Origin of the sequence: Paenarthrobacter sp. TAF1 (assembly GCF_052113825.1) — a bacterium.
Taxonomy (GTDB): domain Bacteria; phylum Actinomycetota; class Actinomycetes; order Actinomycetales; family Micrococcaceae; genus Arthrobacter; species Arthrobacter nicotinovorans.
Genome location: NZ_JBFRDO010000004.1, coordinates 230687 through 346029, shown reverse-complemented (window position 1 = coordinate 346029; position 115343 = coordinate 230687). Strand labels below are relative to the sequence as shown.

The window sequence follows — 115343 nt, the reverse complement described above, 5'->3', positions numbered from 1 at the left end:
GGCCTTGGCAGGTTGGTCCGCAACCACGGAGACCTGCTGAAGGGTGACTTCGCCATCCTTTTGGAGCCAACCCACGGCACGGTGGAAGGCGGCTGCAATGGAACCAGCCGTTTCGAGGCCACCACGCTCGGTGAGACGGCCCATTCCGCACGGGCCTGGATGGGAGTCAACGCCATCCACGCTGCAGCCCCGATTCTTGAACGCCTGGCTGCCTACGAGCCCAGGACCATCAACGTGGACGGCCTGGACTACCGTGAGAGCCTCAACGCGGTGAAGATCAACGGTGGAACCGCCGGCAACGTGATCCCGGACCGTTGCGTGGTGGAAATCAACTACCGCTTCGCCCCGGACAAGACCCCGGATGAGGCCGAGGCCCATGTCCGCGAACTCCTGGAAGGCTTCGACGTAGTCCGCACGGACGCTGCTGCCGGCGCGCGACCGGGACTGAACCACCCAGCGGCTGCTTCCTTTGTTGCCGCGGTGGGCGCCGAGCCGAAACCCAAATACGGATGGACCGACGTCGCGCGGTTCAGCGAGCTGGGAATCCCGGCGGTGAATTTCGGCCCCGGCGATCCGCTGCTGGCGCATAAGGACAACGAACACGTCGACGCCGACGCCATCCGTGAGTGCCTCCGTGCACTGAGGACGTGGTTGGCGCCGTCGGCATAACCTGCCCATGACGCGAAGGAGGCCCGCAGCCAGTTTGGCTGCGGGCCTTCTTCGCAGGGGAGTGCAAGACTTCCCAGCTGCCGCCGTGGGACCTCGTTGCATTGGCGTTCAAGCCACCGCTTGCGCCGATGAATGGTGCAGGGACATATTGCGGTCAGATCAATATCTACGTGTCCAGTGGGCTCGGTCCTGAAAGCATAAGCTCGAGGCCGTGCGTAACTATCTGATATCCGATTCATCAGCGTGAAAAACCCGGGATGCCGATTCTGGAAAGAATCGGCATCCCGGGTTTTTCGTTCTTGAGAGAGTTCGAGGTGCGTGAGACTACTTCTTGTCCGTGCCCGCTGCGTTGACTTGGAGATCCACCGTCTTGATGGCGGAGGCCATGCCGCCGGCTGCCTTCCTGGATCCGCGGCGTTCGATCCAAATGGCCAAGCGCGAAACGGAGAGGTTTATCAGGATGTAGATGGCTGCTCCGACAAAGAAGGCGGAGAACAGGAGGCTGGGCTCGAGGTCCGAAATGAGCTTCACCTTACGCAGGAGTTCCTCGTAGGCCACGATGTACCCGAGGGAAGTGTCCTTAAGGAGAACTACCAGCTGTGCCACCAACGAGGGCAGCATGCGCCGGATAGCCTGCGGAAACTCGATGCTCATTCGCGATTGAAAGCTGCGAAGACCAATCGCCAGGCCCGCTTCACGTTGCCCCTTCGGGAGGGACTGAATGCCGGCTCGCAGGATCTCAGCGAATATGGCTGCGTTATACAACACGAGGCCGCTGACAACGGCCACGAACGGGCTCGTGGCAAACACCAGCAGTACGAACAAGATCATGAGAACCACCGGCATGCCGCGGAGGAACTCGAGAACCACTTGTGTGGGAATACGTATCCACGGAATCAGTGATATTCGGAGCAGGCACAAGGCGACGCCCAACGGAAAAGCGATCACCGCGGCGACACCTGCGGCCTGCAGGGTGGCCAGCAGACCCAAGCCCAGCTGCGTCCAGACGTCCTTGGCGGATTCGTTGACGAAGACCTCCCATCGCGAGGCATTGAAGATGCCCTGCGAGGACAGGATGACGATGGCGCCGATCACTCCACCGAGGATAATGAGCGCGCCAATTACCGAGGCGACGAGGGACATGCGCCTGGCCTTGGGGCCGGGTACGTCATAGAGAACGGAAGTCATCGGGCAATCGCCACCTTTTTCTCGACGAAGTGGGCAAGAAGTCCGAGCGGCACAGTGATCAGGAGGTAGAAGAAGGCCACACCGATCAGGATCCACATGACTGCGTCGCCCCGGCTATTGGACAGCTGAAGGCCATAGCCGAAAAGTTCGAGTACGAAGAACGCGCCGGCAACGGATGAGTTCTTGACCAACGCGATCATGATGTTGATCAAGGGGGGTACAACGGTGCGGAGCGCCTGGGGCAGGACAACCAGCCCCAGGACCTGGGTGAACGTCATCCCGACGCTGCGTGCGGCTTCCGCCTGGCCCACGGGAACACTGTTGACGCCCGAGCGCACGGCTTCTGCGACAAATGCGGCGGTGTAGCTGCTGAGAGCAATGATTGCCGCGACTTCGAACTGTTCAAATTTGACGCCGAGACGGGGCAGCACAATGGCGGAAAAGAAGAAAATAATAGTGAGGGGAGTGTTCCTGGCGACTTCAACGTAGAACGTGCTGAAACCGCGCAGGGCGGCAACGGGCGACACGCGCATTGCTGCCAGGAGGGTGCCAATGATTAGGGCAATGACGCCCGAAACAACAGCTAGGAACAGGGTTCGGAGAAATCCGTCCCAATATTGGGGAAGGCTCTCGAAGATGGCGTCCATGGCTTCCTTCGTCTGTGGCGGAAAAAGGACTGAATCCTAAAGATGAAAGGCTGTCGCCGCCCCGGCAGGGGACGGCGACAGCCACCGGTTCTTTTAGTAGCGGTCGATCTTCGGCAGGTCGGGGACTGTCTTGATGACCTTGCCCGCGGTTGCTTCCCAGGCCTTCTTGTACGTGTCGTCCTTGGCGAATTCCTCCAGCTGGTCGTTGATCCAGTTGCGGAAGACAGTGTCGTCCTTCTTCAGGCCGATGCCGTAGGGCTCTTTTGTGAAGGTTTCTTCGGATGCCAGTTTGAAGGCATCCGGTTCCTTGTCGACGTAGCCCGCAAGGATCACATTGTCCGTTGTAACAGCGACAACCTGCTTATTGCGGAGCGGTTCCAGGCAAGCAGTGTAGTTGGCTGCCGGAACGAGTTCGGCGCCGTACTTGTCGACGATGGTTTTGGCAGGGGTGGAGCCCGTGACGGAGCAGACCTTCTTGCCCTTGACGTCCTCTGGCTTGGTAATGGAGTTGTCGTCCTTGTTTACCAGGAGAGCCTGGCCGGCTTCGTAGTACGGGCCCGCGAAGGAAACCTTTTCCTTGCGGGAGTCATTGATGGTGTAAGTCGCTATGACAAGGTCTACGCGGCCTTGTTCGATGAATGGTTCGCGGTTGGCCGACACGGTCTCCACCCATTCGATCTTGTCAGCGGCGATGCCCAGCTTGGCGGCGATTGCCTTGCCCATTTCAACGTCGAAACCGACAGGCTTGCCGTCCAGGCCCTTCTGGCCGAAGAGCGGCTGGTCGAACTTGGTGCCGATGGTGATCTTCTGTGCCTTGTTCAGCTTGTCCATGGTGGTACCGGCTTCGAAGCTCGCCGAGGCGACAGGGGGAGTGGTGGTGCTGCTGCCGCCACACGCGCTCAGCGTGAGGGCAAGAGCAGCAGAAGCGGCCACCAGGAGCGACTTCCTCCGGGTAATAAGAGACTTCATGGTGTTCCTTTCATTGGATGGCCGCCTTACGGCCGGGGGTGCGGGCTGTAAGGAGCTAGTGGGTCAGTAGCTTGGACAGGAAGTCCTTGGCGCGGTCGCTCTTCGGGTTGGTGAAGAACTCCTCAGGGGTTGCGTCTTCCACGATCTGGCCGTCGGCCATGAACACCACACGGTCGGCAGCCTTGCGGGCAAAGCCCATCTCGTGGGTCACCACGATCATGGTCATGCCTTCCTTGGCCAGTTGGATCATGACGTCCAGGACTTCATTGATCATTTCGGGGTCCAACGCGGACGTCGGCTCGTCGAACAGCATCACCTTGGGCTTCATGGCAAGGGCGCGGGCTATGGCCACACGCTGCTGCTGTCCGCCCGAAAGCTGTGCCGGCAGCTTCGGAGCCTGATGCCCGACACCTACACGCTCAAGGAGGGCCATGGCTTCCTTGTCCGCGGTGCCCTTGGCGACCTTCTTGACCTTGATCGGCCCAAGAGTGACGTTCTCAAGAATCGTCTTGTGGGCGAACAGGTTGAAGGACTGGAAAACCATTCCGACGTCGGCCCGCAGGTGGGCGAGGTCCTTGCCTTCTTCGGGAAGCTTCTTCCCGTCGATGGCGATATCGCCGTCGTCGATCGTTTCCAAACGGTTGATCGCACGGCACAGCGTGGACTTACCCGACCCGGAAGGTCCGATAACAACCACGACCTCGCCCTTCCGGACCTGGAGGTTGATGTCTTTCAGGACGTGCAATTGACCGTAGTGCTTGTTGACGCCGTTCAGGGAGACGAGGGCATCGCCGGACGCTTGAGTAGTCATACGAAGAATCTAGCGAACAAAGAAGCAAATATGACCACGGTCACGGCAAGTTCCTGAAGATCGTGACTGAACAGAAACCTCCTCCCCAGCCATATACCAGACTGCAATGCAAGCCGCGGGTCGCTGCGATGGAGCTGGCGTCCATAAGCGCTAGCCTTGGGCAATGAGCATCAGCCAGCACTCAATTCCCAACCCGGATGCCAACGGCCACGACAGGACCACCCACGTGCCCCTGCCTTCGGAGATTGCGCCCGCCAAGCACAAAGGCTCTTTGGAGCTTCGGCGCAAACAGGCGGATACGGGAATGTCGGACCAGCATTTGCTGGATACGAGCGGTGCCGGACAGTTCATCCATACCGATCCCTGGCGCGTTCTCCGGATCCAAAGCGAGTTCGTGGAAGGTTTCGGTGCCCTGGCCGACCTGGGCCCCGCAGTAAGTGTTTTTGGTTCCGCACGCACCAAGCCCGGGACCGAGTACTACGAGATGGCAGTGGATGTCGGGCGCAAACTTGCAGAGTCCGGGGTCGCAGTCATCACCGGCGGCGGTCCCGGTTCCATGGAGGCTGCGAACAAGGGCGCTGTCGAGGGCAACGGAGTCTCCGTAGGCCTGGGTATCGAGCTGCCGTTCGAACAGGGACTCAACCAGTGGGTGGACCTGGGGATCAACTTCAGGTACTTCTTCGCCCGGAAGACGATGTTCGTCAAATATGCGCAGGGCTTTGTGGTGCTGCCCGGCGGACTCGGAACCCTCGATGAACTCTTTGAAGCCATGGTCCTCGTCCAGACCCGCAAAGTGACCTCGTTCCCGATTGTCCTCCTGGGTGTTCGGTTCTGGGGACCCATGATCGAATGGATCCGGGAGACCTTGGTGGCAGAGGGCATGGTGTCCGAAAAGGACCTCGACCTGATCCAGTTGGTCGACGACCCGGCCGATGCCGTTCACCGGGTGCTTCACGGTGCCCCGCTTCCCACACCTACGGGCGAGCAGCGCCCCGAGTAGCAGCGTGTTTCTGGCACGATGGACACTGTGAGCTTTTTCCTGGTGTTTCTCGCGATTGTCCTGGTTGGTGCGGCGCTGTACCTCGGCGCCGGAATCGTCCGTGGGCGCACGATCGGTACGGGCCTCGATGATCCCGTTCCCAACCTGCCCCCGGTGCTGTTACCGGCCGAGGCGCGGCCGTCCGACGTCGACTCCCTGCGGTTCGCGTTGGGATTGCGCGGCTACCGGATGGACCAGGTGGACCAGGTCCTCGATGACCTTCGCGACCAGCTGCGGGCCAAGGACCTCGAAATCGAGAGGCTCAGCGCGCTCGTACGGGAGCGGCCCGGGGACGGCGATTCCGGCCGTACCGGGCAGTGACCGTCCAGACGCCGGCCCGGCACGGCGAAGGACCCGCTGCGAGGCTCTCCAGGGCCGCGGCGGATGCTGGGGCAAGGATGTCCGGTTGGCCCTGGTGGTTGCAGGTATCGCTGATCTTTGTGGCTGCCCGCCTGGTCAGTGCCTGCATCTTCATGGCGGCCGCGCTCCAGCAGGGAACCAACCCGTGGTTCCCACCGGCCCCCGACTACTGGAACTTCATCACGATCTGGGACGGACGCTGGTACCAACGGGCTGCCGATGACGGCTATCCCTCGGTCCTGCCGGTAGATGCCAACGGGGTAGTCAAGGAGAACGCCTGGGCGTTCTACGCTCTTTTCCCGCTCCTGGGACGAGGCCTCTCCGCCATGACCGGCCTTGGCACGCTCCAGGCCCTGACGGTTATCGCGATGGCTTCGGGGCTGGGCGCTGCCCTGGTGATCTTCAAGCTCTTCCGTGAATTCGCAGGGAAGCGCACGGCTTTGTGGGGCGTTGTTTTCGTCTCTACCTTCCCGGTGTCGCCTATTCTGCAAGTGCCCTATGCGGAATCGTTGAATCTGCTGCTGCTAGCGGCTTCATTGTTGCTGGTGGTCAGGCGCCGCTATCTGACAGCGATTCCCGTGGTCCTTCTGATGTGCCTGTCCAGGCCTACGGGCGTGCCCTTTGCCGCCATGGTGGGGTTGCTCCTGCTGTGGCGTTTGTGGGAGCGGTTCAGGCGGCCATCGACGGACACTGCTTCCTCCACGCGCAGCCTGGTTTCCCTGGCAGCGTTGGTGGTGGCAACGGGGATAGGCGCCCTCGCGTGGCCGGCCATAGCCTGGGCGGCGACCGGCGACCCGGCAGCCTATACGCGGACGGAAACGGCATGGCGGGGACACGATCTTGTGCCTTTCAAGCCGTGGTTCGACACCGGCCGGATGCTGTTCGGTCCCGTGCTTGGGGTCCTGGCGCCCTTTGTTTTCGCCGGTCTGTTCGTGCTGGTCATGATGTCCGCTCCGGTCCGGGCGTTGGGGACGGAACTACGGCTATGGTGTGCCTGCTACATGGGCTACCTCCTGGTCTTCCTGCACCCACAGACCAGCACCTTCCGGATGCTCCTGCCATTGTTCCCCCTGGCCCTGGCGGCAGCTGCGCTGTCAAAGTCGAAGGCATACCGGGGGACGGCAGTGGTGATGTTCGTCCTCCTCCAAATTGTCTGGGTGGTGTGGCTGTGGGCTTGGGCCCCGCTGCCCGGAGGAGGCGACTATCCGCCCTGACGTGGACCTTTGCCCGCGAACGCGAATATGTACAAAGCCCGGACAAATAGGCCGTTGATTTCGCTACGGGCGGGTAAGTACGGGATAATGGACCAAGAGCAAGGACAAAGCACCTAACAGTGCCCGGCCATGGCGGCCTCCCAAGCGGTGCCGCCGGCTGCAATTGCGACGCGGATCCAGCCCGGCCGGGTTGGGCGTGACTTGGGACAAATGGAGGGGATTTTCCTAATGGCGGCTATGAAACCACGGACTGGCGACGGCCCTATGGAAGTTACCAAAGAGGGACGCAGCCTCATCATGCGTGTGCCGCTCGAAGGTGGCGGACGGCTTGTGGTTGAGCTCAATGCCGCCGAAGCGGAAAACCTCAAGGAATGCCTCGTAGGTGTGACCGAATAGAGTTGCGAAGCAGGGCCCGGCGTGAGCTGGAGCCCTGCTTTTTGTTTAACCTGTGGGCGGGCCGGTCACCTTGCGGGGTGCCGGCGCCTCACAAGCGTCTACTTCTTGACGGCCACCAGAAGGCCATCGCCGGTGGGYAGCATCGCCGAAGCCAGCCGTTCGTCGTCGCGGATTGCCTTGCCGATCTGGCGCAGGACCACGGTAGTGGCGTCCCGCGCAGCCGGATTGGAGACGCGGTCTTTATCCAGGGCGTCGTTGATGACAAGCGTGCCACCGGATTTGAGCAAGCGGATCGCCTGCTCCACATATTTGGGAAAGTTCGGCTTGTCGGCGTCGATGAACACGAGGTCGTACGCTGAGTCGGTCAACCTCGGCAGGACATCCGCGGCACGTCCTGAGATGGTACGGGTGCGGTTGGCCGGGCTGCCGGACTCAAGGAACGCTTCCCTGGCGGCCTTGAGGTGTTCGACGTCAACGTCGATGGTGGTCAGGACGGCCTGGGGGCTCAGGCCACGCAGCAGGCAGACGCCGGACACTCCGGCTCCCGAGCCGACCTCCACCACTGTCTGCGCCTTGGAGGCCGCAGCGAGCACCGTCAGTACGGCGCCGACACCGGGACTGACGGGAGTTACCCCCAACTCGAAGGAACGCTCACGGGCGCGCAACATGACGTCATCCTCAGCCGGCAGATCTTCTGCGTAGGACCAGCTGCTTGACTTGTCGGCACTCATGAAGGGATTCGCTTTCCGCGGGTAGGGGTGTTTGTACCAGACTACTGTGTCTGCCCCCGCTGGACCGCCGTTGCCAAGCGCCCCGGCGCTGTGTCCGCCCATGTTTTCAGCCTTGCGGGAAAAACTATGTCCAGTCAGGAAATTCCCAGACAAACTTGGGATGATATTGCTCCGGTCATCCAAGAGGTGGGCGGCACCGAATAATCGGTGAACCACAGTTTGAGGGGAGTGGACGATGCCGGCATCCAATGCTGCGCCAGTCCTGACATCGGAGGGCCTCGAGGCAGCCACTGACTGGGTCATGCCCAGCTGGGAGGAAGTGGTTTCCAACCACTCCGCCAAAGTGTACCGCCTTGCCTACCGCCTGACAGGCAACAAGTTCGACGCCGAAGACCTCACCCAGGAGGTCTTCGTGAGGGTCTTCCGCTCGCTCGAAAACTTCAAGCCCGGAACACTGGATGGTTGGCTGCACCGCATCACCACCAACCTGTTCCTTGACCAGGCCCGCCGCAAGAGCCGGATCCGCTTCGACGCGCTTGCCGAGGACGCGGAATCACGGCTGCCCGGACGAGAGCCGGGCCCCGAACAGAGCTTCGAACACAACAACCTCGACCTCGACGTCCAGCGGGCACTGGAGGAACTCCCGCCCGACTTCCGCGCCGCCGTCGTGCTGTGCGATCTTGAAGGTCTTTCCTATGACGAGGTCGCAGAAGCCTTGGGTGTGAAGCTTGGCACCGTGAGGTCCCGTATCCACCGTGGCCGCACCATGCTTCGGGAGAAACTGGCCCACCGGGACCCCCGTCCGGCCGAGGCCCGGAAGCCGCGCCTTAAGATGCCCCGCATCGCAAGTATCCTCTAGGTTGTCGATGCCCCGACGTCCTCATCGCCCGGGAGCCTCGTACCGGCGAAAGTTGGCTTCGCTGCGCCATTCCCGGAGCCCGGAGCATGTGCAGGAATGTGCGAAATGCCGTGCCATGCAGCGCCAGGAGCGGCAGTACATTGAACGCCTCCGTGATGCTGCTGTGCCCGAGGCCAGCCATGACCTCGCAGCGAGGTTGATCCAGCACACCGAACGGCTCGCAAACCATCCCGGGCAGACCTTGGACTCAACCCCGCCGGTGAATGGAATCCGTCGGGGTCTCAGGATCACGGCCATTGCTGCCGGCACCTTGACGGTCTCCGCTGCAGCCCTGGCCGCCTCGGCCTTTGTCGTGGCCGGGGACGAGCAGCCGCAGGCGTTCGTGGAAACCAACGACGCCGGCGTACTCGCCGGGGCGTGGACGGGTGGGCAAATGGAGTCCGCCGTAGCGCCGGCATTCCGGGCCGGGAGCACAGTTACCCTCAGTTCCGCCCAACTGGATGCCCTCAGGGAGGAAGGTTGGGCATGCCCTGAGCTGGCCGGAATGGGCTTCAGCGTCGTGTCCGCGCAGGCCACCATGGTCAACGGCCATCCGGCCGTGGAGATCAGGCTGGAGCACAACGGTCATTTCGCCACGATTGTGGAGGAGCACCGGCCCGCGGGGCAGGATCCGCAGGAACAGTCGACGACGGCGCAGCTCTCGGTCACGCAAGGAACCCCATGGAAAGCCGTCTACTCCACGCAGGCAGCTGTGATCAGCTATGCTTCCGACCTTCCGGCAGAGAGTGCTGATGACGCTGTCCCGGAGATAGTCCGGGCCGGTGATTCCGTATCGGAGGCTCCCCGCGTACGGGGCTCGGAGACTTGGTACCCCAGGCTGCTTCGCGGTCTTCAGACCCTTCTTCGCCCCGCTGGTTTATGAGCGGCACCACAGACAAGGTAATCTTCGTAGCGTGCTTGGAATCAACGGCCCGGAGTTCATACTCCTTCTGATTATCGGCGTACTCGTCATCGGTCCCAGCCGTTTGCCCGAATACACTCAAAAGCTGGCCAATCTGGTCAAAGAAGTGCGGCGGATGGCTTCCGGCGCCCGCGAGCAGATCAAAGAAGAAGTCGGCATCGACATCGATGAAGTCGACTGGAAGAAATACGATCCCCGTCAGTACGATCCCCGGCGCATCATCAAGGATGCCCTGCTGGACGATGACACCAAACCGGTCAGCGCAGGAGGACCGGCAGCCGCGGCCACCGCTGCTTCCGCTATTGCCGAAGAGGCCAAGCCCAAGGCTCCTGTAAGGGTCATCGAGAGGCTCGCCGAAGGCGAAGCCGCTCCTTTCGACACTGAGGCAACCTAAGGCAATAGCCTGCACGGCTTCCCGTGGACCACCGTGGTGGTGCCTGCTGCCCACAGATGCTAGCGGGGCTCGATTCCCAACGACATGCCCGACAACCCGCGTGGCCGGGAGGCCAGGGCCGCGGCAACTCCTTCCATGGCCTTGGCAGCGGCAGTATCGGGCGCTGCCAGGACGACGGGCTTCCCTGCGTCCCCACCCTCGCGCAAACGGATATCCAACGGTATCTGCCCCAGCAAGGGAACGTCGTGGCCTACGGCTGCGCTCAATCTCTCAGCTAGGATGGCGCCTCCGCCGCTTCCAAACAGTTCCATACGACCGCCGTCGGGCATTTCCAGGAACGACATGTTCTCGATCACGCCGGCCACTTTCTGCCCGGTCTGCGTGGCGATGGTTCCGGCGCGTTCGGCGACATCGGCTGCCGCTGCCTGGGGCGTGGTGACCACCAGGATCTCCGCGTTCGGCAGCAGCTGTGCCACAGAGATTGCGATATCGCCCGTGCCCGGAGGCAAATCGAGGAAGAGTGCATCGAGATCACCGAAGTACACGTCGGTGAGGAACTGTTCCAGGGCGCGGTGCAGCATGGGACCACGCCAGGCCACAGGCTGGTTGCCTTCGACGAACATGCCGATCGAGATGACCTTCACGCCGTAGGCCACGGGAGGCAGGATCATGTCATCCACCTGTGTGGGCTTCTGGGTGATACCCATCAGGGCCGGCACGGAGAAGCCATGGACGTCCGCGTCCACAACTCCCACCCGGAGGCCCTGGGCCGCCAGGGCACAGGCAAGATTGACGGTGACGGAGGACTTGCCCACCCCGCCTTTTCCACTTGCCACGGCGTACACCTTGGTCAACGAACCCGGTTTGGCGAACGGAATGCCGCGCTGGCCACCCGGGCCGCGGAGCTTTTCCTTGAGGGCTTCACGCTGGGCCGGAGTCATGACTTTCAGTTCCACGTCTACGCCGGTAACACCATCCACCCCCATCAGGGCGTCGGTCGCGTCCTGGGTGATGGTTTCGCGCAGCGGGCATCCGGCAATCGTCAGCAGGACGGCAACATGGACCATCCCGTCGTCGTCGGAAGAGACTGATTCCAGCATTCCCAGTTCCGTGATGGGGCGCCGGAGCTCGGGATCAATAACCGTTGCCAGGGCAGCGTGCAGCGCCTCGGCAGTTGCGGTGCTCATAACGTTCAGGCCCGGCTTTCAGGGGTGTCTGGGGATGGCTTGGCGGTGGAATGCTGGGGTCCGGCGGCCCGCGGAGGCCGTACCTTGGGGATCTGCTGGGTGCGGGGTCCACGGGACTTGTCCCGCTTCTCCTTCAGCTTCTCCTTGACCTTCTCCCCGGGTGACTCCGTGCCGTCGGCGGAGGCTTCGCTTTCGCGGAGTTCTTCCTGGGCGTCGATGATGTCCTCAAGCAAGCTGCGGAGCTCGGCCCGGACGTAGTCGCGGGTGGCTACCTCGCGCAAGGCGATGCGGAGTGAGGCAAGTTCCCTCGTGAGGTACTCGGTGTCGGAGAGGTTCCGTTCAGCGCGCTGGCGGTCCTGCTGGAGCGAGACACGGTCGCGGTCATCCTGCCGGTTCTGGGCAAGCAGGAGCAGTGGTGCGGCATAGGAAGCCTGCAGCGACAACATCAGGGTCAGCAGGGTGAAGCCCAACTCCATGCGGTCGAATTGCCACTCCGTGGGCGCAAACGAGTTCCAAGCGAGCCAGAACACACAAAACACGGTCATGTACACCAGGAACGTTGGCGTACCCATGAATCGGGCAAAACCCTCTGTTGCATTGCCGAAAGCGTCAGGATTGGGGGAGAACTTGGGGAGGATCCGTTGACGGCCACTCAGTGGCGTATCCAGGCTGCTGCCCGGGCGTGCCGTGCCACGGGGGGATCGGGTGCCGTTGTTGTCAGCCAATGCGGCCTCCAAGTTTCCTTATCGGGGCATCGTCCTCGTGGGCGCGCCAATCATCCGGTAACAAGTGATCCAGCACGTCATCAACAGTCACCGCCCCCACGAGGCGGCCGTCGTCGTCTACGACTGGAAGCGAATTCAGGTTGTACGTTGCCAGTGTCCGGGCGACCTCGCTGATGTGGGCCTGGTCCGAAAGAGGTTCCAGGTTCTTGTCCACGAGGTTGCCCAGGGGCTCCGGCGGGGGGAACCGCAGCAGTTGCTGTATATGCACCACACCGAGGAACCGTCCGGTGGGCGTCTCCAGGGGCGGGCGTGCAATGAAAATGGAGGAGGCCAGCGCCGGCGACAGTTCCTCGCGGCGGACGTGCGCAAGGGCTTCGGCCACGGTGGCTTCCGGGGGGAGGATGACCGGAACAGGAGTCATCAAACCACCGGCGGTGTCTTCGTCGTATTCCAGGAGGCGGCGCACGTCTTCGGCTTCCTGGGGTTCCATCAGCTGCAGCAGCTCTTCTGCTTGGGCGGAAGGGAGCTCGGCAAGGAGGTCGGCGGCGTCGTCCGGGTCCATCTCTTCAAGGACGTCGGCCGCCCGCTCCACGTCCAGCGCAGAGAGGATGGTGACCTGGTCGTCTTCCGGGAGCTCCTGGAGGACGTCGGCGAGCCGCTCGTCCTGGAGTTCACTGGCGACTTCAAAACGCCGCTTATCACTCATCTCCTGCAGGGCTTCGGCGAAGTCAGCAGGTTTGAGGTCTTCGTGCGTGGCAACGAACTGGGTGGCGGCCTGGGGTTCGTTGTGGCCCCCGGTTTGGGCGTCGGCCCAATCGATGATCAGGGTCTCGTTCCGGCGGAGCCTGCTCAGGGGGGAGAGCGAGTGACCACGGCGTACGAACAGCTTGCTCACGAACCAGTCCTTGGAGCGGTGCTGGTCCATGGCGATGTCTTCAATGGTGGCGTCGCCACTGCCATCGGCCAGCGTCACCCTGCGGTCGAACATCTCGGCCACCACGAGTGTTTCGGCACCACGCTGCTCGAAGCGCCGCAGGTTCACCAGCCCGGTGCAGATGATCTGGGTCTGGTCGATGGAGGTAATGCGCGTCATGGGGACGAAGACCCGCTTCTTGCCGGGAACCTCGACGACGATGCCGACGACGTGGGGTGCGCCGCGGGTCCCGCGGGAGAGCACCACGACGTCCCGCAACCGGCCCAGACGATCGCCCAGGGGGTCGAAGACGTCCAAGCCCAGAAGGCGCGCCACGAAGACGCGAGAAGGATGTGTGCTCATGTTTACAGGCTACCGAGTCTGCTCTCTTTTAGCTGAATTCCAGCCGCTTCACATGTCCATGGGACACAATGGGGCTATGTCTAACATTTTTGGTGCCCCCAAAGCCATTGAGGAATCCCGCAGCGTCCCCCAAGGCGACACCGTGGGTTCATATACCTCTTATTTGGATGCCCAGAAGGCGGTGGACTACCTTGCGGACCAGCAGTTCCCGGTTCAGCTGGTGTCGATCGTGGGCAACGACCTCAAAATGGTGGAGCGGGTGACCGGTCGCCTGAGCTACCCGAGGGTGGCGTTGTCCGGTGCGCTGAGCGGAATGTGGTTCGGCCTGTTCGTTGGCGTCATGCTCTCCTTCTTCACTCCTGCCGGTGGTCCGTTCTCCATCATTACCTCAGTGCTGATGGGTGCGGCCTTCTTCATGTTGTTCGGCATCGTCACCTATGCCATGCAGCGCGGCAAGCGGGACTTCACCTCCACCAGCCAGGTGGTGGCCACGAACTATGACGTCATTGTGGCCCAGGAGGCAGCCCACGAGGCACGCCGCTTGCTTCAGCAGCTCCCCATGAATCCGTCACAGGCCGCCACCGCCCAGACCAGCAACTACACCCCGCAGAATCCTCCGTTCCAGCAGCCGGGCCAAGCCCCGGAGCGCCCCTCCACGTGGAACGACCCCTACGGCCAGCGCGGTCCCGACGCAGCTCAGCCTGCAGCCCAGGGTCAGCCCGGGAACCCGGAAGGGACCCCCGCAGGTCCTGCCCCTGCTGCGCAGAACCCGAAGCCGGCAGCTGTCCGTTATCCGGATCTGCCCGATGGCCGTCCGCAGTACGGAGTCAGGGTCACCGAGGGACAGAACAATGCACCCCGGGACGACTCGCAGCAGTCGGGCCACGAAGGCTCCACCAAGGAGTAGTCACTGACAGGGCACTGAACAACAGGGCACCTACAAACAGGGAAGGCCACCGGATCACCGGTGGCCTTCCCTGTTTGTTTCGTCTTGGAAGGGCTTTAGCCCTGCGCGTCCTGATAGATGCCCGCCATCCAGGATTCGACGTCGTCAGCCTTGCGCGGCAGTGCGGCGCTGAGGTTGACGGGGCCGTCGGCGGTCATCAGGATGTCGTCTTCGATCCGGACACCGATCCCGCGGTATTCCTCCGGGATGGCCAGGTCCTCTTCCTTGAAGTAAAGGCCCGGTTCGATGGTGAAGACCATTCCCTCAGTGAGGACGCCATCGAGGTAGAGCTCCCTTTTTGCCTGGGCGCAGTCGTGGACGTCCAGGCCCAGGTGGTGGCTGGTGCCGTGCGGCATCCAGCGTCGGTGCTGCTGGCCTTCGGGGCTGATGGCTTCCTCGACGGATACGGGCAGCAGGCCCCATTCGGCCAGGCGCTCGGCCAGGACGGTGGTGGCCGCGGTGTGGATGTCGCGGAACTTCACGCCGGGCTGCGCGGCTGCGAAGCCGGCGTCGGCGGCATCGAGCACTGCTTCGTAGACTTTGCGCTGGACATCGGTGAAGGTGCCGGTGGCCGGCATCGTCCGGGTGACATCAGCGGTGTACAGCGAATCAGCTTCCACGCCTGCGTCGAGGAGAAGGAGCTCGCCGGCGTTCACGGTCCCCGAATTGCGGGTCCAGTGCAGCACCGTGGCGTTGTTGCCGGACGCTGCAATGGTGTCGTAACCGAGTTCGTTGCCTTCTTCGCGGGCACGGGCGAAGAAAGCACCTTCAACAACGCGCTCGCCGCGCTTGTGCGTGAGGGCGCGGGGAAGTGCGCGGACGACGTCGGCGAAGCCTTCGACGGTGGCTGCCACCGCGATCTTCATCTGCTCGATTTCCCATTCGTCCTTGATGAGGCGCAGCTCGGAGAGGGCTTCGCTGAGCTTCTCGTCCAAGGCATCCAGTTCGCCGAGGTCCAGGTTTTCGGGATCCTTCGCCGTGTTGTAACGGGCAGTATCCACCAGGGCGTCGATGTTCTCGTCCACCTTGCGGACGAGGCGGATGGAGATACCGCCGATTTCCGGGGCGCCCACGTTCTTGGTGATGGCCATTTCGAGTTCGGCGATGTGTGCCGTGGGAAGGCCCAGGCGTGCTTCGAACTCGGCAAGCGTCGGGCGGGCACCGATCCAGAACTCACCGGCTCGGGAGTCGGCGTAGAACTGTTCGGTGTCGCGGCCCGCCAACGGACGGAAGTAGAGCGTGGCAGTGTGGTGACCGCCGTCGTCGCCCTTTCCTTCGGCTACCGGCTCAAGGATGAGGACGGCGTCCGGCTCGTGGTCCACGCCCAGGCCGGTCAGGTGCGCGAAACCGGAGTGGGGGCGGAAGCGGTAGTCGCAGTCATTCGAGCGGACCTTCAGCGGTCCGGCCGGGATGACAAGCCGTTCGCCTTTGAACAGTTCGGAGATGGTACGACGGCGGCGTGCAGCGTGGTCTGCAACGGCGTCCCGCGCAGGGGTCACCTGCGGGGCCGGCGCCCAGTTGCTGGCCATGAATGCTTTGAAGGCATCGGACGTGGGCCTCTGTGAGCGGTTGTTGACGCGCTCCTGCAGCGGCTGGGAAGTTGTGGAGTCCATGTTTTGGGTGTTTTCGGCATCGTTCACCGTTACATCGTCCCACCAGTTCCTTGAGGAGGCCAACGGCGCAACACTCCAAGCGGCCCCGCATCCCATAGGCTGGGAAAGTGAGGATAGACCTGCATGCGCACTCCAATGTTTCCGACGGAACCGAGACACCGGCCGGCGTGATCGTTTCCGCCGTGGCCGCCGGTCTCGACGCCGTAGCCCTGACGGACCACGACTCAACGGACGGGTGGGAATCTGCGTCGGCCGCTGCCAGGGAACATGGCGTTGCGTTCGTTCCCGGCATGGAGATTTCCTGCCGGACCGAGGAAGGGATCAGCGTCCACCTCCTCAGCTACCTTCACGACCCCGCGCACGAGGGACTGCTCGAGGAAATTACGAAGTCCAAGGATGCCCGGCTGACCCGGGCCGAACATATGGTGACGTTGTTGTCCGAGGATTACCCGCTGACGTGGGACGACGTCATCCACCACGTGGCGCCGGGCGCGACTGTCGGTCGCCCGCACATCGCTGATGCCCTGGTGGCGGCGGGAGTTGTTGCGGATCGGACGGAGGCCTTCACCTCCATCCTCACGTCTCATTCGCGCTACTTCGTGCAGCACTATGCACCCAACCCGGCCCTCGCCGTCGAGCTTGTCCGGGCGGCAGGCGGTGTTCCTGTCTTCGCGCATCCCGTGGCCTCGTCGAGGGGGCGCATCGTGGGGGAGCGGACCTACCGGGACATGATCGACGCCGGATTGCTGGGACTTGAAGTGGAGCATCGGGACAACCCTGAGGAGGGTAGGGCGTTCCTGCGCGGCCTCGCCGCAGAGCACGGGCTGTTGATGACCGGATCCTCGGACTACCACGGAGCGGGCAAACCGAACTTGCTGGGGGAGAATACGACGTCGCCGGAGGTCTTGGCACGGATAGAGGAGTTGGCATCAGGCAGCACGGTGGTTCGGTGAAGGGGGCCCGCTGATGGACCTGCAGTTGCTCGCCTCCGTGATCGTCACCCTGTTCGTGATCATGGATCCGCCGGGAACCGTGCCGATTTTCATGTCGTTGACGGCCCGGCTTTCCGCGAAGGACCGCAATCGTTCGGCATTCCAAGCCCTTCTGGTAGCCACCGGCGTGATCGTGGTGTTCGCGATCTTCGGCCAGTCCATCCTGAACTACATGCACATCTCACTGGCAGCACTACAGGGCGCCGGTGGCCTGCTCCTGGTGCTGATAGCCCTGCAGTTGCTGACAGGCTCCACCAGCGGGGAAGAGAATGCTGCCAAATACAAGAACGTGGCTTTCGTGCCGCTGGGAACGCCGCTCATGGCCGGCCCGGGCGCGATTGTCGCCGTGATGGTGTTCGTTCAGCAGTCCAGCCAGCTGGCGGAGTATCTGGCTGTTGGGCTGGGCATCGCGGTGGTTTTGGCCTCCCTGTACCTGGCCATGCGGTTCGCGGGCGTGGTGCAGCGGGTGCTGGGCGAGAACGGGGTTGAGCTGGTGACCAGGATCGCCGGTCTGTTGCTTTCAGCCATCGCTGTGCAGATGATCGCCGACTCCGTGACGGCATTCGTGAAAGGTGTGGCCTGAGAATCGCTCAGGACAACCAGCCACTAAGCCGGGCCTAGAGGCCGGTTGGCAGCAGCTCGTGGAATCCGGCTTTGCTGCCCAGGCGTTTCCGCATGACCTCGATGGCCTGTTCGTTCTGGTCCACGCACACAAAGTTGCGGCCCAGCTTCGCAGCTACTGCACCCAGGGTCCCGGAACCTGCGAAGAAATCAAGGCACCAGTCGCCTTCGCGGCTCGATGCGGAGACGATCCTGCGCACCAGCCCTTCGGGCTTCTGGGTGGGGTAGCCGGTCTTTTCGCGGCCGGTGGGGGAGACAATGGTGTGCCACCACACGTCCGTCGGCAATTTGCCGCGTTCGCGTTTGGCGGGAGTGACCAGACCCGGTGCCATGTACGGTTCCCGGTCCACTTCTGCGTTGTCGAAGTGGTACTTGGCGGGGTTCTTCACGTACACCAGGATGTTGTCGTGCTTGGTGGGCCAACGGTTCTTGGCGCGGGCACCGTAATCGTAGGCCCAGATGATCTCGTTGAGGAAGCATTCCCGGCCGAAGATGGCGTCGAGCATCACCTTGGCGTAGTGCACTTCCCGGTAGTCCAAATGCAGGTACAAAGTGCCGTCATCGGCCAGGAGACGCCAGGCTTCCACGAGTTTGGGTTCCAGGAAGGACCAGTAATCGCTGAACGCGTCGTCGTAGCTGTGGAGGGCGCCCTTGATGGTGTCATACGAACGGCCCTTGAAGCCGACGCGGTCGCCGTCGCCGTCGGCGTTGCGGACCATGCGGGTTTCCTGCCGCCGCTGGACCCGGCCCGTGTTGAAGGGCGGATCCACGTAAATGAGTGTGAAGGCGCCGTCCGGCAGCGTTGGAAGGAATTCCGCGTTGTCCGCGTGCACCACCATGTTGCCGCCGTCCGGCGCCCAAACAGTTTCAGTCATCGACGGTTTTAGGCCTCGGTGTTGCCTGGCTGGGCAGCAGCCGTCTCGCCGGACACCACTTCGCCGTTGCGGCGGCGCGTGCGGGTGCGGCGAGTGCGGGCAGGCTTATCGGCGTTGTCTGCGGGGGCGTTGCGCGAGTCTGCCGCGCCGGAGGCCGGAGCTGCGTCGCCTTCAGAGGTACGACGACGACGGGTGCGGTTGCTTCCGCCCTCGCCACGGGATTCGCTGGAGCCACGGGATTCGCTGGAGCCGCCGGACTTACCGGAGCGGCCGCGGCCGCCGTCGCGCTTTCCGTCACGTCCGCCGTCGCGGCCGGAACCGCCCGAACGTGCGTTCTTCTTGCCGGTCTCGCCCAGGTCTTCAAGGACCTCGGCGTCAACGCCTGCCAGGACGCGCTTGTTGCGGGGCAAACGGCCCTTGGTGCCCTCGGGGATGTCGAGGTCACTGTAGAGGTGCGGTGAGGACGAGTAGGTCTCAACGGGCTCCGGAACACTGAGTCCCAGGGCCTTGTTGATCAGGCCCCAGCGCGGCATGTCGTCCCAGTCGACGAACGTGACGGCGGTGCCCTTGTTGCCGGCGCGGCCGGTACGGCCCACGCGGTGCAGGTAGATCTTTTCGTCTTCGACGCACTGGTAGTTGATCACGTGCGTTACGTCGTCGACGTCGATGCCGCGGGCCGCGACGTCGGTGGCGACGAGGACGTCCACCTTGTTGTTGCGGAACGCACGCAGAGCCTGCTCGCGTGCACCTTGGCCGAGGTCGCCGTGGATGGCGGCGGCAGCGAAGCCGCGGTCAACCAGTTCCTCGGCAACCTTCGCTGCCGTGCGCTTGGTCTTGGTGAAGATGATGGTCCTGCCGCGGCCGCGTGCCTGCAGGATGCGTGCCACTACCTCGGTTTTGTCCATGGCGTGAGCACGGTAGATGAGCTGGCGGATATCGCGCTTGGTCAAGCCCTCATCGTTCGGGTCGGCTGCCCGGATGTGGGTGGGCTGCGTCATGTACCGGCGGGCCATGGCGATAACCGGGCCGGGCATGGTGGCGGAGAAGAGCAGCGTCTGACGGACTGCGGGGGTGCCGGCGATCAGGGTCTCGACGTCCGGTAGGAAGCCCAGGTCCAGCATTTCGTCGGCTTCGTCGAGAATGACCATCTTGACGTTCTTGAGGCTCAGGTGCTTTTGCTTGTAGAGGTCGATCAGGCGCCCGGGCGTGCCCACGACGATTTCGACGCCCTTCTGCAGCGCATCGACCTGCGGCTCGTAGGCGCGTCCACCGTAAATGGTGGCGATACGGGCGTTCCGCTTGCGCGAGGCTGCCTGGAGGTCGTTGGCAACCTGTACGGCGAGTTCACGCGTGGGAACGATCACCAGGGCCTGGGGAGCGCCTGGAACAGCGAGCTTCTCAAAGCCTGCGTCGTCCCGGCCGACAACGCGCTGCAGGGCGGGGATACCGAAGCCCAGCGTCTTGCCGGTGCCGGTCTTTGCCTGGCCGATGATGTCGTGGCCGCTCAATGCGACCGGGAGGGTCATGGCCTGGATGGGGAAGGGGTGCGTGATACCGGCGTCGGCCAAGGACTCGACGATGTCGGCGCGGACGTTGAAGTCCGCAAACGACTTTTCCTCGATCTCATGGGGCGTCTCATCCGAGATGATCGTTTCCTCGGGTTCGATGGATTCAGTTCCGGTGGAGTCCGTCAGGACTTCATGGGTGTGCAATTCACTCACAGGGAGTTTCCTTATTCATTTGGGCATTGGCGCTGCATGCTCAACGGGGGCGGCGGAGCCGTACCGGAGCAGAACGGGCGCGCAAGCAAGTCCAGTGGAAGCCGATCGCGGGCTATCTAAGTACTGGCACTGGTGACCAGTTGGTACATCTCAAGATCGCGTAGGGGCGGGCTTGTTGAGTTCAAAAATTAACTGAATCAACGACCGGGCATCCATTACTACAGGGCCAGTCTATCCTCTGGGAGCCATAAAGCCCGGATCGTCGCGTGATGCGCGTCAGTTCAGAAGCTCGAACCTGATTTCACGGCTGGCGATTTCCGCCCTGACGAGACGCACCCTGACCTTGGTGCCGGACTCAAGTTCGCCGTCACACCTTGCGGTGACGGCAGGTTCTGCGATCTGGACGATACCGGACGGTCCACTGCCGTTTCCGTTGCCCTTGCCGGTGCCATTGCCGTTGTTGCTGTTTCCGTTGCCGTTCTGCGGCTTGGAACCGGAAATCACTACGGCGTCGAACTCCTGGCCTACGTGGTTGGCCACCAGTGCTGCTTCCACCGTGTCCAAGGCAGCGCGTTCAAGCCTGCCTGCCAATTGGTCGGAGGCTCCCATGATCTCGGGCAAGGAAGGCAACGCCTCGCGGACCCAGCGCGGAATTTCCTTGTTGTTGCACAGGGCATCGCAGATCACCAGGACGAAGCGGTCGATGAGCCGCCGCAGCGGAGCCGTGGTGTGGGCATAGGGCGCGCCGATGGCTGCCTGGATCACCGTCTCCGGCACTTCGCCGTCGAACGGGGTGTATCCGGCACCCCTGAACAACATCCCGGCGGAGTGCAGGATGGCGAGCTGCTTGGGATCGGAGGCGTCCAGGGTCCGCAGGTACTCTCCGTAGGTGACCTGGCCGTCCCACGGTTTGCCCAAGGCCACGGTTTGCCGCTTGAAGTGTTGCAAGGACCTCTCATCGGGGGCGGGCATGGTCCGCAGGATGCCGACTTTTCCGTCCAGCATGAGCCGGGCCGCGGCCATGCCCGTCATGAGGGAGATCTGCGCGTTCCAGTCCTCCACCGGTAGTGACGGTGCTGCAACGATCCTGTACCCGCCGCCGTCGGTCGCCTGGACGATTTCCTGCTCGGGCATGTTGAGGCTTGCCCCACCACGGAGCCTCTCAAGTTCGACCCGTTTCAGTCCGACTTCCTTGAGGAGCTGCAGTACGGGCGGTGCCGAGCCGTCGTCGATCTGTTGCTGGGCTCCTTTATAGCTGAGTTTGGCGCGGCTGCGGACCGTGGCACGGGCGACGGAAACATTGACCACTTCCGCGTTGGCATCGAGGTCGAAATCCCAGACGAACGCACCACAGTCCTGATCGGCGAGCAGGCTGCCTGCGTTTTCGCTGATGATCTCCGGGTGCAAGGGGATGCGGCCGTCCGGAGCGTAGAACGTCTGGCCGCGGTGCCGGGTTTCGGCATCCAGCGCCCCGCCGGGAGCCACGAAAGACGGCACGTCGGCGATCGCGTAGAGAACCTTGTACCCCTCGCCGGCGCGATCAATGAACAGGGCTTGGTCAAGGTCCGTTGACGTTGCGGGGTCGATGGTCAGGAAAGGGACGTGCTTGAGGTCGCGATCGGGCAGGCGGAGGGATTCGACGGCGTCCCGTGCCTCCCGGACGGCATCAACCGGATAGTCGCCGGGCAGCTCCAGCTCCGTCCGGAGGGCCGCGAAAGCCGCTGCGAGCTGGTCCGATGAGTCGTCGACGTTGGGCGCTATCCGATGATGTGACACGAAAATCAGGGTAGCCCGAAACCGGCAGATAGTCTTGGACGCTTCCGGCTCCAAGCGACGCTGTCAGTGCGGCGGATGGCCAGCTGTTGCTGGCCATTAGCTTCTTGGCGGCCCGGGGAGGCAGGCGGTGGGGCGGTCGACGGCAGCCATCAACACCCCCGTAGCCCATTTGGGCCTGTTACCGTCTAAGGTATAAAGACGGTAACAAGGAAGGGGCAAGCTATGAGCGATTGGTCGCTACCCGAGCGGTTCGACGTCGGCGACGGTACGGTGCGATGGAACTCGGTCGGCGAGGGCCCGGCTCTCGTTCTGATGCACGGCACACCCTTCTCGTCGTACATCTGGCGAGACATCGCCCCGGTGCTTGCTCGTGATCACCGGGTCTACGTCTGGGACATGCTCGGATTCGGACAGTCGACCCGCACCGCGCCGGATGTGAGCCTCCGGCAGCAGGCGACGATCTTCGTCGAACTCCTCGAGCACTGGGGGGTCTCAGCGCCTCGGGTCGTGGCGCACGACGTCGGCGGCGCGGTCGCGCTGCGGGCGACGCTCCTGCACGACGTGAACTTCGAGTCGCTCACGCTCATCGATGCCGCGACGGTGAGTGGTTGGGGCGCCGGCGGGTTCTTCCAAACCGTCCACCAGCACCCCGAGGCCTTCGAGGCGCTCCCCGACTGGGCTAGCGCTGCCCTGATCGACGCCAAGATCCGGTCCGGCAGTCACGTGGGTCTGCGTGCAGACGCCCTGGCTTCGTACACGGGCCAGTGGGCGGGTGCGGAAGGGGCACGGGCGTTCTACCGGCAGTACACCCAAGGCGGCGAGGAGAACACCGACGAGCTACAGGATCGACTCCGGCTGTTGGACATCCCGATCCACGTGGTCTGGGGCTCGGAAGATGCGTGGCTGGGTGTCGACTACGCCCATCGGCTCGTCACGGCACTTCCGGATCACGCGCGGTTCTCGATCATCGAGGGAGCCGGGCACATGGTGCCGGAGGATCGGCCCGGCGAACTCCTCAGTCTGCTGAGCGCGTGAACGCCGTGCAGTCCGCCGTGCCCGAGGAGCTGCGTGTCGTCGTGGAGTTTTGCAACAGCGCCACACTGCTGCACGGCACCGACGCGCTGGCGACCATCCGTGACGGGCGGGAGTGGCTGGTCCGGCATGGATGGGGCGGCGAGCCCACGCTCGAGCATCTCATCTCGTTGCGCGACGCCCGCGAGGTCATGCGCGCGTTCCTGGCCGACCGTACCGACACGGCAGCGCGATCCGCCCTGAACCAGCTCGCTCAGGAGCACTGGGCAGGCCCCCACGTCGACGACGACGGGCGGCTCGCGCTGACCCCGTCGGCCGGCCTGCCGGTCTCGCCGGCGGGAGCAGCGGTCGGGGCGCTCCTGCTCCACGGCTTGACCGGCTCGGGGCAGCGGCTCAGGACCTGCGCGTCGGAAGCGTGCAGGTGGGTGTTCTACGACAGTTCACGGTCCAGGACCCGGACCTGGTGCGACATGAACACGTGCGGGGCGCGGAGCAAGATGCGCCAGTACCGYGATCGGCTCACCTGAATCTGATCCGATCCGGTGGGTGGGCTGCGGCATCTGCAAGCCCCGACTCACCCCTGTCGCCACAACCTGCCGATACCCCGACGGTCTGCGTGCCTGGGACTGTTGTGTGGAGAACCGTTACGCGGCGGCGTCCAGGGCTTCGAGCAGCGACTTGGCTGCCGCCGTCGGATCTTCCGCCTCGGTAATGGCGCGAACGACGACGATACGGCTGGCGCCCGCAGCGAGCACCTGCTCGACGTTGCCGAGATCGATTCCGCCGATCGCAAACCACGGCACCTCCACGGCGCCGCCGGTGGTCTCCTCCGCGCGCCTGATCGCTTCCGCGGCATATGTGACCAGGCCGGTTCCCACCGCTTCGCGGCCGGGTTTGGTGGGGGTCGCCCAGACGGGACCAACGCAGAAATAGTCCAGCCCAGGCTCGCCCGGCGAAGCCGTGATCGCGGCATTTACCTGCTCAGGCGTATGGGTGGAGAGACCAATCGAAGCGGGGCGGGGAAGGAACGTGCGGGCAATCTCCAGCGGGAGGTCCTTCTGGCCCACATGGAACACCGGAGCCCCGGAAACACTGGCAATATCGGCCCGGTCGTTGACCGCCCAGAGCCGCCCGTGCCGTTCTGCGACGCCACGCAGGATCGCCAGCAATTCCAATTCCTCGGCGGCTTCGATCGTCTTGTCACGGAGTTGGATGATGTCCACCCCGCCCTGGAACGCGGCGTCGGCAAAGTCTTCAAAATCGCCTTGGCGCTTGCGCGCATCAGTGCACAGGTAGAGGCGGGCGCTGGCGAGGGCAGAGTGCTGGGTCATGGAATCCACAGTAGTTCCTCTAAACTGGGCACGTACTGCGGGAGCCGTGACGTACGTCTTTATGACCGTCCGGCTGAGAGGGCTTCAGAGCCGACCGCTTGACCTGATCCGGCTAGTACCGGCGTAGGGAAGGAAACAGATGGAAGAAGCCATTCACGCGGATGTTGCCGTTATCGGCGGAGGCGTCATCGGACTGGGCATCGCCCACCAGGCCCGGAAGCTGGGCCGCTCCGTAGCACTCATCGATCCGGCGCCCGCCACCGGTGCGACATTTGCTGCTGCCGGAATGTTGGCGCCCGTGAGCGAGCTGCACTACCAGGAAGAAGACCTCCTGGAGCTCATGCTCGAGTCATCCCGGTTGTGGCCCTCGTTTGCCGGCGGCCCTCACCGGCCTGTGGAAGCTACCGGATACCGCACGACGCCGACCCTCGCCGTGGGTGCCGATGCCGCCGACCGCCGCGCGCTCGCAGACCTTCGCACTGTCCAGCTCGCGGCGGGCCTGGGGGTCGAACCGTTGCCGTTGCGGACCGCCAGGGAACGCGAACCGCTCCTTAGCCCGCAAATTTCCTGTGCCTTTGATATCCCCGCCGATCACCAGGTGGATCCCCGGAAGCTGGCGGAGTGCCTCATGGCAGGGCTGGCCGCGCATTCATCCGGCGATGGCACGTGGGTAGGCGGCGCCAGGGAAGGATTTGCCGTTGCAGAGTCCGCGCACGGCCTGTTGTGGGACGGGGACCAGGTAGCCGGAGTGGAGCTCGAATCCGGCAAATCCGTCATGGCCGGCGAAACCGTGGTGGCCAACGGGCTGGGCGCCCCCGCGCTCGCCGGCCTTCCTGAGGGTCTTGAACTTCCGGTCAGGCCGGTCTACGGGGACATCCTCAGGCTTCGGGTCCCCGCGCACCTCCAACCGCTGCTCACTGCCACTGTCCGTGGCATGGTCCGCGGGGTGCCCGTTTACATCGTTCCCAGGGACGACGGAACCGTAGTCATCGGAGCTACCCAACGGGAGGACGGCTTGTCGGCGGCCTCCAACGCAGTCTCTGCCGGCGGGGTTTACCAGCTCCTTCGGGACGCCCAGGTACTGGTTCCCGCGGTGGCCGAACTTGAACTCCTGGAAGCAACTGCGCGCGCCAGGCCAGGGACTCCGGATAACGCTCCGTTGCTGGGCCGCGTAGCCGGTTCAAGCGGGGACATCGCAGGCCTGGTGGTGGCCACCGGGTTCTTCCGGCATGGCGTCCTCCTGACCCCCGTGGCCGCCATGATCGTGGGGGAGCTGCTCACCGGTTCCCCTGATCCCCGCTGGTCCATCTTCCGGCCCGACCGTTTCAGTGCAACCGCGCGTCGCTCTCAACTCCACAGCAAGGAAACAGTATGAACATCAAACTCAACGGCGCCGTCCACCAGGTGCCCGCCGACGCCTCCGTCAGCACGCTCGTCACGGCCGTCACCGGCCGCGTACTCGACCACCGTGGACAGGCGGCCGACGGCGGGAAGCTGGGTGTCGCCGTCGCCCGCAATTCCGAGGTGGTGCCGCGCAGCCAGTGGGCAGCTACTCCGCTGGCCGACGGCGATGAACTCGAACTCGTTACCGCAGTACAGGGAGGCTGAACCATGACCACAGCAAGCACCGAAATCCGTACTGACGCCTTGGTGATCGACGGCGTCGAATTCGGGTCCCGCCTGATCATGGGAACGGGAGGTGCGCCGAGCCTGGACGGGCTCGGAGCCGCGCTCCTGGCATCCGGAACCGAGCTCACCACCGTGGCCATGCGACGCTATTCGCCGGCCGAAACCGGTTCGCTGTTCCAGCTGCTGGTGGACAACAACATCCGGGTCCTCCCGAACACCGCAGGCTGTTTCACGGCGAAGGACGCCGTGATGACGGCGGAACTGGCACGCGAGGCGCTGGAGACCGACTGGGTCAAGCTGGAAGTCATCGCTGACGAGCACACGCTGCTCCCTGACGCTGTTGAACTGGTGGACGCCACCGAGCAATTGGTGAACCGCGGCTTCAAAGTGTTCGCCTACACCAACGACGATCCCGTGCTTGCCCTCCGCCTCGAGAACCTCGGCGCCACGGCAGTCATGCCGCTGGGCTCGCCCATCGGGACCGGCCTGGGCATCCTGAACCCGCACAACATCGAACTCATCGTGTCCCGGGCCTCCGTGCCGGTGGTGCTGGACGCCGGGATCGGAACAGCTTCCGACGCCGCACTTGCCATGGAACTGGGCTGTGACGCGGTCCTGCTGGCGACCGCCGTGACCCGCGCGCAGAACCCTGTGCAGATGGGCCAAGCCTTCAAACACGCCGTCATCGCCGGTAGGCTGGCCAGACAGGCAGGCCGGATTCCGCGTCGTGAGCACGCCTTGGCGTCCTCGGCCATGGAAGGCCGGGCGGAGTTCCTCTGAAGCCGGGTTCCTCCCGGGCCGGGTTCCCCGCAACGAAGGAGCAACCATGGTTAACAGGAAAGAACCGGTGCCCCCGGCAGCGGTCGAAGCCGCGCTCAAGGACCTCCCGGGTTGGAAGCTCCAAAACGGCCTCGTAACCGTTTACAAGACGTCGACGGCGGTCGAGGCTTTGGCCCTCATCGCGGCCATTGGACAGGTCGCCGAAGAGCAGAATCACCATCCGGATCTTGACTGGCGGTACAACAGGGTCTTCCTGCGTTACGTGTCCCATGACGCCGGCGGACAGGTAACCCAACGCGACCTTGCTGCTGCCGCCTCCGTAAGTGAGGCAGCATCGGCCACGGGTGCCCCCGCTGAGCCGGGTCGCTATCCGGGCGCCGAGGGCCCTTAAACAGCAGTGACCATCACCCGTGGGTGATGGTCACTGCTGTTTTTCGAGCCTAGAGCCGCAAGGCCTTGGTCAGCGCCTCAGTATCATGCTTGGTGCGGGTCCGTCCCAGATAGACCACAATGCCCGCTGCCGCTGCACTTCCGAGCACGATTGGCAGGACCCAGGGGATCCACGTCGCCCCCGGCTGGTAGCCCAGTCCGGCACTGATGAAAGCAATCCAGCTCAGGGTGCCAACAGCGGCCGCAATGCCTGCGGGCAATGCAATCCCGTACCTGCTGTGCCGCTTATCGGTGGCCCACACGATGAAACCGGCAGCAACGGTGGCCAGAACCACGATGACAAGTGAAAGCATGAGACTCCTTAGCGGACGAAGGCGGGACGGTGAACGCTAGAGGGCGCCGAAGCCGACCCGGCGGACTTCCTCGGCGCCGATTTCCACGTATCCCAGCACGTTGCCCGGAACGATGACCTGGCGGCCCTTCTCATCGGTCAGCCGCAGTTCCGAGCCCTTGGACACGGCCTCGGCCACGATCTTGGCTACGGCGTCAGCGTCCAGGGCGGATTCGAGCACAATTTCACGGCCAACGTTCTGAATGCCGATCTTTACTTCCACAGCAAGGCCTCCAAGCCAATCAAGTGTTAAGTCAGTCCTCTATTTGTAGCCTAGGACTCTTTGGGGAATCGACTGATTCCGCGCCAAGCTAAACGATAGATCAGATCGCTGGCGACATCGAGGTCCAGGTTTCCGTCCGTTTCAAGCCAATAACGGGCGCTGACCTGGGCCATTCCTGCCAGGCCGCGGCCCAGGAGCTGGGCTTCGAGGGGCGGGAGTTTGGTGTCCTCGGCAATGACATGGGCGACGGCGTCGGCGAACGTCTTGTTGAACGTCTCCAGACGGGAGCTGACATCGGGATCGTTGATGAGGTCGGACTCAAACACAAGGCGGTGCGCTTGGTCGTCGTCCGCAATGAACCTGTAATAGGCGCGCATGACGGCCTTGACGCGCTCCTTGTTGTCCGTGGTGGAGTTCAGTGCACCGAGCATCAAATCCGTCAGGGTTGCCAGATGGCTGTCCAGGAGCGCCATGTACAGCTCGCGTTTGGACGGGAAGTGCTGGTAGAGCACCGGCTTGCTGACGTGCGCAGTTTCTGCGATCTCGTCCATTGCCGCGCCGTGGAAGCCGTTGGAGACGAAGACTTCCAAGGCGGCGTTCAGCAACTGTGCCCGGCGTTCGTCACGCGGCAACCTTGGTGAACGAGGTGAACCGGTCCGTTCCTGCTTTGCGGGTGCCCCATCGTTTGCCCGTGTGCCGTCAGCCACAGTCTGCCGCCTTTCCTTTGCAGTTATGACCACTCTACCGGTGGGTAATATGACCGGGCGGCATCGGCAGGCATACATTGGGGTATGGCCTCAATTGTTGCTGCCCACTCCGCTGCGCCCACCGTCCTGCCGCCCCTTGTCGAACCGGCCGCCGAGCTCTCGCCGGCCGAGGTTGAGCGGTACTCACGGCATCTCATCATTCCGGAAATCGGAGCCGTGGGCCAACGCAGGCTCAAGAATGCGAAGGTTCTTGTCATTGGCGCAGGAGGCCTTGGCTCGCCCGCCCTGCTTTACCTGGCCGCCGCCGGCGTGGGAACGCTGGGGATCGTCGACGACGACGACGTCGACCTCAGCAACCTCCAGCGCCAGGTCATCCACGGAGTCAAGGATGTAGGCACCCCCAAGATCGAATCAGCCCGCCGTGCAATCGCGGAGCTGAACCCCCTGGTCAACGTGGTCCTTCACAACATCCGTCTGGACTCCTCCAACGCATTGGACCTCTTCGCGCAGTACGACCTCATCCTTGACGGCGCGGACAACTTCGCAACCCGGTACCTGGTCAATGACGCTGCTGCGATCCTTGGCAAGCCCTACGTGTGGGGTTCCATCTTCCGTTTCGATGGCCAGGTCAGCGTTTTCTGGGCCCAGCACGGACCCAGCTACAGGGATCTTTACCCCGAGGCGCCTCCGGCAGGCTCCGTGCCGTCCTGCGGCGAGGGCGGCGTGTTCGGCATGCTGTGCGCGGCGGTCGGCTCGCTCATGGTGACAGAAGCCGTGAAGCTGATTACCGGCGTCGGACGTTCCTTGCTTGGCAGGGTGGCGCTGTTCGACGCCCTTGGCGGCAGCTGGCGCGAGATCAAGGTGTCCAAGGACCCGGAAGCCGAGCCCATCACGGAACTGACCGACTACGAGGCATTCTGTGGTGTGACACCCGCTGCCGCCACGGACCAGGACCACACCGTGACCGCGACCGAACTTGCCCGGATGCTGGCCGAGCGCGAAGCGGGGGAGCGGGACTTTGAGCTCGTCGACGTCCGTGAATCCGGAGAGCACAGCATTGTGAGCATCGACGGTTCGGTGCTCATTCCGCAGGGCCGGATCCTGTCCGGCGAGGCGTGGGTGGAACTTCCGCAGGACAAGGACATCGTTTTCCACTGCAAGGCGGGCACGCGCTCGGCAACGGTGCTGGAAGCCGCACAGAAGGCCGGCTACAGCCGCGTCAAGCACCTCGACGGCGGAATTCTCGCCTGGGTGCGGCAGGTGGAGCCCGCCAAGCCCGTGTACTGACCACTGCCCGTATCCCGGCTTCTCTGGGAAGCTCAAGCATGAGCGAAGAACGGACACAAACAGAACAGCGGCCCCTCGGCTCCGGGTTTGGACACGGAACCACGGCCATGGAGGTCATCGACGGGATCAACCTGCGCGGCAAGTCCGCCATCGTCACGGGTGGCTATTCCGGGCTTGGGCTGGAGACTGTGCGTGCCTTGGTCGCGGCAGGGGCAGAGGTGACAGTACCCGCCAGACGCCTGGAGCACGCCCGTTCTGTCCTGGCGGACGCCGGCCTGTCCGCGGACGTCCAGGTGGAGCACATGGACCTTGCTGACCAGGACAGCGTCAAGGAGTTCGCCGCGCGATACCTGGCTGACCACAACAAGCTGGACATCCTGATCAACAACGCTGCCATCATGGCCAGCCCGGAACAACGGGTCGGGCCGGGATGGGAAGCCCAGTTCGCGACGAACCACCTGGGGCACTACACGCTGGTGAATTTGTTGTGGCCGGCGTTGGTGGCCTCAGGCGATGCGCGCGTCGTGTCGTTGTCGTCCACAGGCCACAAGCTCTCACCCGTCCGGTTCGACGACTTCAACTTCAGCACTTCCTATGACAAGTGGCAGGCCTATGGCCAGGCCAAGACTGCCAATTCCTTGTTGGCGGTGGAACTCGACCACCTCGGCCGAGGCTCTGGCGTGCGGGCCTTCGCGGTCCACCCCGGTGGCATCATGACCGAGTTGCAGCGGCACCTGCCCAAGGAAGAAATGGTGGCAGCGGGCTGGATGGATGCAGAAGGCAACGTCCGCGAAGGATTCAAGACCCCTGAACAAGGTGCGGCGACGTCCGTGTGGGCTGCCACCTCGGAGGCCCTCAACGGCAAGGGTGGCGTCTACTGCGAAGACTGCGATATTGCCAAACCCACTGACAAGGAGTCTCCCTTGGCCCGCTACCAGGGAGTGGACGCCCACGCCGTAGACAAGGCGGACGCAAAGAAGCTTTGGGCGTTGTCGGCAGAGCTGACGGGGATAAACGCTTTCGCGTAGGCCGGGTGTGGCTCAGGCGCTTTCAGAACGGAGCTGGTCGTGGTCTACGGGGCATTCCGTGGCCGCGGCCGCTGCCTGCGGTTGCTCCACCTGGATGCCGTAGAGGGCCTCAAGGGCTGCGACGTAATCGTCTTGCTGGCCGTTGGCCGCGAGCTCGCGGGCTCGGACCGTGGGGATGTGGAGGAGCTGCTTGACCATGCGGCGAAGGGCGAACTCCACCTCCTCGGCGGCAGCGGTGCAGCCGTGCCGGGCGCGTACCTTCTCCATCTCGGCGTCCAGGACGTTCATGGTGTGGCGGCGCAACGCGACAATGGCTGTGTCGACGGAACGGGCTTCGCGTTCGGACTCGAAGGAGGCGGCAGCGCCTGTGACGATTGCGCTGGCCTGGGACAGCGACTCCGCCTGCTCCTGTGGAGCGGCGAGCCGAACCGACTCAAGGGTCAGCAATTCGACGCCTTCCAGTTCACCAACTGCGGGATCAAAATCGTGGGTGAGGGCAAGGTCGATGGCAATCAACGGCTTGCCCGAGTTGGCGCGGACACGTTCAAGGTCCGCGGCTTCGACCCGGTTGTCAGAGCCACTGCAGCCGATCATGACGTCGGCGGCGGCCACAGCAGCGGGGAGCGTGTCGGCGTCGAGCGCGTTGCCGCCGCGGGTGGCGACGAAAGCTTCGGCGCGGCCGGAAGAAGAATAGACGGAGATGTCCGTACAGCCGCGTTCCCGCAGGAGGGACATGGTGGCACCGGCATAGGCGCCCGTTCCGAAGACCACGACTTTCTTGGTGGACCAGTCGTCATTCTCGGCAAGGTCCGTCGCGAGGTCCAAGGCCACGGAGACGATGGACAGGCCGCGAGAACCGAGGGCGGTCTGTGCGCCAACGTCCTTGGCTGTCTTGGATGCAGCCTGGAAGAGCCGAACAAGCCCGGAGCTCGCTGTCCCTTCCTGCTGGGCTGTGATGAGTGCCCGGCGTACTTGGCCGGCGATTTCACGCTCGCCCACCACGGCAGAGTCCAACCCGGCGCTTACAGCGAAGAGGTGGCGGGTGACCTCGGGACCTGTGTGGGTAGCGAAGGAGCGCGAGACGAGTTGCTCGTTGAGTCCGCTGAGCTCGCTGATCTGGGAAACGAGGGCGGAACGGGCTGCTTCGAGGTCAGCCCCGTTGGCCGTTTCGCCGTAAACCTCATAGCGGTTGCAGGTGGCGAGTACCACCGCTCCGGACACCACGGGGGAATCAGTCAGGGCTGCCGAGGCAAGCCCAGAGGAACCGTTGCTCAACTGAGCGACGGTTTCGAGGTCGATGTCGGCGTGTGTAGCCACCAATGAGAAAAGAACCACAGCACCCCAATCATAGCTTTTTCGTAGCCCGGTAGAACAATATGGCGCCGTGGGGATCCCCACGGAGGCCAGTGATCCGCGACACAACTGCCTTCTCCGGGCTGACGTGACAGTTTGTCGTTATCTTTTGTCCCGGATTTTCGGCACAATCAAAGGCATGACTTCTAGCACGGCAGCATCCAAGAGTACGGCCTCCAACTCCCCGGCGGGTAGCCTCGACGCCAACCACCCGCTGAAGGACGGCCGGACCTCGGACTCGCCGTTGATCACGGCCTACCGTGGCGGCAAGCCCTCACGCAGGCCGGTGTGGTTCATGCGCCAGGCGGGCCGTTCGCTGCCCGAATACCTCAAGGTCCGCGAGGGCGTTGCAATGCTTGATTCGTGCTTGAGGCCGGAGCTGGCATCCGAAATCACGCTTCAGCCCGTTCGTCGCCACGACGTCGATGCCGCCATTTTCTTTTCGGACATCGTCATCCCCTTGAAGCTGGCAGGGGTCGGCGTGGACATCGTTCCGGGCGTTGGTCCGGTCCTGGACAAGCCGGTGCGAACCGCGGAGGATGTCGCTGCTCTTCCCAAGCTGACGTGGGAAGCCCTGGAGCCCATCCGCGAAGCCGTGCGCCTTACTGTTGCCGAGCTCGGCGCGACGCCGCTCATCGGATTTGCCGGCGCCCCGTTCACGCTTGCCGCCTACATGGTTGAGGGCAAGCCTTCCCGCGACCACCTGGGCCCGCGGACCATGATGCACGCCGACCCTGAGACCTGGACCGCGCTGGCCAACTGGGCTGCCGACGCGTCCGGACTGTTCCTCCAGGCACAGCTCGAAGCGGGTGCTTCCGCAGGCCAGCTCTTCGACTCCTGGGCCGGTTCCTTGGGTCTGGCCGACTACACCAAGTACGTTGCGCCGGCTTCGACCCGTGCGCTGGACCACGTCCGCGGGCTTGGTGCGCCGTTGATCCACTTCGGAACCGGAACCTCCGAGCTCCTGGTCGCCATGCGCGATGTCGGCGTGGATGTTGTCGGCGTCGATTACCGACTGCCCCTGGATGAAGCCAACCGGCGCCTGGGCGGGACGGTTCCGTTGCAGGGCAACATCGATCCCGCGCTGCTTTCGGCACCCTGGGAAGTGCTGGAGGCGCACGTCCGGGAAGTCATCGCTGCCGGCGCCGGCGCCCCTGGGCACGTGCTCAACCTTGGCCATGGAGTACCGCCGGAAACCGATCCCACCGTGCTTACCCGCGTTGTGGAGCTCATCCACTCGATCCCCGCCAAGTAGGGCACGTGCGCGGCGGACACTCAACGCCCAAACAACTCCCGCCGGAAGCCAGGGCAGTGGTGGTGGGCGGCGGAATCTCGGGGCTCCTCGCAGCGCGGGAACTGGCCATGGCCGGCACTTCCGTCACCGTGCTGGAAGCGACCGGAGCGTGGGGAGGCTGCGTCGGGGGCCACGTAGTCGCCGGTCTGCACCTGGACAGCGGAGCGGAGTCCTTCGCCACGCGGTCTCCGGCGGTGGCCGACCTCGCGCGTGAACTCGGCCTGGCGGAACAGATCGTGGCTCCCCACCCGGGAGGGGCCTGGGTACAGCTGCCTGACGGTCCGCAGGAACTGCCCAAAACAGGTGTGCTGGGAATTCCCGCGAATCCGTGGGACCCGGAAGTCCGGCGTTCACTGGGATTCGTGGGAGCAGTGCGAGCTTCCCTTGACCGTTGGCTGCCGGCATCGGTGGGGACATCCTCCGAGGTCACCAGCGTCGCTTCGCTGGTCGCCGCCCGGATGGGCAAAAAAGTACTTGACCGGCTTGTCTCGCCCGTGGTGGGCGGTGTCCATTCGGCCGATCCTGCTCTCCTGGACGTTGATATGGTCGCGCCGGGACTTCGGGCGGGCCTGCGCAAACACGGTTCGCTTGCCGCAGCGGTAGCCGCGCAGCGGAAATCCGGCATCGCGAAAACCGGCAGCGGCCGGTCCGGTAGCGGTCCGGCGAAGGCGGGCTCCGCCGTCGCCGGCCTTATAGGTGGCATGAACACCCTGGTGACCGCGCTGGTAGCCGACCTCCGGGAACGGGATGTGGACCTGGTGCTCGACAAGCGCGCCGAGGACGTGATGAAAACCCGCGCCGGCTGGCGGGTCACCGCCGGAGGTTCGACGTACGACGCCGATCGCCTGGTCGTTGCGCTGGACGGTCCGGCCGCCGTTGGGCTTTTGGAGAAGTCCTTGCCTGAGTTGGCCGCCTTGCGTCCCGCTCCCGGACCGCTGGTGAGCCTGGTGACCCTGGTTGTGGATCTGCCTGAGCTTGATAGTCGTCCGCGCGGGACCGGCATCCTCGTGGCGCCGCAAACCCCCGGGATCAAGGCCAAAGCGCTGACCCACGCCACGGCAAAGTGGGATTGGCTGGCCGAAGAAGCAGGGCCGGGCACGCATGTCCTGCGTCTTTCCTATGGCCGGCGCGAGGAAGCCGGCGGGGGAGCGGACCTTGTTCTGGATGACGAATCCCTCCTGGCTGCAGCCTTGGCGGACGCCTCGGCCCTGCTGACGGTGCCGGTGACCAGTGCAGACGTCGTTGATTGGGATGTCGTGCGGTGGGCTGGGGCGTTGTCTTTTGCCGCCGTCGGTCATAAACAGCGCGTAGCCCAGGTCCGGGAGGCTTGTGCCGCAGCCGACGGCCTGGTGGTCGTCGGCGGTTGGTTGGCCGGGAATGGCCTGGCTGCGGTGGTGGCGGACACGCGGCGCCAGCTCGCCCAAGGAAGCGCGGAAGAACCTTCGTTTCCGTGATTTGCGTCACTTCTACGGCTTGTAGAACTGATCCGTTTCGACTTAGCGGCTGGMACGGGGCAAACTTGAACCATGAGCCACACTTCTGTCGAATCTGTCACTAAAACTGCTGAAACCGAAGAGCAGTTCTTTACGCTCTGGACTGTATTCAAACGCTCGGCCGACGTCCTGCGCAGCGGCGATGCTGCCCAGGAATTTGAAGCCCTGGTCGAAAAGCTTGCCGCCGACGGCGTAGTCCTGCGCGGCAGCTACGACGTCTCGGCCATGCGCTCGGACGCCGACATCATGGTGTGGCTCCATGGAGCCAAGCCGGAGGACCTGCAGGCCGCCGTCCGCTCCATCCGCCGCAGCAAACTCTTCGCCGGAACCGAGATCGTCTGGTCCGCCATGGGCGTGCACCGCGAAGCCGAATTCTCCAAGAGCCACGTCCCCGCTTACGCACGCGGGGTTGAGCCCAGCACCTGGCTCTGTGTCTACCCGTTCGTCCGTTCCTACGAGTGGTACATCCTGCCCGCCGAGGAACGTGGCGCCATGCTGCGGGAGCACGGCATGCTGGGCCGGGAATTCCCCCAGGTCATCTCCAACACGGTCTCCTCCTTCGCGCTGGGTGACTGGGAGTGGATACTCGGCCTCGAAGCACCTGAACTCGTAGACCTCGTGGACCTCATGCGCCACCTCCGCGCAACTGACGCCCGCAACCACGTCCGCGAAGAAATTCCCTTCTACACCGGCCGCCGCGTCACCGCAGCGGAGATTGCAGAGGTCCTGGCATGAGCACGCCCGTTATCTCCACCGACCTGAACGAAGTGACCGAACGTGGTCGCCAGGAACCCCGAAACTACGATGCCGTATTGCTCGCATCCTTTGGTGGTCCCGAAGGCCAGGAAGATGTCATTCCCTTCCTACGCAACGTGACCCGGGGACGCGGAATCCCCGACGAGCGGCTCGAAGAGGTTTCCCACCACTACCGCGCTTTCGGTGGCATCAGCCCCATTAACCAGCAGAACCGTGAGCTGAAAGCCGCCATCGAGGCTGAACTGGCCAACCGCGGTATCGAACTGCCGGTCCTGTGGGGGAACCGCAACTGGGACCCGTACATCGCGCCGGTCCTGCAGGACGCCTACGACGCCGGTCATCGCCGTATCCTGATGCTCACCACCAGCATCTACTCCTGCTACTCCAGCTGCCGCCAGTACCGTGAAGACATCGGCATTGCGCTGACGGAGACAGGCTTGGACGGCAAGCTCCAGGTGGACAAGATCCGCCAGTACTTCGACCACCCTGGCGTGGTCCAGCCCTTCCTTGAGGGGACTGCCGCCGGCCTGGAAGAGATCCGGGGAAAGCTCGCCGCTGCCGGGGAAGCCGATCCGGACTCGAAGATCCGCGTCCTTTTCGCCACGCACTCCATCCCCACGCGTGACGCTGAGGCCGCCGGCCGCTCCGAGGACGAGCCCCGCGAATTCGCCGAGGGCTCCGCATACGCCGCCCAGCACCTGGCCAACGCCAAGGCCATCATGGATGTCGTGGCACCCAACGTCGCCTGGGATCTTGTGTACCAGTCACGCTCCGGTGCACCGCACATTCCGTGGTTGGAGCCGGACATCAACGACCACCTTGAGGAGATTGCGCCCCAGGGCGTCCGCGGTGTAGTCATTGTTCCCCTCGGTTTCGTGAGCGACCACATGGAAGTTGCCTGGGACCTGGACACCGAAGCACTGGAAACCTGCAAGAACCTGGACATTGCGGCAACCCGTGTTCCCACACCGGGCACGCACGCCGCCTTCGTTTCGGGACTCGTGGACCTCATCTGCGAACGGACCGTGGACAACAACATCGCAGACCGTCCGCATGTCACGGACCTGGGCCCTTGGTACGACGTGTGCCGGCCTAACTGCTGCGAGAATTTCCGCGGGGCCAAGCCCGTCATTTCCGAAGCCGGAACCACGATCGGAACCCGCCACGACCCCTATCCAGCGTCGGAGGCAGCCAAGTGACCGTGCGCATCGGCACCAGGGCGAGCAAGCTGGCCCTGACGCAGACGCAGCAAACCGCCGACAAACTGGCTGCGGTTGGCGGCTTCCCGGTGGAGCTCGTGCACATCAGGACCGAGGGCGACGTCAAGACCGGGTCCCTGTCGCAAATGGGTGGCACCGGCGTCTTTGTTGCCGCGCTGCGTGATGCTTTGCTGGCCGACAGCTGCGATGTTGCCGTCCATTCCTTGAAGGACCTGCCCACTGGCGCTGCAGTAGGCCTGACCATCGCCGCCACGCCGCAACGCGTGGACGTCCGGGATGTCCTGTGTGCCCGCGATGGCATGACGCTCGCTCAATTGCCTGGAGGCGCCAAAGTAGGCACCGGGTCTCCCCGCCGCGCAGCGCAACTCCGGGCCGCCCGCCCGGATATTGAGGTGCTGGATATCCGCGGTAACGTTGATACCCGCCTGGGCCGCGTGCCGGGGCTTCCCGGAAATCCGACGGATGAGGTTGTCCCCGGTAAAACGTGCGACCTCGATGCCGTCGTGCTAGCGGCCGCCGGCCTGGAACGCATCGACCGGCTGGACTCGGTGAGCGAGTTCTTCGAGACGGACGTGATGCTGCCTGCACCCGGACAGGGCGCACTGGCCATCGAATGCCGCACGGACGACGCCCCCCGGCAGGCCGGCAACACCGAGGGTTCCAACGGCGTGCTCGCACGGGCCCTTGCAGCACTGAACGACGACGACACCCGTCTTGCCGTGACAGCGGAACGTGCCGTGTTGGCCCGGCTCGAGGCCGGCTGCGCAGCTCCTGTTGGCGCCTATGCCTTCCGAAAAGGCAGCATGCTGCACCTGGAGGCCGTGGTATGCGCCGTTGACGGCACCAAGACGGTCCGCGAGAAGAAGGCTACCGACGGCTTGACCGAAGTGGGAGCTACGTTGCTGGGCATTGAAGTTGCTGAGCTTCTCCTGGCTGCGGGTGCCGCGGAGATCGCGGATCTTGCAGCGTCCTGAGTCAGCAAACCCCTGGCCCGAAATCCCGGACCCGGTAAACCCAGGCCCGGGAAAACCAACAGTGCTGGCCGGTCGGCGCATCCTGATCACCAGGAGCGTGGACCGGGCCCAGCCGCTGGCGGATGCCCTGGGCGACCGTGGCGCGGAGCCGCTGGTGCTGCCGTTGATCGATTTCGAACAGGCACGTGACCAATCCGAACTCGACGCCGGTCTGGACAGGCTTTCTGCCGGTGGCTTCGACTGGCTGGTCATCAGCAGCATCACCACGGTGCGGGTCTTGCTGGAAAAGGCAGCCGGGCGCGGCATGGCCGTCGCAGAGCTGCTGCCCGCCGGGACCAAAGTGGCCACCATTGGCCACTCATCCCGCCAGGTTTTGGAGTCCGTAGGGATCGTCGTTGACTTGGCGCCGACTGACGTCCAGTCCGCCGAGGGGCTGTTGCAGGTGTGGGAACCAGCGTCGTCGCGGGTTTTCCTCCCACAGGCCGACATCGCAGCGCCAAGGCTGAGGGAGGGTCTGGCCGCGAAAGGAGCGGACGTCACCGCAGTTGTTGCCTACCACACGGTGGACTATCCGGCCCGCGAAGAAGTGCGCGTGACCGCGGAGGTTCCTGCCGCCGTCGTGAATTCAGACGCCGTGCACTCCACCCGAGTCATAGCGGCCGTCCTGGAACCCGCCGATGCCCGAAAGGCGATCGACGCCGGGACCGTGGACGCGGTTGTTGCTGCCTCGCCCAGTGCCGCACGGCGGATCGCCGCCTTGTTTCCGTCCATGGGTACGTGCCGTTTCATCGCGATCGGACGCCCGACGGCGGCAGAAGCCTCGCGGCTCCACCTCACCGTGGCTGCTACAGCCAAAGAACCAACCCCGGACGGCATCGTGGCCGCCCTCGAATCTGTTTTCGCCAACGAAGGGAACCCGCAATGAGCTTTCCGAACCATCGTCCCCGCCGCTTGCGCACCACTGCCGCGATGCGCCGGCTCACAGCAGAAAACAGGTTGGCTCCGGCCGACCTGATCCTTCCGGCGTTCATTCGTGAAGGCCTCACGGAACCGAGCCCCATCAGCTCCATGCCCGGCGTCGTCCAGCACACCACCGATTCGTTGAAGCGCGCAGCTGCCGAAGCTGTGGAACTGGGCGTGGGCGGCATCATGCTGTTCGGCGTACCTGCGGTCCGCGATGCCCGGGGCACAGCCTCCCTCGATCCCGACGGCGTCCTGAACAAAGCCATCCGCGACGTCAAAGCCGAAGTCGGCGATGACCTGGTGATCATGGGCGATGTCTGCCTGGACGAATTCACCGATCACGGCCACTGCGGCGTGCTGGATGCCGAAGGCTACGTGGACAACGACGCCACCTTGGAGATCTACGGCCGGATGGCCGTAGCCCAGGCAGAAGCAGGTGCGCACGTGCTGGGCCCGTCGGGCATGATGGACGGCCAAATCGCCGTCATCCGCCAGGCTCTGGAGGAATCAGGCAACAAGAACACGGCGGTGCTGGCTTACGCCGCCAAATACGCATCCGCGTTCTACGGCCCGTTCCGTGAGGCTGTCGATTCCCAGCTCAAGGGCGACCGCCGGACCTACCAGATGGATGCCGCCAACCGCCGGGAGGCCATCCTGGAAGTGGAGCTGGACCTCGAAGAAGGCGCGGACATGGTCATGGTCAAGCCGGCCATGAGCTACCTGGACATCCTGGCTGACGTGGCTGCCATGAGCCCCGTGCCGGTCTCGGCCTACCAAATCTCGGGCGAGTACGCCATGATCGAAGCGGCTGCGGCCAACGGCTGGATCGACAGGCGCGGCGCCATTACCGAATCCGTGCTCGGGATCAAGCGTGCCGGAGCCGATACCGTCCTTACTTATTGGGCCTCCGAACTGGCAGGCTGGCTGAAGGAGTCCTGATGACATCCGTTTCCTCCGATCCCACGGCCCCGGTTGCGGCGGACCAGATACTGCTCGGCGTCAACACCTTCGGCGATGCGGGGCTCGACGCCGAGGGGAACCCCAAGGAGCACGCCCAAGTCCTGCGCGAACTGCTGGAGGAAGCAAAGCTGGCTGACGCCGTCGGAATCCATGCCTTTGGCGTGGGAGAACACCACCGCCGCGATTTCGCGGTGTCCGCGCCCGAGGTCTTCCTGGCCGCGGCAGCGGCGGTGACCTCACGCATCCGGCTGGGCTCCGCCGTGACCGTGCTCAGTTCGGATGACCCCATCCGCGTGTTCCAACGATTCGCCACTGTTGACGCGCTGTCCAACGGACGGGCCGAAGTGATGCTGGGGCGGGGCTCGTTCATAGAGTCCTTCCCGTTGTTCGGACTGGACCTGGCTGACTACGAGGTCCTTTTCGAAGAGAAACTGGAACTCTTCGACAAAGTGCGTGCGCAGAAGCCCGTGCACTGGGAAGGGCGCACCAGGCCGAACGTCAACGGGCTGCAGGTGTACCCGAAGCTGCAGCACCACCTGCTGCCTGCCTGGATCGGCGTAGGTGGAACCCCCGAATCAGTGTTGCGCTGCGCCGAATACGGTTACCCCATCATCTTCGCGATCATCGGGGGAGAACCGCGCCGCTTTGCGCCCTTGGTCAACCTCTACCGCGAAGCCATGGCCAAGTACGGGCACCCCATGCGCCAGATCGCGACGCACTCACCGGGATTCATCGCCGATACCGACGAGGCCGCCCGCGAGGAGCTCTTTCCGCACTGGCTCGAACAGCGCAACCGGATCGGAGCCGAGCGTGGTTGGGGTCCGGGAAACCGTGGCGAATTTGATGCCATGTGCGGCCCTGAAGGTGCGCTCTACGTTGGCTCGCCGGAGACCGTGGCGCAGAAAATCGCCCTGCTCAAGCGGAACCTGGGCGTGGATCGCTTTGACCTGAAGTACAGCAACGGGACGTTGCCCCACCAATCCATGATGCGCTGCATCGAGCTCTACGGCACCGAGGTGGCTCCGCGGGTTGCCGAGCTGCTGGCTTCGGCCTGAGCCATCTCCACCCCCGGGCGGCACGACCCGCCTGGAATCACTGAAAGAATAGGAACCATGACGTCAAACACCCCTGTGTCCGATCAGCTCTTCGACCGCGCACGGTCCCTGATGCCCGGCGGCGTGAACTCGCCGGTGCGCGCCTTCGGCTCCGTGGGGGGAAACCCGAAGTTCATGGTGTCCGCCAAGGGTGCCTACCTGACCGATGCCGACGGGCAGGAGTACGTTGACCTGGTATGTTCGTGGGGCCCTGCATTGCTGGGCCACGCGCACCCGGCCGTGCTCGACGCCGTCCACGCCGCCGTGGATAGGGGACTGTCCTTCGGTGCGTCCACCCCGGACGAAGCCAATCTGGCCGAAATCGTCAAGGAGCGCGTCTCCGCCGTCGAGCGCCTGCGCATGGTGTCCACGGGCACCGAGGCGACCATGACCGCAGTGCGCCTTGCCCGCGGCTTTACCGGCCGCAACCTGATCATCAAGTTTGCCGGTTGCTACCACGGCCACCTGGACGGTCTGCTGGCAGCGGCAGGCTCCGGCGTCGCAACTTTGGCTTTGCCGGGGTCCGCCGGGGTCACCGAGGCTACCGCGGCGGAGACTTTGGTGCTGCCGTACAACGACCTCGACGCCGTCGAGGCCGCGTTCGCTGCGCACGGCAGGAACATCGCTGCCGTCATCACCGAAGCGGCGCCCGCCAATATGGGTGTTGTCACCCCCGGTGAGGGCTTCAACGCCGGGCTGTCCCGCATCACCAAGGAACACGGTGCCCTGCTCATCCTCGACGAGGTCCTCACGGGATTCCGCACCGGCTACGCCGGCTACTGGGGACTGACAGGCCGCCAGGAAGGTTGGGCCCCGGACCTGCTCACCTTCGGCAAGGTCATCGGCGGTGGAATGCCGACGGCGGCACTCGGCGGCCGTGCCGACGTCATGGACTACCTCGCTCCCGTGGGCCCGGTGTACCAGGCCGGCACCTTGTCCGGAAACCCTGTGGCCATGGCAGCGGGCGTCGCGACCCTGAGCCATGCAACTCCCGAGGTCTACGCCTACGTGGATGCCCGATCACTGGAACTCTCAGCCGCACTGTCCTCCGCGCTGGACGCTGAAGGGGTGGACCACTCCATTCAAAGGGCAGGCAACCTGTTCTCCGTTGCTTTCGGTACCTCGGCCCACGGTGTGCACAACTACGACGACGCCCAGGGACAGGAGAGCTTCCGCTACGCGCCGTTCTTCCACTCCATGCTGGACTCGGGCGTGTACCTGCCGCCGTCGGTTTTTGAGGCCTGGTTCCTGTCCGCGGCCCATGACGATGCCGCGATGAACCGCATCATCGAAGCCCTCCCTGCCGCTGCGAAGGCGGCTGCCTCGGCCTAGTCCGTCCCATGCCCCGGGCAGTTGCGACCGGCATTTACGGTCTGCAATTGCCCGGGGCATTGCCGTGCCCGCTCAGGGTAGGCTCGTAAGTGGAAACCCAACCCCAACGAATTACGGTTTACCATGCGCAAGTCCCACACAATTGCATCCCTCAGTATGAGCATCGTCGCCGCTGGAGCCTTCGTCGCCATCGCGTCAGGCTGTTCAACCGGGACAGGATCGGGCGGGGCATCGTCCGCAGCCGGAACGTCGCAGGTGCCCGCCTCATCGCAGCCAAGCCCGGCGACGGCCACACCTTCCCCGACGACTTCCGCTGCACCGGCACCCACGGCCGGGACGCCGTCACCGGCCGAGCAACAACTTGCGGCGTTAAGCCTTGAGCAGCGTGTCGGGCAGCTGTTCATGGTGGCGGCCAAGGCTACGGGCGCCGAGCCGGGCACCATGGAAGCGCTGAAAAAATACCATGCAGGGAACGTGTACCTCAGTGGGCGAAGCAAAGCCGGCACTTCCGCCACGGCTGCCGTCGTTTCCTCGCTGACCGGGACCGTTTCGCCGGCGACCACCGGCGGTGTTCCCCTGTTTGTCGCAACTGACCAAGAGGGCGGATTTGTCCAGGTTCTCTCCGGGCCAGGGTTCTCCACCATTCCCACAGCCTTGGTGCAGGCATCATCGGGTCCGGCGAAGATTCGGGCCGATGCCGCGGTGTGGGGGAGGGAGCTTCTCGGCGTGGGTGTCAACGTCAACCTTGCTCCTGTTCTGGACACCGTGACCAGTGCTCAGTTTGCACCCTCCAACGGTCCCATTGGCCATTTCCAACGTGAGTACGGCTTTGCGCCGGAGACTGTCTCGGAGCTGGGAAACGCCTTCGCCGATGGCATGAAGGACGCAGGGGTAGCGCCGGTGGTGAAGCACTTTCCGGGTCTGGGACGTGTTGTGCCAAATACCGATGTCACCAGCCATGTGCGGGACAGCGCTACAACCCGCACAGATCCTGCCTTGGGGCCTTTCAAGGCAGCGGTCGCGTCGGGCACCAAATGGGTCATGATCTCCAATGCCTATTACGACAAAATCGATCCCGCCAATATCGCACCGTTTTCGCCCATGGTGATGGACACGATGCTGCGCGGAGATATCGGATTCAAGGGCATTGTCCTGTCGGATGACCTGTGCAGCGCGGCGCAGTTGGAGGCCTGGTCAGATGCCGACCGCGCGCTGAACTTCTTTGGTGCCGGAGGAACCATGCTGGTCTGTGCTGATCCCGCCAGCATTCCGGCGATGCACCAGGCTGTAGTGAAGAAGGCCCAGGCGGACCCCGCCTTCCGCGCCAAGGTGGACGCTGCCGCCCTGACGGTGCTGCGGATCAAGAACGGCCAGTAGGACCGGCGCACGAGCAGTAAAAAAGCCCCGCCCTTCCAGCGACGGGCATTGGCATGATCGTCGGGAAGGGCAGGGCTTCTCTGCAGTTCGGCTTGAGGACTTCCGGGGTCAGAGAACGTCCGAAAGGAAGCCTTGGAGGCGTTCCGTCTGCGGGTTGGTGAACAGTTGCTCCGGGGGACCGGACTCCACCACCACGCCGGCGTCCATGAAGGTCACGATGTCGGAGACGTTGCGGGAGAAGCCCATTTCGTGGGTTACCACCACCATGGTCATGCCTCCCTTGGCCAGGTCGGTCATGAGGGCGAGGACGCCCTTCACCAGTTCCGGGTCAAGAGCGGACGTGGCCTCATCAAAGAACATGACCTCTGGCTTCATGGCCAGTGCACGGGCAATGGCAACACGTTGCTGCTGACCTCCGGAGAGGTTGGCAGGACGTGAATCGGCCTTGTGCTTCAAACCCACAAGGTCGAGCTGGGCCAGGGCTTCATCGCGGGCCTGCTCCTTGGACATGCCGCGGAGTTTCCGCAGGGCCAGGGAAATGTTCTCGGCCACTGTTTTGTGCGGGAACAGGTTGAACTGCTGGAAGACCATGCCGATGCGGCGGCGAAGCTCGTCGGGGTTGTCCTTCAGCACCGAACGGCCATCCAGAAGGATGTCGCCTTGGTCCGGCTCGATCAGCCGGTTCATGACACGCAGCAGTGTCGACTTACCCGAGCCGGAAGGTCCGATGACCGAGGCCGTGGTGCCCTTCTCAACATGGAGGTCGATACCGCGCAGCACATGGTTGCTGCCGAACGACAAATGGATGTTCTTCGCGGTCAGCGTCCCTGAAGCGAATTCACTCATGCCTGTGCTCCTTTTCCAACCACTGCGGCTGCCTCATCCGGTTCCTTCTTCTCCGGGCGGCCGGCGCGCATGCGGGCATCGATCCAGTTCACGAAGTGCGTGAGCGGGATCGTTAGTGCCAGATAGAAAATCGCTGCTGCAACGTACGGTGACAGGTTGCCGCTGTTGGCTGCGGCATCCTTGCCGATCTGGAAGATTTCCCGCTCGGTCGCCAGCAGGCCAAGCATGAAGACCAAGGACGATTCCTTGATCAACGCAATGAACTGGTTGACCAAGGCCGGAAGGACGCGGCGGATACCTTGCGGCACCACCACCAGGCGCATGGACGAGCTGTAGCTGAAGCCGAGCGCCCGCGTGGCCTCGAGCTGGCCCTTGTCAACGCTCTGGATACCGGAACGGAAGATCTCGCCGATGTACGCGCCGGACATCAGCGACAACGCCGCGATGGCCATGGGGTACGGGCTGGTGGATCCGGTGAGTTCGCGAATGATCGGACCGAAACCGAAGCCAATCACCAGGATGGTCAGCACTGGCGGGAGCCCGCGGAGAATGTCCGTGTAAATGCGGGCTACCCACCGTGCTGCCGCGTTCCGGGAAATCCCCATCAGGGCAAGCAGCATCCCGAGGGCGGTGCCAATGATGCCCGAGACGACAGCCAGGACGATCGTGTTGGGCAGGCCAACGGCGAACATCTTGGGAATGACTTGGCCCATCGCCTCCCAGTCAAAGAAGGTATCGGCTAATTGATTGAGGATATCCATGGAACGCCTTGGTTACTTGGCCGGGAGCTGGACGGCCTTGCTGCCCGGCTTCCAGCCCTGGGGGGTCTGCTCTGCGGCAGTCGGACGGTCCTTGTACCACTCGGCCGTGAGCTTTGCCCAGGTGCCGTCAGCAATGACAGCATCCAGGCCGGAGTTCAAGGCGTCGATGAGCGGCTTGTTGTCCTTGTTCACGGCGTAGGCAGTGAAGTTCTGGGTGTTGACAACCTTCTCGGCGATCTTGGTGTTGTCGCCTTCCTTGACTTGGCCTTCGGCCTGCTGCGACGGGGCAACCCATGCGTCGATCTGGCCGTTCTTCACGTTGCCGTAGACGGTGTTGTAGTCAGGGAAACGTACCGGCTCGATCTTGAGGGTGTTCGTCATGTAGTCGTCCTGGACCGTGCCCTGGACAACGCCGATGCGGAGGCCTTCCTTGATGTCGCCGAAGCCGGTGATCTTGGAGTCGCTCTTGGTCACGACGGCCATGTAGCCGAAGTCGTAACCGTTGGTGAAGCCAACAGTCTTGCGGCGGGCGTCAGTGGTCGAGATCGAGGAGGATCCGACGTCGAACTGCTTGTTGCCCACCTGGGACAGCAAAGCGGAGAAATCGGTGGAAGCGAACTCGACCTTGAGTCCCAGCTTGTCGCCGATGGCGCGCAGGAGCTCGTTGTCGTAACCGGTGAACTTGCCGGAAGGATCGATGAAGATGTTCGGCGGGGCGTCGGACAGGGTGCCTACGCGGATGGTGCCGTCGGTGATGAGGCCGAGCTTGGACTTGTCGAGCTTGTCCAGGGGAGTAACGTCGGCGGTAGTGAAGCTGTCCAGCGACTTCTGGTCGCTGCCGGCGAGGGCGTCAGTGGCAGTTCCGCTGGGCTCGGAGCTTCCTCCGCCGCATGCTGCCAGGGAAATCACCAGGGCTGCGGCCACGGGGGCAACAGACAGCCACTTAGGGGCTTTGAATTTCATGAAGAAAATCACTTTCATCGGGTCACGGAGACGTTTCGCGGTGGGCGGGGAAACGGCAGCAATACAAAGGTTGGCTGTCCTAGCAGACTTCAACCCGCCAAACTTAATTATGTCACCAGCCCACAAGGGCGCCGTGAATCGAAGAAATGGTTGCTCACCCTCGATTTTCCCGAAGATCGTTCCCGTTGGAGCTGAATAGCAAGCTGACTGTTCCGGTTATGGCTCCGCGGGTGGAATTCACGCCTGAACTACGGGGCACCCGGGGGTTCCCGAAAAACGTGTGACATGCGTCGCAGAAAGCCTTTACCGGGGCCGGGGGCTAGAAACCGCCGCGGCTGGCGTCCACCGGAGGAAGCACCGGCCACTCACCCTCAATGACGGCAGTGGGCTTGCTGCGGCGCAGGTACTGCTGGAAATCCGCGGCCTGGGATGCGGCCCAGTCTACTTGCAGCTGGTGCAGCTTGGAGGCCGGCATCTGGAGTTTGGGAAACTTGCCGGCCATGGCATCCAGCACCCGGAGCGTGGCGAGGGCGTCGGCGGCAGAAGTATGCGCGTTGGTCAGATCAACCCCGTACTCCTCGCACAGGGCGGTCAGTGTGCGCTTGCCCTTGCGGTACCGGTCAACCTGCTTGTTCATCACATAGGGATCGAGCACAGGGAAGCGGCTCAGCTGGGGAACGCCGTAGCGGGCGGATTCGGCCGCCAAAACGGTGAAGTCGTAACTGGCGTTGAAAGCGATAACCGGAGTTCCGACGTCGAACAGTTCCTGGAGTACCCCGGCGACCTCGCGCGTAACCTCCGCCGCCGGCCGCCCTTCCGCCCTTGCCTTCTCCGTGGTGATGCCGTGCACTTCGCTGGCTTCAGCGGGGATCTCTACGCCCGGATCCGCCAGCCATTCGTGTTCCGCGATGAGTTCCCCGTGGTCGTCCACCACGGTAATGGAAGCGGTGACGATCCGTGCGGAACGGGAGTTCTTCCCAGTGGTCTCGAGGTCGAATGCGGCGCGGGAGAGGGTGTTCCAGGAGCTCATGGTTTTCACGGTACCGGCTGGCACCGACACTACTGGGTAGGACACTCCTGCCGTTAGGCTGAACACATGCGGATGGAGTACGTAACGGCGGTCCTGGCCGTCGTGGACCTCGTTCCGCCTGCTTCGGCGGTGTCCTACGGCGACGTTGCCGAGCTCCTCGGTTCGGGTGGGCCGCGGCAGGTTGGTGCTGTTATGAGCCACTACGGCAGCGCCGTGGCCTGGTGGCGGGTGCTGCGGGCAAGCGGAGAAGCGCCTCCCGGCCACGAAGCCGACGCTCTCCGGCACTATCTGGAAGAATCCACTCCGCTGCACGGTGTGTACCGGGCGTTCCTGCTGACCGGCGAAGGCAGGTGGCGCGTCGATCTCGCGGCGGCCCGATGGGCGCCCACGGACGGGGATTTTGATCAACTTGATGTGATCTCCGACCAGTTGGAGCGTCGACTCCATATATTGTCGGTACCCGATGATGAAATGACTGTGTGACCGCGACTCCTGCCAAACCCCGCCCAGCATCCGCAGCCCTCCGGCTGCTGCCGCCGCGGCAAACCCATTACGCGGCCCCTGCCTTGTCTCCCGACCAGCTCGCTGTGGTCTCCCTTCCGCAGGGGAGCGGGCCGATCCTCGTGCCCGGCGGTCCTGGAACCGGCAAATCCACCGTACTCGTGGAGTCAGCTGTCCGCCGTGTCCGCGAGGACGGGCTGGACCCCGAAGAGATCCTCATCCTTGCCCCGGGCCGCCATGCGGCCGCTGCCCTGCGCGACACCTTTACGGGTCGGCTGGACCGCAGCCTCAGTACGACGCCGGCCCGCACCTGGGCGTCCTATGCTTTCGATATCATCCGGCGCGCCAAAGCTGAAGGTGTCCTGCCGCTGGCGCGGCCCCCCAAGCTCCTCTCCGGTCCTGAGCAGGATCTCATCATCAAGGAGCTTCTGGAGGGCCACTCGCGTCCGGGCTTCCAGTTGCCCTGGCCGGATGACCTGGCCGCGGCGCTGCCCACCCGGGGCTTCCGCCATGAAATCCGCCAGTTGTTCGATCGGATCATCGAGTCCGGACGTACAGCTGACGATCTGGTTGGCCTGGCCTACGAGTGCGGAAGACCCGACTGGATGGCCGCCGCAGAACTCTACAGCGAATACAGGGACATCCTCGATCTCCGTATGCCGGAGGCCTTCGACCCCGCCGGGATCATTACCACTGCCCGGCAGATATTCCAGGACTCCCCGGACTTCCTGGCTGAAGAGCGGCGGCGCCTTCAGTTGTTCCTGGTGGACGACGCCCAGGAATCCAACCCCGCGGTGTTCGAACTCCTGGCTGATGTTGCTGAGGGCAAGGACGCGGTGGTGACCTACTCCCCGGATACCGTGGTGCAGGGTTTCCGTGGCGCACGGCCGGATCTCGTAGCGGAGCTGCCGGCACTCCTGGGCGGTCCGGAGCGGGCCGTCCTGGAACGGCCCCTGTCCATGACGCACCGCCACGCTCCTGCGGTGGCTGAGGCCTGGTCCAGGGTAGCGGCCCGTATTTCGCAGCGTTCCGGCGGTCAGTTGGCGAGGCAGATGGAACAGCCCCCGCACCCCGGGGCTGAAAATACGGCACTTTTCCCCGAGGGCAGGGTGGAAGGCCACGTGCTGCCCTCCGCCGTTCACGAGATGCGTTACGTCACCCAAAGAATTCTTGAAGCGCAGCTGCGGGATGGCCGCGAATTCAGCGACATCGCGGTGATTGTCCGCAATGGCGGGCAAATCTCACAGTTGCAGCGCTACTTGGGTGGACAAGGCATTCCGGTGCGGGTTCCGGTGGCAGACTCTGCTGTTCGCGACGAAGTCGCAGTGCGTCCCCTTCTTGAAGCATTTGCCGTTGTGTTGGACCCGGTCAAGCTGACCCCCGAGACCGCTGTATCACTCCTGACCTCCCGCATCGGCGGGGCTACGGCCATTGAACTGCGAAGACTCCGTCAGTCACTGCGGCGTGAGGAACTTCTTGGAGGTGGCGGCCGGTCCAGCGACGCGCTGTTGGTGGAGGCCCTGCTTGAACCGGGTGCGTTGGCATCGCTGGGTATCGAGGGCAGTGCTGCCCGACGACTCGCTCGAACAATCTCGGCCGGTGTTGCAGCCGTCGCCGAGCCCGGAGCCAACGCCGAATCAGTTCTCTGGGCGTTGTGGCAAGCCACGGGCTTGTCCTCACGGTGGGCCGAAGCAGCCTTGGAAGGCGGTGCCGCCGGGGCCCGTGCCGATCGGGACCTTGACGCGATGATGGCGCTCTTCCACACTGCCGAACGTTTCGTGGACCAGCTTCCTGGCTCAGGGCCGGAGCAATTCCTTGACTATTTGCTGAACCAGGAGCTGCCAATGGACACGCTGGCAGCACGCGCACAACTTGAAGACTGCGTGGAAATCATGACCCCCGCCAGTGCTGCCGGGCGGGAGTGGCCGGTGGTGATTGTCGCCGGCCTCCAGGAAGGTGTCTGGCCAAATACCCGCTTGCGCGGCGAACTCCTGGGCAGCACGGTGTATGCCGATGCCGTGGAGCACGGGGTGGATTACGCCCTGGGCCGGGGACCGCTCAGCCGGCTCCGGGATATCCGGTACGACGAACTGCGAAGCTTCTCCACCGCCATCTCACGTGCACGTGAGGTCCTGATCTGCACGGCCGTCTCCTCTGAGGATGAGCAACCGTCCGCATTCCTGGACTATGCGGCTCCCTTGGGCCAGGGGGAATATAAACGCAGTTACACCCCCGTGGACCGCCCCATGACTTTGCGGGCCCTCGTGGCGGAACTCCGGCAGCACGTCCAACTGGACGAGTCCTCAGGCCAGGAGCCGGCGGCTGCGCAGGAGGCCGCCCGGATACTGGCCAGGCTTGCCAGCTCGGAGCCCCCGGTTCCTGGCGCGGATCCGGACACCTGGTGGGGCCTGGCGCCCCTGAGTTCCATGGACCCGGTTGTACCCCCGGGCGGCACAGTCTCCGTTTCACCGTCCAAAGTGGAAGCGGTCCACAAATCCCCGCTGGACTGGTTTGTCCAGGCCGCCGGAGGAGAGGCGGCGACCGATTTCGCACGCAGCCTGGGCACCCTTGTCCACAGCATTGCCCAGGACCTGCCCGAGGCTTCGGGCGGAGAGTACGTGGCCGAACTCGTCCGCCGTTGGCCTACGTTGGGGATGAAGGACAACTGGGAGGGGCGGCTGGACTTCCAGCGGGCTGAGCTCATGGTCCGGAAACTGGCCCAGTATGTCCTCATTATGCGAAGCGAAGGCAGGAGCCTTCTTGCGGTCGAGCACGACTTTGAAGTCCAGCTTCCTGACGTCAGGCTTGATGCGGTATCCGCCGGGGACCTGGACCCCGAAGGCCTCCAACGTCATGCCGTGCTCCGCGGTCAGGTGGACCGGTTGGAGCTTGATGCCGAGGGGCGGCTGGTCGTCGTCGACCTCAAAACCGGAAAGCGCCAGCCGGGCAAGGCAGAAGTCGCCAACCATCCGCAGTTGGGCGCTTACCAGGCGGCAGTTTTGAAGGGTGCGTTCCAGGACGCCGCGCCGTCCGGAGAAGAACCTGGTCCCGGGCTCCCCGCAGAAACGACGAAACCTTCCATGCCCGGGGGCGCTGTGCTGGCCCAACTCGGTACCAAGACCAAGAGTCCGGCTGTTCAGCAGCAGGACCCCCTGGAGTCCGGTGATAACTGGGCTGAGGCCTTGGTCAATGAGGCCGCAGCGTTGATGGCCGGCGCAACGTTTGAAGCACGGCACGATCCAGGCAAAAGCAGTCATGGCGGACATGGTTGCCGTCTTCCGGACATTTGCCCACTGTGCGCGCGAGGAAAGCAGGTTACCGAATGAGCACTGAACTCCTGGACGGTGTGGGGGCCTCCACATTCGATGGCGGCGCGGGTATCCCGGAGCCCCGTTTTACGCCGTCGCAGCTGGCGGACATCCTGGGCGAGAAGAACCACCCCACGTCCGAACAGTCGGACATCATTTCTTCCGCACTGACGCCGCGTCTGGTCATTGCCGGAGCGGGTTCCGGAAAGACCGCCACCATGGCCGACCGTGTGGTGTGGCTTGTCGCCAACGGCTGGGTCCGCCCGGAAGAGGTCCTGGGCGTGACGTTCACCCGCAAGGCTGCTGGAGAACTGGCCAGTCGAATCAGGAGCAAGCTGGCCACACTCCAGCGGGTGGCCGCCGAAGACGATGGCACCATCGGATTCCCGGCGGACCTGCTCGGCGCTGATGATCTGGAGCCCAGGGTTTCCACTTACCATTCGTACGCAAGCGGAATTGTGTCCGACTACGGCCTGCGGTTGGGGATAGAGCGTGATGTCGTCCTGCTGGGTGGCGCGCAGTCCTGGCAGTTGGCCAGCGAAGTCGTCGAGGCCTACGACGGCGACTATGAGCACTTCACAGCCGCAAAGTCGACGTTGGTCAACGGTGTCATCCAGTTGGCAGGTGAATGCGCCGAGCATCTCCAGGACCCGGCCATGGTGCGTGAATGGGTGCTCGAACGGGTGCAGGGATTCGAACAGCTTCCCTACGTGGCCGGAGCTAAGAAGAACCCGACACAGGCCGCCGGGGAACTGGCGGCGATGCTCCGGACCCGGGCCAGCGTGGCTGACATGGTGGTCCGGTACCAGGAGGCCAAGCGCCAGCGCGGGGTCCTGGACTTCGGGGACCTGGTGGCTCTGGCTGCCCGGATTGCGCGGGACATCCCTTTGGCAGCCGCCACGGAACGCGCGCGGTATAAGGTGGTTCTCCTGGACGAGTTCCAGGACACCTCGCACGCCCAGTTGGTTCTGTTTTCGCGGCTCTTCGGCCAGGGCCACGCCGTCACCGCTGTCGGTGACCCCAACCAGTCCATCTACGGATTCCGGGGCGCTTCGGCCGGTCAGCTCTTCCATTTCGTGCAGGAGTTCCCGGTCGTTCACAAGGCGGCCGGGGAAGATTCGACGTCGTACGCCGTGGCACCTACGTCCTACCTGACCACTGCCTGGCGGAACGGAAGGAACATCCTGCAGGCAGCCAATACCATCGCCGCGCCCTTGAACAAGGCTGCGGGCGCCGGCGCAGCGGCGGGGGAGGAAACGGACTCCGGGACCGTCTCCGTCCCGCCGCTGGTACCCAGTCCTGCCGCTGTTGACGGCAGCGTGGTCATCGGGCGGTTCGGAACTGATGAGGACGAGGCTGCCGCGATCGTCCGCGATGTCCGGCGTTACCAGCGGACTGTGTTCGAAGAAGAGGCCGACGGTACGCCGACGAAACCGACCATGGCGGTTTTGTGCCGCCGGCGCGCCCAGATGGAGTGCCTCCGCCGCGAGTTCGAACTGCAGGGAATCGCTTACGAGATCGTCGGCTTGGGCGGACTGCTGGACACCCCGGAGGTCGTGGATGTTGTGGCTACCCTGCGCGTCCTGGCTGATCCAGGACGTTCTGATGCCCTGATGAGGTTGCTTGCCGGGGCACGCTGGCGGATTGGTCCGGCGGACCTGATGGCTTTCAGCGACTGGTCCAGGTTCCTCGCCCGGCGTCGGTCCGCCCCGGACGCACAAGGTGAAGCGAGCGAAACCGACGAGGAAGCATCGGCCGTGGTGGTGGAAAGCGATATCACCGACGCCGCCAGCCTGGTGGAGGCTCTTGACTACCTGCCCAAGCCGGGGTGGACTTCCGGCCATGGAAGGAGCTTGAGCGGTGCGGCCTTGGATCGCCTGAACACCCTTGCCGCGGAACTGCGCTCCCTGAGGAGTTTCATCGGCGATGACCTCACCACGCTGCTGGGCGAGGTGGAGCGGGCCATGCTCCTCGACATCGAAGTTGCCGCCAAGCCGGGGGTCAGCATTCATCAGGCGCGACGAAACCTGGATGCCTTCCAGGACGCCGCGGCGAACTTCCTCCAGACCTCGCAGCGGATCGACCTTCTGGCCTTCCTGTCCTGGCTGGAGGCAGCCGCCTCCGAGGAAGGCGGCCTGGACGTCGCACCGCCGGAGACCAACCGCGAAGCCGTGCAGTTGCTGACCGTCCACGCCTCCAAGGGCCTGGAATGGGACGTGGTCTTCGTACCCGGCCTCAACGCAGGTTCGTTCCCCAGCAACAGGGACTCCCGGTGGAGCACCGGCGCCGCGGCATTGCCGTGGCCCCTGCGCGGAGATCGCGCCGACCTTCCTCAGTGGGACCTTGACCAGTCCGACCAGAAGGGCTGGCTGGATGCAGAGAAGGACTTCAAATCGGAAGTCCAACACCATGGTGAAGCTGAGGAACGCCGCCTTGCCTACGTTGCTTACACGCGGGCAAAGTTCGTCCTATGGGCCTCCAGCGCAGCGTGGAATGGTTCGCGCTCGGGGATAGCCGGGATGTCCGCCTTCCTTTCGGAGCTGGCGCCGCTTGCCGGGCTGGGGCAGGAAGGCGACGGACGTTGTGGCATTGCCGCGCAGGCCGACGTCCACCCTGATTCCGTGTCAGAAGAAGCCTTGCCCGACACCAGCCCTTTGACGACTTCGCTGGAGATAGCCCAATTTCCCTACGATCCTCTTGAGGGACCGTCCGACCCGAGGACCGGAGCCCGCCTCAGGCTGGCGCCTGGCCGTCGGGAGGCCATGGACCGGGCCGCAGCAATGGTGCGGGCATACATGGAAAATCCCGACATTGAACATTCCTCGCCCCCCTTGGGCGGTGCGGCCGGAAAGTGGTCGCAGGAAGCTGAGCTCTTGCTGGACCGGCAAAGGCGACGGAAGGCAATCCACGACATCCATCTGCCCAGCCATATCTCCGCGTCACTTTTCGTGGACCTCGGCGACAACCCTGCGGCCGTACTGTCCCAGCTCCGCAGGCCTGTTCCCCGGGAACCGGGAATCTCGGCGCGCAAGGGTACAGCGTTCCACGCCTGGGTGGAGGAGTACTTCGGTACGACAGGAATGCTGGACCTCGACGAGGCACCCGGCTCGGACTCGCACATTGATGAGGCCTATGGGCTGGATGACATGGTGGCTGCGTTCAGGCAGTCCGAGTGGGCGCAGCGTGCTCCGGCCTTCGTGGAGGTGCCCGTGGAAACCCGTATCGGTGACGTGGTTGTCCGCGGCAGGATCGATGCCGTGTTCCGTGACGCCGATGGCCGGTGGCAGTTGATTGACTGGAAAACCGGACGACGTCCGGCAGGAAGACAACTGGCAACGCGCGCGGTGCAGCTGGCCGTGTACCGGCTGGCGTGGGCGCGGCTCAAGGACGTGCCCCTGGAGGAAGTCAGCGCAGCGTTCTACTACGTGGCCGAAGACGCAGTGGTGCGCCCGCATGATCTGGGCAGCGCCGAGGAACTTGAACAGATCGTTGCCGAGGCCTTGAAAGCCAAGTGAGGTCCGGGCGAGGACAAATGAAGCCTAGGAACGGTCCGCCGTGTGCAGTGGCGTGACCACGCTGATGGCGGCCGTGGATGTATCGTCATGGTCGCTTGAGGCATCGCCCCCGGCCCGGGCGGAATCCGCCGAGGCTGTCGTATCAGGCGAGTCAGTCGACCCTTCGGCAGCCGGCTCGGCAGCGGGGATTGCTGCCACCGAAACTGTTGGACCGGCGTCGGGAATTGCCACCACGCTGACCGCAGGTTGGTGGGCGGCGGCCATCGCGGCCTGATGCTCCGCAATTTCCCTTTCGGCGGCTTCCGCCTCTTCATCGCGGCGTGCCTGGTCCTCTATGTCGCTGGCGAGGGACTGCAGCATGGACTCAGCTTCCGCTGTCATGCTTTGATGTCCGGCTGCCATGGCCTTGACCAGATATTGGGCCAGTGCGAACTCTGCCAGCAAGGCAGCGCGGCGTAGCAGGTGGGCGTCCGGGGTCTCCCTGCGGGCCTGGGTGTAGTGGTCCAGCACTGCTTCCACAAACGACGTTTCGTTGGAGGCCACCAGCCACGCGAAATCGTCGGCAGGGTCACCGATCCGCAGATCAGTCCACCCAGTCACTGCGGTGACGTTGTCGCCCTGGACCATCAGGTTGTCTTCGTGGAGATCGCCGTGGACTACGGAGGTGTTGAACCGCCACAGGGCGACATCCTCCAGGGCATGCTCCCACCTGCGCAAGAGCGTGGCAGGAATCTTGCCCGTTGTTGCCGCCTGATCCAGTTCGTTGAGCTTGCGCTGCCTGAATTCATTGGCCGAATAGCTGGGAAGGTCTGCATTGATGACCAGGCTCAGCGGAAGATCGTGGACAGCAGCCAGTGCCGCACCGATTTCCTTGGCCAATGCCGGGCTGCTGGCCGAGAGTTCTTCGATGGACAGCACCGATCCCTGAAGGTGCGCATAAACGAAGGTAGTGAGAGAGCCCTGCCGGACGGTGCCGGCAATGGTGGGCACATGGAAGGGCAGTTCGGCCCGGACGGCAGGGGCGAAGGCCCGGAGCACCATGAACTCGGTTTCGAGGCGCGTGCTCGCCTCAGGATGGCGCGGCGAACGGACCCGCCAGCGTTTGCCTTCCGCGTCCAACAACGACGCGGAGTCGAAGTCTGCGTTGTCGTCGGGGGAATAGGCTGTAGCCGTCGGCGCCAAACCAGGCACCGCCGCGGTTGCTATAGCGGCCAGTTCGAGCGGTGTTCTTCTCACCTCTCCACGGTAGATTGAGTGCGGCCGATGGCCATGATGCAGCGCGGCGAGTCTTCAGATCCGCGGCAAATCGACAGCGGATCGGCCCAAAAGACCGACCTGGCTGCGTGCCGGCACCCGCTCTCCACAAGCGGCGGGCCTTTCAAATGTTTTTTGTCGGTACGAGTCAGTACGGTAGATACATGAGTCATACGGAGTCGCCGGCGCTTGCCAACCACCTGATGGACACTGTTCTTCCCGTCCGCCCTGCCATGGTGGATCGCGGTTCGGGCGTCCGTATGAAACCCGGCATGGTTGAAGACGTCATCGCTTCAGGCACTGCCAAGGCCATGGTCATCTCGCAGCGCAAAGCGCTGGTGACTGCGGAGGGGCTCTGGTTCGGCGACGCCACCGCCCTGTGGACGGCACTGAAAGAGTCCGACGCCGGTGCCGCCGCCATCTATTTGGGTACCACTTTGATGTCGTCCTCGTTGCCGGAAGGAACCCCGGTCCTCCTGTTCACAACCACCGAGCCCCCGGTTGAAGGAACGGCCACGATCCCCTCGGACGTCGAGTGGGCCGGGTTCCGGGATGTGGCTGCCACCTTGGATGCCATGGACACTGCACTGTTCATCGAAGCCAGTGCGATTTCCAACTGGCATGCCACCCACACGCACTGCCCGCAGTGCGGCAGCCCCACGGAGGTTGAAGCGGGCGGCTGGGTCCGGCGCTGTCCCAAGGACAACTCGGAACATTACCCGCGAACCGATCCTGCCATCATTGTCACCGTGGTGGGACCAGATGGTCGCCTCCTGCTGGGTGGCGGCGGACCCGTGGACGCCAAAAACTACTCAACTCTGGCTGGATTCGTGGAGCCGGGCGAATCCCTGGAACAAGCTGTGGTGCGGGAAATCGGAGAAGAGGTGGGTGTCCGCGTGACGGCCTGCCAATACCTTGGCTCGCAGTCCTGGCCTTTCCCCGCGTCCCTCATGCTGGGGTTCACGGCCACCACTGACGACGCCGTTGCCAGGCCGGACGGCGTGGAGGTAACACGGGCGCGGTGGTTCAGCAGGGATGAGCTGCAGGAAGCTGTGCTCAGCGGCGAGATCACGATTTCCACGCGGCTTTCGATTGCCCGTTCCCTGATCGAGCACTGGTACGGCGGCGTCATCGAAGATCTCCAGCCGTGACAGAGGTGTTTTTCGACGCCGGCGGCTCACTTGAGGAGCGCATCCTCGGCGGCTTGGACGACGAGCAACGTGAAGTGGCAAGTACCCTGACAGGTCCCATGTGCGTGCTGGCCGGAGCTGGTACCGGAAAGACCCGTGCCATCACCCACCGCATCGCTTACGGTGTCCACTCAGGGGTCTACAGCCCTCAGCGGCTGCTGGCCGTGACATTCACCGCGCGGGCCGCTGCCGAAATGCGCAGCAGGCTTCGCGATCTTGGCGTGGCCAATGTGCAGGCCCGCACCTTCCACGCCGCAGCTTTGAGGCAGTTGCAGTTTTTCTGGCCGCAAGCCATTGGCGGCACCTTGCCGAATCTCTTGGACCATAAGGCCAACATGATCGCGGAGGCCTCCCGCCGCTTGCGCCTCAGTACGGACCGCGCTTCCATCAGGGACCTGGCGGCGGAGATCGAATGGGCAAAGGTATCCATGCTGACGCCCGCCAATTACCTGGAGAACGCCCAGGGCCGTGGGACACCGGGCGGGTTCGACCTGACGGCAGTTTCGCGGGTTTTCCAAGCATACGAGGACATCAAGACTGACCGTAACGTCATCGATTTCGAAGATGTCCTGCTCATTACAGTGGGAATTCTCCAGGAGGATCCCAAGGTGGCTGCGACCGTTCGCGAGCAGTACCGGCATTTTGTGGTGGATGAGTACCAGGATGTTTCCCCGCTCCAGCAGCGGCTCCTGGATTTATGGCTTGGTGGTCGCGATGAGTTGTGCGTGGTCGGAGACGCCAGTCAGACCATCTATTCCTTCACAGGAGCCTCTCCCAAGCACCTGTTGGGATTCAAAACGCAATTCCCTGGTGCAAGCGTGGTCAAGCTCATCCGTGACTACCGGTCCACACCCCAGGTCGTGAAGCTGGCCAACGATCTTCTCGGATCCCGGCGGAGCGGGGGACCCGTCGCCGATGCCGCATGGGCGCCGCCCCTCAAGCTCGTGGCCCAACGACCGTCCGGTCCGGAACCGAAGTTCATGGAGTGCCCGGACGACGAGGCCGAGGCAGCTGTCGTCGCAGGCAGGATCCAGGAGCTGCTCGATGCCGGGGTCCAAGCCAGCGAGATAGCCATCCTTTTCCGTACCAATGGTCAATCCGAGGCTTACGAACAGGCGTTGGCATCTGCGGGCATCGGTTACCAGCTTCGGGGTGGTGAACGGTTCTTCGCCCGAAAGGAAGTCCGTGATGCCATCCTGCAACTCCGGGCTGCCACCCGGGCCGTTGCGGAGGGCCCCCAGGAGCCCCTGGGCCAGATCGTTCGGGACATCGTAGCGTCCCTGGGATACACCGAAGCTGCGCCGCATAACGGGGGAGCCCTCCGTGAGCGCTGGGAATCTTTGGCCGCGCTGGTCGCCCTGGCTGACGAGTTGGCTGTGAGCCGCGGTGAGTCATTCACGTTGGCTGAGTTCGTCAACGAGCTCCAGGAACGTTCCGTGGCCCAACATGCCCCGACGGTCCAGGGTGTCACGCTTGCTTCGCTCCACTCTGCCAAGGGCCTCGAATGGGACGCAGTGTTCCTGGTGGGCCTCAGCGAAGGCCTGATGCCGATCTCCTTCGCCGATACGCCCGAAGACGTGGACGAGGAACGGCGGTTGCTCTACGTGGGCATCACCCGCGCACGTGAACACCTGAACCTGTCATGGTCAACGGCCCGCACACCCGGCGGGAGGGCCAACCGTAAACCATCGAGGTTCCTGGACGGCCTTCGCCCCGACTCCGTGGCGTCCGCAAACGCCCGTAGCAAGACAGGCCCGGTGCGCAGGAAAGCTGCCGCACCGGCGTCGTGCAGGGTGTGCGGAAGCATGCTCGCCACCGGCGCTGAACGGAAGGTGGGACGCTGCAACCAATGCCCGCCCTCTTACGAGGAACAAACGTTCGACGCCCTGCGGCAATGGCGCAAAGACGAGGCAAAATCCGCCGATGTCCCTGCCTACGTCGTTTTCACCGACGCCACCTTGACGGCAATCGCCGAGGCCAAACCGACCTCCCTGGAAGAGCTGGCGGGCCTGGCCGGCATCGGACCGTCCAAGCTGGAGCGCTATGGCGAAGCTGTCCTGGCGGTCTTGGCGGAGAGCGCTGTTCTCTGATGGCAGGCGCACGGGCAGGGGACCGCGACGTGCCCCAGGTGACCGACGACGGAGCTCCGGTTGTCGTGCGCCGGTCAACAAGGCGGCGTCGAACGGTCGCAGCATTTTGGGAAGACGGCAACGCCGTGGTCGCTATCCCGGCGAGCTTCACCAAGTCCCAGGAGCGTGAATGGGTACGGCGCATGCTCGCCAAACTCAAGAAGCAAGGCGAGCAGCGGTCCGGCAGGAGCAAGCGCCGCCCCGCAACTGATGAAGTACTTGCTGAGCACGCCGCGCATCTTTCGCGTACCTACCTCGGCGGGCGTGCTGTCCCGTCGTCGGTCCGTTGGGTCGGTAACCAGAACTCGCGGTGGGGTTCGACGACGCCCGCAGATGGCAGCATCAGGTTGTCCAACAAGCTCCAACCCATGCCGCAGTGGGTGATTGATTACGTCCTGGTGCACGAGCTCGCGCACTTGCTTGTCGCAGGGCATAACGCGCACTTTTGGTCGTTGGTTGAAGCCTACCCCGAGACCCAGCGGGCCAAGGCCTTCCTGGAGGGAGTGGCCTTCGCGACGTCGAGGGGGCTCACCGGAGAAGCCGGCCCCGAAGACCACTCCGATACAGCCTCGGACGAGGATTAAAGCAGCAACGGCCGCCTTTCGAGGCGACCGTTGCTGACGGTTGTGTTTGGGACCCGGTTATTTAACCGGCGGCTGGGGATCGTTGCCGTCGGAGTCAGGCTCGTCGGCCGGGGTGTCGGAAGATTCGGTTTCACCAGCGTCGTCGCCTGCTTCGTAGCCGCCGTCCAACAGTTTCTGAAGGGCGTCGTCCACTTCACTGTCGCTTGCCTCGGCGAGGCGCCTGCGCTCGGAGAAGCCCTTGGGATCGTCCAGGTCGGCGCCGGTGGGCAGCAGGTCCGGATGGTGCCAGATGGCATCGCGTCCAGCGATGCCGCGCTCTTCTTTGAGGGTGGCCCACAAGGTGGCAGCCTCCCTGAGGCGTCGAGGACGCAGCTCCAAGCCGACCAGTGAAGAGAAGGCATGTTCTGCCGGTCCACCGGTGGCGCGCCGGCGTCGGACGGTCTCACGCAGGGCGGTCGCGGAGGGCAGGACCTTGTCGGTGGCCTCAGCGGTAAGTTCGTCCACCCAACCCTCGACAAGAGCGAGGGCAGTCTCAAGCTTTTCCAAGGCGGCAGTCTGCACGGGGGTGCGTTCCGGAGTGAAGACGCCCTGGGACAGAGCCGCCTGGATGCCTTCAGGGTTGCTGGGATCGAGATCCCGGGCCAGGTCTTCAATGCGGGACATGTCGATGTGGATGCCGCGGGCGTAGGCCTCGATGGCACCGAGCAAGTGGCCACGCAGCCACGGAACCTGCACGAACAACCTGGCGTGCGCTGCTTCACGGACGGCCAGGAACAAACGGACGTCGTTCTCCGGCAGGCTGAGCCCTTCGCCGAACTTGGCGACGTTCGCCGGCAGGAGTGCCATTTCCAGGTCCGCCAATGGGACACCGATATCAGTGGAACTGACAACTTCCGCGGACAGGGCACCGATTGCCTGGCCCAACTGCATGCCGAAGATCGCTCCGCCCATGTTCTGCAGCATGGAGGAGGCTCCGCCCATCATGGACTTCATTTCCTCGGGCATTTGTTGGGTGAGTGCATTGGACAAAGCGTTGGCAACGCTGTTCGCTACCGGTTCGGTCAGCCGCTTCCAGGTCCCAAGCGTCGCTTCCACCCATTCAGCGCGCGACCAGCCGCGTCCGATCAATCCTGTGGCGGACAGGTCAGTGACGGGGTCGAGCCATAATTCGGCGAGCCTCAGGGCTTCGTCGACTTCCCTGGCTTGTTGGGCAGTGACCGATGGATCGCTGCTGGAGGCGGCCACCCGGCGGGCGTTCTCATGCGCAAGCTGCCAATTCACGGGGCCCTCGGAGGTGGAACTCATCATGGCCTGGACCTGGGCGAACATTTGCTGGAGCAGCTGGGGATCGTTGGGCAGGCCCGCAGCCTTGGCCAGTTCAGCGGGATCGATGTTGCCCATGCCCTGTCCGCCCATAAGGTTCTGCAGCATTTCTGCCAGGGGATCCTTGGGAGTCTCGTCGTCGTTGGACGGGTTGTTTGGGTTGGAAGTCATGGTGCCGCCGATCGTCGAACTGGCTGGTGATCTCTTTCACCGTACCGCGCGGCCGGAAAGCTGTCTGCCCGGACGCGGCGTCGTTCGCTGTAGGCAAAGCAGTACAGCTGCGCCGTACCGCGTAGTGTTGATGTTTGGTATGTGCTGCCGCCGCCTGCGGCGGGAGCAAGCCATAGGAACCGGTCACGCCATGCCGGAAAAAGAGAGGCCTCAATGCTTACTTCACCCAGCCCCGAGGGCTCCTTTACCTCGCGCCAGAGCCAGGATCCGCGTCAAAAGTCCGACGCCGATCCCTCCACGGTGCCTCCCGCACCTCCGGGTAACGGCCGCTACATGATCATGGTGATTTCAGGGCTGCTGGCTTTGGGCCTCGGCATCGGGGCGGCCGCGTTGCCGGTCCCGTACGTCATTGAGTCGGCCGGCCCGACGTTCAATACTCTGGGCAAGGACGGTGACAAGCCGGTCATCAGCATTTCCGGCCACGAGGCCTTCCCGGCCAAAGGGAACCTTGACCTCACTACCGTGGTCATGACCGGCGGTCCCAAGACTCCCGCCACTATTTTCGATGTCTTCCGTGCCTGGCTCGACAGTTCCAAGGCGATCTACCCCGAGGAACTCATTTATCCCAAGGGCACCACTGCAGAGCAGACGGTCCAGCAGGGCGAAATCGACATGGAGACATCTCAGGAGAATGCAGTGGCCGCAGCGTTGCGGCAGCTGGATATCCCCTTTGAGCAGCGGCTGGATGTTGCCGGCTTATCGGACCCCTCGCCGTCCGCCGGCAAGATCAAGGAAGGTGACCGCCTGAAGACCATCAACGGGAAGGCCATCACCTCGATGGCCGTAGTGCAGGCCGAACTTGCCGCGGGCGCGGGTGCTCCGGTCGCCGTCGGGGTGGAGCGGAACGGCGCCCTCGTCACCGAAACAGTTACCCCCACCAGGAACCAGGCTGACCGGTATGTCCTCGGGGTGCTGTTGTCGAGCGATTTCACCTTTCCTTTTGATGTCAGCATTTCGCTGGACAACGTTGGAGGTCCCAGTGCGGGAATGATGTTCGCTTTGGGGATCGTGGACAACCTGACACCGGGTGACCTGACCGGGGGCAAACACATCGCCGGCACAGGCACCATCACCGCCGACGGCAACGTGGGCGCGATTGGCGGCATTGCGCAGAAGATGATCGGTGCCCGCCAGCACGGAGCCACTATGTTCCTGGCCCCGGCGGCGAATTGTTCCGACGTCGTGGGGCATGTCCCGGATGGACTTCAGGTCGTCAAAGTGGAGACGTTGGCCGACGCGACCGCTGCCGTGGAGCGACTCGGGTCCGGACAGGACACGGCGGGCCTTCCCACCTGCACAAACAACTAGACTGGCGGTGGAACTTAGCTCCACCGCCACTCGTGGCATATATGACGGCCTCCGCCATATCCCAGCGGCAGAGAATGTCAAGTACTCGCACACCGACTGTTCACTGACACCAATGAGGTACAGAGTTTGTCCCGTCCCGCCAGCTCCAACCCGCCCGGAAGATCACCGCTGAGACGAGGTGCCCTGACTCCGACGCTCATTGTCGTGGCCGTGGCCGTCGTCGGGTTCATTTTCTTCGCCAATGTGTGGACTGACGTCCTCTGGTACCAGCAGCTTGGTTTCTTCGAAGTTTATCTTCGGGAAAATCTTGCCAGGATCATCACGTTCCTGGTCGGTTTCGCCATGATGTTCGCAGCGGTCTTCTTTGCCATCAGGATCGCGTACCGTTCACGCCCCGTCTACGCTCCTGATGCGGAGTCCCGGGATAACCTCAACCGCTACCAGGCGCAGCTCGAGCCTGTCCGTCGGGTGGTCATGATCGGCCTGCCTATTCTCTTCGGACTCTTTGCCGGAAGCGCGGCAGCCAGCCAATGGCAAAAAGCCTTGTTGTTCTTCAACCAGGAGCCCTTCGGCCAAACAGACCCCCTGTTCAACCTCGACATCAGCTTTTACCTGATGTCGTTGCCGTTCCTGGGTTTCGTCACCGGGTTCCTCATCAGTATTACCGTGGTGGCCGGCATCGCCGGCATCCTCACCCACTATCTCTATGGCAGCATCCGCCTCATGGAGCGGGGCATCTTCACCAGCCGTGCAGCGCAGATCCACATTGCGGTGACGGGCGCGCTCTTCCTGATCCTGCTGGGCGTCAACTTCTGGCTGGACAGGTACACCACCGTCCAGAGCAACTCCGGCCGCTGGGCCGGCGCCTTATACACGGACGTCAATGCCGTGGTGCCCACGAAGGCGATCCTCGCAGTTGCCGCGGCTTTGGTAGCCATCCTGTTCATTATTGCTGCGGTGATCGGCCGATGGCGCTTGCCGGTCATTGGTACCGCGATGCTGGTAATCACGGCGATCCTCGCCGGCGGCGTCTATCCTTGGGTTATCCAGCAGTTCCAGGTCCGCCCCTCGGAGAACACCCTTGAGCGGGAATTCATCGACCGCAACATCAACATGACGCGGTCTGCCTACGGCCTGGACAAGATTGATGTCTCTGCCTACAACGCCACGACGACGGCGACAGCCGGTGCATTGGCCGCGGACGCGCAGACCGCAGCCAACATCCGGCTCCTTGACCCGAACCTCATCTCATCGGCCTTTGCCCAGCTTGAGCAGTTCCGCCCCTACTACCAGTTCCCGCAGACCTTGAACGTCGACCGCTACATGGTGGACGGCAAGGTCCAGGACACGGTGATTGCAGTCCGTGAACTGAATCCCGACGGCCTGAGCGCGAACCAGCAGACCTGGGTCAACAGGCACATCGTGTACACGCACGGCTATGGCGTGGTGGCTGCAAAGGGCAACAAGTTCACCGCTGACGGCAAGCCCGAGTTCCTGCAGTCCGGCATTCCGTCCAACGGTGTCCTGGGCAACGACACTACCTACGAGCCCCGGATCTACTTCGGTGAGAACTCGCCCGAGTACTCGATTGTTGGTGCCCCGGATGGCGCTCCGAACCGCGAGCAGGACCGTCCGGCGAGCCGCGAAGGCGGGGGAGAGACGCAGTACACCTTCAATGGCAATGGTGGCCCGAACGTGGGCAACTGGCTCAACCGGATCCTCTACTCCATCAAGTTCCAGTCTTCGGACCTGTTGCTCTCGGACGGCGTCAACGCTGAATCGCAGATTCTCTACGACCGCAATCCCCGCGAACGGGTGGAGAAACTTGCTCCCTACCTGACGGTGGATGGCAATGCCTACCCGGCAGTGGTTGACGGCCGCGTGAAGTGGATTGTCGACGGCTACACCACCAGCCAGTACTTCCCGTATTCGCAGCCGCAGCAGCTGCAGAACGCCACGGCTGACTCGCAGACCAGCGCCGGTCGGACCGTTGCCCTGCCGAACAGCTCCGTGAACTACATCAGGAACTCGGTCAAGGCCACCGTTGATGCCTACGACGGTTCGGTAAACCTCTACGCCTGGGACGACCAGGACCCCATCCTGAAGGCATGGCAGAAGGTTTTCCCGACCACCATCAAGCCGTACTCGGAGATGTCCGGCGACCTCATGAGCCACGTCCGCTACCCGGAGGATCTCTTCAAGGTCCAGCGTGAACTCCTGGGCCGCTACCACGTGACGGATCCTGACAACTTCTACCAGAACAACGACGCGTGGAGCGTTCCGAACGATCCCACCGTTTCCGAGGCAGTAAAGCAGCCGCCGTTCTACATGTCCCTGCAGATGCCTGACCAGGAGAAGCCTGCGTTCCAGCTGACCTCGTCGTTCATCCCGCAAACCGTGAACGGAAACGCCAGGAACATTCTGTACGGCTTCCTTGCGGCAGATTCCGACGCCGGCAATGTCAAGGGCGTCAAGGCAGACAGCTACGGCAAGCTGCGGCTCCTGCAACTGCCAACCGACACACAGGTTCCTGGTCCGGGACAGGCACAGAACAAGTTCAACTCGGACCCCACAGTGTCACAGGCGTTGAACCTCCTGCGCCAAGGTGCGTCCGACGTTCTGAACGGCAACCTGCTCACCTTGCCCGTCGGTGGCGGCCTGCTGTATGTCCAGCCTGTCTACCTGAAATCCACGGGTGAGACGTCCTACCCGACACTGCAGCGTGTTCTGGTTGCCTTCGGCGACAAGATCGGTTTTGCGCCGACGCTTGACGCGGCCCTGGACCAGCTGTTCGGCGGCAACTCCGGAGCAACGGCGGGCGACTCGGCCAATAATGGCCAGACGCCCACCACGCCCCCGGGAACAACTACCCCGCCAGCCGGACCTACGGATGCCAAGGCTGACCTCAAGGCAGCCTTGGAGGCGGCCAACAAGGCCATCCAGGACGGTCAAGGAGCCCTTGCCAAGGGTGACTTTGCCGGTTACGGCGAACAGCAGAACAAGCTGTCAGAAGCCTTGAAGAAGGCCATGGACGCTGAAGCCCGACTGGGGACAACGTCGACGCCGTCAGCTACTCCAAGCGCGACGCCGTCACCATCGCCGAGCAGCTAAGGCCGCGCGTCGATTGAAGGCCGGCACCCGCTCCTTATGGAGCGGGTGCCGGCCTTTTTTGCACGTGCCGACCATCCGTGGGGCGGGGGAGATGCACATCACGTCGCCAGGATTTGGTCTGCCATTCAGCGGACGGTAATGTTGTTCTTGCGACGCGGGGTGGAGCAGTTCGGTAGCTCGCTGGGCTCATAACCCAGAGGTCACAGGTTCAAATCCTGTCCCCGCAACTGGAGAAAAGGTCCGGATCAGTAATAGCTGATCCGGACCTTTTGTTTTGCTCCCAACCCTTGCTCACGTCCCGCGTGTTTGCTCCCAACCCTTGCTCACGTTCCGCGTGTTTGCTCCCAACCCTTGCTCACGTTCCGGCTGTTTGGGCGCGACCTTGCTCAAGTCCCGCGTGTTTGCTCCCAACCCTTACTCACGTCCCGGCTGTTTGGGCGCGACCCTTGCTCACGTCCCGCGTGTTTGCCCCCAACCCTCGTTCACGTCCCGCGTGTTTGGGCGCAACCCTTGCTCACGTCCCGCGTGTTTGGGCGCGACCGTCGCTCATGTGGACCAAGACTGCAGCGTGATCTGCGGCACCTTTGATGGCCTATGGTCAGAGACACCCTGAACCGTGGGGTAGAGTTGTTCTTGCGACGCGGGGTGGAGCAGTTCGGTAGCTCGCTGGGCTCATAACCCAGAGGTCACAGGTTCAAATCCTGTCCCCGCAACTGGAGAAAAGATCCGGATCAGTGAAACTGGTCCGGATCTTTTGTTTAACCCAGGGCGCTGAAAGATGTCGTTGACGACGTGGGTGCTAGCATCGAATCCGGATTTGCTGAGGCAGGAAAAATTCTTCGATGGGACAGCCTATGGTCAATGGTGACGTCAACTCAGGCCCCGAGCACAAAACACTTCAGAGGGACAGCCCTGTAGCGGTGTACCAGCAGGTGGCTGACGTCCTGACGGACCAAGTGAGCCGTCTGGAACCGGGATCGCGCATTCCCACCGAAGAGGCCCTCATGGACGAATATGGGATCAGCCGAACGACTGTCCGGAAGGCAATCGAAACGCTGGTGTCCAAGGGGCTGCTGGTCCGTCGGCAGGGGAAGGGCACTTTCGTGATGGCCCAGCGCCCGGTGAAGATGCTCAATCGACTGGCACCCTTCATGGAAACCTTTACCGCTGCCGGCATGAAGACCGTCAAGGGCCTCATCGAATACAAATGGATGGAAAAGGACCGCAGTGTTCCAGCGAAATTGGTTTCCGATGACAACCTGGTTTTGGTAATCCGACGTTCCTACTCGAGTGCTGGGTGGCCGTACGCAATTGCGGAGATCTTCATTCCCTCACATATTGGGCGGCACATCAGCTTGGCTGACGCCGAGCGGAATTCCATCTACCAGGTCATCCAGGACAGAACGCTGAAGCCCCTCCATCGCGCCGAGATCACCGTGACCATGCATGCACCCCCTGAGCACCTTGCAGACGCTCTGAACGTGCGTGGGTTCGCGATGGTGCCCAGGCTCGAAAGGACCACGCTTGGACCCCATGGAGAGGTCCTGGAGTGCACAGTGACCTATTTCCATCCGAAGGGATTCGAAATTCGCGCCGAGGTTGCAACAGATGCCAGCCCGGGGCAAGAAACGCCGTCATCCACCGAAGGGCAGGCGGCCAGCGCTTAAAACGAAGTGGGCAGGATCCCTCGGGATCCTGCCCACTTGGCTGTCAGCAACGCGTGGAAGGGGGTACCCTCCCGTTCGGCCTAGAGTTTGTCGAAGTCAGCTTCGTCGACCGTCGCCTCGGCGGATGCAGGGGCTCCGGCACCGATTGCCGGCTTGGAGCCGCCGGACTTCAGTGCAGCAAGACGGGCTTCGATCTCCGTCTGCTCACCAAGGTCCTCAAGCTGGTTGAATTGTGCGTCGAGACTGGAGCTGGCAAGCTCCTGCTGGCCGAGGACCTTGGCCTCTTCCCGGCGGATCTTTTCCTCGAAGCGGCCAACCTCGCTCGTGGGATCCATGATGTCGATGCTCTTGAGGGCATCGTGTACCTGGGACTGCGCGGCAGCCGTCTTGGAACGTGCCACCAGCTCATTGCGCTTGGCGGTGAGCTGGTTGAGCTTGTTCTTCATCTGGTCAAGACCGGTCTTGAGCTTGTCCACGACCTCGGTCTGGGACGCGATGCTCGGTTCGGCCGCCTTTGCCTCCGACTCTGCGGTCATTTGGCGCTGGATGGCCACCTTGGCCAGGTTGTCGAACTTCTGGGCATCCACGGTGTCGCCGGCCGCGCGGTACCCGTCGGCTTTCCGGGACGCGGCCAAGGCTTTGTTGCCCCAGTCCTGTGCGTTCTTGATGTCCTCGTTGTAGTCCGCCTGCAGCATCCGGAGGTTGCCGATGGTCTGTGCCACGGCGGACTCGGCTTCGGCAATGTTGTTTGTGTAGTCGCGGACCATCTGGTCCAGCATTTTCTGCGGGTCTTCTGCCTGGTCAAGCAAGGCGTTGATGTTGGCCTTTGCCAGCTGCGAGATCCGACCGAAAATGGACTGCTTAACCATGGTGTTGCCTTTCGTCCTGCTCAGTGATGCCCACTGAATTCAGTGATCAGTTGTTGTACCGCTTCTATGCGGGGCACGGACCCCACTTAGTCTCTAGGTCTAGAAGTCGCCACCGCCGCCGCCGTCGCCACCCCAGCCGCCGCCGTCGAAGCCTCCACCGGAGTCACCGCCGCCGCCAAAGAAGCCGCCGTCACCGCCGCCGCTGTTGTGGCCGCCGCCCCAGCCACCTCCGCCGCCATTCAGGATGGAGTTGATGAGGATTCCACCTAGGATTGCGCCGCCAAGGCCCCCGCCACCGCCTCCGCCGCCAAACATGCCGCCGCGGCCATAGCCTTGGTCGGCGTAGCCGAACTGGTCGACATCGGATTGTGCGAGCTGGGCGGCCTGTGCCGCCAGCGAGTGGGCCTGCTGAGCGTAGGTCAGTGCGGTCACCGGGTCATTGCGGGAGATGGACAGGGCGTAGTCGAGATTGCGCTGGGCTTCGGCCAGCCGTGTCCTGGCTTCGGTACCAACGCCACCACGGCGAGCCGTGATGTAGTCCGAGGTCGCACTGATCTGGGCCTGTGCAGCCATGATGGTTTGCTGCAGTGAGGCCTGCGCGCGGCGGGCCTGCTCCTGCTGATCACGGATCCCGGACAAGGACTGGTCCAAGGCCTGGTGGGCCGACTCAACACGGCTGAGGGTGGCAATGGGATCGATCTTGCCGCCTTGGATTTCGGTCTTCACCTGCGTCAGGGCAGCTTCCACTCCGGCCACCGGGCCCGCGAGTTCAGGATGGGCACCCGATTGGATCATCGCCCGGGCTTGGGCGAGGTCCTGGCTGGTCTCGGCTACGGCACCATCGAGGGAGGCGCGTGCTTCATCCAGGCTGCCGGCGGTCTTGGAGATGGCCTCGATCAGGATGTTGGTCTGGTGAAGGCTTTCCTCAGCAGCGCGAACGGCAACTGCTGCCATGCTGCTCTCGCCAGCTGTCAGCTTCTCCTGTGCCGTGGTTGCTGCGTTCTGGACGAACGCCAGGCGTTCCTTAGCCTGCAAAATGTTGTCGGAGACCTGGGTCAACGCGGATTCTGCGTACTTGGCCCTGAGACCGTCAAGGGACTGCTCGGCGTTGGCGATCTTGGCGTCCGCTTCCTTCGCCCCGGCCGTCACTGCTGCCAAGGCCTGCGGCGCGTTTTTTTCCAGTTCGCGCAGGGAGTCGAAGTCAGCCTTCTGGTCACGCAACGACGCCAGGGCTGCTTCGGAACGACGGATGATCTCGCCGAGCCAGCTGCGCTGCTGTTCTTCAGTGTCCGGGATATGGTCGTCCAGTTGCTGCTGAAGCTTGAAGGACTCCGTCATGTGGCCCTTGGCCTCTTCCAGGGCCTTGGTGAAGTTGCCAATCGCGGTGTCACCGTACTGCGCCTGCGCAAAGCCCAGCTCCTGTTCGCTGGAGCGGATGGCGTCGTCTGCTTCGATCAGCAGCGAGCCGCTCTTCTGACGCAGTTCCGGGATACTGAGGCCCGCGAGCGGGTCAAGCTGTTCGCCTTGCGGTCCGTAGCTGGCGCTGACGGCTTTGGTGCCGCCCTTTTTGCGTCGGTTACGAAGGTAAAGGTATGTACCGGCACCACCGGCCGCCACGACACCCACCCCGACGAGGACTCCAACACCGGCACTCCCATTGGGGACGGTTCCACTGCCGCCGCCTGCTGCGTCGCCAATGGCTGCGGCAGCGTCGATGACTGCTTGGGCGTAGTTGCCAGCGCGCAGCTGGGGGTCAATTGCCTTGCTGGTGATTGTGTCCCGTTGGGCGTTAGTGATTTTGCTGTTGCTGGGCTTGCTCAGCTGGTACTGCCGCGTGTCGGTAGCAACAGCGAGAACCAGAGCATTGGGACCCAGCTGCGCCTTCTCGGCCACATCCTGGGTCCATTGCACGCGATCGGTGGGATTCTCGAACTTCTTGACGAAGACCGCGTGCAGCGTCATGGCGTGATCCTTGCCAAGTTTCTGGATGGCTTCTTCGACCTTCGCCTTGTCACCACCCAGTACTCCCGCGGAATCCACGATCTTGGTGGTGGGATCAAGCGTCACCGGGCTCTCCGCCCAAGCCGCGCCGGCCGGTAGGGCCAACAATCCAGCCACGCCAATGACAGCGAGTACGCGTTTAAATATTGACCGCATGTGCAACCCTTCAGCACGTCTGCGACTGGAACAAGGCGTACCAATCGTCACAGAATGCTCAGCGCCCCCACGCATGGTGTAAAGCCGCAGGTCGCTGTGGCAATTCCTCTTGATTCTATGGTGCACCCCATGGCCCGTCCACAGGGGTGAATATGCCACCAGCGAAATATAGGAGAAACATGGATTGTTGCCTCGTTGAGAGGCATCTAGGCGGCCCCGCAAGCGCAGACCTTAGCCTTTCAGGAAGCTCCCAGCGAACGTCCCCTTTTGTTCCAGTTATTGGGTACATAGTTGTTGAAGACGAGGACGAAAGGAAGACCCATGACGGAGAACCCAGCGCAGGGCAACGGACCGGAAGGTCGAGAGCCATCACAGCCCCATGCAACGTCGGGCCAGCACAATGATGCCAGCGGGCACAACGATGGCGCCCAGCAGCAACCTGCCTGGACTTCAGGGCAAAACCAGGGCGCGGATGGCGCGTCCCAGGCCACGACGCCCCTGCCGGCGTTCCAGCCGCAGGCCCAGGACCAGCAGCAGGGCCAGCAGCAGGGCCATGGTCAGCAGCAAGGCCAGCCGCAGAACCAGCAGCCCTACTACGGCACTCCACAGCATCAGGATCCGGCGCAGCGCCCCAACTACCCGCAGCACCAGCCCTTCTACGGTGGCGGAGCAAACCCGGGCGGCAACAACCCCGGCCCACAGTTCCAGAGCACCCAGGGCCAGCACCCCCAGGGCCAGCACGCTCAGGGAGTCCATCACGCGACCGTAACCACCAAACGCAAGCCCGCGTTCGGAGTGGGAACACTTGTGGCGAGCATGCTCGCAGCGGGCCTCATTGGCGGTGGAGTTGTCGCGGGCAGCAACGCGTTGTGGGACAACCCCGCGCCGGCAGCGTCCACGGGTGGCCAGTCCAGCACCGTCATCGTGAACAACAAGGATGATGTCAACGTGATCACCGCCGCGGCCGCCAAGGCTTCACCCAGCGTGGTCACCATCAAGGCCACCAGCGGAAATGAAGGCGGAACCGGATCCGGAGTCATCCTGGACGATCAGGGCCATATCCTCACCAACACCCACGTCGTGACATTGGATGGCGCTACGTCCAACGCCGCCATCGAGGTCCGTACCAGCGACGGCAAGGTCCTGAAGGCAACCGTTGTCGGAACGGATCCGTTGTCCGACCTCGCCGTCATCAAGGTCAGCGACGCCTCGGGTTTGGTTCCTGCCACCCTGGGTGACTCGTCGAAGATCAACGTGGGGGACACCGCCGTCGCAATCGGTTCGCCCTTGGGCCTGACCGGTACGGTGACGGACGGTATTGTCTCCACCCTCAACCGCACCATCAGCGTGGCTTCTTCGGCAGCGCCGAAGGAGGGCACCGACAATTCGCAGGGCGGCGACCAGGGCTTCCAGTTTGCGCCGCCGAACGGCCAGCAGGGTCAGTCCACCGCCAACGAAGGTTCCATTGCCATCAACGTGATCCAGACGGATGCTGCGATCAACCCGGGCAACTCGGGCGGCGCGTTGGTGAACAGCAAGGGCGAGATCATCGGCGTCAACGTCGCCATTGCATCCGCCGGCAGCGGCACGTCCGATTCGTCGAGCGGCAACATCGGCGTGGGCTTCAGCATCCCTATCAACCATGCCAAGCGCGTGGCCCAGGAAATCATCGATTCCGGAAAGGCCAGCCACGGCCAGTTCGGCGTTTCGGTCCGGGCGAAGTCTGCGACCAGCAGCGACTCAGGGTTCAGCGTGGGCGCGGAGGTTGCCTCGGTGACCTCCGGTTCTGCCGCAGCAAAGGCCGGCATCAAGGTTGGGGACGTCGTCACGAAGTTCGGTGACTACGCTGTCAGCGATCCCAACCAGTTGACTGCAGCGGTGCGGGAGCAGCCTGCAGGCGCCAAGGTCAAGGTCACCATCCAGCGTGGTGGCCAGAGCCAGGAAGTCGAGGTCACCCTCGACGCGGCGCAGCAGTAAGGCCCGGGAGAGRCAAACCATGACGACGGCCGGCACCTTTGAGGTGCGGGCCGTCGTCGTGCCGTCCCGGCGTGGTTCCGCAGGACTGAAACAGGGGTTAACGCTGGGAGTGGTTTTCTGCGGGCAATATGCTTAGCTAGGACGAGCCCACGCGCTGGGCAATTCACGGCCACGCTGTTGCGGTTGGCCGTCCACAAGCATGGAAGGCTGCTTCGAAGACAGTGGAAGAGACATTGAAGATTGTCGTTCTGGTCAAGCACGTCCCGGACGCGCAGTTCGACCGGCATATCACCGGACCTGCCAACACAACCGACCGTGAAGAGAGCATCCTGTCCGAATTGGACGAGTATGCCCTCGAGGCAGCATTGCAGCTGGCCGAGGAACGCGGCGGACCGAAAGCGGGCAACGAGGTCATTGCCCTGAGCATGGGCCCGTCGGGTGCGGTCAACGCGGTCAAGAAGTCGCTGCAGATCGGCGCATATTCGGGAGTCCACCTCAGCGATGACGCTTTGGCAGGCTCGGATGCTGCTGCCACGTCGCTGGCGCTTGCCGCTGCGATCCGGCACCTCTCGGCCGACGGACGTCCGGTGGACCTGGTCCTGACGGGCATGGCATCCACCGACGGTGAGACGTCGCTGGTCCCGGCCCAGCTGGCCGAGCGTTTGTCCCTCCCGCAGGTGACCTTCGCGTCCAGCCTGGAGATCGCGGGCGGTCGGGTCACGGCACGCCGGGACGCAGGTCCCTACTCGGAGACGGTTGAGGCTGCGCTTCCGGCCGTTGTTTCGGTGACTGACCAGATCAACGAGCCCCGCTATCCCAACTTCAAGGGCATCCTGGCGGCCAAGAAGAAAAAGATCACCTCCCTGGCGCTGTCCGACATCGGTGTGGACGCCTCGCAGGTTGGCCTCGCCGGGTCCTGGACCGTGGTTGAGTCCGCCGAAGCACGGCCGCCGCGCACTGCCGGCACCATCATCACCGACGAAGGCGACGCTGGCATCAAGCTGGTCGACTTCCTTGCCGCCCAGAAGCTGCTCTAAAGGGGACCCCAACCATGGCAAATGCACTTGTATTCATTGACAACCCGGGAGCCGCTCTCAAGAAGAGCAGCCTGGAGCTCCTGACCATCGCCCGCTCGCTGGGGGAAACCGCCGTCGCGTTCACCGGCGAGTTGTCCGACGACGTCGCCGCCACCTTGGGTGCCTACGGCGCCACGACGGTCTACCGGCCGTCGACGGACGACCTCGATAACTACCTCGTGGGTCCCAAGGCTGCCTACCTGGCTGCCGCCGCCGCAGCGTCCGGAGCCACGGCTGTCCTGCTCGACAACTCTCCTGAAGGCAAGGAGATCGCCGCCAGGCTTGGCATCAAGCTGAACGCCGGAGTCATCACGGATGTTGTGGGAGTTGAGCCTGACGGCACCGCGCACAAGTCGGTCCTGGCCGGCTCGTACAACACCTCCGCGAAGGCCACAACATCAGTGACGGTCCTTTCGGTCAAGGCCAACAACGTTGAACCCGCACCTGCCGGCGCTGCAGCTGCCCCCGCCACGGCGACGKTGGACGTCCCCGGCGACGCCGTTGCGAATGCGGCCCGTATTTCGGCACGGGCCGAGAAACCGGTCAGCGGCCGCCCGGATCTCAGCGAAGCCAGGATTGTGGTGGCCGGTGGCCGCGGCGTGGACGGCGACTTCGGTCCGTTGGAGGAGCTTGCGGACGCCCTCGGTGCCGCTGTGGGCGCTTCCCGCGCCGCCACGGACGCCGGATGGATCGGCCACGATGCCCAGGTGGGCCAGACCGGTGTCACGGTTTCGCCGCAGCTGTACATTTCCGCCGGGATCTCCGGAGCCATCCAGCAGAAGGCCGGCATGCAGACGTCCAAGGTGATTGTCGCCGTCAACAAGGACGCCGAGTCTCCGGTGTTCGAAATCGCCGACTACGGCATCATCGGTGACCTGTTCAAGGTCATCCCGCAGGCCACGGCCGAAATCAAGAAGCGGAAAGGCTGATCCCTTTGCCCACTGACGCCACGTCAGCAAAGAGCCCGTTCGATGCCTCCACGGAGCGCGTCGAGCGGGTGCTTTGTTTTACTGCCCATCCTGATGACATTGATTTCGGTGCCGCAGGAACCATCGCCGCGTGGACGGCCGCGGGCGTCCAGGTCAGCTATTGCATCATGACCGACGGCGACGCTGGCGGTTTTGATCCCGCGGACCGTGCCAGGATCATTGAGCTCCGGGCCGAGGAGCAGCAACGGGCTGCCGCGCTGGTGGGTGTAACGGATATCCACTATCTTCACGAGCGCGACGGCTATCTGGAACCGTCACACGGCGTCATCAAGCAGGTGGTGAAGCTTATCCGCGAAATCCGCCCGGACATTGTGCTGACCATGCACCCGGAACGCAACTGGGACCGTCTTCAAAAGAGCCACCCCGACCATTTGGCCGCGGGGGAGGCGGTGACCCGGGCGGTATATCCCGCCGTCGAGAATCCGTTCGCGTACCCCGAACTGGCGGAGGCCGGCCTTGCGGCCTACAAGCTTCCGTGGCTGTGGTTCATCTCGAGTCCGGAGTCCAGGGAGAACCATTTTGTGGACGTATCTGCCCATGTGGAGGCCAAGATCGAGGCCATTCGGGTTCACGCCAGCCAGCACCCCGATGTCGCCGGGATGGAGCGGGTGGTCCGGGGAATGATGCTGGCGAATGGAGAGCGGGGCGGCCTCCCTTCGGGAACCAGCGCTGAGGCATTCCACGTGGTGTCGGTCAACGGATCCAGTACCATCGCCGGCTTCTGACGTTGCCGTGGTGTAACCCGTGTCATATGCTTGATCTCGGTTAAATCATATTTATTCGAGGAAGGCAGACTTTGATGGCGAAGACTGCGCAACAACCCGTGCTGGTGATTATGGGAGTCTCCGGCTCAGGGAAGTCCACCGTGGCCGGCGTACTGGCCGGCAAACTGGGATGGGATCTGGCCGAAGGCGACGATCTGCACCCTGAAGCGAATGTAGCAAAGATGCACTCGGGACAGGCGCTCACTGACGAGGACCGCTGGCCCTGGCTCGGCATCATCTCGGAGTGGATCCGAGAGCGTGCTGATGCCGGAGTGCCGGCCATCATTACGTGCTCAGCCCTGAAAAAGAAGTACCGTGACGTGCTCCGGGGCGAAGGTGTGGTGTTCGTGTTCCTGCAGGGAAGCAAGGACAAGATTTCCGACCGTCTCGCCTCCCGGCATGGACACTTCATGCCGCCGTCGCTCCTGGAATCGCAGTTCGACGCGCTGGAGGAACCCACGGAAGACGAGAACTACATCTCGCTGTGCGTTTCGGCCTCTCCTGCCGAAGAAGCTGACGAGGTCATTGAACGCCTGGGGCTGCACCCTTTGACCGGGGACTCCGAAGCGGGCGTTAAGTGATTGCCCTCCAGACGGCGTCGCAGGTGCAGGAATGGACCGGGCACGACACCCAACTGCTTGTGGTGGCAGCGCTGGGCATTGCCCTGATCGTGGTGTTGATCGCCAAGCTCAAGCTTCATCCGTTCCTGGCCCTCGTCCTGGGTTCCGCCTTCGTTGGCCTGGCGTCCGGTGTTGAACTGGGCAAGGTCATCACCAACTTCGAGGACGGTGTGGGAGGTGTCCTCAAGGAGGTCGGGCTGCTGATCGCCCTCGGTGCCATGCTGGGGAAGCTGCTCGCGGATTCCGGCGGGGCAAACCGGGTGGTGGACACCCTGCTTGCCAAGGCAAGCGGCAACAAGCTGGTCTGGATGATCACGCTGGTGGCCGTCATCATCGGCTTGCCGATGTTCTTCGAGATCGGGCTCGTCCTGCTGCTGCCCGTGATTGTGCTGGTGACGCAGCGATCCAAGATGAAACTCATGAGGATCGCGATCCCGGCGCTGGCCGGCCTGTCCGTACTGCATGGGCTTGTGCCTCCGCACCCGGGACCGTTGATCGCCATCAGTGCTGTGAAGGCTGAACTCGGAACTACCCTCGGCCTGGGCATCCTGGTGGCAATCCCCACAGTCATCATCTGTGGCCCGCTGTTTTCGCGTCTGGCTGCACGCTGGGTTCCTGTCGATGCGCCGGCTGTGGCTGGCGGTATTGATACCCAGCACACGACGGACCTCAGCGAGGTCAAGCGCCAGCCTTCGTTCGTGGTCACCCTGCTGACCATCATCTTCCCGGTCGTCCTGATGCTGCTGAAGGCCCTGGGCGGCATCATCTGGCCAAATCCTGACACCGCACCGGCCATCCGGATCTTCTTCGACTTCGTCGGCCAGCCGCTGGTGGCCATGACCCTCGCGGTCCTGGTGGCCATCGTGACCTTCGGCTATGCCGTGGGATTCACGGGCAGCAGGATCACGGCCAAGCTGGGTGAGAGCCTTGGTCCGATTGCTGCGATCCTCTTGATCGTTGGCGCAGGCGGCGGTTTCAAGCAAACGCTGATCGGCGCCGGTGTGGGTGACGCGGTGAAGAAATGGGCCGAGGGCGCCAACATGTCCGTCCTGGTGCTGGGCTTCATCGTTGCCGTAGCGCTTCGCCTCGCAACCGGCTCCGCCACGGTGGCAACCGTGACAGCTGCGGGCATTGTGGCGCCGCTGGCCAGCAGCCTGAGTCCGACCCATGCGGCGTTGCTCGCGTTGGCAATCGGTGCGGGTTCGCTGTTCCTGTCCCACGTCAATGATGCGGGGTTCTGGCTGGTCAAGGAGCTCTTCGGGCTCACCGTAGGCCAGACCTTCAAAACGTGGTCCGTGATGGAGACGCTCATTTCCGTAGTCGGGTTCGGCTTCGTGATGCTCCTGTCGCTGGTGTTGTAGCTCCAGGAACCAGCCGGCAAACAATGACGGCGGCCGTCCCCAAGGTGGGACGGCCGCCGTCGTGCATTAACTCCTTGCGCCTCAGGCGCTGAGGGCGACCACCAGGACCGGAGCGCTCGTGGGAGCCTGCGACCCGCCGGCCGGTTCAACGGTGATGGCAACGGACGACGCCGAAGACAAGCCCTTCACCACCGCCGGCTTCGAGAGCGTCTGGGCGTCCATGGTGCCCTGCGGAACCGGCGCGGAGCCGTCCTTGGGCAGCGTCCACAGCTGGTAGACCTTGCCTTCAGGAGCGGGGGCCACCCCGTCCATCAGGACCACGAACGAATCCTTGGCCGATGACGCGGAAATCGTGGCAGTACCGCCGCCGGGAACAGGGGCGGACTGCTTCTGCACATCCTGCGCCTGCAGGACCTGGTTGACGGGATCGTTCTGCGCCGAGACATAAGCGCCCACGCCGATTCCGCCGAGGCCGATCACTGCGGCTGCCGCCACTCCCACGATCCAGCGGCGTGCACCGCCGGCCCGCTGCCGCTCTTCGCGTTTGGCCCTCGCCGCTGCGAGGTCGTCGACGGCGGGACTCACCGCGGCCGGTGCCGCCGGTTCCGCAGCTGCCGGGGCCGTTGCCTCCTGGGTTATCCGTTCCATGATGTTCCCGAAGAGGCCTGCGGGAGGCTCGTCCTGGGCGGTGAAGCTCACCGCCAGGGTTTCGCGTGCCTCGCGGACCCGCTGGAAGAACTCGGCTCCCTCGGGAGCGTCCTTGACGTAGTCGTCAATCATGGCCCGTTCGTCGTCACTGACGGCGTCCAGGGCGTAGATCTCAGCGAGTTCAAGCACTCGGCCCTCAGCGAGATCTGTAGCGATGTCGTTGGCAAACATTCTGCGGATAAAGCCTCCACCGGAGTTCTCAGTCATATCAGCCCACCCCCAGGCAGGTCTTCAGGCGCAGCAATCCGTCGCGGATGCGCGATTTGATGGTCGGCACGGCCGCGCCGAGATGTTCAGCCACTTCCCGGTAGGTCAGCCCGCCATAGTAGGCCAGACGGACGGATTCACGCTGGGTGTCCGTCAAGGTGCCGAGGCAGCGGCTGACGGCTTCGGCCTCGAGGTTGCTGTCTGCTTCCTCGGCCACCAGGTCCCGGTCCAGGTCCTGGCTCGCGGCGCCGTAGCGGGCCTCGCGGTCTGTGGCTGCCTGGACAGCCCGCACACGGTCGATGGCCCGGCGATGGGCGATGGTCATGAGCCACGCAAGTGGCGTTCCCGCGCTGCGGTCGAAATTGGCCGCACCCTGCCACACCTGGATGTAAACCTCCTGGGTGGCGTCCTCACTGAGGTCCGGGTCTATGAGCACGCGCCTGGCCATGCCGAAAACACGCCGCGAGGTCAGTGCATAGAACTCGGCGAATGCCTGCTGGTCTCTTGCTGCCACCAGCTCAAGCAGGCCGGTCAACTGCGTGTTGAGGTCAGTGGCAGTGCTGGTAGCTTCGAAGACCGGTGGGCCGGGGTTGTTGGGGGTGTCCATTACAGTCCAGCATATGTTGTCGCGTCTGAATCCGGCAGCACTGCGGGGTCGCGTTGCGGGTGCGGCGATATGGCCGTGTTGTGTTAAGGCCCTGGTCTGCAACGCGCTCACGGAGGCTCCCTCAATGAATGTCCCTGACAGGATTGTCCCTGCGTAAGGTATTCGGTGCTGTGGCCGCCGTGGATGGGCTACACCTTGGCGCCGGCAAAACCGTTCTGCCGCCATGCCTCGAAAACGGCGATGGAGGCGGCATTGGCAAGGTTGAGCGAGCGCAACGACGGCCTCATGGGGAGCCGTACCCGCGCAGTGACATGCGGGTCCCGTTTGAGCCATTCCGGCAGGCCCACGGATTCGGGTCCGAACATCAGCACATCACCAGGGCGGTAGTCGATGTCTGTATAGGACGTCTCGCCGTCGGAGGTATAGGCGAAGACCCTCTCGGGCTGCAGGGCTTCCCAGGCGGCCTCGATGTCTTTGTGGACTGTGACGACAGCGAGGTCGTGGTAGTCCAGGCCGGCCCGCCGAAGCTTGGCATCGGAAAAATCGAAACCGAGGGGCTCCACCAAGTGAAGCTCGGCGCCCGTAATGGCGGCGAGCCGAATGGCGTTGCCGGTATTGCCCGGGATTTCTGGAGTGTGGAAGAGGATGCGGAACACCGTCCCATCTTAGTCAGGCGTGTGTTGGACACCTGACACAGGCCGGGAGCCAGGGCACGCCAGGAGCTAGTGCATACCCCGAAGCAGCCTGGCCAACACGGGAACCACAACCGTGTTGGGCGCGGGTCCCGAACCCAGGAATTGCTTCAGGCCACGGACAAGACCTGCGCCGTTGACAATCTCGACGGCGCTGCCCTGGCCCTTGCCGTAATGATCAATGACGGGCTCATGCAGGTTGCCGTCGGGGCTGTGCAGGACTACCCAGCCGGTGACGTTCAACTCCGGGAAGATGTCCTGCATGTGGCGGACAATGTGGGCCAGTTGCGGGGGAGCGACCGAGCGGCCGCCATGGCGCAATGACTGTCCGTCCCAGGCGTATGCGCCCTTGGGCAGCAGCATGGAACCAACCAATGCCAGCCTGTAGCCGGACAGGACAGCGTGGTCGATGTGGTTGTTGTCCGACGGCGAGCGCAGGCCGTTAATCAGCCGGGCGGCCGGGATGGCCGGGAGGACCTGGCGGCTGATGAGCTGCACGGTGCGCATTTCCCGTTGGATGCGGGCCTCGGCGCCGAAGATTCCGCGTTTGCGGGGGAGGCCGTGGACTTGTTGGGCCGCTTCGGCTGCCGAAACAAGGGGGACTTCGTTGGGGTCGTCGAAGGCGGGAACGTAGACCGGTGGATCGCCGGCAGTGTTGCGCTGCGTTGGAGGCCGCTTGACGTTGGTGCTTGCCGAAGGTCCTGGCGCCGCTGTGCCCGAATAGTCTCCGGGCCGGGCCTGGGCGCGTTCGGTGGTACCGCTGGCATAACGGCGATCGTACTCGGCCCTGCGCCGGGGGTCGATGAGTGTCTCGTACGCGAGTGTTACGCGCCGGAACATCTCTGCCTCTCCACCGTGATCGGGGTGGGCTTTCCGGGCAGCCTTGCGGTAGGCCACTTTGATCTCTTTGTCCGTCGCGGTGACGGCTACTCGGAGAACCTGATAGTGCGAACTGCTGCCCTCGGCCAAGCACGGGCCCTTCTCTAGTGATGACGGCCGCTCCATCGGGGCGGTATTGGCAAGTTTATCCAGCCACTATGTGAACGTCGGCACGGGGGCGCGTGGTTCCCCGGCTGGCATAATTCGGGCTGTGACTCCTCCGGAACGTTCCCGGCCCTCCGTGGCGCAGGGAAAGATTGTGCTGGCCGTAAACCCGACGGCTTCTTTTGGCAGGTCCCGCGGGGCGGGGGACGAGGCCGCAGAGTACTTTCGCGCCGCCGGTTGGGCCGTCGTCGTTCTTCAGGCCGACGGCTATGAGCCCTTGGGCGCGCTGGTGCGACAGGCGCTGTCCTCGGATGAGGAGGTGGCGGCGCTGGTAGTGGTAGGTGGTGACGGAATGACCCACTTGGGCGTCAACGCGCTCGCAGGCCTGGAGGTGCCGCTCGGGATCATTCCCAGTGGAACGGGCAATGACGTGGCCAGGCTTTTGGCTTTGCCGTTGAACAGTCCCGCTGGTGCATGCCGGCGGGTCCTGGACGCCATGGCGGAGGGCGGACGGAGGATGGACGTCGGCAGGGTCAGGGCAGGAGGGAAGACCACCTATTTCGCGGGGGTGCTGTCGGCCGGGTTCGATGCCGCAGTGAACGAGCGCGCCAACTCCTGGCGCTGGCCGCGGGGGAAAAGCCGTTACAACCTGGCCATGCTGAGGGAGCTTGGGTCTTTTCGCCGGATTGAATACAGGGTCTGTGCTGACGGTGTGAGTTGGAACCAGCGGGCGTTGCTTATTTCCGTGGCAAACGGGCAATCCATCGGCGGTGGCATGCGCATCACCCCGGATGCCTTGCCGGATGATGGCTGGCTTGATCTCTTCGTGGTGGAGCCGTTGTCGCGGCTGAAATTCCTTTCCATTTTTCCGAAGGTCTTTGCGGGCAAGCACACGGGCAGGCGCGAGGTGATGATCCGCCGCGTCCGTGAGGTCCGGTTGGAGGCAGAGGGAGTGGTGGCCTACGCGGACGGTGAACGGCTTGCGGCGTTGCCGGTGGACATCGATGTCCTTCCGCTTGCGCTGCACGTCCTTGCCTAGATTGCCTTGCCCAAGCGGAGGATTCCTTGCGGGCGGCTAGACTCGGACGCGGCAGGGCGCAGTCAGGCGGCAGGGCATAGAGGCGGGAGCATCAGGTGGCGTTTAGCGTTCGACGGCGGCTGGCGGGGTCAGTTGCCCTGGGAACCGTGGGCGTCTTGCTCGCTTCCTGCAGCGTGAACGTACCCGACCCTTCAGCGCCGAAACCGGCGCCGTCGCAATCCACTCTCGCCACTCCAACCATCACGCCAGGGCATGATGCAGAGGCCGTGGCCGCGAAGGACTTGCCGTTGGCGGCGGGGGGCACTTTGGCTCCCGGTGATCCAGTGACGGTGTCGAGCAAGCTGGAGGAGGTGCCGGGCTGGTCCGTGGTGCACTCAGGCCTCCAGGGCGAGGCCCGGTTCAAGAAAACAGACGGGTGCACGCTCGCAGCACGTGTCAGCGTCAACCAGGGCCCCTTGGTTGTGGCAGGTGACGATGTTGCCTCCACCAAGGGACTCTTTCATTACCTTGATGCGGGAATTGACGTGGAGAAACTGAAGCCTGCCACATTGCGGTGGGGTCAGGACTCCGATAAACCGGTTCGCAGCGTGGAGTTCCTGGCGTTGGAGTCCTCCGCAGCCTCAGGCGGCAGTCCAGTGGTGGTGCTGGCCAGGCTTTTCAGCGCTCCCGCATCTTCGGTGTATATCTCGCTGGCCTGTCCGGATGACGCTTCCCTGGCCAAGGCCCGGGCCGAGGTCGAGACGAAGCTGGCGGTGGTTCCGCCGTCGTAGTGGGACGACACTGAGCGCCAGGGCGCGGCATCGGTAGAATGGCAAGGTGCCTGTATACCTTGACCATGCCGCCACCACGCCGCTTTCGGCGGAAGCGCTCGCCGTCATGACACGCGAGTTGGCGAAGACGGGAAACCCGTCCTCCCTCCACGGTGCCGGCCGCAGGGCGCGGCGCGCCGTCGAGGACGCCCGCGAAACGCTCGCCGCCGCGGCGGGGGCCCATCCTTCGGAAGTCATCTTCACTTCGGGTGGGACAGAAGCCGACAACCTGGCCGTCAAGGGACTTTACTGGGCCCGCCGCGACGAAAACCGCCGCCGGACCCGGATACTCTGTTCCGCCGTCGAGCATCATGCGGTCATGGACACCGTCGAATGGCTTGAGCGCCACGAAGGGGCGGACGTTACGTGGCTTCCTGTGGACAGCGAAGGCGCGGTCCGGCTTGACGTCGTCCAAAAGGAGATCAGCCGGGATCCCGAATCGGTTGCCCTGGTAACGGTCATGTGGGCCAACAATGAGGTTGGCACCATCCAGCCGGTCGCCGACATCGTGGAGCTTGCCAAGCCGCACGGCATTCCGGTCCACTCGGATGCGGTGCAGGCTTTCGGATCGGTTCCCGTCGATTTCCGGGCCTCGGGACTGTCTGCCATGTCCGTGTCGGGACATAAGCTGGGCGGCCCAGTCGGTGTTGGTGCACTGTTCCTTGGCAGGGCGGTGAAGCTGACTCCTGTCCAGCACGGGGGAGGGCAGGAGCGGGACGTACGCTCGGGCACTTTGGACACCCCCGCGGTCGCCGCTTTCGCCGCTGCAGCAGAAGCCGTCACCGCAAAGCTGCCGGAGGAGCGGGATCGACTGGCGGCGTTGCGTGACCATCTCATCCGGGGAGTCCTTGAAGCTGTTCCAGACGCCGTGCTCCGTGGCGCCACGGGTGAGCGCCGGCTTCCCGGCAACGCCCACTTCACCTTCCCTGGCTGCGAAGGCGATTCACTGCTGTTCCTGCTTGACCTGGCAGGCGTTGAGTCCTCAACGGGTTCGGCGTGCACGGCCGGAGTGCCGCGGCCCTCGCACGTCCTGCTCGCGATGGGACTGGACGAGGACACCGCCCGTGGTGCCCAGCGCTTCACGCTTGGACACACGTCCACTGAAGCTGATGTTGAAGCCCTTCTGAAAGCACTTCCGGAAGCTTGCTCCAGGGCGCGGCAAGCAGGGATGGCAGGTCATGAGTCCTCCATCCAGACAGCGGCGACTGTCGCCCGGCGGGGTGTGGCCTAAGCCGCCACTACCGTCGGTCCATCCAGGCAGGAATTCGTCGAGGGGAATGTCCGGGTCGTTGGCGAGCCGGCTTGTATGTGCTCGAAGCCTGCACCCTGTTGGACCGTGCAGAGGGTACATTCTGAAGTCATGACAGAGATCCGCTGGTTGGAAGCGTTTGTCGCCGTCGCCGAAGAACTCCATTTCGGCCGTGCCGCGCAGCGCCTGCATACTTCACAGTCACCGCTGAGCCAGACGATCCGGAAGCTCGAGGCGGACCTGGGGTCCCGCCTTTTTGAACGCAACACCCGCAGCGTTGCCTTGACATCTGCCGGGTATGCCCTCCTGCCGCGCGCATACCGGGTACTTCAGGAAATGCGTCTGGCCCGGGAAGCGGCGCAGGCCGAAATTGAAGGCGTCAGGGGCAACATCAGGATCGGATTCTCCGGAGCGGTCAACCATCTGACCCTCCCGCCACTGACCCGTGCCGTGAGGAGGCGCCATCCGGACATCACGATGGACCTCACCAGCAGTGTCCGCACCACGGACGGATTGGCCAGCGTGGCAAACGGCACGTTGGACCTGGCCTTTGTCGGCCTTCCTGACGCTCCCGTCCCCGGGGTTGTGACGCGGCTGGTTGCAAGCGAGGAAGTCGGCGCGGTAGTGCCATTGGATCATCCGCTGGCGCAAGAGGAATCCATCCCTTTGCAGGCACTGGCGTCCGATGACTTCATCTCTCCGCCACTGGATGGTTCGTCCTCCATGACCGAAGTGATGCTCGCATCCTGCATGGCGGCCGGCTTCCGCCCTCGTATCGTCCAGGAGCTCTCGGATCCCTACATGGTGCTGACGTTCGTGGCCGCAGGAGTGGGGGTGACACTCATGAGTAACGGGATATCCGGGATCATCCCCTCCGGCGCCACCTACATTGCCTTGGACCCGCCACGGCACTTCATGAATCACTCCATCGCTTGGTCGGAGGAAAACGATTCCTCCGTGCTTGCGGCCGTGCTCGCAATCATCGAAGAGATATTCCCGGAGATCCCAAGGCCACCGCACGCCATTTAGTTGTTTTTCAGCATAGTTATAGATCAATTTAGTCGTGGACACACTAAGTGATCGCCCCCACACTGGATGGAGAAGCCGCACCAAGCGCGGCAAACCGTTCCGCAGCCGGCCCGCCGACGCTGCCAACGGTCCCGTTACCAGAAGGGAACACCATGTCAGTGTCGACATCGGCGCCAGCACAAACCAAGAACAACGCGAAAATCGCAGCAGTTTCAGGGTTCGTTGGCAGCGCACTTGAGTACTACGATTTCTTCATTTTCGGCTCTGCGGCAGCCCTGATCTTCGGCAAGCTGTTCTTTGCACCCGGCCCCTCGGCGATGCTGCTGTCTTTCGCCACCGTTGGGGTTGCCTACATCGCCCGCCCGCTGGGTGCGGTGATCTGCGGCCACCTGGGTGACAAATTCGGCCGCAAAAGGATCCTGCTGCTCACGCTCCTGCTCATGGGCGCTTCAACGTTCCTCATCGGCTGCCTGCCCACGTACAACGACATTGGAATGGCTGCGCCGATCCTGGTTGTGGCCCTCCGTCTCATCCAGGGCTTGTCCGCCGGCGGTGAATCACCGGGCTCAAGCTCCCTCACCCTTGAGCACGCACCCGAAAACAAGCGGGCTTTCTACACCAGCTGGACCATGAGCGGAATCATGTTCGGCATCGTCCTCTCCACCCTGGTGTTCATCCCCGTCGCGTCGATGCCGGAAGACCAGTTGCTTGCGTGGGGCTGGCGCGTCCCGTTCCTCGCCAGCGCTGTCGTTACGGTCATTGCCTTCGTACTCAGGCGGCTGCTGGAAGAGCCTCCCGTTTTCGAGGAAGCCAAAGCCCAGGACGAAGTCGTCAAGGTTCCGCTCGTCACGCTGTTCCGGCACCACTGGATCACAGTCACCCGCGTCACCGCGATGTCGTTGTTCACCATCATCAACACCATCATCAACGTCTTTGCCCTGTCCTACGCCACCTCCGTTGTCGGCGTTGACAAGGGCCTGATGCTGACAGTCATTGCCGTCGCCAACCTTGCCGCTGTGGCCATGGGCCCATTGGCCGGCATCCTCTCGGACCGGATCGGCCGCAAACCAGTTTTCGTCTCGGGCCTGGTGCTGCAGATCGGCATGATCTTCCTGTTCTTCATGGCATTGTCCGCAGCAAACCTTCCGCTGATCTTCGTCACGGGGATCCTCCTGATCGGCGTTGCGTACACCTGGTCCAACTCCATCTACCCCGCATACTTCCCGGAGCAGTTCCCGGTCAAGGTCCGCTACTCCGGCATGGCCATCAGCCTGATGTTCGGACTGCTCCTGGCAGGATTCGCACCCGTCATCTCCGAATTGCTGATCGGTGGCGACAAAGCCAACTGGGTTCCCGTCGCAACATTCGCCGCCGTGGCCTGCGCCATTTCGGCCGTCGCCGCGCTGCTGGCACCGGAGACGTTCAAGACGCCCACGGCCATGCTGGGACTGAAGAAGACAACCCCTGCCGCAATTGCCGATAAGTCACGGGCATGAACCAGCGAACACTGGCGGACCCCCGTGGATTCCGGCACGACGGCGATGGCAACCATCGGTTCCTGGTGGGTTTGCTTGGCTCAGGGATTGCCGGGTCCCTCACTCCGGGCCTGCACGAGACGGAAGCCGACCGGTTGGGCCTGAACTACACCTACCGCGTCATCGATCTGGACGTCATAGGACAAGCCGCGGAAAACTCCGCAGCGCTCGTCAGGCAGGCAGCCGATCTGGGATTCGACGGCCTGAATGTCACCCATCCGAGCAAACAGCTGGTGCAGGACGGCCTGGACGAACTCTCCGCGGAAGCCCGGATCCTCGGGGCCGTCAACACCATCACCTTTCACCAAGGCAAGGCCGTCGGGCACAACACAGATCACACCGGTTTCATCGCGGGTCTCCACGCCGGCCTCCCAACGGCTGCCACCGATTCCGTAGTGCTTCTCGGGGCTGGGGGAGCCGGGGCAGCGGTGGCCTTCGGTCTGCTCCGCAACGGAACCAGGCACTTGGTGATCGCGGACATTGAGCCGGGCAGGGCCGAAGCCCTTGCCCTTCGGTTGTCCCCGCACTTTCCGGACAGCCGGCTATCGGTGGACGGAACGGATGCCGTCGCCGGAAGCATCAGGACAGCCACCGGTTTGGTGAACTCAACGCCGATCGGCATGACGGGCCACCCTGGACTGCCCATCGACCCCGATGTGATCCACTCCCGGCTGTGGGTAGCCGACGTAATCTACAGGCCGCTCGAAACCGAACTGATCAAGGCAGCCCGTGCCAAGGGCTGCAAAGTCCTGGACGGCGGCCGCATGGTGGTGGGCCAGGCTGCCGCAGCCTTCGAGCTCTTCACCGGCATTCCCGCCGACGCCGAGAGCATGCTGGCCACGTTTCGACGGGAGGTCAGTTAGTCATGGGTTACCGTGCGCCAACCACTATCGCCGAGTCCCGCTGCCTGGTCATCGGGGCCGCCAGCGGAATCGGGCTGGCGACGGCTGAACGCCTCAGGTCTTCCGGCGCCACAGTCATGGGTGCGGATCTGCCATCGCCCACCTGGCCTGCCGGAGCAAGGACCTCGTCACCTGCAAGCACCTTGTCACCTGCAGGGGATGTCGCCGTGGACGTCACAGACCCGGCATCGGTTGCGGCCGCGGTCTCCGCGGCGGTGCTGGGCATGGGAGGCCTCGATGCCGTGGTCAACTGCGCCGGGATCCTCGGCCCCGTTGCCCCGGCAGCCGCAACATCCGTCGAGGACTTCGAACGCATCGTGCGGATCAACCTGACGGGCGCTTTCATTGTCTCCAAGGCCGTGTTGCCCGGTATGGCCAAGGCAGGATACGGCCGGTTGCTCCATATCTCCTCGACGGCGGGCAAGGAAGGCGTTGTCAACATGCCGGCGTACTCCGCCAGCAAGGCGGGGATCCTGGGCCTGGTTAAGTCACTGTCCAAGGAGTTTGCCCTGTCCGGCATCACCGTCAATGCGCTCGCTCCGGGCAATGTGGTGACCCCGCTGTTCGCCGAAGTGCCGGCAGAACAGCAGGCGGCGCAGGCTGCCAAGATCCCCATGGGCAGGTTCGGAACTCCTGCCGAAGCGGCTGCCCTCATCGAATTCGCCGTGTCGCCCGCGGCGTCCTACACCACCGGATTCGTCTTCGATCTGTCCGGCGGCCGGGCAAGCTACTGACCCAGCCCTACTGACCCCGTCGCACGCCTCCGGCTGGAGCGCACCACGAACTCCGGCCAGTACCAGAAAGTTAGCCCCGCTGATGACCACACCATCACCTCTTACCGCCGAACCCCTGCGCATCGGAATCGCAGGATGCGGCGCAATCTCACGCAACCACTTGGAAGCCTTCAACGCCCTTGCAGACGCCGTCATAGTCGGCGTCTGCGACGTGGACCTCCAGCGCGCCCGGGACACTGCCGAAGCCCGGGGAATCCCAGCCGCAGTGAACAGTGTTCCGGAGCTCCTCGGTCTCGGGGTGGACGTTATCTCGGTGTGCACGCCGCACCCCACCCACGAGGAAGTGGTGCTCCAGGCCGCTGCCGCGGGAGTCCACGTGCTCTGCGAGAAGCCCATATCCACGGACCTGGCCTCAGCGGAACGCATGGTCAAAGCCTGCGACGACGCCGGCGTCAAGCTCGGAGTCCTCTTCCAACGACGCTTCTGGCCGGCCGCGCAACGCATCCGCGCAGCGATCGACGACGGCACCCTTGGCCGGCCCATCATGGGCCGTTGTTCTGTGATGCTTCACCGTGAGCCTGAGTACTACTCCCGGGACGCCTGGCGCGGGACCTGGGCCGGCGACGGTGGCGGGGTGCTGATGACCCAGGCCATCCACTACATCGACCTCATGCAGTGGTTCATGGGAGAAGTGGCCGAGGTCTACGGCAAGATCAACACCTTCAAACACAGCGGCCACATCGAAGTGGAAGATTCCGCGACTGCGGTCATCACGTTCGCTTCCGGGGCCATCGCCACCCTGGAAGCTTCGACGGCGGTGTCCCCGAGCCTGGGCGTGCAGATCCGGATCACAGGAGAAACCGGAGCTTCGGCTTCCCTGGCTGAATTCCCGGAAGGCAGCGACGGACGGGTGGACCTGTGGGCCGCGGCCGGGACGATCTCCTCCGAACCCGTCTTCCCGAGCGGGGTTGACCCGAACGTCAGCCTGGCTACGATCAACGGCCAGCTGATCCCACACCACACCACCCAGGTCCGCGACTTTGTCCGGGCACTCCGGAACGGCGACGACCCGGCGATCACCGGCCGGGATGCGACGAAAGCACTGAGGATACTGCTGGCGGTCTACGAATCATCGCGCACGGGAGCCCCCGTCCGCTTCGACCACGCCCCTGCAGGCACACGAGCACCCGCAGAGCTTGCAGGCTAAGGAACACCCATGGAACAAACAAAACGCTATTCAGCCCGCCCCCTGGCACTTGGCCGCAACGGCCGCACCCCGAAAACCCTCCGGAACCGCCTGGCCTCCGCTCCCATGGAACGCAACTACGGCACCACTGACGGGCGGATCACCGATCAGTACATCGATTACCTCGTGACCCGGGCAAGGGCCGGACTCGGCATGGTGACTACCGAAGCGACATACGTTCGCGCGGACGGAAAGGGCCGAACCCACCAGCTCGGACTGCACAGCGACGCCATGATCCCGGACCTGCGGAGGCTCACTGACGCATTGCACGCCGAAGGTGCGCTCGCCGCCGTCGAACTCAACCACGGTGGGCGAACCGCGCAGGCTGCGGTCTCGGGGCATAAGAACCTTGCTCCTTCAGCGGTAGCGTGCGAAGTTGCAGGTGGCGAGGTTCCCCGTGAACTCACAGCCGGGGAGTGCCATGAGCTGGTGGAAGCCTATGCGCAGGCCGCACGCCGGGCGGTGGCCGCAGGCTTCGACGTGATCAACATCCACGGCGCCCACGGCTACCTGATCCACCAGTTCATGTCCCCTCTGTCCAACCACCGCACGGACGAGTTCGCGGCTCCGGAGCGGTTCATGAACCTCGTCATCGACGCCGTGCGGGAAGCCGTCCCGGACACTGTGGTGGGCATGCGCGTCTCCGTCGTGGAGGGACCTGCAGACGGCATCACCGCCGAACAGCAGGTGGCCATCCTCGCCAAGGCCCACTTGGAGCATCTGGACTTTCTGGACATCTCCGCCGGGAGCTATGAGGCCGGTGAATGGATCGTGCAGTCCGGGGAGTGGAAGCCGGGAATCCTGGCAGGCTATGCCAAGGCGTACCGGCAGTTTGGTCTTCCTTTGGGCATGGCCGGCCGCTTGAACTCGCCGGCCATTATCGAAGAGGTACTCCGGGACGGCAGCTGCGACTTCGTCAGCCTTGCCCGGGCGATCCATGCCGACCCGGGGTTCGTAGGCGGCGTCCTGCGCGATGAGCGTTACCGGCCCTGCATCGCCTGCAACGTGTGCATCGACAACCTGGGCCTCGGCCAGGTGACCTGCACAGTCAACCCGGCGGTGGGTCGCTCCCGTGTTCCCGTACCGACGCCCTCTGTCCGAGAGGGGTCCCGCGTGGTGGTTGTGGGCGCCGGACCCGCAGGTCTCACTGCCGCGCACGAACTCGCCGAAGCAGGAGCGAAGGTGACCTTGTTCGACGACGGCGTCCGCCCGGGTGGCCGGTTTGCCCTCGCGGAAAGGATGAAATCCACCCCGGACTTCCACCGTTTCGCTGAATGGTCAGCGGAGGAGAACGCCCGGCTCGGCATCGAGGTCCGCCTGCGTTCGCGCGTGGACACTGCGCACCTTGGCGGAGTGGTCCGCGACACCGCGGCAGACGCCGTCGTACTGGCCACCGGCGGGCTCCGACCCGGGGCGGGCTTCAATGGCGGAGACATGTCCAACGTCCTTGACGTGCGCGACTGGCTCGCCGCCCACCTGGAAGTGTTCGAGGGCGGCACCGAGGACGTAAGCGACGTACCCGAAGCCCTGACGATCTGGGGTGCCGACTCGGTGGCCATGAGTGTGGCGGACACACTGGCAGACCGGGGGACTGCCGTCCTGTTGATCGGCCCTCAGCAGGCTATCGCGCCCGAGTCGGGGCGCCGCGCCAAAATCCTGGCAGTGCCCCGGCTTGAAGCCAACCCCCGGGTGCGGATCCGCCTCGGCGTCGTCATCGAGGAGTTCGACGGGGGCCGTGTCCGGATCAGCGGCCCGGACCTCCCTGCCGGAGGCGAATGGCTCGACGCGCCCGGACCGCTCCTGGTGTCACGGTCCGTCGCTCCCTTGGACGGCACTATTCCCCGAAACATCCGGGACGCAGGGTTGAGCCGCGTCGCCGGAGTGCCTGTGACATTGGCCGGAACCGTCGTGGACCAGACACCGGCCATTGCCTCCAACGCCGTCAAGAGCGGCTACGACGCGGCCCAGCGGATCGCCTTCCTGCTCGCTGCAGACGCTGCCGCCACCAACGAACTGACACTGAACGGAACAAAGCGATGACCCGAAACGTGCACAGGCCGATCGGCCTGGCCCAGTTGTCCCTGCTTCACACCCCGCCTCCTGCCTTGGTGGATGTTGCCGCCGTGGCGGGTTTCGATTTCGTTGGACTCCGGGTCCGCCCCGTGACACCGACTGAAAGCCCCTACGACCTTCAGCCGGGGTCGCGGATGTTGCGCGAAACGTTGTCACGGATGAAAGACACGGGCGTGACCGTGCGGGACATCGAATTCCTTCTGCTCGACGGCACCGACCAACGTGACAAGTGGCTGCGCATGATGGAAGCGGGCCAGGCCCTGGAGGCGAGCTCCATCACCGTTGCCGGTGCCGATCCGGACACCGCCCGACTGGTCGGAACACTTGCCCGGATGACAGAGGACGGCCGCGGATTCGGGATCACCCCCACGCTGGAGGCGATCTCCTACCAGCCCGTAGCCTCGATCGCCCAGGCCGCAGACATCGCACGGCAGGCTGGTTGCCGGATCGTGGTGGACACCTTGCACTTCAACCGATACAACGGTCCGGGCGCAGCCAGGCAGTGGGACGCGTTGCGCGCCAACGCCGACCTCGTGCCGCTCCTGCAGTTGTGCGATGGGCCGCTTGCCCGACCCGGGACCCGGGATGGACTGGTCACCGAATCCCGCTCGGAGAGGGGCATACCCGGCGAGGGCGAGTTCGACCTCGCGGCCGCGGTTGCAGTAATACCGGCGATTCTTCCGGTCAGTGTGGAGGTACCTTCGGGCCGGCGGGTCGCCGAACTCGGCGATGCCGGCTGGGCACGCCTGCTGAGGGCAGGGGTTGACGCCGTGCTGGCCCGGGGCTGCAGCCTTCAGCCAAGCGGCTCTCCCGATACGGCAGGTGCAAAATGACCTGCAAGGGCACAGAGACCACGACGACGGAAATCGCCAATGGCGTCCGCGTACCCCTGATCGGCCTGGGAACCTGGCCGCTCAGGGGCGAGGACGCCGCCGCGGCAGTGTCCCAGGCCATCAGCAACGGCTACCGGCACATCGACACCGCAGAAAACTATGCCAACGAGTCGGCTGTAGGGGAGGGCATCCGTCGCAGCGGCATCGCCCGGTCGGAGCTGTTCCTCACCACCAAGTTCAACACCCGGTGGCATAGCCGGAGCGGGGTGCGGGAGGCGTTCGGCAATTCGGTGCAGCAACTCGGGACCGACTACCTGGACCTGTTCCTGGTTCACTGGCCCAACCCGGCCCAAGGTCGATACGTCGACGCCTGCGAAGAACTGCAAAACCTCCTCGACGACGGTTCCATCAGGGCCTGGGGTGTTTCCAACTTCAAACCGTCGCACCTGAAGGCTGTCCAAGGGGCAGGCCTGGCAGTTCCGTTGAACCAAGTGCAAGTCGACCCCGAGCACGGCCAACCCGATCAGCTGGCCTACCACCGCGGACACGGGATAGTCACTGCGGCCTACAGTCCGCTGGGACGAAGCGGCGGATTCCTTAGCCACCCGGCAGTCGACCGTCCCGCGAAGGAACTGGGCAAGACTCCAGCCCAGATCGTGCTGCGCTGGCACGTCCAGCACGGCCGGGTAGCGGTACCCAAATCGGCAGACAGCCAACGCCAACAGCAAAACCTGGATGTCTTCAATTTCCGCCTGAACCAGCAGCACATCGCTGCGATCGACGCACTCGAAACCGGCGCGGCGCCCCGCCTGGACTCTGACACCTACTTCCACTGAGAAAGCACTGAACATGAATACACCCCTGGATTCTTCCCCTGCCCTGCCCGCCGTGGACTGCGACGTCCTGGTCATCGGCTCCGGCGCGGGTGGCCTGTCCGCAGCTGTGACCGCCGCCTATCACGGGCTGAAGGTGGTGGTTGTTGAAAAGGCCGACGTCTGTGGCGGCGCTACCTCCTGGTCCGGCGGTTGGGCCTGGACCCCCGGCAATCCCTTGGCAAAATCAGATGGCGTGGTGGAGGACCGCGAACAGTTCCGCACCTACCTGCGCCACCGGCTCGGAAACCACTACCAAGAGGACAGGGTGGAGGCTTTCCTGGAAGCCGTGCCGCACATGGTGGGGTTCTTCCAGGACAAGACAAGCCTGCAGTTCGTACCCGGTACCGAGATCAAAGACATCTACGGCGACACGCCAGGAGCGGGCACCGGGCACCGTTCCGTCGGGCCCAAGCCGTTCAACGCACGCAACATCAGGCCCGGGCTCCGCGCGATGATGCGCCACCAGCTCTACGAAACCTCATTCCTTGGAATGGGCATCATGGCGGGTCCGGATCTGCGCAAATTCCTCTCCGCCTCCCGAGGCAACGTCAAAGGCATCTTCCACGCCGGCTGGCGGGTTGCCTTCCATCTGCTCGATCTCGTTACACACCGGCGGAACATGCAGTTGGTCAACGGAACCGCGCTCACAGGCAGGCTGCTGAAGTCCGCTGATGACCTTGGTGTGGAGATCCGCGTCTCCACGCCGGCCAAACGGCTGGTGACGGACGCCTCGGGAAAGGTGGCGGGCGCCGTCGTCGATTCTCCCCAAGGGGAACTGCAGATCAACGCCTCCCGTGGCGTCGTCCTGGCGGCCGGAGGCTTCCCCAATGACGTCGCCCGCCGCAAGACATTGTTCCCGAAGACGCCCACGGGCCGGGAGCACTGGACACTGGCGCCAAAAGAAACCACCGGCGACGGCATTTCCATGGCACAGGCAGTGGGTGCCCGGTTTGAGACCGACGTTGAGTCGCCGGCCGCCTGGTGTCCTGTCTCCCTGGTCCCATACCTTAATGGACGCACCGGAACGTTCCCGCACATCATGGACCGGGCAAAACCGGGCAGCATCGGCGTCCGACGGGACGGCAAACGATTCGTCAACGAGGCCCAGGGCTACTACGACTACGTCCAGGGCATGTTCAACACCACTCCTGAAGGTGAACCGGTCGAAGCGTGGCAGATCGCTGATGCAGCGTTCGTGCGAAGGTTCCCGTTGGGGATGGCCAAGCCCCTTCCCGTGCCGCTCTTTCCCTACCTGCGCTCCGGTTACCTGAAGAAAGGCAACACACTCGAGGAGCTGGCTGCGGCATGCGGCATCGATCCGCAAGGACTGGCAGAGACCGTCGCGGCATTCAATGACAACGCCCGCAAGGGCATTGATCCCGATTTCCAACGTGGCAGCAGTGAATTCAACCGCTATGGCGGCGATCCCGGAAACAAGCCCAATCCTTCGCTGCGTGCTTTGGAGAAGGGTCCGTTCTATGCTGTCCGGATTGTCCCCGGTTCGTTCGGTACCTTTGCCGGCCTCGCAGCAGATTCCCGGGCACGCGTCCTTGACACCCATGGCCAACCCATCGGCGGCCTTTATGTCGCGGGTAATGACCAGGCCTCAGTCATGGGCGGCCATTACCCCGCAGGAGGCATTAATCTCGGACCGGCCCTGACTTTCGGGTACATCGCAGGGCGCGATCTCGCTGACGCCACCATCTACGAGGACGACGGCGGCGCTGCCCCTTCGCAGCGACGGAACCTGGCGACGCTGGCCGAAAGAGCCGAAGGATCGGAATCCGAGGGTGGGTCAATCACAAGGATTTAGCTCTGGCGTGGTATCGCACGCTAGAATGGATGGGCGTCCACGGCCGTCAAAAGCCGGACAGGCCGCCACATCCCTTGATCCAGAAAGCCAGCATGCGAGTACTTGCAGCAATGAGCGGCGGAGTGGACTCCGCCGTGGCCGCCGCCCGAGCCGTTGAGGCAGGGCACGACGTCGTGGGGGTCCACCTCGCGTTGTCCCGCATGCCGGGGACCCTTCGCACCGGCAGCCGGGGCTGCTGCACCATTGAGGATTCCCGTGACGCGTGGCGGGCCTGCGACGTCCTGGGAATTCCCTATTATGTGTGGGATTTCTCCGAGCGCTTCAAGGAAGATGTCGTCCAGGACTTCATCGACGAATACGCCGCCGGACGGACGCCGAACCCGTGCATGCGCTGCAACGAGCGCATCAAGTTCGCGGCATTGCTGGAGAAGGCGATCGCCCTTGGTTTCGACGCTGTTTGCACCGGCCACTACGCCAAGGTGATCGAAGACGCTGACGGCAACCGTGAACTCCACCGTGCTGCCGACTGGGCCAAGGACCAGAGCTATGTCCTGGGCGTCCTGACCCATGAGCAGCTGAAGCACTCCATGTTTCCGCTGGCGGACACGCCCTCCAAGGCAGAAGTTCGTGCCGAGGCTGAGCGGCGCGGCCTGTCCGTGGCCAACAAGCCGGACAGCCACGACATCTGCTTTATCTCCGACGGCGACACCCGGGGCTGGTTGGCCGAAAAGATCGAGATGACCACCGGTGACATCGTTGATGAAACCGGGGCCAAGGTCGGCGAGCACCCTGGCGCCAACGCCTTCACCGTCGGGCAGCGCCGCGGGCTGAAGCTGGGCACTCCGGCTGCTGACGGCAAGCCCAGGTTCGTCCTCGAGATCCGTCCCAAGGAAAACAAGGTAGTCGTGGGCCCCGAAGCCCTGCTGGCGATCGACGAGATCCGCGGCATCAAGGTCTCCTGGGCCGGCCTGCCCATCCCGGAGGTCGCCACCGGCGCCAGCTTCGAATGCCACGCCCAGGTCCGTGCCCACGGCGATCCCGTCCCCGCAGTCGCGCACGTGGAAGCCGTCGAGGACGGGTCCGGCGTGGAACGGGCACAGCTCGTCGTCACCCTGACCGACCCCCTGCGTGGCGTGGCTCCCGGCCAGACCGTGGTTCTCTACCAAGGCAGCAGGGTCCTGGGGCAGGCAACCATCGACGCCGCGCGCTCACTTCAGCGGGTAGCCCTCTAAGAGCCATTGCCTCCCGAATGCCCCGACTCCATACTGGGCTAAGCAGCGTTTCCGCTGCGGTGTTTGGGGTCCGCATTCGGGACGGCGATGACTGTGGCATTTCCAAAGAAGAGCCCGGGAGACATCAAAGCCGGGCAGATGGTCTCCTTGACCATCCTTGCTGAGGGGCCGATCGCCCCCGCCGGGGGTGCGCCGCTGACGGCACAGGTACGCATACCGGTTGAACGGTTGCGGCGCGGTCCCACGGGCCACCGCTACGCCATCCATATCCGGAAGTGGCGGGGGACCACCGTATCCCCGGTGAGCCTGACGCAGCCGGGAGATCCTTGGCGTTTGATTTCCGAACCACCACCGGCCGGCCTGCGCGAGCTCCTGGACGACACCCGCTTCCTGGCCCAGCACGTCTACGGTGTCGCGATGAGCACGCTGGAAATCTTCGAAACCACCCTGGGCAGGCGCATGCCGTGGAACCCCGAAGGGCGTGTGGTGCTCAAAGCCCGTGACCTGGTCACCGCAACAGACACCGGGTACGAGCGGGGCACCAACATCATCCGTTTCGGATCCGTGGACCGGATGGGATACAAAGTCCCGACTGCCCTGTACCGCGACATTGTTGCCCATGAGGTGACACACGCGATCCTGGATGGGTTCAGGCCCGCCTGGGCGGACCAGATGGCCACCATGGAACAGCTGGCCATGCACGAGGCTTTGGCCGACATCGTGGCCATCCTCTCCGTGTTCTCTTCCAAGGAAGTTGTGTACCGGCAGCTCGAAGCCGCGGCAGGAGGTTTCGAAGCGGGGCAGACCGTTGATGACGCAGTGCTGATGCGCTCGCTCTTTGACTTCGCCCGGGATCTCTTTGCCCGTGGGCCACTGCGCGAGCCGTTCGTCGGTGCCGCGCCGGAGGGCTGGCAGTTGCTCCCCGAACCCCACGCGCGGGGTGCTGTCGTGGTGGGTGCGGTGCTCCGGGCCGTCCAGCGCTTGTGGTCCGAAAGGAATGCCCGCTACGGCGGGTTCCACAGCCTCCAGCAAAAGGCCGAGTCCGGTTCGATTGTGGCAACCAGGATCCTTCGCATGGTGATCCGGGGCCTGTCCTACATGCCGCCGGTGGATGTTTCCTGGCGCGACCTTCTGCGCGGAATCATCGCCGCCGACCTCGACATGGTTCCTGACGATGTCCATGGATACCGGGAAGCACTCCAAACCGAGTTTTCCGCAATCGGCATCCGCCGGGTTTCGTTGAACAACATCAGCGGGGTTGAGAACTACAGCGGGCTCCGTTACCCGATCCGCCTCTCGGCACTGGGATCAGACCCCCAGGAAGTACAGCGCTTCGTGTGGGAGAACCCGCGGCTCCTGGAGGCCGCCCGTCTCGAGCGGCGAACACCCCTGAGTTCCACCCGGGTCCGGACGTCCGAACGCGTATCGCCGGACGGGTTCATCATTTCCGAGATCGGAGCATCCTTCATCCAGACGGTCCGGATGAGCCGGAGGGAAGCCTATGTCCGCCTTGGGGTGAAGACCGGGCGGGACTTCATTGACGTCCGTGGAGGAGGACTGTTGAGGTTCGACGCCGGTGGCCGCCTCGTCTATGCCGCGCTCAAACCCGTCATGGACAGGGAACGGCAGGGCCAGCTGTTCGGTTCCGACCAGCACCACGAAGCCGAGCAAGCGGCCTCATCCGGGGTGCGCAACAAATTCCACGGCACGGGGGACTAGGCAGGCCGGAACGGCAGGGATCTGATGCGGGAACTGAACTCAAGCTCCCCAGGCCGCTTTGCGCGCAGCCCTCGACGCCTCAAGCTGCGCCACCTGGTCGAAGCCGCCGGCCTTCAATCCCTTGCTCACTTCTTTGAGGAGGTCAGCCCGCCCCAAGCCTCCGTCGCTGCGCAGAGATTTAACGAGGTTGTACGTGAACGCGCCGTTGTACCGGCCTTCCATCAGGGCATCCGCTGCGGTTTGGTCGGATCTGCAGGCTGCCATGAGGACCGGCGTGGACAACTTGGCGGTCTTGACAATATCGCGCAGGGTCCGGGTCTCCAGGTCCTCGTTCGCCATGACGGCCCGGGGCGTTGGTCCAGGCAGGAAGCGCGGGCGACGGCCGGGAATCAGGTCCAGCGACTTCAGCCCGGTACCACTGTGGCAGGTATCAAGCAGCACATCCATCAGGACGCCATCAGGAAGGCGGCCGAACACGGCAGCCAGTTCGTCGTCTGAAATGACCGTTCCGGGGTCCCAGGAGTCACCGGCATCGTTGATGTCGTGGCAGGCAAAGGCCTCATCAAGGCTGTCGTCTTCGTCGCCACCGGTATCCGGAATCTGCGTGCCATGGCTGGAGAAGGTGAACACGATCTGCTGGATGGTGCCCTCGACCGCCGCGTCTACCAGCTTGTTGACCTCCGCCAGAACCATCTTTTTGGTGGCTTTGTCATCTCTCAGAACGGTGACCTGTGATGCCGGGAATCCGTAGCTTTCCTCGAGCAGGCCGGCCAGATCCTCGGCATCGTTGACACAGCCGTGAAGCCAGCTGGACTCCGGAAGGTACTTGAATTTGTTGATCCCCACACAAAGGGCTGCCTTTTCCATGAGCCTGACTTTCGACGTGTGATCCAGCGGTTGAGCACCCGGGATAAACCATATTCCTGTCCCACCTGTCCGGCAATGCTCCCGTAGTGCCTGGGGAAGCTACTGGAAAGTAAATTTTGTGTCTCAAATCACCAAAACGGGGGTTCGCGGGCTTCGAAGTCTGGTTGAATCGAGGCACTAAGAGTGTGCTCCGTCACAAATATCCCACGGCGGAGCATCGAATCCATCGAACAGAAGGTTCACCAGATGGCACTGAACAAGAAGGCCCTGCACGGCGCTATCGCGCTGGCGGGCATCTCCGCATTCGCCTTAACGGCATGCACGGGCCCCTCCGGTGGCGGCTCCTCGTCTGCTCCGGCGGCCGCAGGCCCCATCGCCTACGGCACAACAGACAAAGTCACATCACTGGACCCCGCGGGTTCCTATGACAACGGTTCATTCATGGTGATGAACCAGGTCTACTCCTTCCTCCTGAATTCCAAGCCGGGTGGCGCGGAACCCGTACCGGACCTCGCCGAGTCATCGTCCTTCACGGCCCCTTCCGAGTACACCGTCAAGCTCAAATCCGGGCTCAAGTGGGCCAACGGCCACACATTGGACTCCAAGGACGTGAAGTTCTCCTTCGACCGCCAGGTGGCCATCAATGATCCTGCCGGACCGGCATCGTTGTTGACGAACATCGACAGCGTCAGCGCGCCCGATGCCACCACCGTGGTTTTCAAGCTCAAGAACGCCAACGATCAGACTTTCAGCCAGATACTCAGCAGCCCTGCCGCACCGATCGTCGATGACGAGGTCTTCCCGGCAGACAAGATCCTCTCCGATGACGAGATCATCAAGGCGAACGCGTTCTACGGCCAGTACACCATCGACAGCTACAAGAAGAACGAACTTGTCAGCTTCAAAGCCTTTGCCGATTACAAGGGCGTCCTCGGGAAACCGGCCAATGATGCAGCCACCATCAAGTACTACGCCAGCCCCACCAACCTGAAGCTGGAAATCCAGCAGGGAGCGATCGACGTCGCCTTCCGCAGCCTGAGCGCTACGGACATCGACGATCTCCGCAAGGACTCCAAGGTCAAGGTACTGACGGGTCCGGGCGGCGAGATCCGCTACATCACCTTCAACTTTGACACCATGCCGTTTGGAACCAAGGCAACCGGAGCGGACCCCGCCAAGGCTTTGGCAGTACGCCAGGCCGTGGCCAACCTCGTAGACCGACAGGCCATCGCCGACCAGGTCTACAAGGGCACCTACCTGCCCCTGTACTCCAACGTCCCCAGTGGATTCCTCGGCGCCAACGAGTCGTTCAAGGACGCCTACGGCGATGCCGGCAAGCCCAGCCTGGACAAGGCCAAGAAGGTCCTTACCGATGCTGGAATCACTGACAAGGTGGCATTGAACCTGCAGTACAACCCGGACCACTACGGCGGATCATCCGGTGACGAGTACGCCATGATCAAGGAGCAACTGGAGAAGTCCGGACTGTTCACGGTGAATCTCCAGTCCACTGAATGGGTCACCTACAGCAAGGCAAGCCGTGCCGACGAGTACCCGCTGTTCCAGTTCGGGTGGTTCCCCGACTTCAGCGACGCCGACAATTACCTCACCCCGTTCTTCCCCGACGGCGGATTCCTCAAGAACCACTACAACAACCCCACGGTGAACAACCTCATTGCCAAGCAGCTCACCGAGGCCGACAAGACCAAGCGTGAGGCGGACATCAAGGACGTCCAGAACGCGCTGGCCAAGGACATCTCCACCCTGCCGCTGCTTCAAGGCGCCCAGGTGGCTGTTGTCGGAAGCGGCGTGAACGGCGTCGACAAGACGCTGGATCCTTCCTTCAAGTTCCGTCTCGGAACCGTGTCCAAGTAACAACGCTCTGTGATGGGGGAGGCGGGCCACTGATCCAGTGTCCCGCCTCCCTTGCTGACCACCATCGTGGCCGGCGCGTATCAGCCAATCCCGCGCAATCCACGGGCAGGAAATACAGGTAACAATGACAACAGTTATAGAAGTACCCGAGGCTGAGCCCGGGGTAGTTGCTCCCAGGAGCAAGTCCAAGGGCGGGGGTGGACTCGGCAGGTACATCGTGATCCGGTTCTTCCTGATCATCCCCACCGTCTTCATTTTGGTGACCCTCGTGTTCTTCCTGATGAGGGTCATCGGCGACCCCATCACGGCAGCACAAGGTGGCCGGCTTCCTCCCGATGTCCTGGCCCAGCGGATCCACGACGCCGGTTACGACAGGCCGGTCCTGGTGCAGTACTTCGAGTACCTGGGCCAGCTCCTCACCGGCAACTTCGGCACCACCATCACGGACCGGCGTCCGGTCGTCGAGGTACTCTTCACTTTTGGCGCAGCAACGCTCGAGCTTTCCATCAACGCGCTGATCGTCGCGCTCGCCGTCGGTATCCCCTTCGGCCTCATCGCTGCCCAGCACCGGGACAAGACCCCGGATGCCTTCCTGCGGTTCTTTGCAATCCTCTGCTACGCAACGCCGGTGTTCTTCTCAGGGCTGCTGCTTAAGCTGACCTTCTCCGTGTGGCTCGGTTGGCTCCCTGTAGCCGGCCGTGCGTCAACGCGGACTGAACTGACCATGAGCAGTCTCGCGGCGCCGTCGGGCATCTACTGGCTTGATGCCATCCGCAGCGGCAACTTCACGGCACTGGGCGACGTCGTCTCCCACGCCATCCTTCCCGCAATCGCCCTTGGTTTGCTCACCGCCGGCGTCTTCCTGCGGCTGGTCCGCACCAACGTGATCGGGACCCTGGGCAAGGACTACATCGAGGCAGGACGCTCACGGGGTGTCAGCGAGTTCCGGCTCGTGACCAAGCATGCCTACAAGCCGGCCCTCATCCCCATCATTACCGTGATGGGCCTGCAAATAGCGCTCATGCTGGGCGGTGCGATCCTGACGGAGACCACCTTCGAATGGAAAGGCCTTGGATACCAGCTCGTCCAGTACTTGAATGCCCGTGACTTCGTCGCGGTACAGGGCATCGTCGTCCTGCTGGCCATCATCGTGGCCGTCACCAACTTCCTCGTGGACATCATTGCCGCGCTCATCGACCCCCGAGTGAGGTACTGACCATGAGCACCCCCACACTCACCCCGCCCAGGCAGCCGCTTTTCTCCCGGCTCCCGGTCATCTCGCATCTCAAAAAGAGCGTCGGGCTCCAACGCGGCATGCTCGTTGTGGGCGTCGTCCTCAGCGGGCTGTTCATCCTCACAAGCATCTTCGCGCCGCTGCTGGCGCCATACGGCTACTCCCAGCTCAGCGATGCATCTGGTTCCTTCCCCACCCAGCAAGCGCCGGGCGGCAAGCACCTGCTGGGAACCACTGTTGGCGGCTACGACGTCTTGTCGCGTGTCGTTTGGGGATCGCAGACCGCTGTAACGGTCATTATTGTCTCCGTTGCCATGTCACTGTTCCTCGGCGTCGCCCTTGGACTGCTTAGCGGTTACTTCGGCGGGTGGCTGGACCGGATACTGGTTGTGGTGGCCGACGCCATCTATGCCTTCCCCACCCTGCTTCTGGCAATCGTCATTTCCATCGTCATCAGCCGTGGCCAGTCCAGCTTCTGGGGCGGTATCTTCTCTTGCGCGTTCTCCATCACTGTGGTGTTCGTTCCGCAGTACTTCCGGGTGATCCGCGCCGAAACCATCAGGCTCAAGGCCGAACCGTTCGTTGAGTCGGCCAAGGTCCTTGGCGCCTCCAGCATGCGCATCATCGGGCGCCACATTTTCAAGAACGCCACCCGGACCCTGCCGCTCATGTTCACCCTCAACGCCTCCGAAGCGATCCTCACGTTGGCGGGCCTGGGCTTCCTGGGCTTCGGCATCGAACCCACCTCCGCCGCGGAATGGGGATTCGACCTCAATAAGGCACTGGCAGACACCTCCTCCGGTATCTGGTGGACAGGTGTCTTCCCCGGCATCGCGATCGTGCTCACTGTCCTGGGCCTCACACTCGTGGGCGAGAGCATCAACGACCTCAACGACCCCCGTATCCGGGGACGCAAACGTGCCGGAGGTGCCACCTCCACACCAGGAACGCCATCCGCACCAGGAACGCCGTCCACACCGGCAGAGGCAGGTAAACCATGACCACCAACCTTGGCCAGGTTTCGGACCAGGCACCCACAGGCCAGCCAGTACTGACCATTGACCGGCTGCAAGTCACCTTTGCCACCGACGGCGGAGACGTCCACGCAGTCAAGAACGTCAGCCTGGAGGTGAACCCCGGCGAAGTTGTCGCGATCGTGGGGGAGTCCGGCTCCGGAAAAACCGTGACAGCCAAGACCATTCTTGGCCTGCTTCCGGAAACAGCCATCAGCTCGGGCGCAGTTCTGATCAACGGCAACAACGTCATCAGCGTCAGCAAGTCCGCGCTGCGCAAGATCCGTGGCCGCGACGTGGCGATGGTGTTCCAGGAACCTTCCACCGCCTTGAACCCGGTCTTCACCGTCGGCTGGCAAATTGCCGAAGGCATCCGGGCGCATGCATCCGACGGCAGGCGCATCTCGGCCAAGGAAGCGAAACTGAGAGCCACCGAGGCACTGCGCAAAGTGGGCATCCCCGACCCCGAAACCCGGGTCAACTACTACCCCCACCAGTTCTCCGGAGGACAGAAGCAACGCGTGGTCATCGCTGCCGCGCTCGCCTTGGATCCGGGGCTGATCGTTGCCGATGAGCCCACCACCGCGCTCGACGTCACCGTACAAGCCGAGATCCTTCAACTGCTCCGGGATCTGCGGGACAACTACGGGACGTCCATTGTGCTCATTACCCACAACATGGGCGTCGTGGCCGACCTGGCAGACAGGGTGGTCGTCATGTACCAGGGCGATGTGGTGGAGGAGGCCCCCTCCAAGGTCCTCTTCGCCGAGCCCCGCCAGGAGTACACCCGCAAACTCCTCGCCGCAGTGCCTCACCTGGGCCGCCATTCGGCCTCCGAAGGAGCACGCAGCAGGCTTCACCAGGATGGAAAAGTCCTGGTGGAGGCAAAGAACCTCACCATTGAATACCCGGGCCGTTTCGGCAGGCATGGGTTCAAAGCGGTGGACAATGTCAGTTTCACCGTTTCGGAGAACGAGGTCTTTGGCCTGGTAGGGGAGTCGGGTTCAGGCAAGTCCACCATCGGACGGGCCATCGCCGGCCTGAACCGGACAACGGGCGGCAGCCTGAAGGTGCTGGGCTACGAAATGCTGGACTTCAAGGAGCGGACTTTCCGGCCGCTGCGCAAGGAGATCGGCTTTGTATTCCAGGATCCTGCAGCGTCTTTCAACCCGCACCTCACCATCGGTGAGTGCGTCGCCGAGCCGCTGATGATCCACACCAAGCCAGGTGCGGCTGAGGCGCGGAAAAAGGTCGGCGAGTTGCTCGAGTCAGTCCAGTTGCCGGCGTCGTACGCCCAGCGGTACCCGCACGAGCTCTCCGGCGGACAACGCCAGCGCGCCTCCCTGGCACGATCCCTGGCGCTGAACCCCCGGCTGCTGATCGCCGACGAACCGACGTCCGCGCTGGATGTGTCGGTGCAGGCCAAGGTACTGGACCTGTTCAAGGACATCCAGGAACAGTTCGGATTTGCTGCCCTCTTCATCAGCCACGACCTCGCAGTGGTGGACATGCTGTCGCACTGGGTGGGCGTCCTCTACAAGGGACAGCTGGTGGAGCAGGGGATCGGAAACCACGTGATGGGCTCACCGCAGCATGAGTACACCAAGCGTCTGATCGCCTCCTTGCCGGTGCCGGACCCCGAAGAACAAGCACGACGGCGGGAAGCGCACCGGGCACTGCTGGGCGGCTGACTCCCGGAGCCGAGTGCAGAAAGGCGCGTCCTGCGGTGCGGGGCGCGCCTTTCCGGGCTGTGGCTGGGCAGCTACTCGGAGACGATGGCGATGTTGAACATCTTCCCTTGCGGCTGCTGCATGAAGATCCGCAGCCACAGCGGCAACCACATTTCCATGCCCCGTGCCGCGTCCAGTCCACCCAGGTCCCGGATGTGCCCGGGTTCCCACGCAAATTCCTGCAGCAAAGCAGAAACGGTGGACTTGGCGTCCAGGTCGTTGCCCGCAATGAACATGTCATGGGGACCGGGAAGACGGCCCGGATCCACCATCACCGGTGCACTGACCGTATTGAGCGACTTGACCACACGGGCCTTCGGGTAGCTCCGTTGGATGGTCTCGGCGATGCTGTCCGTGTTGCAAACCGTCAGAGGGGGCGGAAAGCCTTTGGAGCCATCCAGCGGGTTGGACACGTCAAGGAGGACCTTTCCGTTGAGGTTGTCCGCACCCGCCTCGGCAAGGACCGCCAGGCTGACTGTTCCCGGCGTGGCATTGATGATCAGGCCGGACCGGGAACACGCTTCCGCAAACGAGCCCGCATGCCCCCGGGCTCCCGCCTGTTCCGCCCACTGCATGCCCTTGGGGTTGCCTGATTCCCGGGACCCCATGGTTACTTCATGGCCCAGCTCCACCAGCTTGCCAGCCAATGCATGGCCCACCATCCCCGTGCCCAGAACCGCGATTTCCATGAAAGCTCCTTTGCCGAAACTACAGTGATGGTGCCATTGTGCTCCGCTTCATACGCGGAAAACACTGCGTCCCGCACCATAGACTTGGATGCATGACCGAGCAGAACAATGCCCTTCCCCATGACGACGATTCCTTCAACCCGGCCGCGAGCTCCCTGGCCGGCCACGTTGACCGCTCCGTCATGGACGAACTGCTGTCCATCCGGTCCAGCATCGACAACATCGACGCAACCTTGGTCTTCCTGCTCGCGGAGCGGTTCAAGGCGACGCAGAAGGTGGGAGTGCTGAAGGCAACCCACAAGCTGCCGGCCGGGGACCCGGGCCGTGAAGCTGCCCAGATAGCCCGGCTCCGCCGTCTTGCCGAGGACGCCCACCTTGATCCTGCCTTCGCCGAGAAATTCCTGAACTTCATCATCAGCGAAGTGATCCGCCACCACGAGGCCATCGCCGAGGATCACCAGATTTCCAGCCAGCAGGCCTGATCCATGTCCTCTGTGAGTGACCTGCGTGCAAGCGCGACTGCCCTGGGGCCGTGGCCGGGCAACGATCCCGCCGAGGCCATCCGGATCATCCGCGGGGAGCTGGGGGACCCGCATCTTCCTTTCCTGCCCGAACTGCCGGCCCGCGGGGTTGGTTCCGATGCCGTCGGCCGGACGGGTTCACTGCTCGTGGACCTGGACATCGACGTCCAGCCGCATGGATGGCGTTTGGTGGACAGGCCCGGCAAGGATGAACGGCGCGCGAGCTCGGCCCTGGCAACGGACATCAACATTCTGGCCGACGTGGCCGGTGCCGAGGACGTCTCCGCGACTGAACTCAAGATCCAGCTGATGGGCCCGTTGAGCCTGGCCGCCAGCCTTCACCTGCACAACGGCGAACGCGCGCTGCTGGACTACGGCGCCAGACGGGACATTGCGGATTCTTTGGCGGCGGGCGTAGCGGAACACCTCCGCAAACTCTCCGCGGCCGTACCTGGCGCCCGCCTGGTGGTCCAGGTGGACGAACCGGAGATCGCTTCAGTCATGGCCGGGACCATCCCGACGGCGAGCGGTTACCGAACGCTGAGATCCATCGACGGCGAGGAAGTCACTGGCGCGTGGCGGTTGGTGATCGACGCACTCAAAGCTGCGGGCGTCGTCGAGACCGTCATTTCCGTCCCGGAAATCGAAGCACCCATTGATCGGATACTCGCCGCGGGTGCCGACGGCGTGGCGGTGCCGTTGACGGCGCTGACTACACGCCAATGGGAGCAGCTCGCCGGTGCCGTGGAGGGCGGGAAGCGGGTATGGGCCGGTGCGTTGCCGACCGGCGATCCCAGGGCCCTGCTACCCAAGACCTCCGACGTTGTGGAGAGCATCTGGAAGCCTTGGCGCCAGCTCGGCCTGGAGGCCTCCGGCCTTGCCGGTCTCCGGGTCACACCTTCCACGGGGCTGGCGGACTTTACGCCGTCGGCGGCCAAGGACGTGCTGACGAAGCTGACTAAGGTTGCCGATGGCCTGGACCAACTGGCCCAGGGCTAGATCCGCGGCTCCCAACGGTCCGGTTCGGCATAGCGCGGAAGGGCCGTGCCGGGGACGGCGCCCGGCAGATAGGGCGCAAGCCGGTAGTCGAAACGACCCGCGTACACCAGCACCAGACCGATCTGCGGCTGGATCACTTTGACTTGGATGCGGTGCTTGCCCTCGGCCTCATCCCACCACTGTTCGGCATAGGCTTTCGCATCCAACGCGGCTGGAAGGGGAAGGCGCAGCGGTCCCAGGAACAGCCGGCTCGCCTTGGAAATACCGCGAAGGCGGCCTTCATCGGTAACCGTGACGTCAAGGTCCGTGACCAGGCGGCGATACCGGCCCATATGGTCCACCAAGCGCGCCCGTTCGTTGGGTTGCTGTCCCGACGGCAGGACGGCGCTCGTCGTATCGTGGAACAGCCGCGTGCCGGTGGGGAAGTAGATCTCCCGCCTGGCCGTCAGGGCCGGACGGCCGAACGGGTCAACGTGTGCGTGGTTCTCGATGCGGAAAGGAATGCCCTCACCGTACTCCGGGAAGAACGCTTGCTCGCTCCCCGTGAGGGCGAGCAGGGGCCGCAGCCACCTCTGCCGGCAACCGACGACGTCAAAAACACCCTCCCCGATGCCATACGATCCGGAGCCGGCCGCCAGGGAAAAGTACTCCTGCACTTCCGGAGCCAACCTGGTGAAGTCATCACCGAGGGCAAGCTGGTAAATTGGCGCGTTCATGGCTGTCCTTCCTGGATCTGGAAACTAGAGACGACCGGCTGCTTTGAGCCTTATGTAGGTATCGGCGAGCAAAGGCGGCACGTCCAGCGGTTCGGCATCCACCACTTCGGCACCAAGCTGGCGCAATTGGGCAGTGACTGCCGCGCGCTCAAGAAGCGCGCGTTCGGCAGCGGCGGCCCGGAACACCTGGCTGGCCGTGGTCCGTTCGGCCTTCATCGCCGCAAGCAGGGGATCGCGAACCGAAGCAACAATCACCACGTGCTGGCGGGACAGTTGCGCCACGGTGGGGAGCAGTCCTTCTTCGGGGGCCCCGCCGTCGAGCGCCGTCAAAAGCACCACCAGCGAACGGTGCGCCGACACGGCGCGTACTTGCCCGGGGATCTGCTGCCAGTCCAGTTCGATCAGCTCTGCTTCCAACGGCGCCATTGCCTGGACGAGCTGCCCCAGCAGGTTCCCCTTGGACGCCGACTCGACCCTGGCGCGGAGCCTCCGGTCATACGCAAGGAAGTCCACGCGGTCCCCGCCGCGTTCGGCCAGCACCGCAAGCAACAGCGCTGCCTCGATTCCCGTATCGAGCCGCGGTTCGTCCTCTATCCTGGCGGCCGCTGTTCGGGACGTGTCAAGCACGACGACGACACGACGGTCGCGTTCCGGGCGCCAGGTCCTGACCACCACGGACGTGCGGCGGGCGGTGGCGCGCCAGTCGATGGACCGGACGTCATCGCCCCGAACGTAATCCCGTAGCGAGTCGAACTCGGTTCCGGCACCGCGGATCTGCACCGCTGCGCGGCCGTCCAGTTCACGGAGCTTCCTGAGCTTGGAGGGAAGATGGCGTTTCGAATGGAATGGTGGCAACACCCGCAACTGCCCGGGGAGTGGCCGGGTGCGTTGTCGGGCCGCCAAACCCAAGGGCCCCGACGAGCGGATGGTCACGTGCGGGCTTTCCAGATCCCCGCGTCTCCTGGGAACCAACGTTACAGTCATCCGGCGACGCTCGCCCGCAGGAACGGCCAAGCGCTGCACGGGATTCGTGGCTCCGGCGGACGGCTGCCACGCATCCCGAATGACGGCGTTCAGTTTCCGTCCGGTGGCGTTGGTCACCGACACCACAGATTCCGCGCTGCCTGCCAATGTGACATTCCCGGGTTGCAGACGCTCCAGGACAAGCTTTGCCGGGGACGCTGCCAGAAGCAGATCCAGAACAAGCGCCAGTACCAGGACCACGCACACCAGCAGTACCGTCGGCCAGGACGGGAACAGCACCAGTGGCACCAACCCTGCCAGGGCCAGCACTACGAAGCGACCGGTGATGGCCATTCAGGCCCCCTCGGCCAAGCGGACTCGGATCACCGCGGCACCGGAACCGAGGCGAGAATGCTCCCCAGGACGTCGTCCACCTGGATACCGTCCATTTGGGCTTCGGGCCGGAGCCCCACCCGGTGCCGGAGACACGGAAGTGACAAAGCTTTGACGTCGTCGGGTGTCACGAAGGTCCGGCCGGACAGCCAGGCCCACGCCTTGGCCGTATTGAGCAGTGCGGTGGCACCACGGGGGGAGACGCCCAGTTGGAAGGACGGAGCGGACCTGGTCGCGCGGACAATGTCGACGATGTAAGACAGAAGTTCCGGAGCAACGGCAACCTGTGCAACTGCAGCCTGCGCCGATGAAAGGTCCGAGGCGCCCGCCACCGGCCGTACCCCGGCCGCAGCAAGGTCCCGCGGGTCAAAGCCATTGGCATGGCGTCGAATGACCTCGATCTCCTCCGCCCGTCCGGGCAGCGGCATGGTCAATTTGAGGAGGAAGCGGTCAAGCTGAGCTTCCGGGAGGGGGTAGGTTCCTTCGTACTCCACCGGGTTCTGGGTTGCCGCCACGATGAAAGGGACGGGGAGGGGACGCGAGACGCCATCAACCGACACCTGCCGCTCTTCCATCGCTTCCAGCAATGAAGCTTGGGTCTTGGGCGGCGTCCGGTTGATTTCGTCGGCCAACATGATGTTGGTGAAGACAGGGCCCTCGCGGAACGTGAATTCCGAGGAATGGGAGTCATAGACAAGCGAGCCCGTCACGTCGCCCGGCATCAGGTCCGGGGTGAACTGAACACGCTTGGTGTCCAGGCTCAGAGCCGTGGACAACGCCCGCACCAGGAGCGTTTTCGCCACACCTGGAACACCCTCCAACAGGACATGCCCGCCACAGAGCAGAGCGATCAGCATCCCGGTCACAGTGGGATCCTGCCCGACGACGGCCTTGCCGACTTCATCACGCACATTCAGCAGCGACTGGCGCGCCGGGTCCCCGGCAACCTGACGCTGGTGGCTTTCGTCGCTGGCCGGCACTTGGTTGTGCTGTGTCGAGGCATCGCCTTGCGGCGCGGCGTCGTCTTGTGTCATCGGGGCGTGTCGTGGCATCGCCCCGCCCGCGTACTGGCTGTTTGAGTCCGTGTAACTGTTCGGCTGGCTGCTCATCGGCTCCTGGCCTCCTGTTCTATTCGTTCAAGCTCTTGTGCCCACTGCACCAGTCGTCCTTCGGTTCCCGGCCTGAAGTCGACCAGGACTGACCGAACTTCCGGGGCCGGCCTCCCCAGCCGCCGGGCGGATGCGTCCACTACGGCGTCCGTGCTTGCGTCCGCTCCGAGGTTGAAATGGCGGGCAAGGCGGGTCAGGGTGCCCGCCCGCAGGTTCCCGGCCGCTCGTTCCACTGCCCGCGCATCCTGGTAAAGCCGTGCCCTTCCTTCGGCCGTTTCGGCTGCCTTGACCACAACGGGAAGTGGTTCGAAAACAAGGGGTCCAAGCCGCCGCCCACGCCAGCCGATGGCCAGCAGAGTCACGATGCCCAGCCAAGGCCCTGCGTAAGCCAACCATTTGGGTGCAAGTTCGCTGAGTGTGGGAGCCGTATCGGTCGCGGAGATGTCCTTGACTCCGGGCAGATACCAGATGAGGTCGGGGTTGTTCCCCAGTGTACGAAGCGCCAGTGCGGCGTTGCCCTGCGTGGCAAGATGCTCATTGTCCACCAGGTCCGTGCTGCCCAGGACTATCAACCGGCCGTCGGTTGATGCTGCATACAAACCGGGCCCGTCACCGCGGCTGGAGTAGCACATCTCGGGTCCCGCATAGACGGAGCCCTGCGCTGACACCGGGCCCGAGACCGTGGCATCCTCCACGGTACAGGCAGGTTCGATGACCGTTTGGCCCTCGGGAATCACACCGCCGGGACGGAATCCGGGACCAAGCCCGTTGAGTGTTCGCAGCCTTGGCTTGACCACCACCACGCGGTCTGCGGCTGCCGCGAGGTCCTGAATCCGGGATTGGTCGAGGTACCCGCGGGGGTCATAGAGAAAGACCGTGGTCTGGTCCTTATCCGACAACGCCGACACCGTGTCGTCGTATGATTCCGTGGTGGTCAGGGCCACTCCGTGCCGTCCCAGGATCTCCGCCGCGGCCATTGCCCCATCGGGGGCCGGGTTCCGCGCGGAGAGCGCCCGGGAGTCCGTCCCGCCGGACATGCTGGTGACGGCAAGATACGTCACCAAACCCACCAGAAGTGCGCCGAGCGCAATCCACGTCAGGTGTTTCCGGAACCATTGGGTGAAAGCCTGCCCGGGGGAGGGGACAGGGGATCCTGCCTCATGATCCTGAGCGGGCTGTTTGGCGGTCAGTGTCATCGGGGCACCGCGAATCCAGTGTGGACGGCGCCGTCAAAGTCGGGCTTCATCGTCAGCAATTCGGCATCCAGCCCGCGGGTGGACTCATAGTCGGCGCGGGTTGCACCCTGCTCACCGTAGCGGACGGCATCGAACAGGAGGGCTGCTGCACCCAGGCGCGGTTGCACCGTGCTGAAGACCTGCCCCAGTTGCGCCGATGCTTCATCCGCGGTCCTGCCGGCCCGGACATCGATGATGTCCCGCTCTTCCGCCGATCGCACCAAAGCCCGGAACTGATCGACGACGGCGGCCGCCCAGTCGCCGTCGTTGGCAGCAGCTGACGCCCGTCTCCGGTAACCGTCGGCGTCGGCGGTGGCGTCGGCACCATAAATGTCATCGGTGCGGTTGGCGCGGCGGGCATTCAGCCGGGGTCGGACCACGAAAACCGCCACGATGATGAGCACCACGGCGATGGCAACAATCGCGGGCAGGGCGAAGTTGGTGCCCGGACCTGTTCCGTCGCCCTCCAACGATGAAAGCCAATCAAGGAAGTCACGCCATAGCTGGTCCAGCCATCCGGGGCGGGCATCGGAATATTGGGGTTTTCCAAGTTCTTCGATGGCCCAGCGCCGGGCTTCGTCGCGCTCCGGAGTCACAGGTGGTTCCATCGATAACAAAGGAGTAATCACTGCTACGGGTGATGCCGTCATACCGTGGGCCAGCCGACAGGACCCGGCGCAGCCGAGGGGCCGCCGGGCACTCCGTCAGGGTTGGCGCCCGTCTCCAGCATCCTCATCAACTCAACATCAAGGCCGTCGCGCCGCATGCGGAGATCCATGTAGATCAACGCAGAGACAGAGGACTGGAAAGCGAACGTCACCGATCCCACGAGGGCTTGGATTGCGGCGGTGATGACAGTGGTGATGACAAGCATGGAAGTGGTGGTTTCAGCATCGGGATGGGGTGCCACGGTTTCGCTGATGAATGCTGCAGCCAGGGATGCCGGGATCTGGACAACCTGGGCGATGATTCCCAGCATCAGTGTCACCACCAGGGTGATCCCGAATATCCGCCACCAATTGTTTTTGGTCAGCTGCCAGGACCGGAGGAGGCCGTCGTAGACGCCCGTTTGCTCCACCACGATGACGGCCGGCGAAAGCATCAGTTTCAGGGCGATCCAAACAAAGACGACGATGGAGCCAAGGCCGAGGGGAAGGACAATCAACAGCGCACCGGGTCCCATCGCGGTCAACAGGAGCACTGCGATGCCCACCACGGCGGCCCAAGCCAGTATTCCGCCGATGGTCAACAGCCCGGCAACGCCCAACAAGGGAAGGATCCGTTTCCCGGCAAGCTTCCACATCTGTTTGAAGCCCGTCCGCCGGTTGAGGACGGAACGGGCGACAGGGACTGCCAGAACACCCTGAAGGACAGACCCGAGGAATCCAAGCAGCAGCGTGACCCCGAGGGCTCCCGCCATAATGGCGAAAATCGGGCCCATGGCTTCAGTGAATTCAGCCCTGGAGTCCACTGATTCCAGGGAGACCGTCATTTGGAGCATCACCAGTGAGATAACGCCGGTGAAGACTGCTCCCAGCGCCTGCACGAGCAACGCCGAGCCAAACATGGAGGCAGCGTTGCGACGGATCGTCTGGAAGGATCCGTCCAGGATTTCGCCGAACTGCAACGGACGCAGCGGGATGACTCCCGGTTTGGGAGGAGCTATGTACTGAGGCTGGCCATACGGAGGTCCCGGTGGCCATGCAGGACCAGGGGCGCCCTGCCAATTCTGTGCCTGGTTTTGGGGGGGCCGTCCACGCCGGCGGTCCGCCCCACTGCGGTTGGTTACCCCACGCAGGCTGTGCCCCGGGCACCTGGCCACCCGGTACTTGACCACCGGGCGGCATCCCGTATGGTGGCTGGTTTCCCGACGCCGGCTGGCCATCTGTCGGCGAATGATGGCCGTGGTCTGGCTGTGACACGTTTCCTCCCCATGAGGTCCGGTCCGCCGACAGTCGACGTCCCCCAGGCGGACCTTCGCACCCAGCCTATAGTCCCGCCGTCGTCCCTCATAGCCCGCCGCACGAGCAGTGTTTGCGGGCGTGCCGCGCCCCGGTGCAGTACGGTGGAACTGCCCCTTGGGCGCCATGCCGTGCACGGCGCCCGACAGGACAAAGACTTGGTGATAAGGGAATATATAACTATGAAGGCACGCATTCTGGTAGTTGACGACGACGAAGCACTCGCAGAGATGATTGGCATCGTCCTGCGGAATGATGGCTTCGAGCCGGTGTTCTGCGCAGATGGCGGCCAGGCACTGGACGTGTTCCGTTCGTCCAAGCCGGACCTTGTGCTGCTTGACCTTATGCTGCCTGGCTCTGACGGCATCGAGGTATGCCGGCAAATCCGTGGGGAATCGGATGTTCCGATCGTCATGCTCACCGCCAAGTCGGACACCTCGGATGTAGTTCGCGGACTCGAATCCGGTGCAGACGACTACGTTCCGAAGCCCTTCAAGCCCGCCGAACTGGTTGCCCGCGTCCGTGCGCGACTGCGTCCGGGCGACCAGAAGGCCCCCGAGACCTTGCGCATTGCGGACGTGACCATCGACGTCGCCGGTCACCTGGTGACCCGTGGGGGAGACCGCATCTCGCTTACTCCCCTAGAGTTCGACCTCCTGGTTGCCTTGGCGCGGAAGCCGTGGCAGGTCTTTACCCGTGAATTGCTCCTGGAACAGGTCTGGGGCTACCGGCATGCCGCTGACACGCGTTTGGTCAACGTCCACGTCCAGCGTCTGCGCTCCAAGATTGAACGCGATCCTGAAGCGCCTGAGGTCGTTTTGACGGTGCGTGGTGTCGGATATAAAGCAGGTTCCTGAGTCTCCGGTCGGGAAGACCGGCACGCCTGAAGAAGCCCAGGGATCATCAGGTCCTGACGCAGAAGGCGTGGGTACCGGAAGCCCGGCTCTGCCGTCCACACCGGAACCATCACCACCGCGGCCGGTCCGGAACCTGCCGTGGTTCTTCTCACGTGCCCGGATCTGGACGCGTCGCGGGCTGATCCTGGTCCTTCGGGTTTCCCGCCTCGTTTCCATCGGCGTACGCCAGATCAAACCGGGGTTGCGCTTCCTGTGGCGTTCGATCCTCCGCCGCTGGCGGCGTTCCCTGGAGTTCCGCACGGTCCTCACCACCTTGCTGCTGGCCGTTACATCCTTCGCGATCGTCGGCGCCTACCTGTCCAACCAGATCGCCAACAACCTCTTCCAGGAACGCCTGGCCCAGGCTGAATCGGAGTCCCGCTACAACGTCAAACAAGTCCAGGACACGTTCGACGGCGCACAGGTCACCGACCAGTCGAGCGTCATCACCCTCGTCTACGACACGTTGACAGCAGTCGAAGGCCGCGGCTCGGTCATCCAGCGAAGGTATGTCTTCGAAGCGGCACCGGAGCAGACCAAACCCCGCAACCGGTGGGTCGAGTCGCGTGCCTCGGACCAGCTGACCATCCGGGTAATACCCCCCGACCTCCGCAAGGCCGTTCAAGAAGGTGGCAAGCAACAGTTCTGGGCACCTACCCAATTCCCGGTGGGCAATGAGGACCGCCCCGGCATTGCCGTTGGAAACAAAGTCACCTTCAATGGCACTGTCTATGAGCTTTACCTGATTTACGACCTCAACACCGCGCAACAGACCCTGGACGAGATCCAGAATGTTCTGTGGGCAGGAGGTGCAGCCCTTGTCCTGATGATCGGTGCCATTGCCTGGTACGTCACGCGAAACGTCGTCAGTCCGGTCAGCCATGCCGCCGTCGTCTCGGAGAAGCTGGCTGCAGGGCAGCTGCAGGAACGCATGGTTGTGAAGGGCGAAGACGAAGTAGCCAGGTTGGGCGCATCCTTCAACCACATGGCGGCAAGCCTTCAGGAACAGATCACCCAGTTGGCTACTTTGTCGCAGATGCAGCAACGCTTCGTCTCCGATGTGTCCCACGAATTGCGAACTCCGTTGACCACCGTGCGGATGGCGGCCGAAGTCCTCTTCGATGCCCGTGAGGATTTCGACCCCATGAACAAGAGGTCGGCCGAGTTGTTGTACTACCAGGTTGAGCGCTTCCAGTCATTGTTGTCGGACCTGCTGGAAATCTCCCGCTTCGACGCTGGTGCCGCTGTCCTCGACGCCGAACCCCAGGACATCTTCCAGGTCGTAGCCCATGTGATGGAAGGCGCGGCTCCCGTGGCCGAAGAGTACGGTTCGGAAGTCCGCCTCAACGCGCGGGAGAAGAACATCATCGTGGAGATGGATTCGCGGAGAATCGAAAGGATCCTCCGCAACCTGTTGCTGAACGCGCTTGAACACGGCGAAGGCAAACCGATCCATATTTCGGTCGCGGCCAACCACGACGCCGTGGCCGTGTCCGTCAGGGACCACGGCATAGGTATGAGCCAGGCTGAGGCGGCCCGGGTATTCGATCGTTTTTGGCGCGCGGACCCCGCACGTGCCCGGACCACTGGTGGCAGCGGCCTTGGCCTTTCAATCGCGGCCGAGGACACCAAACTCCACAACGGGTGGCTGCAGGCATGGGGCCAAAAGGGCTCCGGATCCAACTTCCGGTTGACACTGCCTCTCCGGCAGGGAGGTTCGATCGTCAAGTCCCCGCTG

Annotated in this window: 103 protein-coding genes, 2 tRNA genes and 1 riboswitch (2 of these 106 running past the window's edge); of the genes, 68 read left to right on the top strand and 37 right to left on the bottom strand. The window is 63.7% G+C overall.

Annotated features, from left to right (window positions below; genetic code table 11):
* Positions 1 to 669, top strand: partial view of a succinyl-diaminopimelate desuccinylase gene (dapE, locus tag AB4Y81_RS07805; protein ID WP_189075208.1) — the 3' portion only. Its footprint begins 462 nt before the window's first position; 669 of the gene's 1131 nt are visible here — the last part of the coding sequence; its start codon lies off the left edge, out of view; it ends in the stop codon at positions 667 to 669.
* Between the two features lie 324 nt (positions 670 to 993).
* Here dapE and AB4Y81_RS07800 read toward each other — a convergent pair whose 3' ends face one another.
* The 4 genes from AB4Y81_RS07800 to AB4Y81_RS07785 all read right to left on the bottom strand — a co-directional run bounded on the left by AB4Y81_RS07800 (position 994) and on the right by AB4Y81_RS07785 (position 4284).
* Positions 994 to 1857, bottom strand: coding sequence for an amino acid ABC transporter permease (locus AB4Y81_RS07800; protein ID WP_018776546.1), 864 nt, complete (start codon positions 1855 to 1857; stop codon positions 994 to 996).
* A complete protein-coding gene (locus tag AB4Y81_RS07795; protein ID WP_018776545.1) occupies positions 1854 to 2504 on the bottom strand; it encodes an amino acid ABC transporter permease in 651 nt (216 codons plus the stop codon). Before AB4Y81_RS07795 ends, AB4Y81_RS07800 begins: the two co-directional genes overlap by 4 nt.
* Positions 2505 to 2597: 93 nt before the next feature.
* Positions 2598 to 3473 (bottom strand): glutamate ABC transporter substrate-binding protein, encoded by an 876-nt coding sequence (locus AB4Y81_RS07790; RefSeq protein WP_079580635.1) that lies wholly within the window; start codon positions 3471 to 3473, stop codon positions 2598 to 2600.
* Between the two features lie 55 nt (positions 3474 to 3528).
* The gene (locus AB4Y81_RS07785; RefSeq protein WP_018776543.1) at positions 3529 to 4284 is read right to left on the bottom strand and encodes an amino acid ABC transporter ATP-binding protein; all 756 of its coding nucleotides are present in this window, start codon (positions 4282 to 4284) and stop codon (positions 3529 to 3531) included.
* Positions 4285 to 4447: 163 nt separating this feature from the next.
* Between AB4Y81_RS07785 and AB4Y81_RS07780 the strand changes: the two genes are divergently transcribed.
* The 4 genes from AB4Y81_RS07780 (at position 4448) to AB4Y81_RS07765 (ending at position 7293) form a co-directional block, all read left to right on the top strand.
* Positions 4448 to 5284: a TIGR00730 family Rossman fold protein gene (locus AB4Y81_RS07780; protein ID WP_018776542.1), complete on the top strand. Its 837-nt coding sequence runs from the start codon at positions 4448 to 4450 to the stop codon at positions 5282 to 5284.
* A gap of 18 nt (positions 5285 to 5302) precedes the next feature.
* Positions 5303 to 5644, top strand: coding sequence for a DivIVA domain-containing protein (locus AB4Y81_RS07775; RefSeq protein WP_018776541.1), 342 nt, complete (start codon positions 5303 to 5305; stop codon positions 5642 to 5644).
* A 77-nt stretch (positions 5645 to 5721) separates the two neighbouring features.
* A complete protein-coding gene (locus AB4Y81_RS07770) occupies positions 5722 to 6897 on the top strand; it encodes a hypothetical protein (RefSeq protein WP_189075207.1) in 1176 nt (391 codons plus the stop codon).
* A gap of 228 nt (positions 6898 to 7125) precedes the next feature.
* A complete protein-coding gene (locus AB4Y81_RS07765) occupies positions 7126 to 7293 on the top strand; it encodes a DUF3117 domain-containing protein (RefSeq protein ID WP_064721643.1) in 168 nt (55 codons plus the stop codon).
* A 98-nt stretch (positions 7294 to 7391) separates the two neighbouring features.
* On the opposite strand, the gene AB4Y81_RS07760 is transcribed toward AB4Y81_RS07765, so the two are convergent.
* Positions 7392 to 8024, bottom strand: coding sequence for an O-methyltransferase (locus tag AB4Y81_RS07760; RefSeq protein WP_026266969.1), 633 nt, complete (start codon positions 8022 to 8024; stop codon positions 7392 to 7394).
* Between the two features lie 235 nt (positions 8025 to 8259).
* Here AB4Y81_RS07760 and sigE point away from each other — a divergent pair, with 235 nt between their 5' ends.
* The 3 genes from sigE to AB4Y81_RS07745 all read left to right on the top strand — a co-directional run bounded on the left by sigE (position 8260) and on the right by AB4Y81_RS07745 (position 10238).
* Positions 8260 to 8883, top strand: coding sequence for an RNA polymerase sigma factor SigE (gene sigE / locus AB4Y81_RS07755; RefSeq protein WP_018776537.1), 624 nt, complete (start codon positions 8260 to 8262; stop codon positions 8881 to 8883).
* Between the two features lie 115 nt (positions 8884 to 8998).
* Positions 8999 to 9805, top strand: a complete 807-nt coding sequence (locus AB4Y81_RS07750; RefSeq protein ID WP_079580633.1) for a hypothetical protein — start codon at positions 8999 to 9001, stop codon at positions 9803 to 9805.
* A 31-nt stretch (positions 9806 to 9836) separates the two neighbouring features.
* Complete coding sequence (locus AB4Y81_RS07745) at positions 9837 to 10238, top strand: twin-arginine translocation protein subunit TatB (RefSeq protein WP_018776535.1); 402 nt, start codon at positions 9837 to 9839, stop codon at positions 10236 to 10238.
* A 59-nt stretch (positions 10239 to 10297) separates the two neighbouring features.
* On the opposite strand, the gene AB4Y81_RS07740 is transcribed toward AB4Y81_RS07745, so the two are convergent.
* From AB4Y81_RS07740 to AB4Y81_RS07730, 3 genes are read right to left on the bottom strand one after another with little or no spacing between them, the layout of a single operon-like run.
* On the bottom strand, positions 10298 to 11425 hold the full coding sequence (locus tag AB4Y81_RS07740) for an Mrp/NBP35 family ATP-binding protein (protein ID WP_018776534.1): 1128 nt from the start codon (positions 11423 to 11425) through the stop codon (positions 10298 to 10300).
* Between the two features lie 5 nt (positions 11426 to 11430).
* Positions 11431 to 12162: a DUF1003 domain-containing protein gene (locus AB4Y81_RS07735; RefSeq protein ID WP_018776533.1), complete on the bottom strand. Its 732-nt coding sequence runs from the start codon at positions 12160 to 12162 to the stop codon at positions 11431 to 11433.
* Positions 12143 to 13426, bottom strand: coding sequence for a magnesium transporter MgtE N-terminal domain-containing protein (locus AB4Y81_RS07730; protein WP_026266967.1), 1284 nt, complete (start codon positions 13424 to 13426; stop codon positions 12143 to 12145). Before AB4Y81_RS07730 ends, AB4Y81_RS07735 begins: the two co-directional genes overlap by 20 nt.
* A gap of 76 nt (positions 13427 to 13502) precedes the next feature.
* On the opposite strand from AB4Y81_RS07730, the gene AB4Y81_RS07725 reads away from it, so the two are divergent.
* Positions 13503 to 14333, top strand: a complete 831-nt coding sequence (locus AB4Y81_RS07725) for a general stress protein (RefSeq protein ID WP_193589799.1) — start codon at positions 13503 to 13505, stop codon at positions 14331 to 14333.
* A 95-nt stretch (positions 14334 to 14428) separates the two neighbouring features.
* Here the strand turns inward: AB4Y81_RS07725 and AB4Y81_RS07720 are convergent, their stop codons facing one another.
* A complete protein-coding gene (locus AB4Y81_RS07720; protein WP_110503882.1) occupies positions 14429 to 16012 on the bottom strand; it encodes an aminopeptidase P family protein in 1584 nt (527 codons plus the stop codon).
* A gap of 80 nt (positions 16013 to 16092) precedes the next feature.
* Between AB4Y81_RS07720 and AB4Y81_RS07715 the strand changes: the two genes are divergently transcribed.
* Together AB4Y81_RS07715 and AB4Y81_RS07710 are read left to right on the top strand one after the other, a co-directional pair.
* Positions 16093 to 16938 (top strand): PHP domain-containing protein, encoded by an 846-nt coding sequence (locus AB4Y81_RS07715; RefSeq protein WP_018776529.1) that lies wholly within the window; start codon positions 16093 to 16095, stop codon positions 16936 to 16938.
* Between the two features lie 13 nt (positions 16939 to 16951).
* Positions 16952 to 17560 (top strand): MarC family protein, encoded by a 609-nt coding sequence (locus tag AB4Y81_RS07710; protein WP_064721647.1) that lies wholly within the window; start codon positions 16952 to 16954, stop codon positions 17558 to 17560.
* Positions 17561 to 17594: 34 nt separating this feature from the next.
* Here the strand turns inward: AB4Y81_RS07710 and AB4Y81_RS07705 are convergent, their stop codons facing one another.
* From AB4Y81_RS07705 to AB4Y81_RS07695, 3 genes are all read right to left on the bottom strand, one after another.
* A complete protein-coding gene (locus AB4Y81_RS07705; RefSeq protein WP_018776527.1) occupies positions 17595 to 18473 on the bottom strand; it encodes a DNA-methyltransferase in 879 nt (292 codons plus the stop codon).
* An 8-nt stretch (positions 18474 to 18481) separates the two neighbouring features.
* Positions 18482 to 20194 (bottom strand): DEAD/DEAH box helicase, encoded by a 1713-nt coding sequence (locus AB4Y81_RS07700; RefSeq protein WP_018776526.1) that lies wholly within the window; start codon positions 20192 to 20194, stop codon positions 18482 to 18484.
* Between the two features lie 276 nt (positions 20195 to 20470).
* Complete coding sequence (locus tag AB4Y81_RS07695) at positions 20471 to 21970, bottom strand: RNB domain-containing ribonuclease (RefSeq protein ID WP_354627666.1); 1500 nt, start codon at positions 21968 to 21970, stop codon at positions 20471 to 20473.
* A gap of 222 nt (positions 21971 to 22192) precedes the next feature.
* On the opposite strand from AB4Y81_RS07695, the gene AB4Y81_RS07690 reads away from it, so the two are divergent.
* Together AB4Y81_RS07690 and AB4Y81_RS07685 are read left to right on the top strand one after the other, a co-directional pair.
* Complete coding sequence (locus tag AB4Y81_RS07690) at positions 22193 to 23005, top strand: alpha/beta fold hydrolase (RefSeq protein ID WP_110503885.1); 813 nt, start codon at positions 22193 to 22195, stop codon at positions 23003 to 23005.
* Complete coding sequence (locus AB4Y81_RS07685; protein WP_018776523.1) at positions 23002 to 23529, top strand: CGNR zinc finger domain-containing protein; 528 nt, start codon at positions 23002 to 23004, stop codon at positions 23527 to 23529. The genes AB4Y81_RS07690 and AB4Y81_RS07685 overlap by 4 nt, the downstream gene beginning before the upstream one ends.
* Before the next feature lie 117 nt (positions 23530 to 23646).
* Here AB4Y81_RS07685 and thiE read toward each other — a convergent pair whose 3' ends face one another.
* The gene (gene thiE / locus AB4Y81_RS07680) at positions 23647 to 24333 is read right to left on the bottom strand and encodes a thiamine phosphate synthase (RefSeq protein WP_026266965.1); all 687 of its coding nucleotides are present in this window, start codon (positions 24331 to 24333) and stop codon (positions 23647 to 23649) included.
* Positions 24334 to 24360: 27 nt separating this feature from the next.
* Positions 24361 to 24480: riboswitch (TPP riboswitch) on the top strand.
* Here thiE and thiO point away from each other — a divergent pair.
* The 4 genes from thiO to AB4Y81_RS07660 all read left to right on the top strand — a co-directional run bounded on the left by thiO (position 24473) and on the right by AB4Y81_RS07660 (position 27133).
* Positions 24473 to 25708 carry a glycine oxidase ThiO gene (gene thiO, locus AB4Y81_RS07675; protein ID WP_441995624.1) on the top strand — a complete coding sequence of 412 codons (1236 nt, stop codon included), beginning with the start codon at positions 24473 to 24475 and terminating at the stop codon, positions 25706 to 25708. Its footprint overlaps the riboswitch before it by 8 nt.
* Positions 25705 to 25941 carry a sulfur carrier protein ThiS gene (thiS, locus tag AB4Y81_RS07670; protein WP_039242224.1) on the top strand — a complete coding sequence of 79 codons (237 nt, stop codon included), beginning with the start codon at positions 25705 to 25707 and terminating at the stop codon, positions 25939 to 25941. The genes thiO and thiS overlap by 4 nt, the downstream gene beginning before the upstream one ends.
* Before the next feature lie 3 nt (positions 25942 to 25944).
* A complete protein-coding gene (locus AB4Y81_RS07665) occupies positions 25945 to 26742 on the top strand; it encodes a thiazole synthase (RefSeq protein WP_441995623.1) in 798 nt (265 codons plus the stop codon).
* Positions 26743 to 26788: 46 nt separating this feature from the next.
* Positions 26789 to 27133, top strand: coding sequence for a 4a-hydroxytetrahydrobiopterin dehydratase (locus AB4Y81_RS07660; RefSeq protein ID WP_441995622.1), 345 nt, complete (start codon positions 26789 to 26791; stop codon positions 27131 to 27133).
* 49 nt (positions 27134 to 27182) lie between these two features.
* Here AB4Y81_RS07660 and AB4Y81_RS07655 read toward each other — a convergent pair whose 3' ends face one another.
* From AB4Y81_RS07655 to AB4Y81_RS07645, 3 genes are read right to left on the bottom strand one after another with little or no spacing between them, the layout of a single operon-like run.
* Positions 27183 to 27485: a membrane protein gene (locus AB4Y81_RS07655; protein WP_018776517.1), complete on the bottom strand. Its 303-nt coding sequence runs from the start codon at positions 27483 to 27485 to the stop codon at positions 27183 to 27185.
* A 36-nt stretch (positions 27486 to 27521) separates the two neighbouring features.
* Positions 27522 to 27746: a DUF3107 domain-containing protein gene (locus AB4Y81_RS07650; protein WP_018776516.1), complete on the bottom strand. Its 225-nt coding sequence runs from the start codon at positions 27744 to 27746 to the stop codon at positions 27522 to 27524.
* Positions 27747 to 27796: 50 nt separating this feature from the next.
* A complete protein-coding gene (locus AB4Y81_RS07645) occupies positions 27797 to 28531 on the bottom strand; it encodes a TetR/AcrR family transcriptional regulator (protein WP_218670569.1) in 735 nt (244 codons plus the stop codon).
* A gap of 6 nt (positions 28532 to 28537) precedes the next feature.
* Between AB4Y81_RS07645 and moeB the strand changes: the two genes are divergently transcribed.
* Both moeB and AB4Y81_RS07635 read left to right on the top strand, forming a co-directional pair.
* Positions 28538 to 29740 carry a molybdopterin-synthase adenylyltransferase MoeB gene (gene moeB, locus AB4Y81_RS07640; RefSeq protein ID WP_018776514.1) on the top strand — a complete coding sequence of 401 codons (1203 nt, stop codon included), beginning with the start codon at positions 28538 to 28540 and terminating at the stop codon, positions 29738 to 29740.
* Between the two features lie 38 nt (positions 29741 to 29778).
* Entirely contained in the window at positions 29779 to 30768 is a 990-nt protein-coding gene (locus AB4Y81_RS07635) for an SDR family NAD(P)-dependent oxidoreductase (RefSeq protein WP_441995621.1), read from the top strand.
* Positions 30769 to 30780: 12 nt separating this feature from the next.
* On the opposite strand, the gene AB4Y81_RS07630 is transcribed toward AB4Y81_RS07635, so the two are convergent.
* Positions 30781 to 32103 carry a glutamyl-tRNA reductase gene (locus AB4Y81_RS07630; protein WP_018776512.1) on the bottom strand — a complete coding sequence of 441 codons (1323 nt, stop codon included), beginning with the start codon at positions 32101 to 32103 and terminating at the stop codon, positions 30781 to 30783.
* A gap of 157 nt (positions 32104 to 32260) precedes the next feature.
* On the opposite strand from AB4Y81_RS07630, the gene hemE reads away from it, so the two are divergent.
* The 10 genes from hemE to AB4Y81_RS07580 all read left to right on the top strand — a co-directional run bounded on the left by hemE (position 32261) and on the right by AB4Y81_RS07580 (position 43584).
* On the top strand, positions 32261 to 33376 hold the full coding sequence (gene hemE / locus AB4Y81_RS07625; RefSeq protein ID WP_064721657.1) for a uroporphyrinogen decarboxylase: 1116 nt from the start codon (positions 32261 to 32263) through the stop codon (positions 33374 to 33376).
* A 5-nt stretch (positions 33377 to 33381) separates the two neighbouring features.
* Positions 33382 to 34869, top strand: a complete 1488-nt coding sequence (gene hemG, locus AB4Y81_RS07620; protein ID WP_441995620.1) for a protoporphyrinogen oxidase — start codon at positions 33382 to 33384, stop codon at positions 34867 to 34869.
* A 72-nt stretch (positions 34870 to 34941) separates the two neighbouring features.
* The gene (gene hemQ, locus AB4Y81_RS07615; RefSeq protein WP_018776509.1) at positions 34942 to 35643 is read left to right on the top strand and encodes a hydrogen peroxide-dependent heme synthase; all 702 of its coding nucleotides are present in this window, start codon (positions 34942 to 34944) and stop codon (positions 35641 to 35643) included.
* On the top strand, positions 35640 to 36863 hold the full coding sequence (locus tag AB4Y81_RS07610) for a ferrochelatase (RefSeq protein WP_110503889.1): 1224 nt from the start codon (positions 35640 to 35642) through the stop codon (positions 36861 to 36863). Before hemQ ends, AB4Y81_RS07610 begins: the two co-directional genes overlap by 4 nt.
* Entirely contained in the window at positions 36860 to 37858 is a 999-nt protein-coding gene (gene hemC / locus AB4Y81_RS07605; protein WP_441995619.1) for a hydroxymethylbilane synthase, read from the top strand. The genes AB4Y81_RS07610 and hemC overlap by 4 nt, the downstream gene beginning before the upstream one ends.
* A gap of 61 nt (positions 37859 to 37919) precedes the next feature.
* Complete coding sequence (locus tag AB4Y81_RS07600; protein ID WP_441995654.1) at positions 37920 to 38783, top strand: uroporphyrinogen-III synthase; 864 nt, start codon at positions 37920 to 37922, stop codon at positions 38781 to 38783.
* Positions 38780 to 39760 (top strand): porphobilinogen synthase, encoded by a 981-nt coding sequence (gene hemB, locus AB4Y81_RS07595; protein ID WP_018776505.1) that lies wholly within the window; start codon positions 38780 to 38782, stop codon positions 39758 to 39760. The genes AB4Y81_RS07600 and hemB overlap by 4 nt, the downstream gene beginning before the upstream one ends.
* Positions 39760 to 40836 carry an LLM class flavin-dependent oxidoreductase gene (locus AB4Y81_RS07590; RefSeq protein WP_018776504.1) on the top strand — a complete coding sequence of 359 codons (1077 nt, stop codon included), beginning with the start codon at positions 39760 to 39762 and terminating at the stop codon, positions 40834 to 40836. The genes hemB and AB4Y81_RS07590 overlap by 1 nt, the downstream gene beginning before the upstream one ends.
* 57 nt (positions 40837 to 40893) lie before the next feature.
* Positions 40894 to 42207, top strand: a complete 1314-nt coding sequence (gene hemL, locus AB4Y81_RS07585) for a glutamate-1-semialdehyde 2,1-aminomutase (RefSeq protein ID WP_018776503.1) — start codon at positions 40894 to 40896, stop codon at positions 42205 to 42207.
* 156 nt (positions 42208 to 42363) lie between these two features.
* On the top strand, positions 42364 to 43584 hold the full coding sequence (locus tag AB4Y81_RS07580) for a glycoside hydrolase family 3 N-terminal domain-containing protein (RefSeq protein ID WP_441995618.1): 1221 nt from the start codon (positions 42364 to 42366) through the stop codon (positions 43582 to 43584).
* A gap of 108 nt (positions 43585 to 43692) precedes the next feature.
* Here AB4Y81_RS07580 and AB4Y81_RS07575 read toward each other — a convergent pair whose 3' ends face one another.
* From AB4Y81_RS07575 to AB4Y81_RS07560, 4 genes are all read right to left on the bottom strand, one after another.
* A complete protein-coding gene (locus AB4Y81_RS07575; RefSeq protein ID WP_018776500.1) occupies positions 43693 to 44430 on the bottom strand; it encodes an amino acid ABC transporter ATP-binding protein in 738 nt (245 codons plus the stop codon).
* Positions 44427 to 45191: an amino acid ABC transporter permease gene (locus AB4Y81_RS07570; protein WP_441995617.1), complete on the bottom strand. Its 765-nt coding sequence runs from the start codon at positions 45189 to 45191 to the stop codon at positions 44427 to 44429. Before AB4Y81_RS07570 ends, AB4Y81_RS07575 begins: the two co-directional genes overlap by 4 nt.
* 12 nt (positions 45192 to 45203) lie before the next feature.
* On the bottom strand, positions 45204 to 46154 hold the full coding sequence (locus AB4Y81_RS07565; protein ID WP_441995616.1) for a transporter substrate-binding domain-containing protein: 951 nt from the start codon (positions 46152 to 46154) through the stop codon (positions 45204 to 45206).
* 319 nt (positions 46155 to 46473) lie between these two features.
* On the bottom strand, positions 46474 to 47184 hold the full coding sequence (locus tag AB4Y81_RS07560; protein ID WP_441995615.1) for a 3'-5' exonuclease: 711 nt from the start codon (positions 47182 to 47184) through the stop codon (positions 46474 to 46476).
* Positions 47185 to 47250: 66 nt separating this feature from the next.
* Between AB4Y81_RS07560 and AB4Y81_RS07555 the strand changes: the two genes are divergently transcribed.
* The 3 genes from AB4Y81_RS07555 to AB4Y81_RS07545 are packed head-to-tail and all read left to right on the top strand — an operon-like array spanning position 47251 to position 54508.
* A complete protein-coding gene (locus tag AB4Y81_RS07555) occupies positions 47251 to 47667 on the top strand; it encodes an MGMT family protein (protein WP_441995614.1) in 417 nt (138 codons plus the stop codon).
* Positions 47664 to 51011 carry an ATP-dependent helicase gene (locus AB4Y81_RS07550; RefSeq protein WP_441995613.1) on the top strand — a complete coding sequence of 1116 codons (3348 nt, stop codon included), beginning with the start codon at positions 47664 to 47666 and terminating at the stop codon, positions 51009 to 51011. The genes AB4Y81_RS07555 and AB4Y81_RS07550 overlap by 4 nt, the downstream gene beginning before the upstream one ends.
* The gene (locus tag AB4Y81_RS07545; RefSeq protein ID WP_441995612.1) at positions 51008 to 54508 is read left to right on the top strand and encodes an ATP-dependent helicase; all 3501 of its coding nucleotides are present in this window, start codon (positions 51008 to 51010) and stop codon (positions 54506 to 54508) included. Before AB4Y81_RS07550 ends, AB4Y81_RS07545 begins: the two co-directional genes overlap by 4 nt.
* A gap of 24 nt (positions 54509 to 54532) precedes the next feature.
* On the opposite strand, the gene AB4Y81_RS07540 is transcribed toward AB4Y81_RS07545, so the two are convergent.
* Positions 54533 to 55744: a macrolide 2'-phosphotransferase gene (locus AB4Y81_RS07540; protein WP_026266958.1), complete on the bottom strand. Its 1212-nt coding sequence runs from the start codon at positions 55742 to 55744 to the stop codon at positions 54533 to 54535.
* 182 nt (positions 55745 to 55926) lie between these two features.
* Here AB4Y81_RS07540 and nudC point away from each other — a divergent pair, with 182 nt between their 5' ends.
* The 3 genes from nudC to AB4Y81_RS07525 are packed head-to-tail and all read left to right on the top strand — an operon-like array spanning position 55927 to position 59665.
* Complete coding sequence (gene nudC / locus AB4Y81_RS07535) at positions 55927 to 56913, top strand: NAD(+) diphosphatase (RefSeq protein ID WP_441995611.1); 987 nt, start codon at positions 55927 to 55929, stop codon at positions 56911 to 56913.
* Positions 56910 to 59042, top strand: a complete 2133-nt coding sequence (locus tag AB4Y81_RS07530; RefSeq protein ID WP_055971890.1) for an ATP-dependent DNA helicase UvrD2 — start codon at positions 56910 to 56912, stop codon at positions 59040 to 59042. The genes nudC and AB4Y81_RS07530 overlap by 4 nt, the downstream gene beginning before the upstream one ends.
* Positions 59042 to 59665: a M48 metallopeptidase family protein gene (locus AB4Y81_RS07525; RefSeq protein ID WP_079580602.1), complete on the top strand. Its 624-nt coding sequence runs from the start codon at positions 59042 to 59044 to the stop codon at positions 59663 to 59665. The genes AB4Y81_RS07530 and AB4Y81_RS07525 overlap by 1 nt, the downstream gene beginning before the upstream one ends.
* A gap of 57 nt (positions 59666 to 59722) precedes the next feature.
* Here AB4Y81_RS07525 and AB4Y81_RS07520 read toward each other — a convergent pair whose 3' ends face one another.
* The gene (locus AB4Y81_RS07520) at positions 59723 to 61159 is read right to left on the bottom strand and encodes a zinc-dependent metalloprotease (RefSeq protein WP_018776489.1); all 1437 of its coding nucleotides are present in this window, start codon (positions 61157 to 61159) and stop codon (positions 59723 to 59725) included.
* Between the two features lie 213 nt (positions 61160 to 61372).
* Between AB4Y81_RS07520 and AB4Y81_RS07515 the strand changes: the two genes are divergently transcribed.
* The 5 genes from AB4Y81_RS07515 to AB4Y81_RS07495 all read left to right on the top strand — a co-directional run bounded on the left by AB4Y81_RS07515 (position 61373) and on the right by AB4Y81_RS07495 (position 67305).
* Positions 61373 to 62527, top strand: a complete 1155-nt coding sequence (locus tag AB4Y81_RS07515) for a YlbL family protein (RefSeq protein ID WP_018776488.1) — start codon at positions 61373 to 61375, stop codon at positions 62525 to 62527.
* A 126-nt stretch (positions 62528 to 62653) separates the two neighbouring features.
* Positions 62654 to 65638: a UPF0182 family membrane protein gene (locus AB4Y81_RS07510; RefSeq protein WP_026266956.1), complete on the top strand. Its 2985-nt coding sequence runs from the start codon at positions 62654 to 62656 to the stop codon at positions 65636 to 65638.
* A 153-nt stretch (positions 65639 to 65791) separates the two neighbouring features.
* Positions 65792 to 65865: transfer RNA gene (locus AB4Y81_RS07505), tRNA-Met, on the top strand.
* Between the two features lie 412 nt (positions 65866 to 66277).
* A tRNA-Met gene (locus AB4Y81_RS07500) sits at positions 66278 to 66351 on the top strand.
* A gap of 129 nt (positions 66352 to 66480) precedes the next feature.
* Complete coding sequence (locus AB4Y81_RS07495) at positions 66481 to 67305, top strand: GntR family transcriptional regulator (protein ID WP_110503897.1); 825 nt, start codon at positions 66481 to 66483, stop codon at positions 67303 to 67305.
* Between the two features lie 80 nt (positions 67306 to 67385).
* Here the strand turns inward: AB4Y81_RS07495 and AB4Y81_RS07490 are convergent, their stop codons facing one another.
* A complete protein-coding gene (locus AB4Y81_RS07490; protein ID WP_441995610.1) occupies positions 67386 to 68174 on the bottom strand; it encodes a PspA/IM30 family protein in 789 nt (262 codons plus the stop codon).
* 99 nt (positions 68175 to 68273) lie between these two features.
* Positions 68274 to 70331, bottom strand: a complete 2058-nt coding sequence (locus AB4Y81_RS07485) for a TPM domain-containing protein (RefSeq protein WP_179128290.1) — start codon at positions 70329 to 70331, stop codon at positions 68274 to 68276.
* A gap of 321 nt (positions 70332 to 70652) precedes the next feature.
* Between AB4Y81_RS07485 and AB4Y81_RS07480 the strand changes: the two genes are divergently transcribed.
* The 6 genes from AB4Y81_RS07480 (at position 70653) to AB4Y81_RS07455 (ending at position 77118) form a co-directional block, all read left to right on the top strand.
* Entirely contained in the window at positions 70653 to 72308 is a 1656-nt protein-coding gene (locus AB4Y81_RS07480; RefSeq protein WP_026266955.1) for a S1C family serine protease, read from the top strand.
* A gap of 233 nt (positions 72309 to 72541) precedes the next feature.
* Positions 72542 to 73345 carry an electron transfer flavoprotein subunit beta/FixA family protein gene (locus tag AB4Y81_RS07475; protein WP_035733182.1) on the top strand — a complete coding sequence of 268 codons (804 nt, stop codon included), beginning with the start codon at positions 72542 to 72544 and terminating at the stop codon, positions 73343 to 73345.
* A gap of 14 nt (positions 73346 to 73359) precedes the next feature.
* A complete protein-coding gene (locus AB4Y81_RS07470) occupies positions 73360 to 74313 on the top strand; it encodes an electron transfer flavoprotein subunit alpha/FixB family protein (protein ID WP_441995609.1) in 954 nt (317 codons plus the stop codon).
* Positions 74314 to 74318: 5 nt separating this feature from the next.
* Positions 74319 to 75098: a PIG-L deacetylase family protein gene (locus AB4Y81_RS07465; protein ID WP_018776479.1), complete on the top strand. Its 780-nt coding sequence runs from the start codon at positions 74319 to 74321 to the stop codon at positions 75096 to 75098.
* A gap of 74 nt (positions 75099 to 75172) precedes the next feature.
* Positions 75173 to 75718 (top strand): gluconokinase, encoded by a 546-nt coding sequence (locus AB4Y81_RS07460; protein WP_064721671.1) that lies wholly within the window; start codon positions 75173 to 75175, stop codon positions 75716 to 75718.
* On the top strand, positions 75715 to 77118 hold the full coding sequence (locus AB4Y81_RS07455) for a GntT/GntP/DsdX family permease (RefSeq protein ID WP_018776477.1): 1404 nt from the start codon (positions 75715 to 75717) through the stop codon (positions 77116 to 77118). The genes AB4Y81_RS07460 and AB4Y81_RS07455 overlap by 4 nt, the downstream gene beginning before the upstream one ends.
* Before the next feature lie 81 nt (positions 77119 to 77199).
* Here AB4Y81_RS07455 and AB4Y81_RS07450 read toward each other — a convergent pair whose 3' ends face one another.
* From AB4Y81_RS07450 to AB4Y81_RS07435, 4 genes are all read right to left on the bottom strand, one after another.
* A complete protein-coding gene (locus AB4Y81_RS07450; RefSeq protein WP_189075192.1) occupies positions 77200 to 78033 on the bottom strand; it encodes an anti-sigma factor in 834 nt (277 codons plus the stop codon).
* Position 78034: 1 nt separating this feature from the next.
* On the bottom strand, positions 78035 to 78751 hold the full coding sequence (gene sigK / locus AB4Y81_RS07445) for an ECF RNA polymerase sigma factor SigK (protein WP_144401306.1): 717 nt from the start codon (positions 78749 to 78751) through the stop codon (positions 78035 to 78037).
* Between the two features lie 77 nt (positions 78752 to 78828).
* Positions 78829 to 79296 carry a tRNA (cytidine(34)-2'-O)-methyltransferase gene (locus AB4Y81_RS07440; protein WP_039242162.1) on the bottom strand — a complete coding sequence of 156 codons (468 nt, stop codon included), beginning with the start codon at positions 79294 to 79296 and terminating at the stop codon, positions 78829 to 78831.
* A gap of 66 nt (positions 79297 to 79362) precedes the next feature.
* Positions 79363 to 80301: a J domain-containing protein gene (locus tag AB4Y81_RS07435; RefSeq protein WP_039242159.1), complete on the bottom strand. Its 939-nt coding sequence runs from the start codon at positions 80299 to 80301 to the stop codon at positions 79363 to 79365.
* 121 nt (positions 80302 to 80422) lie between these two features.
* Between AB4Y81_RS07435 and AB4Y81_RS07430 the strand changes: the two genes are divergently transcribed.
* From AB4Y81_RS07430 to AB4Y81_RS07365, 14 genes are all read left to right on the top strand, one after another.
* A complete protein-coding gene (locus tag AB4Y81_RS07430; RefSeq protein ID WP_229778549.1) occupies positions 80423 to 81355 on the top strand; it encodes a diacylglycerol/lipid kinase family protein in 933 nt (310 codons plus the stop codon).
* 95 nt (positions 81356 to 81450) lie between these two features.
* Positions 81451 to 82125 carry a hypothetical protein gene (locus AB4Y81_RS07425; protein WP_055971925.1) on the top strand — a complete coding sequence of 225 codons (675 nt, stop codon included), beginning with the start codon at positions 81451 to 81453 and terminating at the stop codon, positions 82123 to 82125.
* A gap of 46 nt (positions 82126 to 82171) precedes the next feature.
* Positions 82172 to 83395: a cysteine desulfurase family protein gene (locus AB4Y81_RS07420; protein WP_441995608.1), complete on the top strand. Its 1224-nt coding sequence runs from the start codon at positions 82172 to 82174 to the stop codon at positions 83393 to 83395.
* Between the two features lie 129 nt (positions 83396 to 83524).
* Positions 83525 to 84442, top strand: a complete 918-nt coding sequence (locus AB4Y81_RS07415) for a LysR family transcriptional regulator (protein ID WP_441995607.1) — start codon at positions 83525 to 83527, stop codon at positions 84440 to 84442.
* Between the two features lie 152 nt (positions 84443 to 84594).
* Positions 84595 to 85938 (top strand): MFS transporter, encoded by a 1344-nt coding sequence (locus AB4Y81_RS07410; RefSeq protein WP_052247236.1) that lies wholly within the window; start codon positions 84595 to 84597, stop codon positions 85936 to 85938.
* Positions 85935 to 86840, top strand: coding sequence for a shikimate dehydrogenase (locus AB4Y81_RS07405; RefSeq protein ID WP_110503905.1), 906 nt, complete (start codon positions 85935 to 85937; stop codon positions 86838 to 86840). The genes AB4Y81_RS07410 and AB4Y81_RS07405 overlap by 4 nt, the downstream gene beginning before the upstream one ends.
* A gap of 2 nt (positions 86841 to 86842) precedes the next feature.
* A complete protein-coding gene (locus tag AB4Y81_RS07400; protein WP_441995606.1) occupies positions 86843 to 87613 on the top strand; it encodes an SDR family NAD(P)-dependent oxidoreductase in 771 nt (256 codons plus the stop codon).
* Positions 87614 to 87695: 82 nt separating this feature from the next.
* Positions 87696 to 88820 carry a Gfo/Idh/MocA family protein gene (locus tag AB4Y81_RS07395; RefSeq protein ID WP_441995605.1) on the top strand — a complete coding sequence of 375 codons (1125 nt, stop codon included), beginning with the start codon at positions 87696 to 87698 and terminating at the stop codon, positions 88818 to 88820.
* 9 nt (positions 88821 to 88829) lie between these two features.
* The gene (locus tag AB4Y81_RS07390) at positions 88830 to 90899 is read left to right on the top strand and encodes an FAD-dependent oxidoreductase (RefSeq protein ID WP_189075186.1); all 2070 of its coding nucleotides are present in this window, start codon (positions 88830 to 88832) and stop codon (positions 90897 to 90899) included.
* Positions 90896 to 91765, top strand: coding sequence for a sugar phosphate isomerase/epimerase family protein (locus tag AB4Y81_RS07385; RefSeq protein WP_441995604.1), 870 nt, complete (start codon positions 90896 to 90898; stop codon positions 91763 to 91765). The genes AB4Y81_RS07390 and AB4Y81_RS07385 overlap by 4 nt, the downstream gene beginning before the upstream one ends.
* Positions 91762 to 92601: an aldo/keto reductase gene (locus AB4Y81_RS07380; protein WP_441995603.1), complete on the top strand. Its 840-nt coding sequence runs from the start codon at positions 91762 to 91764 to the stop codon at positions 92599 to 92601. Before AB4Y81_RS07385 ends, AB4Y81_RS07380 begins: the two co-directional genes overlap by 4 nt.
* 13 nt (positions 92602 to 92614) lie before the next feature.
* Positions 92615 to 94453 carry an FAD-dependent oxidoreductase gene (locus AB4Y81_RS07375; RefSeq protein ID WP_441995602.1) on the top strand — a complete coding sequence of 613 codons (1839 nt, stop codon included), beginning with the start codon at positions 92615 to 92617 and terminating at the stop codon, positions 94451 to 94453.
* 110 nt (positions 94454 to 94563) lie between these two features.
* Complete coding sequence (gene mnmA, locus AB4Y81_RS07370; protein WP_229778574.1) at positions 94564 to 95685, top strand: tRNA 2-thiouridine(34) synthase MnmA; 1122 nt, start codon at positions 94564 to 94566, stop codon at positions 95683 to 95685.
* A 93-nt stretch (positions 95686 to 95778) separates the two neighbouring features.
* Positions 95779 to 97404 carry a hypothetical protein gene (locus AB4Y81_RS07365; protein WP_146230279.1) on the top strand — a complete coding sequence of 542 codons (1626 nt, stop codon included), beginning with the start codon at positions 95779 to 95781 and terminating at the stop codon, positions 97402 to 97404.
* Positions 97405 to 97443: 39 nt separating this feature from the next.
* Here AB4Y81_RS07365 and AB4Y81_RS07360 read toward each other — a convergent pair whose 3' ends face one another.
* Complete coding sequence (locus AB4Y81_RS07360) at positions 97444 to 98271, bottom strand: caspase family protein (protein WP_018776457.1); 828 nt, start codon at positions 98269 to 98271, stop codon at positions 97444 to 97446.
* Between the two features lie 246 nt (positions 98272 to 98517).
* Between AB4Y81_RS07360 and AB4Y81_RS07355 the strand changes: the two genes are divergently transcribed.
* The 4 genes from AB4Y81_RS07355 (at position 98518) to AB4Y81_RS07340 (ending at position 104084) form a co-directional block, all read left to right on the top strand.
* Positions 98518 to 100146, top strand: a complete 1629-nt coding sequence (locus tag AB4Y81_RS07355; RefSeq protein ID WP_441995601.1) for an ABC transporter substrate-binding protein — start codon at positions 98518 to 98520, stop codon at positions 100144 to 100146.
* A gap of 124 nt (positions 100147 to 100270) precedes the next feature.
* Positions 100271 to 101362 carry an ABC transporter permease gene (locus AB4Y81_RS07350; protein WP_441995600.1) on the top strand — a complete coding sequence of 364 codons (1092 nt, stop codon included), beginning with the start codon at positions 100271 to 100273 and terminating at the stop codon, positions 101360 to 101362.
* Positions 101363 to 101364: 2 nt separating this feature from the next.
* Complete coding sequence (locus AB4Y81_RS07345) at positions 101365 to 102381, top strand: ABC transporter permease (RefSeq protein ID WP_035733098.1); 1017 nt, start codon at positions 101365 to 101367, stop codon at positions 102379 to 102381.
* Positions 102378 to 104084 carry an ABC transporter ATP-binding protein gene (locus tag AB4Y81_RS07340; protein ID WP_018776453.1) on the top strand — a complete coding sequence of 569 codons (1707 nt, stop codon included), beginning with the start codon at positions 102378 to 102380 and terminating at the stop codon, positions 104082 to 104084. Before AB4Y81_RS07345 ends, AB4Y81_RS07340 begins: the two co-directional genes overlap by 4 nt.
* Before the next feature lie 71 nt (positions 104085 to 104155).
* Here AB4Y81_RS07340 and AB4Y81_RS07335 read toward each other — a convergent pair whose 3' ends face one another.
* Positions 104156 to 104812: an NADPH-dependent F420 reductase gene (locus AB4Y81_RS07335; protein ID WP_193589772.1), complete on the bottom strand. Its 657-nt coding sequence runs from the start codon at positions 104810 to 104812 to the stop codon at positions 104156 to 104158.
* 92 nt (positions 104813 to 104904) lie between these two features.
* Between AB4Y81_RS07335 and AB4Y81_RS07330 the strand changes: the two genes are divergently transcribed.
* Together AB4Y81_RS07330 and AB4Y81_RS07325 are read left to right on the top strand one after the other, a co-directional pair.
* Positions 104905 to 105294, top strand: coding sequence for a chorismate mutase (locus AB4Y81_RS07330; protein ID WP_018776451.1), 390 nt, complete (start codon positions 104905 to 104907; stop codon positions 105292 to 105294).
* A gap of 3 nt (positions 105295 to 105297) precedes the next feature.
* On the top strand, positions 105298 to 106332 hold the full coding sequence (locus AB4Y81_RS07325) for a hypothetical protein (RefSeq protein WP_441995599.1): 1035 nt from the start codon (positions 105298 to 105300) through the stop codon (positions 106330 to 106332).
* Here AB4Y81_RS07325 and AB4Y81_RS07320 read toward each other — a convergent pair.
* Genes AB4Y81_RS07320 through AB4Y81_RS07295 form a run of 6 tightly spaced genes read right to left on the bottom strand, consistent with a single transcriptional unit; the run spans position 106329 to position 112375 of the window.
* Positions 106329 to 107048 carry a DUF4166 domain-containing protein gene (locus AB4Y81_RS07320; RefSeq protein ID WP_441995598.1) on the bottom strand — a complete coding sequence of 240 codons (720 nt, stop codon included), beginning with the start codon at positions 107046 to 107048 and terminating at the stop codon, positions 106329 to 106331. The two genes, AB4Y81_RS07325 and AB4Y81_RS07320, sit on opposite strands and share 4 nt — an antisense overlap.
* Before the next feature lie 24 nt (positions 107049 to 107072).
* On the bottom strand, positions 107073 to 108365 hold the full coding sequence (locus AB4Y81_RS07315) for a DUF58 domain-containing protein (RefSeq protein ID WP_189075177.1): 1293 nt from the start codon (positions 108363 to 108365) through the stop codon (positions 107073 to 107075).
* Between the two features lie 29 nt (positions 108366 to 108394).
* The gene (locus AB4Y81_RS07310; RefSeq protein WP_189075176.1) at positions 108395 to 109513 is read right to left on the bottom strand and encodes an AAA family ATPase; all 1119 of its coding nucleotides are present in this window, start codon (positions 109511 to 109513) and stop codon (positions 108395 to 108397) included.
* Complete coding sequence (locus AB4Y81_RS07305; RefSeq protein ID WP_189075175.1) at positions 109510 to 110709, bottom strand: DUF4350 domain-containing protein; 1200 nt, start codon at positions 110707 to 110709, stop codon at positions 109510 to 109512. Before AB4Y81_RS07305 ends, AB4Y81_RS07310 begins: the two co-directional genes overlap by 4 nt.
* On the bottom strand, positions 110706 to 111344 hold the full coding sequence (locus AB4Y81_RS07300; protein ID WP_179128288.1) for a DUF4129 domain-containing protein: 639 nt from the start codon (positions 111342 to 111344) through the stop codon (positions 110706 to 110708). The genes AB4Y81_RS07305 and AB4Y81_RS07300 overlap by 4 nt, the downstream gene beginning before the upstream one ends.
* 50 nt (positions 111345 to 111394) lie before the next feature.
* Positions 111395 to 112375 (bottom strand): DUF7847 domain-containing protein, encoded by a 981-nt coding sequence (locus AB4Y81_RS07295; RefSeq protein WP_018776444.1) that lies wholly within the window; start codon positions 112373 to 112375, stop codon positions 111395 to 111397.
* Between the two features lie 516 nt (positions 112376 to 112891).
* Between AB4Y81_RS07295 and mtrA the strand changes: the two genes are divergently transcribed.
* Both mtrA and mtrB read left to right on the top strand, forming a co-directional pair.
* Complete coding sequence (mtrA, locus tag AB4Y81_RS07290) at positions 112892 to 113566, top strand: MtrAB system response regulator MtrA (protein WP_018776443.1); 675 nt, start codon at positions 112892 to 112894, stop codon at positions 113564 to 113566.
* Positions 113538 to 115343: the 5' portion of an MtrAB system histidine kinase MtrB gene (mtrB, locus tag AB4Y81_RS07285; protein ID WP_055971959.1), read on the top strand. The gene runs 153 nt beyond the window's last position; only the first 1806 of its 1959 coding nucleotides appear in the window; its start codon is at positions 113538 to 113540; its stop codon lies off the right edge, out of view. Before mtrA ends, mtrB begins: the two co-directional genes overlap by 29 nt.

Coding starts and splice junctions, on each gene's coding strand:
- AB4Y81_RS07580 (WP_441995618.1), top strand. CDS start 42,364: ATGAGCATCGTCGCCGCTGGAGCCTTCGTCGCCATCGCGTCAGGCTGT.
- AB4Y81_RS07490 (WP_441995610.1), bottom strand. CDS start 68,174: ATGGTTAAGCAGTCCATTTTCGGTCGGATCTCGCAGCTGGCAAAGGCC.
- thiE (WP_026266965.1), bottom strand. CDS start 24,333: ATGACCCAGCACTCTGCCCTCGCCAGCGCCCGCCTCTACCTGTGCACT.
- AB4Y81_RS07790 (WP_079580635.1), bottom strand. CDS start 3,473: ATGAAGTCTCTTATTACCCGGAGGAAGTCGCTCCTGGTGGCCGCTTCT.
- AB4Y81_RS07345 (WP_035733098.1), top strand. CDS start 101,365: ATGAGCACCCCCACACTCACCCCGCCCAGGCAGCCGCTTTTCTCCCGG.
- AB4Y81_RS07340 (WP_018776453.1), top strand. CDS start 102,378: ATGACCACCAACCTTGGCCAGGTTTCGGACCAGGCACCCACAGGCCAG.
- AB4Y81_RS07645 (WP_218670569.1), bottom strand. CDS start 28,531: ATGTATGCCTGCCGATGCCGCCCGGTCATATTACCCACCGGTAGAGTG.
- thiS (WP_039242224.1), top strand. CDS start 25,705: ATGAACATCAAACTCAACGGCGCCGTCCACCAGGTGCCCGCCGACGCC.
- AB4Y81_RS07655 (WP_018776517.1), bottom strand. CDS start 27,485: ATGCTTTCACTTGTCATCGTGGTTCTGGCCACCGTTGCTGCCGGTTTC.
- AB4Y81_RS07740 (WP_018776534.1), bottom strand. CDS start 11,425: ATGAGCACCGCAACTGCCGAGGCGCTGCACGCTGCCCTGGCAACGGTT.
- AB4Y81_RS07360 (WP_018776457.1), bottom strand. CDS start 98,271: ATGGAAAAGGCAGCCCTTTGTGTGGGGATCAACAAATTCAAGTACCTT.
- AB4Y81_RS07310 (WP_189075176.1), bottom strand. CDS start 109,513: ATGAGCAGCCAGCCGAACAGTTACACGGACTCAAACAGCCAGTACGCG.
- AB4Y81_RS07785 (WP_018776543.1), bottom strand. CDS start 4,284: ATGACTACTCAAGCGTCCGGCGATGCCCTCGTCTCCCTGAACGGCGTC.
- AB4Y81_RS07335 (WP_193589772.1), bottom strand. CDS start 104,812: ATGGAAATCGCGGTTCTGGGCACGGGGATGGTGGGCCATGCATTGGCT.
- AB4Y81_RS07775 (WP_018776541.1), top strand. CDS start 5,303: ATGGACACTGTGAGCTTTTTCCTGGTGTTTCTCGCGATTGTCCTGGTT.
- thiO (WP_441995624.1), top strand. CDS start 24,473: ATGGAAGAAGCCATTCACGCGGATGTTGCCGTTATCGGCGGAGGCGTC.
- AB4Y81_RS07390 (WP_189075186.1), top strand. CDS start 88,830: ATGGAACAAACAAAACGCTATTCAGCCCGCCCCCTGGCACTTGGCCGC.
- AB4Y81_RS07765 (WP_064721643.1), top strand. CDS start 7,126: ATGGCGGCTATGAAACCACGGACTGGCGACGGCCCTATGGAAGTTACC.
- AB4Y81_RS07800 (WP_018776546.1), bottom strand. CDS start 1,857: ATGACTTCCGTTCTCTATGACGTACCCGGCCCCAAGGCCAGGCGCATG.
- AB4Y81_RS07350 (WP_441995600.1), top strand. CDS start 100,271: ATGACAACAGTTATAGAAGTACCCGAGGCTGAGCCCGGGGTAGTTGCT.
- AB4Y81_RS07795 (WP_018776545.1), bottom strand. CDS start 2,504: ATGGACGCCATCTTCGAGAGCCTTCCCCAATATTGGGACGGATTTCTC.
- AB4Y81_RS07325 (WP_441995599.1), top strand. CDS start 105,298: ATGTCCTCTGTGAGTGACCTGCGTGCAAGCGCGACTGCCCTGGGGCCG.
- mtrA (WP_018776443.1), top strand. CDS start 112,892: ATGAAGGCACGCATTCTGGTAGTTGACGACGACGAAGCACTCGCAGAG.
- AB4Y81_RS07570 (WP_441995617.1), bottom strand. CDS start 45,191: ATGGATATCCTCAATCAATTAGCCGATACCTTCTTTGACTGGGAGGCG.
- AB4Y81_RS07450 (WP_189075192.1), bottom strand. CDS start 78,033: ATGACTGAGAACTCCGGTGGAGGCTTTATCCGCAGAATGTTTGCCAAC.
- AB4Y81_RS07460 (WP_064721671.1), top strand. CDS start 75,173: ATGGCGAAGACTGCGCAACAACCCGTGCTGGTGATTATGGGAGTCTCC.
- AB4Y81_RS07320 (WP_441995598.1), bottom strand. CDS start 107,048: ATGAACGCGCCAATTTACCAGCTTGCCCTCGGTGATGACTTCACCAGG.
- AB4Y81_RS07495 (WP_110503897.1), top strand. CDS start 66,481: ATGGGACAGCCTATGGTCAATGGTGACGTCAACTCAGGCCCCGAGCAC.
- AB4Y81_RS07375 (WP_441995602.1), top strand. CDS start 92,615: ATGAATACACCCCTGGATTCTTCCCCTGCCCTGCCCGCCGTGGACTGC.
- AB4Y81_RS07665 (WP_441995623.1), top strand. CDS start 25,945: ATGACCACAGCAAGCACCGAAATCCGTACTGACGCCTTGGTGATCGAC.
- AB4Y81_RS07610 (WP_110503889.1), top strand. CDS start 35,640: ATGAGCACGCCCGTTATCTCCACCGACCTGAACGAAGTGACCGAACGT.
- AB4Y81_RS07380 (WP_441995603.1), top strand. CDS start 91,762: ATGACCTGCAAGGGCACAGAGACCACGACGACGGAAATCGCCAATGGC.
- AB4Y81_RS07690 (WP_110503885.1), top strand. CDS start 22,193: ATGAGCGATTGGTCGCTACCCGAGCGGTTCGACGTCGGCGACGGTACG.
- AB4Y81_RS07400 (WP_441995606.1), top strand. CDS start 86,843: ATGGGTTACCGTGCGCCAACCACTATCGCCGAGTCCCGCTGCCTGGTC.
- AB4Y81_RS07385 (WP_441995604.1), top strand. CDS start 90,896: ATGACCCGAAACGTGCACAGGCCGATCGGCCTGGCCCAGTTGTCCCTG.
- mnmA (WP_229778574.1), top strand. CDS start 94,564: ATGAGCGGCGGAGTGGACTCCGCCGTGGCCGCCGCCCGAGCCGTTGAG.
- AB4Y81_RS07555 (WP_441995614.1), top strand. CDS start 47,251: ATGCGGATGGAGTACGTAACGGCGGTCCTGGCCGTCGTGGACCTCGTT.
- nudC (WP_441995611.1), top strand. CDS start 55,927: ATGAGTCATACGGAGTCGCCGGCGCTTGCCAACCACCTGATGGACACT.
- AB4Y81_RS07770 (WP_189075207.1), top strand. CDS start 5,722: ATGTCCGGTTGGCCCTGGTGGTTGCAGGTATCGCTGATCTTTGTGGCT.
- sigE (WP_018776537.1), top strand. CDS start 8,260: ATGCCGGCATCCAATGCTGCGCCAGTCCTGACATCGGAGGGCCTCGAG.
- AB4Y81_RS07415 (WP_441995607.1), top strand. CDS start 83,525: ATGACAGAGATCCGCTGGTTGGAAGCGTTTGTCGCCGTCGCCGAAGAA.
- AB4Y81_RS07660 (WP_441995622.1), top strand. CDS start 26,789: ATGGTTAACAGGAAAGAACCGGTGCCCCCGGCAGCGGTCGAAGCCGCG.
- AB4Y81_RS07710 (WP_064721647.1), top strand. CDS start 16,952: ATGGACCTGCAGTTGCTCGCCTCCGTGATCGTCACCCTGTTCGTGATC.
- AB4Y81_RS07730 (WP_026266967.1), bottom strand. CDS start 13,426: ATGAGCACACATCCTTCTCGCGTCTTCGTGGCGCGCCTTCTGGGCTTG.
- AB4Y81_RS07525 (WP_079580602.1), top strand. CDS start 59,042: ATGGCAGGCGCACGGGCAGGGGACCGCGACGTGCCCCAGGTGACCGAC.
- AB4Y81_RS07635 (WP_441995621.1), top strand. CDS start 29,779: ATGAGCGAAGAACGGACACAAACAGAACAGCGGCCCCTCGGCTCCGGG.
- AB4Y81_RS07305 (WP_189075175.1), bottom strand. CDS start 110,709: ATGACACTGACCGCCAAACAGCCCGCTCAGGATCATGAGGCAGGATCC.
- AB4Y81_RS07575 (WP_018776500.1), bottom strand. CDS start 44,430: ATGAGTGAATTCGCTTCAGGGACGCTGACCGCGAAGAACATCCATTTG.
- hemB (WP_018776505.1), top strand. CDS start 38,780: ATGAGCTTTCCGAACCATCGTCCCCGCCGCTTGCGCACCACTGCCGCG.
- hemL (WP_018776503.1), top strand. CDS start 40,894: ATGACGTCAAACACCCCTGTGTCCGATCAGCTCTTCGACCGCGCACGG.
- AB4Y81_RS07725 (WP_193589799.1), top strand. CDS start 13,503: ATGTCTAACATTTTTGGTGCCCCCAAAGCCATTGAGGAATCCCGCAGC.
- AB4Y81_RS07560 (WP_441995615.1), bottom strand. CDS start 47,184: ATGAGCTCCTGGAACACCCTCTCCCGCGCCGCATTCGACCTCGAGACC.
- AB4Y81_RS07355 (WP_441995601.1), top strand. CDS start 98,518: ATGGCACTGAACAAGAAGGCCCTGCACGGCGCTATCGCGCTGGCGGGC.
- AB4Y81_RS07545 (WP_441995612.1), top strand. CDS start 51,008: ATGAGCACTGAACTCCTGGACGGTGTGGGGGCCTCCACATTCGATGGC.
- AB4Y81_RS07480 (WP_026266955.1), top strand. CDS start 70,653: ATGACGGAGAACCCAGCGCAGGGCAACGGACCGGAAGGTCGAGAGCCA.
- AB4Y81_RS07750 (WP_079580633.1), top strand. CDS start 8,999: ATGCAGCGCCAGGAGCGGCAGTACATTGAACGCCTCCGTGATGCTGCT.
- AB4Y81_RS07485 (WP_179128290.1), bottom strand. CDS start 70,331: ATGCGGTCAATATTTAAACGCGTACTCGCTGTCATTGGCGTGGCTGGA.
- AB4Y81_RS07395 (WP_441995605.1), top strand. CDS start 87,696: ATGACCACACCATCACCTCTTACCGCCGAACCCCTGCGCATCGGAATC.
- AB4Y81_RS07315 (WP_189075177.1), bottom strand. CDS start 108,365: ATGGCCATCACCGGTCGCTTCGTAGTGCTGGCCCTGGCAGGGTTGGTG.
- AB4Y81_RS07780 (WP_018776542.1), top strand. CDS start 4,448: ATGAGCATCAGCCAGCACTCAATTCCCAACCCGGATGCCAACGGCCAC.
- hemE (WP_064721657.1), top strand. CDS start 32,261: ATGACTTCTAGCACGGCAGCATCCAAGAGTACGGCCTCCAACTCCCCG.
- moeB (WP_018776514.1), top strand. CDS start 28,538: ATGGCCTCAATTGTTGCTGCCCACTCCGCTGCGCCCACCGTCCTGCCG.
- hemQ (WP_018776509.1), top strand. CDS start 34,942: ATGAGCCACACTTCTGTCGAATCTGTCACTAAAACTGCTGAAACCGAA.
- AB4Y81_RS07565 (WP_441995616.1), bottom strand. CDS start 46,154: ATGAAATTCAAAGCCCCTAAGTGGCTGTCTGTTGCCCCCGTGGCCGCA.
- AB4Y81_RS07405 (WP_110503905.1), top strand. CDS start 85,935: ATGAACCAGCGAACACTGGCGGACCCCCGTGGATTCCGGCACGACGGC.
- AB4Y81_RS07515 (WP_018776488.1), top strand. CDS start 61,373: ATGCTTACTTCACCCAGCCCCGAGGGCTCCTTTACCTCGCGCCAGAGC.
- AB4Y81_RS07590 (WP_018776504.1), top strand. CDS start 39,760: ATGACATCCGTTTCCTCCGATCCCACGGCCCCGGTTGCGGCGGACCAG.
- AB4Y81_RS07705 (WP_018776527.1), bottom strand. CDS start 18,473: ATGACTGAAACTGTTTGGGCGCCGGACGGCGGCAACATGGTGGTGCAC.
- AB4Y81_RS07330 (WP_018776451.1), top strand. CDS start 104,905: ATGACCGAGCAGAACAATGCCCTTCCCCATGACGACGATTCCTTCAAC.
- AB4Y81_RS07410 (WP_052247236.1), top strand. CDS start 84,595: ATGTCAGTGTCGACATCGGCGCCAGCACAAACCAAGAACAACGCGAAA.
- AB4Y81_RS07520 (WP_018776489.1), bottom strand. CDS start 61,159: ATGACTTCCAACCCAAACAACCCGTCCAACGACGACGAGACTCCCAAG.